This is a genomic window from Micromonospora maris AB-18-032, assembly GCF_000204155.1.
Lineage (GTDB): Bacteria > Actinomycetota > Actinomycetes > Mycobacteriales > Micromonosporaceae > Micromonospora > Micromonospora gifhornensis.
Genome location: NC_015434.1, coordinates 5413798 through 5526990, shown reverse-complemented (window position 1 = coordinate 5526990; position 113193 = coordinate 5413798). Strand labels below are relative to the sequence as shown.

105 protein-coding genes, 1 tRNA gene and 2 pseudogenes (1 of these 108 only partly in view) are annotated in these 113193 nt (G+C 70.7%); 53 read left to right on the top strand and 55 right to left on the bottom strand.

The features are described from left to right. A protein-coding gene (locus tag VAB18032_RS24390) for an NAD-glutamate dehydrogenase (RefSeq protein WP_013735596.1) crosses the window boundary here: on the top strand, window positions 1-1042 show its 3' end. It extends 4013 nt beyond the left edge of the window; only the last 1042 of its 5055 coding nucleotides appear in the window; the start codon falls outside the window, past its left edge; its stop codon occupies window positions 1040-1042. 93 nt (window positions 1043-1135) lie between these two features. Here VAB18032_RS24390 and VAB18032_RS24385 read toward each other — a convergent pair whose 3' ends face one another. From VAB18032_RS24385 to VAB18032_RS24375, 3 genes are all read right to left on the bottom strand, one after another. After that, window positions 1136-2362: an IS110 family RNA-guided transposase gene (locus tag VAB18032_RS24385; RefSeq protein WP_013735595.1), complete on the bottom strand. Its 1227-nt coding sequence runs from the start codon at window positions 2360-2362 to the stop codon at window positions 1136-1138. A 261-nt stretch (window positions 2363-2623) separates the two neighbouring features. Beyond that, window positions 2624-3307 carry a class F sortase gene (locus tag VAB18032_RS24380; protein WP_013735594.1) on the bottom strand — a complete coding sequence of 228 codons (684 nt, stop codon included), beginning with the start codon at window positions 3305-3307 and terminating at the stop codon, window positions 2624-2626. Window position 3308: 1 nt separating this feature from the next. Further along, window positions 3309-4268: a collagen-like domain-containing protein gene (locus VAB18032_RS24375; RefSeq protein ID WP_043721781.1), complete on the bottom strand. Its 960-nt coding sequence runs from the start codon at window positions 4266-4268 to the stop codon at window positions 3309-3311. Window positions 4269-4797: 529 nt separating this feature from the next. Between VAB18032_RS24375 and VAB18032_RS24370 the strand changes: the two genes are divergently transcribed. Further along, on the top strand, window positions 4798-6576 hold the full coding sequence (locus VAB18032_RS24370) for a glycoside hydrolase family 6 protein (protein WP_043725613.1): 1779 nt from the start codon (window positions 4798-4800) through the stop codon (window positions 6574-6576). Between the two features lie 135 nt (window positions 6577-6711). Here VAB18032_RS24370 and VAB18032_RS24365 read toward each other — a convergent pair whose 3' ends face one another. The 3 genes from VAB18032_RS24365 to VAB18032_RS24355 all read right to left on the bottom strand — a co-directional run bounded on the left by VAB18032_RS24365 (window position 6712) and on the right by VAB18032_RS24355 (window position 8806). After that, a complete protein-coding gene (locus VAB18032_RS24365) occupies window positions 6712-7095 on the bottom strand; it encodes a hypothetical protein (RefSeq protein ID WP_013735591.1) in 384 nt (127 codons plus the stop codon). A gap of 192 nt (window positions 7096-7287) precedes the next feature. Beyond that, window positions 7288-8205 carry a hypothetical protein gene (locus VAB18032_RS33570; protein ID WP_013735590.1) on the bottom strand — a complete coding sequence of 306 codons (918 nt, stop codon included), beginning with the start codon at window positions 8203-8205 and terminating at the stop codon, window positions 7288-7290. A 10-nt stretch (window positions 8206-8215) separates the two neighbouring features. Beyond that, window positions 8216-8806 (bottom strand): hypothetical protein, encoded by a 591-nt coding sequence (locus tag VAB18032_RS24355; protein ID WP_013735589.1) that lies wholly within the window; start codon window positions 8804-8806, stop codon window positions 8216-8218. Between the two features lie 347 nt (window positions 8807-9153). Between VAB18032_RS24355 and VAB18032_RS24350 the strand changes: the two genes are divergently transcribed. From VAB18032_RS24350 to VAB18032_RS24320, 7 genes are all read left to right on the top strand, one after another. After that, window positions 9154-11949: a sensor histidine kinase gene (locus VAB18032_RS24350; protein ID WP_013735588.1), complete on the top strand. Its 2796-nt coding sequence runs from the start codon at window positions 9154-9156 to the stop codon at window positions 11947-11949. Then, on the top strand, window positions 11949-12368 hold the full coding sequence (locus tag VAB18032_RS24345) for a roadblock/LC7 domain-containing protein (protein WP_013735587.1): 420 nt from the start codon (window positions 11949-11951) through the stop codon (window positions 12366-12368). Before VAB18032_RS24350 ends, VAB18032_RS24345 begins: the two co-directional genes overlap by 1 nt. Further along, on the top strand, window positions 12358-12747 hold the full coding sequence (locus VAB18032_RS24340) for a DUF742 domain-containing protein (RefSeq protein WP_043725610.1): 390 nt from the start codon (window positions 12358-12360) through the stop codon (window positions 12745-12747). The genes VAB18032_RS24345 and VAB18032_RS24340 overlap by 11 nt, the downstream gene beginning before the upstream one ends. Then, a complete protein-coding gene (locus VAB18032_RS24335; protein ID WP_013735585.1) occupies window positions 12728-13330 on the top strand; it encodes a GTP-binding protein in 603 nt (200 codons plus the stop codon). The genes VAB18032_RS24340 and VAB18032_RS24335 overlap by 20 nt, the downstream gene beginning before the upstream one ends. A 92-nt stretch (window positions 13331-13422) precedes the next feature. Next, a complete protein-coding gene (locus VAB18032_RS24330) occupies window positions 13423-14460 on the top strand; it encodes a lactonase family protein (protein WP_013735584.1) in 1038 nt (345 codons plus the stop codon). Window positions 14461-14604: 144 nt separating this feature from the next. After that, entirely contained in the window at window positions 14605-16368 is a 1764-nt protein-coding gene (locus VAB18032_RS24325) for a substrate-binding domain-containing protein (RefSeq protein ID WP_043725606.1), read from the top strand. Between the two features lie 208 nt (window positions 16369-16576). Further along, window positions 16577-18064, top strand: a complete 1488-nt coding sequence (locus tag VAB18032_RS24320; RefSeq protein WP_043725604.1) for a sugar transferase — start codon at window positions 16577-16579, stop codon at window positions 18062-18064. 9 nt (window positions 18065-18073) lie between these two features. Here VAB18032_RS24320 and VAB18032_RS24315 read toward each other — a convergent pair whose 3' ends face one another. Continuing rightward, entirely contained in the window at window positions 18074-19201 is a 1128-nt protein-coding gene (locus VAB18032_RS24315; RefSeq protein ID WP_013735581.1) for a PP2C family protein-serine/threonine phosphatase, read from the bottom strand. A gap of 93 nt (window positions 19202-19294) precedes the next feature. Here VAB18032_RS24315 and VAB18032_RS24310 point away from each other — a divergent pair, with 93 nt between their 5' ends. After that, window positions 19295-19846: a MarR family winged helix-turn-helix transcriptional regulator gene (locus VAB18032_RS24310; protein ID WP_232510855.1), complete on the top strand. Its 552-nt coding sequence runs from the start codon at window positions 19295-19297 to the stop codon at window positions 19844-19846. A 3-nt stretch (window positions 19847-19849) separates the two neighbouring features. Here VAB18032_RS24310 and VAB18032_RS24305 read toward each other — a convergent pair whose 3' ends face one another. Further along, window positions 19850-21493, bottom strand: a complete 1644-nt coding sequence (locus tag VAB18032_RS24305) for a PP2C family protein-serine/threonine phosphatase (protein WP_013735579.1) — start codon at window positions 21491-21493, stop codon at window positions 19850-19852. Between the two features lie 136 nt (window positions 21494-21629). Next, window positions 21630-22889: an ROK family transcriptional regulator gene (locus VAB18032_RS24300; RefSeq protein WP_043721776.1), complete on the bottom strand. Its 1260-nt coding sequence runs from the start codon at window positions 22887-22889 to the stop codon at window positions 21630-21632. Window positions 22890-22938: 49 nt separating this feature from the next. On the opposite strand from VAB18032_RS24300, the gene xylA reads away from it, so the two are divergent. From xylA to VAB18032_RS24285, 3 genes are all read left to right on the top strand, one after another. Next, on the top strand, window positions 22939-24126 hold the full coding sequence (gene xylA / locus VAB18032_RS24295; RefSeq protein WP_013735577.1) for a xylose isomerase: 1188 nt from the start codon (window positions 22939-22941) through the stop codon (window positions 24124-24126). Between the two features lie 10 nt (window positions 24127-24136). Continuing rightward, window positions 24137-25564, top strand: coding sequence for a xylulokinase (gene xylB / locus VAB18032_RS24290; protein WP_013735576.1), 1428 nt, complete (start codon window positions 24137-24139; stop codon window positions 25562-25564). A 126-nt stretch (window positions 25565-25690) separates the two neighbouring features. After that, window positions 25691-27115, top strand: a complete 1425-nt coding sequence (locus VAB18032_RS24285; protein WP_013735575.1) for an MFS transporter — start codon at window positions 25691-25693, stop codon at window positions 27113-27115. Window positions 27116-27263: 148 nt separating this feature from the next. Here VAB18032_RS24285 and VAB18032_RS24280 read toward each other — a convergent pair whose 3' ends face one another. The 5 genes from VAB18032_RS24280 to VAB18032_RS24260 all read right to left on the bottom strand — a co-directional run bounded on the left by VAB18032_RS24280 (window position 27264) and on the right by VAB18032_RS24260 (window position 33508). After that, window positions 27264-28892, bottom strand: a complete 1629-nt coding sequence (locus VAB18032_RS24280; protein ID WP_013735574.1) for a glycoside hydrolase family 13 protein — start codon at window positions 28890-28892, stop codon at window positions 27264-27266. 83 nt (window positions 28893-28975) lie between these two features. Further along, on the bottom strand, window positions 28976-30010 hold the full coding sequence (locus VAB18032_RS24275) for a LacI family DNA-binding transcriptional regulator (protein WP_013735573.1): 1035 nt from the start codon (window positions 30008-30010) through the stop codon (window positions 28976-28978). 57 nt (window positions 30011-30067) lie between these two features. Continuing rightward, on the bottom strand, window positions 30068-31030 hold the full coding sequence (locus VAB18032_RS24270) for a carbohydrate ABC transporter permease (RefSeq protein ID WP_013735572.1): 963 nt from the start codon (window positions 31028-31030) through the stop codon (window positions 30068-30070). Between the two features lies 1 nt (window position 31031). Then, window positions 31032-32084, bottom strand: coding sequence for a carbohydrate ABC transporter permease (locus tag VAB18032_RS24265; protein WP_013735571.1), 1053 nt, complete (start codon window positions 32082-32084; stop codon window positions 31032-31034). Window positions 32085-32155: 71 nt separating this feature from the next. Beyond that, entirely contained in the window at window positions 32156-33508 is a 1353-nt protein-coding gene (locus VAB18032_RS24260) for an ABC transporter substrate-binding protein (RefSeq protein ID WP_013735570.1), read from the bottom strand. A 254-nt stretch (window positions 33509-33762) separates the two neighbouring features. On the opposite strand from VAB18032_RS24260, the gene VAB18032_RS24255 reads away from it, so the two are divergent. After that, a complete protein-coding gene (locus VAB18032_RS24255; RefSeq protein ID WP_013735569.1) occupies window positions 33763-34560 on the top strand; it encodes a M23 family metallopeptidase in 798 nt (265 codons plus the stop codon). A 54-nt stretch (window positions 34561-34614) separates the two neighbouring features. Here the strand turns inward: VAB18032_RS24255 and VAB18032_RS24250 are convergent, their stop codons facing one another. The 5 genes from VAB18032_RS24250 to VAB18032_RS24235 all read right to left on the bottom strand — a co-directional run bounded on the left by VAB18032_RS24250 (window position 34615) and on the right by VAB18032_RS24235 (window position 37127). Further along, window positions 34615-35115: a TspO/MBR family protein gene (locus VAB18032_RS24250; RefSeq protein ID WP_013735568.1), complete on the bottom strand. Its 501-nt coding sequence runs from the start codon at window positions 35113-35115 to the stop codon at window positions 34615-34617. A 174-nt stretch (window positions 35116-35289) separates the two neighbouring features. Further along, the gene (locus VAB18032_RS32405; protein WP_007464364.1) at window positions 35290-35433 is read right to left on the bottom strand and encodes a GPGG-motif small membrane protein; all 144 of its coding nucleotides are present in this window, start codon (window positions 35431-35433) and stop codon (window positions 35290-35292) included. After that, window positions 35424-36200, bottom strand: coding sequence for a metallophosphoesterase family protein (locus VAB18032_RS24245; RefSeq protein ID WP_013735567.1), 777 nt, complete (start codon window positions 36198-36200; stop codon window positions 35424-35426). Before VAB18032_RS24245 ends, VAB18032_RS32405 begins: the two co-directional genes overlap by 10 nt. Window positions 36201-36210: 10 nt before the next feature. Continuing rightward, complete coding sequence (locus VAB18032_RS24240) at window positions 36211-36483, bottom strand: hypothetical protein (RefSeq protein WP_013735566.1); 273 nt, start codon at window positions 36481-36483, stop codon at window positions 36211-36213. Then, window positions 36480-37127, bottom strand: a complete 648-nt coding sequence (locus tag VAB18032_RS24235) for a nucleotidyltransferase family protein (protein WP_269764269.1) — start codon at window positions 37125-37127, stop codon at window positions 36480-36482. Before VAB18032_RS24235 ends, VAB18032_RS24240 begins: the two co-directional genes overlap by 4 nt. A gap of 101 nt (window positions 37128-37228) precedes the next feature. Between VAB18032_RS24235 and VAB18032_RS24230 the strand changes: the two genes are divergently transcribed. Beyond that, on the top strand, window positions 37229-37984 hold the full coding sequence (locus VAB18032_RS24230; protein WP_415878006.1) for a dTMP kinase: 756 nt from the start codon (window positions 37229-37231) through the stop codon (window positions 37982-37984). Here the strand turns inward: VAB18032_RS24230 and VAB18032_RS24225 are convergent. Next, complete coding sequence (locus VAB18032_RS24225; RefSeq protein WP_013735563.1) at window positions 37969-38664, bottom strand: SDR family NAD(P)-dependent oxidoreductase; 696 nt, start codon at window positions 38662-38664, stop codon at window positions 37969-37971. The two genes, VAB18032_RS24230 and VAB18032_RS24225, sit on opposite strands and share 16 nt — an antisense overlap. Window positions 38665-38861: 197 nt before the next feature. Between VAB18032_RS24225 and VAB18032_RS24220 the strand changes: the two genes are divergently transcribed. Both VAB18032_RS24220 and VAB18032_RS24215 read left to right on the top strand, forming a co-directional pair. Beyond that, on the top strand, window positions 38862-39776 hold the full coding sequence (locus VAB18032_RS24220) for a MurR/RpiR family transcriptional regulator (RefSeq protein WP_050814651.1): 915 nt from the start codon (window positions 38862-38864) through the stop codon (window positions 39774-39776). Window positions 39777-40222: 446 nt separating this feature from the next. After that, window positions 40223-41212 carry a sigma-70 family RNA polymerase sigma factor gene (locus VAB18032_RS24215; RefSeq protein ID WP_086011300.1) on the top strand — a complete coding sequence of 330 codons (990 nt, stop codon included), beginning with the start codon at window positions 40223-40225 and terminating at the stop codon, window positions 41210-41212. A gap of 102 nt (window positions 41213-41314) precedes the next feature. Here VAB18032_RS24215 and VAB18032_RS24210 read toward each other — a convergent pair whose 3' ends face one another. After that, on the bottom strand, window positions 41315-42286 hold the full coding sequence (locus VAB18032_RS24210; protein WP_013735560.1) for a C40 family peptidase: 972 nt from the start codon (window positions 42284-42286) through the stop codon (window positions 41315-41317). Window positions 42287-42739: 453 nt separating this feature from the next. Here VAB18032_RS24210 and VAB18032_RS24205 point away from each other — a divergent pair, with 453 nt between their 5' ends. Then, window positions 42740-43270 carry a DUF6232 family protein gene (locus VAB18032_RS24205; RefSeq protein WP_013735559.1) on the top strand — a complete coding sequence of 177 codons (531 nt, stop codon included), beginning with the start codon at window positions 42740-42742 and terminating at the stop codon, window positions 43268-43270. Between the two features lie 24 nt (window positions 43271-43294). Here the strand turns inward: VAB18032_RS24205 and VAB18032_RS24200 are convergent, their stop codons facing one another. Beyond that, entirely contained in the window at window positions 43295-43624 is a 330-nt protein-coding gene (locus VAB18032_RS24200) for a DUF3817 domain-containing protein (protein WP_013735558.1), read from the bottom strand. A 23-nt stretch (window positions 43625-43647) separates the two neighbouring features. After that, window positions 43648-44100 (bottom strand): hypothetical protein, encoded by a 453-nt coding sequence (locus VAB18032_RS24195; protein WP_193386269.1) that lies wholly within the window; start codon window positions 44098-44100, stop codon window positions 43648-43650. Between the two features lie 126 nt (window positions 44101-44226). Here VAB18032_RS24195 and VAB18032_RS24190 point away from each other — a divergent pair, with 126 nt between their 5' ends. Genes VAB18032_RS24190 through VAB18032_RS24180 form a run of 3 tightly spaced genes read left to right on the top strand, consistent with a single transcriptional unit; the run spans window position 44227 to window position 45429 of the window. Continuing rightward, the gene (locus tag VAB18032_RS24190; RefSeq protein ID WP_050814650.1) at window positions 44227-44541 is read left to right on the top strand and encodes a DUF6158 family protein; all 315 of its coding nucleotides are present in this window, start codon (window positions 44227-44229) and stop codon (window positions 44539-44541) included. Next, a complete protein-coding gene (locus VAB18032_RS24185) occupies window positions 44541-44855 on the top strand; it encodes an SRPBCC family protein (protein ID WP_013735555.1) in 315 nt (104 codons plus the stop codon). Before VAB18032_RS24190 ends, VAB18032_RS24185 begins: the two co-directional genes overlap by 1 nt. Window positions 44856-44892: 37 nt before the next feature. Then, window positions 44893-45429 carry a DUF1360 domain-containing protein gene (locus tag VAB18032_RS24180; protein ID WP_013735554.1) on the top strand — a complete coding sequence of 179 codons (537 nt, stop codon included), beginning with the start codon at window positions 44893-44895 and terminating at the stop codon, window positions 45427-45429. A 71-nt stretch (window positions 45430-45500) separates the two neighbouring features. On the opposite strand, the gene VAB18032_RS24175 is transcribed toward VAB18032_RS24180, so the two are convergent. The 3 genes from VAB18032_RS24175 to VAB18032_RS24165 form a co-directional block, all read right to left on the bottom strand. Next, window positions 45501-45695, bottom strand: coding sequence for a hypothetical protein (locus tag VAB18032_RS24175; RefSeq protein ID WP_013735553.1), 195 nt, complete (start codon window positions 45693-45695; stop codon window positions 45501-45503). 43 nt (window positions 45696-45738) lie between these two features. Next, on the bottom strand, window positions 45739-45990 hold the full coding sequence (locus tag VAB18032_RS24170) for a hypothetical protein (RefSeq protein ID WP_050814790.1): 252 nt from the start codon (window positions 45988-45990) through the stop codon (window positions 45739-45741). A gap of 247 nt (window positions 45991-46237) precedes the next feature. Continuing rightward, window positions 46238-47356 (bottom strand): 3-deoxy-7-phosphoheptulonate synthase, encoded by a 1119-nt coding sequence (locus VAB18032_RS24165; protein WP_050814649.1) that lies wholly within the window; start codon window positions 47354-47356, stop codon window positions 46238-46240. A 304-nt stretch (window positions 47357-47660) separates the two neighbouring features. Between VAB18032_RS24165 and VAB18032_RS24160 the strand changes: the two genes are divergently transcribed. From VAB18032_RS24160 to VAB18032_RS24120, 9 genes are all read left to right on the top strand, one after another. Beyond that, a complete protein-coding gene (locus VAB18032_RS24160; protein WP_013735550.1) occupies window positions 47661-48815 on the top strand; it encodes an alkaline phosphatase PhoX in 1155 nt (384 codons plus the stop codon). Between the two features lie 112 nt (window positions 48816-48927). After that, window positions 48928-49143 (top strand): hypothetical protein, encoded by a 216-nt coding sequence (locus VAB18032_RS24155; RefSeq protein WP_013735549.1) that lies wholly within the window; start codon window positions 48928-48930, stop codon window positions 49141-49143. Between the two features lie 98 nt (window positions 49144-49241). Next, window positions 49242-50534 carry a M16 family metallopeptidase gene (locus VAB18032_RS24150; RefSeq protein ID WP_013735548.1) on the top strand — a complete coding sequence of 431 codons (1293 nt, stop codon included), beginning with the start codon at window positions 49242-49244 and terminating at the stop codon, window positions 50532-50534. Between the two features lie 174 nt (window positions 50535-50708). Then, the gene (locus VAB18032_RS24145; protein ID WP_013735547.1) at window positions 50709-52067 is read left to right on the top strand and encodes a M16 family metallopeptidase; all 1359 of its coding nucleotides are present in this window, start codon (window positions 50709-50711) and stop codon (window positions 52065-52067) included. A 65-nt stretch (window positions 52068-52132) separates the two neighbouring features. After that, window positions 52133-53155: an aspartate-semialdehyde dehydrogenase gene (locus VAB18032_RS24140; RefSeq protein ID WP_013735546.1), complete on the top strand. Its 1023-nt coding sequence runs from the start codon at window positions 52133-52135 to the stop codon at window positions 53153-53155. Between the two features lie 79 nt (window positions 53156-53234). Then, entirely contained in the window at window positions 53235-53651 is a 417-nt protein-coding gene (locus VAB18032_RS24135; RefSeq protein ID WP_013735545.1) for a CBS domain-containing protein, read from the top strand. 222 nt (window positions 53652-53873) lie between these two features. Continuing rightward, a complete protein-coding gene (locus tag VAB18032_RS24130) occupies window positions 53874-54242 on the top strand; it encodes an SCP2 sterol-binding domain-containing protein (RefSeq protein ID WP_013735544.1) in 369 nt (122 codons plus the stop codon). Then, window positions 54242-56302, top strand: a complete 2061-nt coding sequence (locus VAB18032_RS24125) for an amylo-alpha-1,6-glucosidase (protein ID WP_013735543.1) — start codon at window positions 54242-54244, stop codon at window positions 56300-56302. Before VAB18032_RS24130 ends, VAB18032_RS24125 begins: the two co-directional genes overlap by 1 nt. Before the next feature lie 94 nt (window positions 56303-56396). Then, entirely contained in the window at window positions 56397-57146 is a 750-nt protein-coding gene (locus VAB18032_RS24120; protein WP_013735542.1) for a lysophospholipid acyltransferase family protein, read from the top strand. A 9-nt stretch (window positions 57147-57155) separates the two neighbouring features. Here the strand turns inward: VAB18032_RS24120 and VAB18032_RS24115 are convergent, their stop codons facing one another. The 4 genes from VAB18032_RS24115 to VAB18032_RS24100 form a co-directional block, all read right to left on the bottom strand. Next, the gene (locus VAB18032_RS24115) at window positions 57156-57848 is read right to left on the bottom strand and encodes a hypothetical protein (protein ID WP_013735541.1); all 693 of its coding nucleotides are present in this window, start codon (window positions 57846-57848) and stop codon (window positions 57156-57158) included. A 75-nt stretch (window positions 57849-57923) separates the two neighbouring features. Then, complete coding sequence (locus tag VAB18032_RS24110) at window positions 57924-58637, bottom strand: response regulator transcription factor (protein ID WP_013735540.1); 714 nt, start codon at window positions 58635-58637, stop codon at window positions 57924-57926. After that, window positions 58610-59818, bottom strand: coding sequence for a hypothetical protein (locus VAB18032_RS24105; protein ID WP_013735539.1), 1209 nt, complete (start codon window positions 59816-59818; stop codon window positions 58610-58612). The genes VAB18032_RS24110 and VAB18032_RS24105 overlap by 28 nt, the downstream gene beginning before the upstream one ends. Next, the gene (locus tag VAB18032_RS24100) at window positions 59808-60986 is read right to left on the bottom strand and encodes a sensor histidine kinase (protein ID WP_013735538.1); all 1179 of its coding nucleotides are present in this window, start codon (window positions 60984-60986) and stop codon (window positions 59808-59810) included. The genes VAB18032_RS24105 and VAB18032_RS24100 overlap by 11 nt, the downstream gene beginning before the upstream one ends. A 255-nt stretch (window positions 60987-61241) precedes the next feature. Here VAB18032_RS24100 and VAB18032_RS24095 point away from each other — a divergent pair. The 5 genes and pseudogenes from VAB18032_RS24095 to VAB18032_RS24080 all read left to right on the top strand — a co-directional run. Further along, window positions 61242-62345, top strand: a pseudogene (locus tag VAB18032_RS24095) (PQQ-dependent sugar dehydrogenase); the annotation flags it as partial. A gap of 123 nt (window positions 62346-62468) precedes the next feature. Beyond that, window positions 62469-62771 carry a cellulose binding domain-containing protein gene (locus VAB18032_RS33565; RefSeq protein WP_415878020.1) on the top strand — a complete coding sequence of 101 codons (303 nt, stop codon included), beginning with the start codon at window positions 62469-62471 and terminating at the stop codon, window positions 62769-62771. A 230-nt stretch (window positions 62772-63001) separates the two neighbouring features. Next, window positions 63002-63916 carry a glycosyltransferase gene (locus VAB18032_RS24090; RefSeq protein ID WP_013735536.1) on the top strand — a complete coding sequence of 305 codons (915 nt, stop codon included), beginning with the start codon at window positions 63002-63004 and terminating at the stop codon, window positions 63914-63916. Then, window positions 63913-65763, top strand: a complete 1851-nt coding sequence (locus VAB18032_RS24085; protein ID WP_013735535.1) for an ABC transporter ATP-binding protein — start codon at window positions 63913-63915, stop codon at window positions 65761-65763. Before VAB18032_RS24090 ends, VAB18032_RS24085 begins: the two co-directional genes overlap by 4 nt. Further along, window positions 65760-67544, top strand: coding sequence for an ABC transporter ATP-binding protein (locus VAB18032_RS24080; RefSeq protein ID WP_013735534.1), 1785 nt, complete (start codon window positions 65760-65762; stop codon window positions 67542-67544). The genes VAB18032_RS24085 and VAB18032_RS24080 overlap by 4 nt, the downstream gene beginning before the upstream one ends. Before the next feature lie 52 nt (window positions 67545-67596). Here VAB18032_RS24080 and VAB18032_RS24075 read toward each other — a convergent pair whose 3' ends face one another. Further along, window positions 67597-68841, bottom strand: coding sequence for a glycosyltransferase (locus tag VAB18032_RS24075; RefSeq protein WP_013735533.1), 1245 nt, complete (start codon window positions 68839-68841; stop codon window positions 67597-67599). A gap of 285 nt (window positions 68842-69126) precedes the next feature. Here VAB18032_RS24075 and VAB18032_RS24070 point away from each other — a divergent pair, with 285 nt between their 5' ends. Then, entirely contained in the window at window positions 69127-69510 is a 384-nt protein-coding gene (locus tag VAB18032_RS24070) for a YciI family protein (protein ID WP_013735532.1), read from the top strand. Window positions 69511-69710: 200 nt separating this feature from the next. Beyond that, window positions 69711-70871: an epoxide hydrolase family protein gene (locus tag VAB18032_RS24065; RefSeq protein WP_013735531.1), complete on the top strand. Its 1161-nt coding sequence runs from the start codon at window positions 69711-69713 to the stop codon at window positions 70869-70871. 100 nt (window positions 70872-70971) lie between these two features. Here the strand turns inward: VAB18032_RS24065 and VAB18032_RS24060 are convergent, their stop codons facing one another. Beyond that, window positions 70972-72153: an acyl-CoA dehydrogenase family protein gene (locus VAB18032_RS24060; RefSeq protein WP_013735530.1), complete on the bottom strand. Its 1182-nt coding sequence runs from the start codon at window positions 72151-72153 to the stop codon at window positions 70972-70974. 347 nt (window positions 72154-72500) lie between these two features. Here VAB18032_RS24060 and VAB18032_RS24055 point away from each other — a divergent pair, with 347 nt between their 5' ends. The 3 genes from VAB18032_RS24055 (at window position 72501) to VAB18032_RS24045 (ending at window position 76569) form a co-directional block, all read left to right on the top strand. Continuing rightward, window positions 72501-73733 (top strand): FAD-dependent oxidoreductase, encoded by a 1233-nt coding sequence (locus VAB18032_RS24055; protein WP_232510854.1) that lies wholly within the window; start codon window positions 72501-72503, stop codon window positions 73731-73733. A 45-nt stretch (window positions 73734-73778) separates the two neighbouring features. After that, entirely contained in the window at window positions 73779-75020 is a 1242-nt protein-coding gene (locus VAB18032_RS24050) for a cytochrome P450 family protein (protein ID WP_043721757.1), read from the top strand. A 94-nt stretch (window positions 75021-75114) separates the two neighbouring features. Beyond that, window positions 75115-76569: an MFS transporter gene (locus VAB18032_RS24045; protein ID WP_013735527.1), complete on the top strand. Its 1455-nt coding sequence runs from the start codon at window positions 75115-75117 to the stop codon at window positions 76567-76569. A gap of 74 nt (window positions 76570-76643) precedes the next feature. Here VAB18032_RS24045 and VAB18032_RS24040 read toward each other — a convergent pair whose 3' ends face one another. Continuing rightward, window positions 76644-77867: an RNA polymerase sigma factor gene (locus VAB18032_RS24040; protein ID WP_013735526.1), complete on the bottom strand. Its 1224-nt coding sequence runs from the start codon at window positions 77865-77867 to the stop codon at window positions 76644-76646. Window positions 77868-77869: 2 nt separating this feature from the next. After that, window positions 77870-78259 carry a YciI family protein gene (locus VAB18032_RS24035; protein ID WP_013735525.1) on the bottom strand — a complete coding sequence of 130 codons (390 nt, stop codon included), beginning with the start codon at window positions 78257-78259 and terminating at the stop codon, window positions 77870-77872. 255 nt (window positions 78260-78514) lie between these two features. Here VAB18032_RS24035 and VAB18032_RS24030 point away from each other — a divergent pair, with 255 nt between their 5' ends. Further along, the gene (locus VAB18032_RS24030) at window positions 78515-79228 is read left to right on the top strand and encodes a DUF899 domain-containing protein (RefSeq protein ID WP_013735524.1); all 714 of its coding nucleotides are present in this window, start codon (window positions 78515-78517) and stop codon (window positions 79226-79228) included. Between the two features lie 59 nt (window positions 79229-79287). Here VAB18032_RS24030 and VAB18032_RS24025 read toward each other — a convergent pair whose 3' ends face one another. Further along, on the bottom strand, window positions 79288-80181 hold the full coding sequence (locus VAB18032_RS24025; protein WP_013735523.1) for an NAD-dependent epimerase/dehydratase family protein: 894 nt from the start codon (window positions 80179-80181) through the stop codon (window positions 79288-79290). 299 nt (window positions 80182-80480) lie between these two features. Between VAB18032_RS24025 and VAB18032_RS24020 the strand changes: the two genes are divergently transcribed. Continuing rightward, on the top strand, window positions 80481-81641 hold the full coding sequence (locus VAB18032_RS24020; RefSeq protein WP_013735522.1) for an epoxide hydrolase family protein: 1161 nt from the start codon (window positions 80481-80483) through the stop codon (window positions 81639-81641). Window positions 81642-81826: 185 nt separating this feature from the next. On the opposite strand, the gene VAB18032_RS24015 is transcribed toward VAB18032_RS24020, so the two are convergent. Further along, entirely contained in the window at window positions 81827-82189 is a 363-nt protein-coding gene (locus tag VAB18032_RS24015) for an immunity 51 family protein (RefSeq protein ID WP_013735521.1), read from the bottom strand. A gap of 58 nt (window positions 82190-82247) precedes the next feature. Between VAB18032_RS24015 and VAB18032_RS24010 the strand changes: the two genes are divergently transcribed. Beyond that, window positions 82248-82829: a hypothetical protein gene (locus VAB18032_RS24010; RefSeq protein ID WP_013735520.1), complete on the top strand. Its 582-nt coding sequence runs from the start codon at window positions 82248-82250 to the stop codon at window positions 82827-82829. Between the two features lie 782 nt (window positions 82830-83611). Then, the gene (locus tag VAB18032_RS33560; protein WP_158309511.1) at window positions 83612-84994 is read left to right on the top strand and encodes an ApeA N-terminal domain 1-containing protein; all 1383 of its coding nucleotides are present in this window, start codon (window positions 83612-83614) and stop codon (window positions 84992-84994) included. 220 nt (window positions 84995-85214) lie between these two features. On the opposite strand, the gene VAB18032_RS24005 is transcribed toward VAB18032_RS33560, so the two are convergent. From VAB18032_RS24005 to VAB18032_RS23965, 10 genes are all read right to left on the bottom strand, one after another. Next, window positions 85215-87170 (bottom strand): DUF3987 domain-containing protein, encoded by a 1956-nt coding sequence (locus VAB18032_RS24005; RefSeq protein WP_013735519.1) that lies wholly within the window; start codon window positions 87168-87170, stop codon window positions 85215-85217. Between the two features lie 31 nt (window positions 87171-87201). Then, a complete protein-coding gene (locus VAB18032_RS24000; protein ID WP_013735518.1) occupies window positions 87202-87507 on the bottom strand; it encodes a hypothetical protein in 306 nt (101 codons plus the stop codon). After that, complete coding sequence (locus tag VAB18032_RS23995; RefSeq protein WP_232510853.1) at window positions 87504-87671, bottom strand: hypothetical protein; 168 nt, start codon at window positions 87669-87671, stop codon at window positions 87504-87506. The genes VAB18032_RS24000 and VAB18032_RS23995 overlap by 4 nt, the downstream gene beginning before the upstream one ends. A gap of 218 nt (window positions 87672-87889) precedes the next feature. After that, window positions 87890-90067, bottom strand: coding sequence for a P-loop NTPase family protein (locus VAB18032_RS23990; RefSeq protein ID WP_013735516.1), 2178 nt, complete (start codon window positions 90065-90067; stop codon window positions 87890-87892). A 96-nt stretch (window positions 90068-90163) separates the two neighbouring features. Next, entirely contained in the window at window positions 90164-90331 is a 168-nt protein-coding gene (locus tag VAB18032_RS32400; protein ID WP_013735515.1) for a hypothetical protein, read from the bottom strand. 29 nt (window positions 90332-90360) lie between these two features. Beyond that, the gene (locus tag VAB18032_RS23985; RefSeq protein ID WP_013735514.1) at window positions 90361-90825 is read right to left on the bottom strand and encodes a DUF3307 domain-containing protein; all 465 of its coding nucleotides are present in this window, start codon (window positions 90823-90825) and stop codon (window positions 90361-90363) included. A gap of 92 nt (window positions 90826-90917) precedes the next feature. Further along, window positions 90918-91709, bottom strand: a complete 792-nt coding sequence (locus VAB18032_RS23980) for a hypothetical protein (RefSeq protein ID WP_013735513.1) — start codon at window positions 91707-91709, stop codon at window positions 90918-90920. Continuing rightward, the gene (locus tag VAB18032_RS23975) at window positions 91706-91915 is read right to left on the bottom strand and encodes a hypothetical protein (protein ID WP_013735512.1); all 210 of its coding nucleotides are present in this window, start codon (window positions 91913-91915) and stop codon (window positions 91706-91708) included. Before VAB18032_RS23975 ends, VAB18032_RS23980 begins: the two co-directional genes overlap by 4 nt. Window positions 91916-91926: 11 nt before the next feature. Further along, window positions 91927-92169 carry a DUF6284 family protein gene (locus tag VAB18032_RS23970; RefSeq protein ID WP_013735511.1) on the bottom strand — a complete coding sequence of 81 codons (243 nt, stop codon included), beginning with the start codon at window positions 92167-92169 and terminating at the stop codon, window positions 91927-91929. Between the two features lie 349 nt (window positions 92170-92518). Next, window positions 92519-92761 carry a helix-turn-helix domain-containing protein gene (locus tag VAB18032_RS23965; RefSeq protein ID WP_013735510.1) on the bottom strand — a complete coding sequence of 81 codons (243 nt, stop codon included), beginning with the start codon at window positions 92759-92761 and terminating at the stop codon, window positions 92519-92521. 140 nt (window positions 92762-92901) lie between these two features. Here VAB18032_RS23965 and VAB18032_RS23955 point away from each other — a divergent pair, with 140 nt between their 5' ends. Further along, window positions 92902-94176: a hypothetical protein gene (locus tag VAB18032_RS23955; RefSeq protein WP_232510852.1), complete on the top strand. Its 1275-nt coding sequence runs from the start codon at window positions 92902-92904 to the stop codon at window positions 94174-94176. Here VAB18032_RS23955 and VAB18032_RS23950 read toward each other — a convergent pair. The 6 genes from VAB18032_RS23950 to VAB18032_RS23925 form a co-directional block, all read right to left on the bottom strand. After that, a complete protein-coding gene (locus VAB18032_RS23950) occupies window positions 94156-95190 on the bottom strand; it encodes an NAD-dependent epimerase/dehydratase family protein (protein WP_043721750.1) in 1035 nt (344 codons plus the stop codon). The genes VAB18032_RS23955 and VAB18032_RS23950 overlap by 21 nt on opposite strands. Window positions 95191-95558: 368 nt before the next feature. Next, a complete protein-coding gene (locus VAB18032_RS23945; protein ID WP_013735507.1) occupies window positions 95559-96356 on the bottom strand; it encodes a DUF6414 family protein in 798 nt (265 codons plus the stop codon). A 288-nt stretch (window positions 96357-96644) separates the two neighbouring features. After that, on the bottom strand, window positions 96645-98138 hold the full coding sequence (locus VAB18032_RS23940) for a tyrosine-type recombinase/integrase (RefSeq protein WP_013735506.1): 1494 nt from the start codon (window positions 98136-98138) through the stop codon (window positions 96645-96647). A 68-nt stretch (window positions 98139-98206) separates the two neighbouring features. Continuing rightward, a tRNA-Arg gene (locus VAB18032_RS23935) sits at window positions 98207-98279 on the bottom strand. 122 nt (window positions 98280-98401) lie between these two features. Then, on the bottom strand, window positions 98402-99445 hold the full coding sequence (locus VAB18032_RS23930) for an alpha/beta hydrolase (RefSeq protein ID WP_043725569.1): 1044 nt from the start codon (window positions 99443-99445) through the stop codon (window positions 98402-98404). A 106-nt stretch (window positions 99446-99551) separates the two neighbouring features. Beyond that, entirely contained in the window at window positions 99552-99965 is a 414-nt protein-coding gene (locus VAB18032_RS23925; protein ID WP_013735504.1) for an HPF/RaiA family ribosome-associated protein, read from the bottom strand. 324 nt (window positions 99966-100289) lie between these two features. Here VAB18032_RS23925 and VAB18032_RS33375 point away from each other — a divergent pair, with 324 nt between their 5' ends. The 3 genes from VAB18032_RS33375 to VAB18032_RS23910 all read left to right on the top strand — a co-directional run bounded on the left by VAB18032_RS33375 (window position 100290) and on the right by VAB18032_RS23910 (window position 103901). Continuing rightward, entirely contained in the window at window positions 100290-101132 is an 843-nt protein-coding gene (locus VAB18032_RS33375; protein WP_013735503.1) for a single-stranded DNA-binding protein, read from the top strand. Between the two features lie 124 nt (window positions 101133-101256). Then, window positions 101257-102366 (top strand): cobalamin biosynthesis protein, encoded by a 1110-nt coding sequence (locus VAB18032_RS23915; protein ID WP_081476310.1) that lies wholly within the window; start codon window positions 101257-101259, stop codon window positions 102364-102366. Continuing rightward, window positions 102363-103901, top strand: coding sequence for a cobyric acid synthase (locus tag VAB18032_RS23910; RefSeq protein ID WP_013735501.1), 1539 nt, complete (start codon window positions 102363-102365; stop codon window positions 103899-103901). Before VAB18032_RS23915 ends, VAB18032_RS23910 begins: the two co-directional genes overlap by 4 nt. Before the next feature lie 78 nt (window positions 103902-103979). Here the strand turns inward: VAB18032_RS23910 and VAB18032_RS23905 are convergent, their stop codons facing one another. Beyond that, on the bottom strand, window positions 103980-104381 hold the full coding sequence (locus VAB18032_RS23905) for a rhodanese-like domain-containing protein (RefSeq protein ID WP_043721742.1): 402 nt from the start codon (window positions 104379-104381) through the stop codon (window positions 103980-103982). A gap of 6 nt (window positions 104382-104387) precedes the next feature. Here VAB18032_RS23905 and VAB18032_RS23900 point away from each other — a divergent pair. From VAB18032_RS23900 to VAB18032_RS23885, 4 genes and pseudogenes are all read left to right on the top strand, one after another. Further along, window positions 104388-105194: pseudogene (locus VAB18032_RS23900) on the top strand (uridine kinase family protein); the annotation flags it as partial. Then, window positions 105193-106539: a dipeptidase gene (locus tag VAB18032_RS23895; protein ID WP_169804629.1), complete on the top strand. Its 1347-nt coding sequence runs from the start codon at window positions 105193-105195 to the stop codon at window positions 106537-106539. The pseudogene VAB18032_RS23900 and the gene VAB18032_RS23895, both read left to right, overlap by 2 nt. 70 nt (window positions 106540-106609) lie before the next feature. Further along, window positions 106610-106816 carry a hypothetical protein gene (locus VAB18032_RS23890; RefSeq protein WP_043721739.1) on the top strand — a complete coding sequence of 69 codons (207 nt, stop codon included), beginning with the start codon at window positions 106610-106612 and terminating at the stop codon, window positions 106814-106816. 50 nt (window positions 106817-106866) lie between these two features. Then, on the top strand, window positions 106867-108483 hold the full coding sequence (locus tag VAB18032_RS23885) for an ATP-dependent DNA ligase (protein ID WP_013735496.1): 1617 nt from the start codon (window positions 106867-106869) through the stop codon (window positions 108481-108483). 25 nt (window positions 108484-108508) lie between these two features. Here the strand turns inward: VAB18032_RS23885 and VAB18032_RS23880 are convergent, their stop codons facing one another. Next, entirely contained in the window at window positions 108509-109318 is an 810-nt protein-coding gene (locus VAB18032_RS23880) for an SURF1 family cytochrome oxidase biogenesis protein (RefSeq protein ID WP_013735495.1), read from the bottom strand. Window positions 109319-109532: 214 nt separating this feature from the next. Between VAB18032_RS23880 and VAB18032_RS23875 the strand changes: the two genes are divergently transcribed. Next, entirely contained in the window at window positions 109533-111047 is a 1515-nt protein-coding gene (locus VAB18032_RS23875) for a cobyrinic acid a,c-diamide synthase CobB (protein ID WP_013735494.1), read from the top strand. Here the strand turns inward: VAB18032_RS23875 and VAB18032_RS23870 are convergent. Continuing rightward, on the bottom strand, window positions 111016-113148 hold the full coding sequence (locus tag VAB18032_RS23870) for a transglycosylase domain-containing protein (protein ID WP_013735493.1): 2133 nt from the start codon (window positions 113146-113148) through the stop codon (window positions 111016-111018). The two genes, VAB18032_RS23875 and VAB18032_RS23870, sit on opposite strands and share 32 nt — an antisense overlap. Between the last annotated feature and the right edge of the window lie 45 nt (window positions 113149-113193).

The following is a 113193-nucleotide window of genomic DNA, read 5'->3' as shown; positions in this document are numbered from 1 at the left end:
CGAGTCGGGGTTGACCGCTCCGGAGTTCGCGGTGCTGCTCGCGTACGTGAAGATCGCCTTGGAGAAGGAGACCCTCACCGACGGGTTGGCCGACGAGGAGTGGACCAACGAGGTGTTGGTCAACTACTTCCCGACACCGATGCGTGAGCGGTTCGCCGAGCGGATGGGCCGGCACCGGCTGCGCCGCGACATCGTGACCACCGTACTGGTCAACGAGGCGGTCAACCGGGGTGGCATCTCGTTCATCTTCCGGGTGGTCGAGGAGACCGCGGCCCCGGCCGCGGACGTGATCCGGGCGTACGTGGTGGTCCGTGAGGTCTTCGGGCTGCGTGCGCTCTGGGACGCGGTGGAGGCGCTGGACAACAAGGTCGACCCGGAGTTGCAGACCGACGTCTACCTGGACACCCGACGGCTGCTCGACCGGGCGGTGCGGTGGCTGGTGACCAACCGCCGGTCGCCGATCGACGTACGCGCCGAGATCGATCGGCTGCGTGGCGGCGTGGCCCGGTTGCTGCCGCAGCTGGAGACGCTGTTCTACGGCACCGAGCGGGAGGCGATCGCGGCGCACATCGACGCGATGACCGAGCGAGGCCTGCCACGTGAGCTGGCCGAGCAGAGCACCCGTCTGATGTACAGCTTCGGTCTGCTCGACGTGGTGGAGACCGCCGCCGCCTCGGGGCGCGACGTGGGCGAGGTGGCCTCGGTCTACTTCGTGCTCTCCGACCGGTTCCGGGTCGATTCGCTGTTGTCGAAGATCTCGTTGCTGCCCCGCGAGGACCGGTGGCAGACGTTGGCCCGGATGGCGCTGCGCTACGACCTGTACGCCGCGTTGGCCGCGTTGACCGGCGAGGTGCTCGACTCCACTCCGGCCGACCTGCCGCCGTTGGAGCGGGTGCAGCAGTGGGAGCAGTCGAACGCGACCTCGATCCATCGGGCGGAGCGGGCGATGGGCGAGTTCGACGAGTCCCGGGCCGACCTGGCGGCCCTGTCGGTCCTGCTGCGGCAGATCCGGACGCTCGTCCGTACCTCGGCTGCCACCTGATCCGATCGCGACGGACGAACCGTGGCCCGGCGGGAGAACCGCCGGGCCACGGGCCGTTTCGAGGGTGGGTCAGACACCCCAGGGGCTGAGGTGTCAAGCTGCGGCGGTTAGCTCACGGTGTGACCAGGCAGTGTTCTTGTCGTAGACGGTGGTGGTTTTGAGGCAGCCGTGGAGGATTCCGACGAGGCGGTTGCCGACCTGGCGTAGGGCGGCGTTGTGGCCGATGTCGCGGGCGCGGAGTTCGTCGTAGTAGGCGCGGCTGCCGGGGTCGTGCAGGACCGCGGCGCTGGCCTGCATGTGTAAGGCGTCGACGAGGCGATCGTTGTGGATGAACCGGGCGTGGACGGTCTTGGATTTGCCGGACTGGCGGGTGATCGGTGCGGTGCCGGCGTAGTTCTTGCGGGACTTGGCGCTGGCGTAGCGGCCTGCCGCGTCGCCGAACTCTGCGAGCACCCGGGCGCCGAGGATGACGCCGATGCCGGGCTGGCTGAGGTAGACCTCAGCGTCCGGGTGCTGGCCAAAATGGGCCTCGACCTGCCCTTCGAGGGTGCGGATCTCGGTGTTGAGGGTTTGCAGGACCGCGACGGTGGCGCGGACGGTGGCCGCGTAGGCGCCGGCGACGATGTCGGCCTGGCCCAGGTGTTCGGTGCGCAGGGCCCGCTGTATCGCGGCGGCCTTGGCCGGAATGTCCCGGCGGCGGGCCTTGTTCAACACGGCGCTGATCTGCCCGATGGTCAGCTTCGCCGCCGCGGCGGGCGTGGGCGCCTTGGCCAGCAGTTCGAGAGCGTCGGCGCCCGTGAGCGTCAACACCTGGTAGGCGGCCAGCGCGGCCGGGAAGTAGTCACGCAGTGCCGCCCGTAGCCGCAGCATGTGCCGGGTGCGTTCCCAGATCAGCGTCTGGTGGGCCCGGGCCACGACCTTGACTGCCTCGGCGATGTCGGAGTCCGCAGCGACCTGGCGCAGCTGGTGGCGACGGGTCCGGACCATGTCGGCCAGGGTGTGCGCGTCGGCCTTGTCGCTCTTGGCCCCGGACAATGACAGCAGCTCACGGTGCCGGGCTGCCTGTTTCGGGTTCACCCCGTAGACCTGGTAGCCAGCCGCGATCAGGGCCCGTACCCACGGGCCGCGGTCGGTCTCGATGCAGACGAGGACATCCGACGGTTTCGCGTCCTCAGGCAGGAACCGGGCGACGAGCTCATGGAACCGGGCCATCCCGTCCACGCCCTCAGACAACCGGGCGGTGCGCATCGCCCGGCCATGTTCGTCCTGTACCTCCACATCGTGGTGGTCTTCGGCCCAATCGTCACCCACGAACAGCACTACATGCCTCCGCTGCGTCACGGCTCCCATGTCAGCAGCCCGCGGAAGACCTCAGCGCCCTAATGGACCAGTGCTCACGCCAACGTTCTCGGCAGGCACGACACCCCATCAGCCATCCGTCTCCCGACCACGAGCGGGGGCACGGTCTGACCCTAGGACTCGACATCGGTCCAGGGGATGAAAGTGCTCACCCGCCCGCGGCTACCAGGCACCGAGTCTGCCAACGGCTGACCCGGTAGCTCCCATTAGGGGGTGGGTCGGTCAGGGGGTCAGAGAGGCGAAGACGATCACGTTGTCGGGGTAGTCGCCGGTGACCTCGTCGAACTGGCCGCCGCAGGTGATCACCCGTAGACCGGGCCGGTCGTTGGGGCCGTACACCTGCTCGGTGGGGAAGGCGTCCTTCGGGTGGGAGACAACCGAGTCCACCTGGAAGCTGGCGGGCTTGCCGTCCGTGCGGGCGACGGTGATGGTGTCGCCGGGTTGCAGCGCGCCGAGGGAGAAGAAGACGGCGGGTCCGATGGCGGCCGAGTCGACGTGGCCGACGATCACCGCGTTGCCCACCTCGCCGGGGCTCGGACCGGGTTCGTACCACCCGGCCAGCAGCGCCTGATCCAGCGGGGGAACCTGCACCGTGCCGTCGGGATTGGTGCCCAGCGACATGATCTCCGCCTGGACCCCGATGCGGGGAATGCTGATCGTGGTGGGCGCGGAGCGGGGCAACGCGGCCGCCACATGTTCGCTGCCGAGGTCGGCGTCGTCGAACCGGGCGTCGGCCGGCGGGGTGGCTCCCGCCCGTGCCACCGGTTGGGGCGGGCGGACGGTCTCGGCACCCTTCAGTGAGGCGCCGATCAGCCCGGACCCCACCATCGCGAGCGCCACGACGACGGCGGCGCCGACGGCGCGCCACGGGTTACCGTGACGGCCGTCGGCCCGCCTCGTCGTCACGTCAGGCCGCGAACTCATCGGTCCGACGGCGACGCAACAGCACCAGGCCACCGAGGGCCGCAGCGCCGACCAGGCCCGCACCGGCGGTGGCCATGCTGCGGTCGGTGCCGGCGGTCAGGCCACCGTCACCACCGTCGACCCCACCGTGCGGCAGGACGACCAGCTCGCCCTCGCCGCAGGAACCCTCCAGCTTGTACGTGCCGGGCTTGGCGTCCTTGGCGATCCGGGCCTCGCCGTAGTAGACGAAGTCCTTCTCGTGCTCCCAGCCGTCACCCTTGCCGTGCTCGCCGCGGTCCTTCCAGTCCGACTCGGACTTCTCGCCGTGCTTGTCGTCCTCGCGGCCCTTCCAGTCGCGTTCGCCCTCCGCGTCCTGGCCGTGCTCGTCGCTCTTCCAGTCGCGATCTTCGTCGCTGGCCGCGCCCCCGCCGGCACCGGCCTGGGGAGCGTCCTCGCGGCCCTGCCACTCGCCGCCCTCCTCGCCGGGCTTCCAGTCGCCGCCGCGGTCTTCGCCGCCCTTCCAGTCCTTGCCCTCTTCGCCGCCGTGCCAGTCCTTGCCGTCCTTGTCGGACTTCCAGTCCTTGCCGTCCTTGTCGGACTTCCAGTCCTTGCCGTCCTTCTCGTGCTCGCGGCCCGGCCAGTCCTTGCCGTCCTTGCCGTGTTCGTAGGAGCCGTCCTCGCCGTTCCAGCCGCCGCGGTCCCATTTGCCGCCGTCGCGGGCCGGTTCGAGCTTGACCTTGCCGGTGACCTTGGACCAGACAAAGGCGTTCTCCTGCGGCTTTTCGCAGATCTCCACCAGCTTGATCTCTTCGCCGGGCTTTGCCGCGTGCGGCTTGGCGAAGACCTTGCCCTCGTTCTCGTGCGGCTGGCCGTCGGCGAACGCGGCCCCCGGCGCGAACACCAGCAGGGAGGCGCCGCCGAGGGCAGCCCCCGCCACGACCTTCCCGAGCATCTTCTTAGCCATGACCTGTGTCACTCCATCCCTGATTTGTCCTGCGGCCGGTTGCAACCGAGCCAGAACCGACGTTAGACCGTTTCATGACTTATGCAGGGAAAGATTCGTGTTTTGGCATTAGTTCCGGTAGTGGGTCCACGCGGATGGTTGATCCCGGCATGCCGGGCCGGCCCGAACTCGTCCCCGGTGTCCCTGTCGACGAGCGGCGTTCGCGCATGCAGGGGAGGTGGGCCGGTCGTCCGCTAGGCTCCGGAAGTATCGAGCCATTGCCATGGAAGCGCTCCCATGCAAGAATCGCTCCACGCGGTCAGCGGAGCCACACCGCGCAGGCAGGGAGTCGAGGGCAACCGGTCACACCGGACGACCACCCGCTGAGGCGACCGGGTCAGCCCCCGGTTGCCGCACCACCACCAACGCCCGTCCGGGTCGGGCGCTTTTACAAGAATCCCGTTGGCACCGGCGGCCGTCCATGCAGGGCGCCCTGGGGCCACGTGCCGGGCCGTACGCGGATCCGGTCTCGCCCAAGGAGATCAGTGGCATGAATCTGTGGAGAAAACTGTCCGGCCCACGCCGGGCCGTCGCGCTGGCCGGCGCGAGCGCGCTGGTCGCGGGCGGTTTGGTGACGCTGCCGGTCTCGGCTGCGTACGCGGCGACGCAGTGCGACGTGGCCTACACGACCAACGACTGGCCGGGCGGATTCACCGCCAACATCACGATCAGGAACATCGGCGACCCGATCAACGGGTGGACGCTGGGCTTCACCTTCCCCGACGGCAACCAGCGGGTGCAGAACGGCTGGTCGGCCCGGTGGTCCCAGTCGGGCCGGAACGTGACCGCGCAGAACGAGTCCTACAACGGGAACCTTTCCACCGGCGGCACCGCCAGCATCGGCTTCAACGGTGCGTGGAGCGGTAGCAACCCGCGTCCGACCTCGTTCACGATCAACGGCGTGGCCTGCAACGGCGGCAACCCGCCGCCGACGAGCCCGCCGCCCACGAGCCCGCCGCCGACCAGCCCGCCGCCGACGAGCCCGCCGCCCACCAGCCCGCCCCCCGGCACCAAGGTGGACAACCCGTACCTGAACGCCAAGGGCTACGTGAACCCGGAGTGGAAGGCCAGGGCCGAGTCGGTTCCCGGCGGCAACCGGGTGTCCAACATCTCGACCGCCGTCTGGATCGACCGGATCGCGGCCATCGAGGGCACCGAGGACAGCCAGTCCAACGGCCCGATGGGCGTTCGGGACCACCTGGACGAGGCCGTGCGCCAGGGTGCCGACTACATCCAGTTCGTGATCTACAACCTCCCCGGCCGTGACTGCGCGGCGCTCGCCTCCAACGGTGAGCTGGGGCCGAACGAGCTGCCCAAGTACAAGGCCGAGTACATCGACCCGATCGCGGCGATCATGCGCGACACCAAGTACCGCAACCTCCGGATCATCAACGTCATCGAGGTCGACTCGCTGCCGAACCTGGTGACGAACACCTCGAACAACCCGGGTGGCACGGTCATGTGCGACACGGTGAAGGCCAACGGCGCCTACGTGAACGGTGTCGGCTACGCCCTGGCCACCCTGGGCTCGATTCCGAACGTCTACAACTACGTCGACGCCGGACACCACGGCTGGCTGGGCTGGGACAGCAACTTCACCCCGAGCGCCCAGGTCCTGAAGCAGGCCGCCACCGCCTCCGGCAGCACCGTCAACCACGTGCACGGGTTCATCACCAACACCGCGAACTACTCCGCGCTGATCGAGCCGTACGCGAAGGTCGACGCCACGGTGAACGGGCAGACGGTCCGGCAGGCCAAGTGGATCGACTGGAACTGGTACAACGACGAGCAGAGCTTCGCTCAGGCCTTCCGGCAGGAGCTGATCCGCCAGGGCTTCCCGAGCAACATCGGCATGCTGATCGACACCTCCCGCAACGGCTGGGGCGGCCCGAACCGGCCCACCGCCGCGGGTCCGACGACCAGCGTGGACGCCTTCATCGACGGTGGCCGGGTCGACCGTCGTATCCACAAGGGCAACTGGTGCAACCAGGCCGGTGCCGGTATGGGCGAGCGCCCGAAGGCCGCCCCGGCGACCGGTATCGACGCGTACGTCTGGGCCAAGCCCCCGGGCGAGTCGGACGGCTCCAGCCGCGAGATCCCGAACAACGACGGCAAGGGCTTCGACCGGATGTGCGACCCGACCTACACCGGTAACGACCGCAACGGCAACAGCCGCAGCGGCGCCCTGCCGGACGCCCCGATCTCGGGCGCCTGGTTCTCGGCGCAGTTCGCCGAGCTGATGGCGAACGCCTACCCGCCGCTGTCCTGACAGTCAGGCACACCCGCCGCCAGCGGTAGGTGAGGCACTGCGGCGGCAGGTTACCCGGGCCCCTGGTCCGACCGCACCGGTCGGACCAGGGGCCCACCCCTGTGCACGGCGAGGAATCCCCGCCGCGGGGTGAGGTCAGGGCACGGTCTTCTCGACCGCCGCCCGACCGGTCTCGGCCAGCTCCCGCCGCGCCCGCTCGATGTTCTCCGCGGTGGGATCCTGGCCTCGGGCCACCACCAGATCCTCGGGATCCCAGGGCTGTTCCGCGCCGGTGCGGATGTTGTCCGGAGCGGCGCCGGTGCCGGTGCCGGTGGCACCCGTTCCGGCGGCGTACGGATCACCGATGATCTCGTCGGTCGATTCGCCCCGGTCGGCCCGCTCGCCCGGTTCGGTGAACACCGGGGTGTCCGAATCGGGACCGCCCCCGGTCATCAGCTGGGGCACCCCGGAGTCGTCGTCGACCGCCGCGGCCACCTCGGGGCGCTCCTCCAGCGGCCGTTCCCGCCCACGCTCGGTCATCGTTGCCGCCCTCCTGTCCGCAGCCACATCAACCTGGCCCCCATCGGGGTACCCGCCAGGTGGGACGACATGCCTCACCGCCGAGCCGGCTCGGCGCACGGGAATCCGTGGGCGGCACGAACAGCGCGCCGCTGGGACGGCACAGCAAACGGCGGACGCCTGCTTCCGCAGGACGCCCGCCGCTCGTGGTGGTCAGCGACCGAGGACTCGGTCCAGGAAGTCGCGGTACTCGCGTACGGCGACCCGCAACTGCTCGGTGTCGGTGGCACCGGCCTCCTGCCAGCTGCCGAGCTTCTCCTTGTGCTGGGTCAACGCGGTCGACAGCGCCTGCATGGCCTCGTCGACCAGGGTCTGGGCCTCACCGGCCGCGGCCCGGGGATCGTCGACGAACCGCAGCTGTACGTCGCGCCAGCGGTCCCGGAAGCCCTGGGCCGTCGTGTCGTCGAAGAGCGTCGCCGCCCCGGCCGGTACGGCGGCGGTGGACCCGTTGGCGGCGACACCGGTCGCGGACTGCGTGTCCGGGTCGACCATCGCCGGCGTGGCGCTGCCGTAGCCGGCCCCACCGGCCGCCGCGGCCGCGGTGTCGGTTCCCGGCGACCGGTCCTCGTCGACCTCGTCGGAGCGGTCGGCCCGATGCGTCCCCGCGTCGCGGGCGACATCGTCGGCCTCCGTCACCTCGGCCGGGTCGATCTCGTCGTGCCGTCCGCCGAACTCGGCCGTGGGGTCGGCGCGCAGCCCTTCACGCTCGCCGTCGACGGCACCGTCGCCGGGCCGGGCGGTGCGCTCCGCACGCGGGTCGGGCTCGTTCTCCGGACGGGGGTTCGCCAGCGCGGAAGCGGCCACCGCACCGCCGACCGAGGTGGCGCCGAAGGCCGTCGGCACCGGCCCCGGGTCGTGGAACTCGGCCCGCTCGTCGTCGTCGCCCGGTCGGCCGTCCCACGGCCGGTTGCGGTCCGCACCGGCCTCCGCGCGGGCGCCCCGCTCGTCGGTGCCGTCGAACTCGTCGGTGCCGTCGAACTCGTCCGTCGCGTGATCGTTGTCGGTGACCGGCACGGGGGTCGACCGTACGGTCTCGGCGTGGTCGTTGTTGAGCTGCTCTTGCTGCCGCATGGTGGTCTCCTCAGCGGTTGGTGGCGTCGTGGGCGGCGTCGGGCTGGCGCTGTCCCGGGGTCCGTGCCGCAGGCTCCTCCCCGAGCAGGTCGGCGAAGAGGGCGCGGTAGTGGACGACGGCCTGGCGAAGGTCCTCCGTGCTGGCCTCGCCACGGCTGTTGCGCAGATGGATCTCGTGCGCGTCCCGGTAGTGGCTGAGCGTGCGGGCATGCTCGACGGACAGGTGTGCGATCTGGTCGGAGAAGTCACCGGTGGGGTAGCCACGTTCGGCGATCAGCCGGGTGACCAGTTCGTCGGCCTGCCCGACGGTTTCGGCGGGGGAGTCGACGAAACGGACCTGAAGTTCCTCCCAGGCCTCCGCGTACCGGGCCCGGGCGGCCGGGTCGAGGGGGATCAGTTCGAGTTCGGCGTGCCGGCGCTCGCGTTCGCGCAACTCCCGCTCGGCGGCGCTACGGCTGTCCTGTTCGGCGATGACGTGGTCGTACTCCGGCCCGAAGCGCTGTCGGAGCGCCCGGCGGCGGCCGGCCACCACCAGGGCCGCGGCGACGGCGGCGACGATCAGGATGATGAGGACGGTGACGACTATCTGCGTGGGCGACATGGCTCCTCCTTCGCCTGCAGGTATTCCCTCCGTCCACTGATCGCCAATCCCGTTCCGGAGCACTTTCCTCGCCCGCGTCGCCCCCTGGCGGCCACGGAGCCGCCGCGGTGTCCGCCGATTGCGGCGGCAACGGCCGGTTCGGGGTGGATTCGGGCGGTTTGCGCGTCAACCGAACGTTCGTCAACGTACCGGTAGTCTCGACGGACGGTAGTGCGGCGAGCGCGGATTACGTATCCTGCCCAAGGCGCCCGAGCCGGCGCCCCGGCGGACAACTGGGGCGTTTCCCGGCAACGGTGCTGCCCGGCCGTGCCGGAGCCCCTCCAGCCACCCTTCCGGGCGAGGTCCGATTGAACACCCGCGACTGGCCGATCCGCTCCAAGCTGACCGCCCTGGTCGTCGTGCCGGTGACCGCGCTGCTGGCGCTCTGGATATTCGCGACCACGCTCACCTTCGGCCCGGCGCTCGATCTGCTGGCCGCCCGGACTCTCCTGTACGACCTGGGCCGGCCCGGCGAGACGGTGGTGGCCGAGTTGCAGCGCGAGCGGCGGCTCTCGGTGGTGCAGCTCGCCTCGTCCCGTACCAACCTCCCGGCGCTGCGTGAGCAGCGGGAGCGCACCGACGCGGCAGTGACGCAGCTGCGCCTGCGGGTCTCGGGTGAGAAGTTCCGGGACGCCGCCGGTGAGCTGCTCGAAGCACGGCTGGACCGGCTGCTCGGCAAGCTGGAGGCGTTGCCGACGGGACGGGCGGCGATCGACCGCCGGGATCTGGATCGGATCGGCGCCGTCAATCTCTACAGCGACCTGGTCTCGGCGGCGTTCCACACCTTCGAGGCCCTGGCGAACCTGCCCGACCACGATCTCAACCGGGAGGCGCGGGCGCTGACCGACCTCGGTCGCTCCCGGGAACTTCTCGGGCAGACCGATGCGCTGCTGGCCGGGGCGCTGGCCGCCGGCGGATTCGCCAAGGGCGAGCACACGCTGCTCGTGCAGAGCATCGGTAACCAGCGGTTCCTCCTCGCCTCGGCGGTGGCCGACCTGCCCGCCCCCGAGCAGGCCGCGTACCAGCGCCTGGCCGAGCAGGACGGGTTCGCGCGGCTGCGCGCGATGCAGGACGAGTTGATCGCCGCCGGGCCGTCGGGACGGGTCACCGTCGACGCGCGCGCCTGGCAGTCCGGGTACGACACCGTCCAGCAGTCGTTGCGCGACTTCGAGCTGACCCAGGCGGACGGACTGGCCGACCGGTCGGTGCCGATGGCGGTCAGCATCCTGGCCCGGCTGGCCGGCGCCGGGCTGCTCGGCCTGATCGCCGTGGTGGCGTCGTTGGTGGTGGCGTTGCGGATCGGCCGGTCCCTGGCACAGCGGCTCACGCTGATGCGCGGGCGGCTGAAGGAGACCGCGGAGCAGCGCCTGCCCGACGTGGTGGAGCGGCTGCGCCGGGGTGAACAGGTGGACGTCGCCCGGGAGACGCCGGTGGCCGACCAGGGCACCGACGAGATCGGCCAGGTGGCCCAGGCCTTCACCGAGGTGCAGAAGGTCGCCATCCGCGCGGCCCAGGTCGAGGTCACCCTGCGCCGTGGGCTCAACGAGGTCTTCCTGAACATCGCGCGTCGCAGCCAGGGACTGGTGCACCGCCAGCTCGCCCTGCTCGACCGGCTGGAACGCGACGCGGAGGATCCGGACCACCTGGCCGAGCTGTTCCGGGTCGACCACCTCGCGACCCGGCTGCGCCGGCACGCGGAGGACCTGGTCATCCTGGCCGGGGCCACGCCAGGGCGCGGCTGGCGCGAACCGGTTGCCATGGTGGACCTGATCCGGGGGGCGATCTCCGAGGTCGAGTCGTACGACCGGGTCGACATCACGGACCTGCAGCCCGCCGGCACGGTCGGTCGGGCGGTCGGCGACATCATCCACCTGCTCGCCGAGCTGATCGAGAACGCGACCGCCTTCTCACCGCCCGAGTCCCGGGTGCAGGTCTCCGGTGCGCACGTCGCCCACGGGTACGCGCTCTCCGTCTCCGACCACGGCCTGGGCATGACCGCGGAGGCCATCGAGGAGGCCAACCGCAAGCTGGCCCGGGCGCCGGAGTTCGATCCGGCGGAGACCGCCCGGCTCGGACTGTTCGTGGTGGCGCGACTCGCCGGCCGGCACGGCATCCGGGTGCGACTGCGCCGGTCGGACGGGGCGGGGCTGACCGCGGTGGTGCTGATTCCCACCGAGTTGATCACCGCCGAGCCGTCGGCGCTGCCCCCACTCGACGCGATGGAGGGTGGCGACGACGCCAGCATGGAGCAGCGGCGGCTGGTCCGGGCCACCCGACTCACGACCGTCCCCCGACCACGTACCCGTGGCGGGACGTCCGAGCGCCCGCAGTCGTCCCGCCCATCCACGAAGCTGGGCGGCCCGAGCCAGGCCTCGACCGTCGGTGCGGCCGAATCCGACGGTCTGCCCCGACGCATCCGACGGCGTCCGGTCGGCTCCACCGCCGAGCCGACCGCCTCCAGTTCCATTACCGAGGCGGCGGAACCAACCGCTGAGGCCGCCCCCGGACCCACCCCCGCCGAGCCCGCGGGGGCCAGCGCCGCGTCGGCCGGGTCGAGCGCCGAGTCGGCCGGGTCGGGCGTGGGGCCGGGCGGGACGGAGGCTGAGTCGGCCGCCGGGTCGCCGGGGGAGGCCGTGTCTGCGGGCGGCGACGGGGCCTCGGGGCGGACGGTGCCGACCGCGACGGACCGCGGTGCCGTGGTGGACGCCCCGACCATCCCACTGCCCGCGTTGACCCGCCGGTCGCCCGGATCGGGGGCACTCGACGGGCCGACCCTGCGTCAGCCCCTGACGATCCCCGCAGGCAGCGCCGGGCGGCTGGCCGAGCCGACGCCGCGCAGCCCGGAGGAGGCACGTCGGTTCATGTCGGCGCTGCAGTCCGGCACCGCGCAGGGCCGGCTGGCCGCCGCGCGTACGCAGTCGGCCGACGGTCGCCCCGCGGAGGTCGGCTCCACCGGCCGGGAGGGGCAGGGCGACCCGCCCGCCGGGCGTCCGTCGGACGAGACCGCCGCAGCGAACCGGGAAACGAGCACCGACGAGGCTGGACCGCCACCCGGCGGACCGGTCACCGTGGAATCCCTGACCGTTACTGAGAGGGACGCCTGATGCAATCGACGAGGCAGAGTGCCAATCTCGACTGGTTGCTCGACGATCTGGTGGAGCGCCTGCCCGCCGCGCGGCGGGCGGTGGTGCTGTCGGCGGACGGCCTGCTGCTCGGTTCCTCCGCCGAACTGGACCAGGCCGACGCCGAACACCTGTGTGCCCTGGCCTCCGGTCTCGCCAGCCTGGCCCGAGGCGCCAGCCGGCACCTGGCCGGCGGACCGGTCCGGCAGACGGTGGTGGAGATGGAGTCCGCGTACCTGTTCGTGACGGCGGCTGGGCAGGGCGCCTGCCTGGCCGTGGCGAGCGACACGGACGCCGACATCGGGCTGGTCGCGTACGAGATGGCCATGCTGGTGACCCGGGTCGGTGAGAACCTGCAGGCACCGGTCCGGGCGTCGCTGGGTGCCGCCGATGCGGACTGACTTACCGGGGCACCGACACGAGTGGCTTGACGACGACGCCGGGCCGGTGGTGCGGCCGTACACCCTGACCGGTGGCCGGGTGCGCTCCTGCGCGGACGGATTCGACCTGGTCGCGTACGTGTTGGCCAGCCCGAACCCGGATCTCGGCGCGTACCCGGAACTGCATCCCGAGCACCGGCTGCTCGTGGAACTGGCGGGCCGGGGCACGCCGGTGGTGGAACTCGCCGCCGATCTGGATCTGGCGGTGGGTGTGGTCCGGGTGCTACTTGGTGATCTGCTCACCCGGGGACTGGTCGCCGTGCAACAACCGCCGCGCGCCACGTACCTGCCCGACAACGACATCCTCAAGGCGGTGGTGGATGGACTCCGTGCGTTATGACGCCGAGCGTCAGGGTTCTCGGATCCCGATCGCGCTGAAGATCCTCATCGCCGGTGGCTTCGGCGCCGGCAAGACGACTCTGGTGAGCGCGTTGAGTGAGGTGCGGCCGCTGCAGACCGAGGAGATCCTCACCGGGGCAGGCGTCGACACCGACGACATCTCCGGCGTCGAGGGCAAGTCGACGACCACGGTGGCGATGGACTTCGGACGAATCACCATCAACGACGATCTCCAGCTGTATCTGTTCGGTACGCCGGGACAGGACCGTTTCTGGTTCCTCTGGGACGAGTTGGCCTTCGGGGCACTGGGTGCCGTGGTGCTCGCCGACACCCGCCGGCTGGCCGACTGCTTCCCGTCGATCGACTACTTCGAGCAGCGGGGCGTGCCGTTCGTGGTCGGGGTCAACTGCTTCGACGGCTCGCAACGGTTCAGTCTGGAGGCCGTACGCCGGGCCCTGGACCTCGACCCGGACGTGCCGATGGTGCTCTGTGACGCCCGGGACCGGCAGTCCGGCAAGGCGGTGCTGATCTCCCTGGTCGAGCACGTGGCCCGGCAGCGGGGCGAGCCGGTGCCGGCGGCGTGACCACCGCCGGCACCGGGCGGCAGGTCTAACCCGGCGGTGTCGGGGGAAGGTTTCTGGTGGCGAGGCAGTGTCCAGCGGAGAGGTGACACCTGGTGGCAGGTCGAGGCGAGATCGTTTACATCGGCGGATACACCGCGCACAGCGGCGGCCGGGGCGCGGGGATCGTCGCCGTCCGACGTGACCGGGACTCCGGCGAGTTGACCTCGCTGGGCACCGTCGCGGTCGCCGCCTCGCCGTCGTTCCTCGCCCGTCATCCCCGCCAGCCCGTGCTCTACGCGGTGAACGAGCTGCCCGACGGGCAGGTAAGTGCCTGGCAGGTGGGGCCCGAGGGCGAACTGACCGAGATCGGCTCGTGGGCGACCGGCGGGGCCGAGCCCTGCCACCTGGCCGTCGCGCCGGACGGCCGGTTCCTGTTCGTGGCCAACTACGGTGGCGGGAGCGTGACCGTCTTCCCGCTCGACGCCGACGGAGTGCCGGGCGAGCGCAGCGACGTGGTGGAGCATTCCGGTCACGGGCCGGATCCGGAGCGTCAGGAGCGGGCCCACGCGCACATGGTCTCGCCCGGGGTCGGTGGTAGGCCGCTGCTCGCGGTCGATCTCGGCACCGACTCGATCTACCGGTACGACCTCGACGACGCCTCCGGACGGCTGGTGCCTCGGCCACCCCGGGTGCGTACGCCCGCGGGGGCCGGCCCCCGCCACCTGGCTTGGCATCCGGACGGACGCCGCTGCTACGTCTCCGGGGAGTTGGACCGGTCGGTGCTGGTCTACGAGGCGGACGAGGACAGCGTGCTGCACCAGCGCGGGCGGGTCGACGCCAGCGACCGGGCCGGGCACATCCAGCCGTCGGAGATCGCCGTTGACGCGGACGGTCGCCATCTCTACCTGGCCAATCGGGGGGTCGGCACGATCTCCGTCTTCGCGCTCGGGGCGGGTCTACCGGAACTGGTCGATGAAGTGGAGACCGGCGGTGAATGGCCCCGCCATTTCGTGTTGATCGGAGCGCATCTCTACGTCGCGGATGAGCGGGCGGACATGGTGCGCACCTTCCGGGTCGATCGGGAGACCGGGGTGCCGGTGGCGATCGGTGAGCCGTTGCCGATTCCCAGCCCTACTTGCGTTCTGCCCTGATCGTGGTGGTGGACAGCGATCCATCCACATTGCGCCGCTGAGTCGTCACTCAGAGTTACTAAATCGCGGTAAACTGTTTCTCCTCTGTAACTTTCGTCCGAACGGCCATGGCAGTCCCATGGCCGGGTCCGCAAGATGGTCAGCGTGTCAGCAGGCCGCCATCGCATGCGTTCAGGTATTCACGGTGCCGCCGCCGCAGCAGCGGTCGGCGTGCTCGTCGTCACCGCCGGTGGGTGGGTGGGCTATCGCCAGCTCGCCGGCCCGGACTGCTCTGGCAAGATCGAGTTGTCGGTCGCGGTCGCGACCGAACTCGCGCCGGCGGTCGACGCGGCGGCCTCCGAGTGGGAGCAGAAGGGTGCCGCAGTCGACGGCACCTGCATCGATGTGACCGTAGCGGCCGCCGACGCGGTCGAGGTGGCGGCGGTGGTGGCGGCCAAGCACGGTGCCACCCTGGCCGGCGTCGGTCAGGCCAGCGGCACGGCGGTGAGCCCCGACGTCTGGATCCCGGACTCCTCGACCTGGTTGCTGCGGTTGCAGACCGGTGGCGCGGCGGCCTTCGCGCCGGGCAACGGCGCCTCCATCGCCAGCAGCCCGGTGGTGGTCGCCATGCCGGAACCGAGGGCCGAGGTGCTGGGCTGGCCGCAGCAGGAAATCGGCTGGACCGAGCTGCTGGCCCGGGTCAACAGCGACCGGCCGTTGAAGACCGGCATCGTCGAGCCGACCCGCGACGCCGCCGGACTGTCCGGACTGCTGTCGCTGATGACGGCGGCCTCCTCCGCTGGCGGTGCCACCGCCGAGCAGGACCGCATCGGCGCGCTGCGGGCGCTGGCCTCGGGCGCCTCGGCGCTGCGCCAGGACCTGCTCGCCAAGTTCCCCACCGCGTCGGACGGCACCACGTTGGCCAGCTCGCTGGGCGCGGCGGCGCTGTCCGAAGAGGACGTCATCCAGTACAACGCGAAGAAGCCGCCGGTACCGCTGGCAGCGCTCTACCTGAAGCCGTCGCCGCTGCCGCTGGACTACCCGTACGCGGTGCTGCCGGGCATCGAGCCGGCCAAGGACTCTGCCGCCCGGGTGCTGTTCGAGGTGCTCACCACACCTTCGTTCAAGGACAAGCTGGCGGCCCAGGCGCTACGCGGGCCGGACGGCAACTGGGGCAGCGGCTTCGAGCCGCCGAAGGGCGCACCGAGCCCGGCCGGTGGTGACCCCTCCGCGGCGCCACCTCCCCAGGGCGGCATCGCCGCCGGTGGCCTGGCGCCGGACGCGGTGGAGCGGGCCGTCTCCAGTTGGTCCATCGCCACCCTCTCCGGTCGGATGCTCTGCATCATCGACGTGTCCGGCTCGATGAAGAAGGCGGTGCCGACCGCCAACGGGGCGACCCGGCAGCAGGTCACCGCGGAAGCGGCCCGGCGGGGTCTGAACCTGTTCGACGATTCCTGGTCGATCGGCCTGTGGGTCTTCTCCACCCGGTTGGACGGCTCGCGTGACTACCGTCAGGTGGTGCCGACCGGCCCGCTGTCGCGGCAGCGCAGCACCCTGGAGCGGAGCCTGGACACGATCACCTCGTCGAGCGGCGACACCGGTCTGTACGACACGCTGCTGGCCGCGTACAAGGACGTGCAGCAGAACTGGGAGCCGGGCAAGGTCAACTCGATCGTGCTCTTCACCGACGGCAAGAACGAGGACGCCGACGGCATCTCGCAGCGGCAGCTGCTCGCCGAGCTGAAGCGGATCAAGGACCCGGATCAGCCGATCCAGGTGATCATCATCGGCATCGGCACCGAGGTCAGCAAGGCGGAGCTGGACACCATCGCACAGAGCGCCGGTGGGGGTGCATTCGTCGCCGCGGACCCGACTAAGATCGGTGACATCTTCCTGCGAGCGATCGCCCTGCGGAAGGCGCCAGCCTGATCAGCGCCTCAAGAGCGAGCCCTGCGGTATCGGGGAAACCCTTACCACAGGCCAGCTTCCGGCTGGTTACCCGGCACGGAAAGTGACGGCAATACGTCGGAAGCAATTGGCCGTCATTGTTTTCAGGGGAGGATGTCGACGTGCATCGGCAGCTCCGGCTCTCAGTCGAGCCGGACCCGTGCCGTCGGCGAGCGAAGTGGGAGGGCTGGTGACCTCGGCGACGCTGTTGACCCCCGCCAGATCTTCAACAAGACCCGACGGCACGGCGTCATCGAGCAACTCGATACGCGGTGCCCAGCGGGCCTACGTGCGAACCCTGGTGGTGCTGGACGCCACCGTCCTGACCCTGGCGGTGCTCGCCGGCTACGCGGCCCGCTTCGGTGAGGCCGCTCCGCGCGGCACCCACGTGCCGTACGTCCTGGTCGCTCCCGGGCTGGTGCTGGCCTGGCTGCTGTCGCTCAAGGCGATGCGCTGCTACGACGACCGGGTGATCGGTTACGGTGCGGACGAGTACCGGCGGGTCAGCATGGCCAGTCTCCGGCTGGCCGGTGCGGTGGCCATCGCCGGTTACATCGCCGACGTCGGCGTGTCTCGGGGATTCCTGGCGATCTCGTTCGCCGTCGGCCTGGTCGGCCTCGAACTCGCCCGGTTCGCCGCGCGCAAGCGCCTGCACCGGGCCCGCTCGGCGGGGACCGGCTGGTCCCGGCGGGTGCTGGTGGTCGGCGACACCGCGCACGTGCTGGAGCTGGTGCACACCCTGCGCCGCGAGCCGTACGCGGGCTACCAGGTGGTGGGCGCGTGCATCCCGGACGCCCTGCTGGCCCCGGTGGCCCAGCGGCTCGGCGACGTGCCGGTGGTCGGCTCGTTCCGAGGCATCCCGGAGGCCGCCGCCGCCATCGGCGCGGACACCGTCGCCGTCACCGCCAGCGGTGAACTCACCGCCGCCCGTCTGCGCCGGCTCGGTTGGCAACTGGAGGGCACCGGGATCGATCTGGTGCTCGCCCCGGCGCTGACGGATGTCGCCGGCCCGCGCATCCACACCCGCCCGGTGGCCGGCCTGCCGTTGATCCACGTGGAGGCGCCCGAGTTCCGGGGCATCCGCAAGCTGGTGAAGGGCCTCGTCGACCGGTCGATCTCGCTCGTGGCGTTGGCGCTGCTGCTGCCGTTGCTCGTGGTCATCGCGTTGGCCATCAAACTGAACAGCCGCGGCCCGGTGCTGTTCCGGCAGATCCGGGTCGGGCAGGGCGGTCGGGAGTTCGGCGTCTTCAAGTTCCGCACCATGGTGGTCAACGCCGATGCTCTGCTGGCCGAGTTGGCCGCGCGCAACGAGACCGACGGTCTGATGTTCAAGATGCGTGACGACCCGCGGGTGACCCGGGTCGGGCGGCTGCTGCGCAAGTGGTCGCTGGACGAGCTGCCGCAGCTGGTCAACGTGCTGCTGGGGCAGATGAGCCTGGTCGGCCCCCGCCCGCCGCTGCCGTCCGAGGTGGCCCGCTACGACGGCGACGTGGCCCGCCGGCTGCTGGTCAAGCCGGGCATGACCGGCCTCTGGCAGGTCAGCGGCCGGTCGGATCTGAGCTGGGAGGACGGCATCCGGCTGGATCTCTACTACGTGGAGAACTGGTCACTGGCGGCCGACCTGACGATCCTCTGGAAGACCTTCGGCGCGGTGGTCAACAGCCGGGGCGCGTACTGACCCGACCGGTCACGGCTGCGGTCCGTACCAGTCCAGGCAGACCACCACCGCGTCGTCGGTGAGATCGCCGGCGACGAACGCCCGCAGGTCGCCCAGCAGGGAGCGGACCGCGTCCAGCGGGCTCATCGGCGCGGTGCGGCGCAGCATCCGGTCCAACGCGCTCTCTCCGTAGCGGACCTCCTGCCCGGTCGCGTCGAGCACCCCGTCGCTGATCATGAAGAGGCGGTCGGCGGGCCGGAGTTGGATGTGCTGCTCGCGATAGTGCGACCCCTCGAACATGCCGAGGGGGAACTGCGCCTCCAGCGGTTGCACGCTGACCTCGCCGTCGCGAAGCAGGACGAGCCGGGGCGAGCCCGCATCGACGGCGGTGAGCAACCCACTGTGCAGGTCGACCTCGACCAGCAGCGTGGCGAGGTGCTGCTCGCCCCGGTGCAGGGCGTAGATCGCCTGGTCGGCCAGGGCGGCCTGGTCGGCCAGCGAGATCCCGGCCCGGCGGGCGTTGCGCAGGGCGCTGGTGGCCAGCGTGGTGAGCATCGACGCGGCGACGCCCGCACCCATGCCGTTGATCGTGGCGGTCCATACCCGGTCACCGTCGTCGGACCAGTCGAAGCTGTCCCCGCGTACCGCGTACGCCGGTTCCAGCTGCCCGGCCAGGCTGAAGGAGGGCCGGATCCGGCTGCGCCCCGGCAGCAGCTCCCACTGCATCTCGGCGGCGAGCGTGAGCCGCCGGGCCCGCCGAGCGGTGCGGTAGACGTCCGTTCCCGGGTCGACAGCGGTCAGTTCGTGGGCCAGGGCGGTGCCGATCTCGGCGAGGTCGGCCAGCAGGCCCTCGTCCGTGACCGGGTGCACCCGGAGCACCCCGCGTCGTTCGCCGCGCATGCTGACCGGCAGGTAGGCCGTGCTGTCGACGTACACCGGGCTCTGGTGGTCGAAGCACCGCCAGGCCGGGTGTCCCGGTTCGCTCACCGCCTCCCCGGGGGTGAGCGGAAGCAGCGCGGCCAGCCGGTAGTCGACCTGGAGGAGTTCGACGTCCGCGATGCCGTACTCCTGGTCGAGCAGCGCTCTGATCCGGCTCAGCAGGAGATCCGCAGGGGCCGTGGTGAGCACGGTGCGGGCTTGCTCGACCGGCTCGCTCATGGCTATCTCCTTGATCACAAGCCCATTGACCGACAGAATCGGAGTACGCTCAGGCGCACGATGGCGGAACAGCATGGTTTTCCAGGACCCGAGATGAGTATGGCTGCCGAGGTGGATGTCGCGGCGGGTGCCCTGCTGACTGTCTGGGACGGTGCCCGGGAGCGCACAGCGAACCGGATCTCCACCGCCCAGCTTCGTGCCGTCATGCTCGTGGAACGGCAGGACGGGATCAACCTGCGCAGGCTGGCCGCCGGGCTGGACATGCTGCTCTCCTCGGCCAGCCGGCTCTGCGACCGGCTCGTCGCCGCCGGCATGCTAGAGCGTGAACCCGGCCGGGCGGACCGGCGGGAGATCTCCCTGCACCTGACCGCCGAGGCCCGCAGCCTCCTCGACGAGTTGCGCGAGGATCGTCGCCAGCACCTGGCCGCGATCCTGGCCGACATGACGCCGGAGGGCCGTGAGGCGCTGCTGCGTGGTCTGCGGGAGTTCGATGAGGCGGCCCGAGCCCGCGTGGTCCGGCCGGTGTCGCCGCTGGTGCCCCAGCCCGACGAACCGGACACCGGTCATCTGTCGGAGGTCCGCGACGTCGTCGACGCCCCGCTGAGCTGGTCGAACGGGGAAACTGCGGTCTTCCGGACGGCCTGACGGTTAGCCGGCCGGGGTCACCGTCAGCATCGCGATGTCGTCGTGCCGCTGCCCGGCGGACCATTCGTCGACCAGGCGCAACACCCGGTCGACCAGAGCTGCAGGAGGCAGACCGGCACCGGAGGAAAGCGCCTGACGGAGCCGTCGCTCGCCGAACATCTCCGCACCGTGTGGGCCGCCCCGAGCCTCGGTGACCCCGTCGGTGTGGGCGAACAGCACCGAACCGGGCGGCAGCCGCAGGTCGACGTCGGTGAACCGGGCGTCGGGCAGGGCACCGACGGGCATCCCGCCCACCCGTACGGAGGTGACCGTGCCGTCGGCGTCGACCACCAGGGGTGCCGGATGCCCGCCGCCGGCGACCCGGATCCGCAGGCCGCCCTCGGGCTCGCGGCGCAGCGTACCGAGCAACAGGGTGGTGAACTGGCTGCGCCGGGCCGCGTCGGACATGTCGAGCAGCGCCTGGTTGAGCAGCCGCAGCAGCGCCAGCGGTCGCTGTTCGACCAACCGCAGCGTCTGCAACGACTGCCGTACCCGGCCGGTGAGTACGGCCGCGCCGACCCCCTTGCCGCAGACGTCGCCGAGGGCGAACAACGCGCCGCCGTCGGTGGGCAGGACATCGTAGAAATCGCCACCGATCCGCAGGCTGTCCCCGGCGGCGCGATAGCCCCCGGCGACGTCCATCCCGACGATCCCGGGCAGCTCCGGCGGCAACAGGCTGTTCTGCAGCACCCGCGCCAGGTGGGCCTGTTCGTCGTACAACTCGGCCATGGTGAGGGCGGCGCCGGCGCGGGCGGCGAACTCGCGGGCCAGGTCGATGCCTCGCGGGTCGAAGCCGCCTCGTCGGGCGTGCCGCAGCAGCACCAGCGCCCCGGCCGTCCGACCGGCCCCGGGCATCGGGCTGACCAGCAGGGTGGCGCCGGGTTCGACGTCGGCCGCGACGATCGGGTCCAGCTGACCGGCCGACCACACCCGGGGTGGCGGGAACCCGCCGTCGAGCGCTTCCTCGATCTCCGGCAGGGCGGTGGTGAGGCTCCAGTCGGCCGTCCCGGCCACCGGACCGGACTGGTGCTCGGCGTGCCGGACCCAGTGCGGCCGTTGCTCGGCGGGCACCGCCGGCAGGTGTACGACCAGGGCCAGGTCGGCCAGGTAGGGCACGGGCAGGGTGGCGGCGGCCCGCAGGGCCTGGTCGCGGTGCAGTGCCAACCCGAGTCGGCGGCCCGCGTCGGCCAGGAAGGCGGTACGGCCGCGTTCGCTCAGCAGGGCCTCGCTGCGGGCCCGCTCCTCGGTGACGTCGCGGACGTACCAGACGGACCGGCCCCCGGCCAGTGCCCGCCGTACGCCGTGCAGCTGCCGGTGGTGGTGCTCGTCCTCGAAGCGGGTGTGCCCGGCGACGGTCGCCGCCGCCAGGGCGGGCACCGCGCAGGTGGCCAGGTCGGCGCCGGGGCGCAGTTCGGGAAGCAGTCGGGCGGCGGCCGCGTTGATCAGCTCGACCGACCCGTGGTCGTCGGTGCTCAGCACCGCGTCGGTGAGTCCGTCGAGGAGCTCACCGGCCAGATCGACGCGCGCGGCCACCCCCGGTCGGGCGGACCTGCCGGGGCCCTTGCTGCGTCCGGGGCCGGCGACCCGGCCCTCGCGGGTGCTGGTCATCGATGCCCGCCGCGCGTCCTGCGCTGTCGAGAGGTGCGCATGCCGGTGGTGTCGCTCCTGCGGTCACGGTGATCGTTGCTGTGGAGCAAGGGTACCGAGTACCCCCGACACGCCGAGACGCGCGGCGCGCGGCCCGCTACAGCCGAGCCAACCAGGCGACGGGTCGGGCGATGATCCGGCGTACCACCGATCCGGCCGCGCCGACGGCGGCGGCGGTCGCCCCGAGGACCGCCGGGCGGACGGTCACCGGCGACCAGGCCGCGGTCAGCACCCGGCGGTCGATCTCCGCGAGCATCGGTGGCCGCAGCCAGGGCTCCAGTGGCGCGTAGCCGCCGCCGAGCACCACCGTGTCGAGATCCAGCAGGTTGATCACGCTGGAGACGGTCACCCCGAGCGCCACGCCGGCCTCGTGCAGGGCGTGCAGCACGGTCGCGTCGCCGGCCCCGGCAAGCTCGGCCAACCGGTTCGGCGCGGTGTCGGCGGGCAGATCCGCCCCGGCCAGGCCGGCCGCCGCGAGGATCGACTCCTGCCCGGCGTAGCGCTCCAGGCAGCCCCGGCCGCCGCATCGGCAGGGCGGGCCGTCCGGTCGTACCGGGATGTGGCCGATCTCCCCGCTCCAGCCTCGGGCGCCCCGGTACAGGGCGCCGTCGAGCACGATGCCGGCACCGATGCCGACCTCGCCGGAGATGTGCAGGAAGCTGCCCGGACCGGCGCCCGCGTGCAACTCGCTCAGCGCGGCGAGGTTGGCCTCGTTGTCCACCACCAGCGCCGGCACGCCGTCGATCACCTCGGTCAGCGGCGGATGTGCGGCCAGCAACTCGGGGACCGGCACGTCGCGCCAGCCGAGGTTCGGCGCGAGCCGGACCTGCCCGACGTCGTCGACCAGGCCGGGCACCCCCAGGGCGGCACCGGCCAGGATGAGGCCCTGCGCCTCGGCGGCGGCGCGGGCCTCGGCGGCCAGCCGCACCAGCCGGCCCAGCGCGTCGGCGGGGGAGACCGGCCGCAGATCGGCACGGTGCACGCAGTGGTGTCGGACCTCACCGGCGAGATCGACGACGCAGGCCGCCAGGTAGTCGACGTTGACCTCCAGGCCCAGCCCGGCCGGGCCGTCACCGGCGAGCACCAGACCACGGGCCGGTCGACCGGCACCGGAGCGTGGTTGCGGCTCCGCCTCGGTGACCAGCCGGCCGGCGACGAGGTCTTCCACCACGGCGGAGACCGTGGCCCGGGTCAGGCCGGTCTCGGCCGCCAGCGCGGCCCGCGACGGTGGGCGGGGCGCGGCGGCGATCCGGCCGAGCACGAGGGCGAGGTTCAGTTCGCGGAGGCTGCCCTGGCGCACCGCGCCGGCCGGGGCTGCGGTTGGGATCACCTCTTGACACTGCCACATCACCGCCATTTAATTCAACCACTGAACAAATAGCGGACGACATCACCGGAGGTCTGCCATGGCACCCCGTCCCACCCCCGCCGACAAGTTCTCCTTCGGGCTCTGGACGGTCGGCTGGCAGGGTCGAGACCCGTTCGGCCACGCCACCCGTACCGCCATCGACCCGGTGGAGTCGGTGCACCGACTCGCCGAACTGGGCGCGTACGGGGTGACCTTCCACGACGACGACCTCATCCCCTTCGGGTCGGACGCCGCCACCCGTGACGCCCAGATCGCCCGGTTCCGCAAGGCGCTCGACGAGACCGGCCTGGTGGTGCCGATGGTCACCACCGACCTGTTCCAGCAGCCCGTCTTCAAGGACGGCGGCTTCACCAGCAACGACCGCGACGTGCGGCGCTTCGCGCTGCGCAAGGTGCTGCGCAACGTCGACCTCGCCGCCGAACTGGGTGCCAAGACGTTCGTCATGTGGGGTGGCCGGGAAGGCGCCGAGTACGACGTCGCCAAGGACGTCCAGGCGGCGCTGGAGCGCTACCGGGAGGCCGTCGACCTGCTCTGCCAGTACGTCATCGACCGCGGCTACGACCTGCGGTTCGCCCTGGAGCCCAAGCCGAACGAGCCGCGCGGCGACATCCTGCTGCCCACTGTCGGGCACGCCCTGGCATTCATCTCCACCCTGGCCCACCCCGAGCGGGTCGGCCTGAACCCGGAGGTCGGCCACGAGCAGATGGCTGGGCTCAACTTCGCCCACGGCATCGCCCAGGCGCTCTGGCAGGGCAAGCTGTTCCACATCGACCTCAACGGCCAGCGCGGCGTCAAGTACGACCAGGACCTGGTCTTCGGTCACGGCGACCTGCTCAACTCCTTCGCCCTGGTCGACCTGCTGGAGCACGGCGGCCCGGCCGGCGCGCCCGCCTACGAGGGGCCGCGGCACTTCGACTACAAGCCCTCCCGCACCGAGGACCTCGACGGCGTGTGGGCCTCCGCTGAGGCGAACATGCGCACGTACCTGCTGCTCAAGGAGCGGGCCGCGGCGTTCCGGGCCGACCCGGAGGTGGCCGAGGCGCTCGCCGCCAGCAAGGTCGCCGAGCTGGGCGTGCCGACGCTGGGCGAGGGCGAGGGCTACGCCGAACTGCTCGCCGACACCAGCGCGTTCGAGGAGTTCGACGTCGACGCCGTCGCCGCCCGTGGCTTCGGCTTCGTCCGGCTCAACCAGCTCGCCGTCGAGCACCTGCTCGGCGCACGCTGAGGCGGACGGCATGCCGCTCGTCGCGGGGGTGGACTCCTCCACCCAGTCCTGCAAGGTGGTCGTCCGGGATGCGGAGACCGGCACCCTGGTACGCGAGGGCCGGGCGCCGCACCCCGACGGCACCGAGGTCGACCCGGAGGCCTGGTGGTCGGCCCTCCAGACGGCGATCGAGGCCGCCGGCGGACTGGCCGACGTCGCCGCGGTTAGCGTCGCCGGTCAGCAGCACGGCATGGTCTGCCTGGACGACGCGGGGCAGGTGATCCGGCCGGCCCTGCTGTGGAACGACACCCGCTCCGCCGACGCCGCCGCCGAACTGGTGGCGGAGGCCGGCGGTGGGCGCTTCTGGGCCGACGCCGTGGGCAGCGTGCCGGTGGCCAGCTTCACCGTCACCAAGCTGCGCTGGTTGGCCCGGCACGAGCCGGCCAACGCCGAGCGGGTGGCTGCCGTCTGCCTGCCCCACGACTGGCTGACCTGGCGGCTGGCCGGTGCGCCCGGGCTGGAGGCGTTGCGGACCGACCGCAGCGACGCCAGCGGCACCGGCTACTGGTCGCCGGCGACCGGGGAGTACCGCCCCGACCTGCTGGAACGCGCACTCGGCCGGGAGGTACGGGTGCCTACCGTGCTCGGCCCGGCCGAGTCCGCCGGCCACCTCGACCCGGCAGCCGTGTCCGGTGCCGCGCCGGCGCTGCTCGCTCCCGGTGCCGGCGACAACGCCGCTGCCGGCTTCGGGGTGGGGGCCGGTTCCGGTGACGTGCTGGTCTCGATCGGCACGTCCGGCACCGTCTTCAGCATCGCGGAGACCCCGGCCGCCGACGCCAGCGGCACCGTCGCCGGGTTCGCCGACGTGACCGGCCGGTTCCTGCCCCTGGTCGCCACGCTCAACGCGGCCCGGGTGCTGGACGCCGCCGCCGGGATGCTCCGGGTCGGGCTGGACGAGTTGGCCGACCTCGCGCTCTCCGCCCCGCCCGGGGCGGACGGGCTGGTGCTGGTGCCGTACCTGGAGGGTGAGCGCACCCCGAACCGGCCACTGGCCACCGGGGCGGTGCACGGATTGACCCTGCGGACCTCGACCCCGGCGCACCTGGCGCGGGCGGCCGTGGAGGGCATGCTCTGCGCGCTCGCCGACGGTCTCGACGCGCTGGCCGCCCAGGGCGCGCAGCCCCGCCGGGTGCTCCTGGTCGGTGGTGGGGCCCGTTCCGCCGCCGTACGCCGAATCGCCGCGCAGGTCTTCGGCTGCCCGGTGGTCGTCCCGCCGCCCGGTGAGTACGTCGCCGACGGCGCCGCCCGCCAGGCCGCCTGGTTGGCGCTCGGCACGACGGAGGCGCCCTCCTGGACGCCCGCCGGCACCCGGGAGTACGCCGCCGAACCGGTCCCGGCCATCCGGGAGCGCTACGCGCAGGCCCGCGATCACCACCTGGACCGCCTGGCCCAGGGGTGATCCATCCCTCGACCCCCGGATCGAGTGGCTCCCGACGGGGGTGAAGCCACTCGATCCGGGGATTCGTCCCGCACGACGGGGTGGGCCGGTGATCGGTCCGTCGTCGCGTCCTGGTTGGCTGCCCGCATGACGTCGACCACGGGCCGCGCCCCACGGGTGTGGGGTGGCAACGCGGCGCACCGCTTCTACAGCGTCGTCGTGTTCGTGCTGCTCGCCTCGCTGGACAACGTGGCGATCGGGCTGGTGCCACCGCTGTACGGCGCGATCGCGGAGTCCTTCGCGGTACCGCAGCGCCTGCTCGGCCTGGTCACCGCGGTCAGCTTCCTGGTCAGCGCGGTGGCGGCGGTCGGCTGGGCCTATTTCGGCGACCGCACCAACCGCAAACCGCTGCTGATGATCGGCACCCTGATCTGGGCCGTCGGGACCGGTGGCAGTGGTCTGGCCGGGAGCTATCCGACCTTTCTGGCCGCGCAGCTGCTCGCCGCGGTGGGGCTGGGTGCGGTCGGCTCGGTCGGCTTCTCGGTGGTCACCGACCTGATCTCGCCGCGTCGACGGGGTTTGGTGATGAGCTTCTGGGGGCTGTCCCAGGGGGCCGGCACGCTGGCCGGCACGTTGGTCGGTGGGCTGCTCGGTGCGGCCGACTGGCGTCGCCCGTTCCTGCTGCTCACCGTCGTCGGCCTGGTCGCCACGGTGGCCTACCTGCTCACGTACGACATCCGGCGCGGCCAGAGCGAACCGGAACTGGCCGACGCGCTGGCCGGCGGCGCGGACTACGACTATCGGATTAGCCGCCGCGACCTGCCCGTCATCCTCCACCGCCGGACCAACCGCTGGCTCATCCTGCAGGGCCTCACCGCACAGGCCGCCTTCGGTTCGCTCGTCTGGTTGCCGGTGCTGTTCGCCGAACGGGCCCAGGACCAGGGCTACTCGATGGCGACCGCGATCGTGGTGGGCAGCGTCTTCGCCACCCTGTTCCAACTCGGCGGGGTGCTCTCCATCGTCGGTGGTCTGGTCGGCGACGCGCTGCAACGGCGTACGCCCTCCGGTCGGGCCATGGTCGCCGCGGTCGGCGTGCTCGCCGCGGTGCCGTTCTACCTGGTGCTCTTCTTCGTGCCGATCCGCATCGACGTGCCCGACGGCGCCGGCACCGGCACGGTGGTACGGGCCGTGCTGGCCAGCGTCGTCACCGAGCCCACCGTCGGGCTGAGCCTGCTCACCGCGCTGCTCGCGCTGGCGCTGACCTCGGCGAACTCGCCGAACTGGTTCGCCCTGATCGCCGACGCGAACCCGCCGGAGCACCGGGGCACTGTCTACAGCCTGGGCAACCTGGTCAACGGGGTGGGACGGGCGGCCGGGAACGGGCTGGTCGGGGTGGCCTTCCACGCCCTGCGGGCGGCGTTCCCGCCGCCGTTGAACTACGCGGTCGGGCTGGCCGCCTTCCAGCTCTTCTTCATCCCCACCGGCATCATGTACTGGCTCGCCGCCCGCACCTCACCCAAGGACATCGCCGACGTGGCAGACCTGCTGCACGCCCGCGCGGAGAAGCTGTAAGGAAGGGCACCTTCTTAACGTCTGATGTAGAGGAAGGGCCCCTTTTTAACACGATCCGTCGTGCTGGCCGTACATCCCGCCAGGCTTGCCAGGACAGCGTTAATAAGGTGCCCTTCCTCTACCGGAGGCGTTAATAAGGTGCCCTTCCTTACACCTGCACCCAGACGGTGACGTCGGTGGGGACGGAGGCGTCCTCGTCCAGCGGCGCGCTGCTGTGCAGCAGTTCGCCGGCGGGCAGCGGTACGCCGGTGGCGCCGAAGTTGGTGAGCACCACCACGTCGCCGTTGCGGAAGGTCAGCACCTCGTCGCCGGAGGAGAGCCACTGCACCGTGCCCCGACCCAACCCGTGGCCACGCCGCAGGCGCAGCGCCGTGCGGTACATCTCGTAGGTCGAGCCGGGCACGTCACGCTGGCGGTCCAGCGCGTACTCGGCCCAGACGCCCGGCTGGGGCAGCCAACTCGCATCCGTCGGCCCGAAGCCGTACGACGGCGCGTCCGCTTCCCACGGGATCGGCACCCGGCAGCCGTCCCGACCGCGCTGGGTGTGCCCGCTGCGTTCCCAGGTCGGATCCTGGCGGGCCTCGTCGGGCATCAGGGTGTGTTCCGGCAGGCCCAGTTCCTCACCCTGGTAGAGGTAGGCCGAGCCGGGCAGGGCGAGCATCAGCAGGGTGGCCGCGCGGGCCCGGCGCAGACCGACCGCGGTGTCCGGCTGCGGGTCGCCGATGCCGATGCCGTTGGGGCGCGGGGTGCCGATCGGCAGGCCGAGCCGGGAGGCGTGGCGCACCACGTCGTGGTTGGACAGCACCCAGGTGGTGGGGGCGCCGACCGCGTCGGTGGCCTCCAGCGAGCGGGTGATGACCGCGTACTGGGCCGGGGCGGTCCAGGAGGCGAGCAGGTACTCGAAGTTGAACGCCTGGTGCATCTCGTCGGGGCGGACGTAGCGGGCCAGTCGCTCGGCCGGCTCCACCCACGCCTCGGCCACCAGGACCCGTTCGCCGGGGTAGCTGTCCAGCAGCCGCCGCCAGTCGCGGTAGATCTCGTGTACGCCGTCCTGGTCCCACATCGGTGGGCGCGGCTTGTCCACCTCCTGCCCGGAGAGGATCTCCTGCGGCTCGTGCCAGTCGGCCAGGTCGGCCTGCTTGATCAGGCCGTGCGCCACGTCCACCCGGAAGCCGTCCACGCCACGGTCCAGCCAGAACCGCAGCACGTCCAGGAACTCCGCGCGTACCTGCGGGTCGTCCCAGTTCAGGTCGGGCTGGGCGGTGTCGAACAGGTGCAGGTACCACTGGCCGTCGGCGACGCGGGTCCAGGCCGGTCCGCCGAAGACGCTCTGCCAGTCGTTCGGCGGTTCGGCGCCGTCCGGTCCCCGCCCGTCGCGGAAGATGTAGCGCTGCCGCTCGGGGCTGCCCGGCCCGGCGGCCAGGGCCTGCCGGAACCACTCGTGGGCCGACGAGGTGTGGTTGGGCACCAGGTCGACGATGACCCGCAGCCCGCGGGCGTGTGCCTGGGCGATCAGGTCGTCGGCGTCGGCCAGCGTGCCGAACAGCGGCTCGACGTCCCGGTAGTCGGCCACGTCGTACCCGGCGTCGGCCTGCGGCGACGGGTAGAACGGGGAGAGCCAGATCGCGTCGACCCCCAACTGACGCAGGTGATCCAGACGGGCGGTGATACCGGGCAGGTCGCCGATACCGTCGCCGTCGGAGTCACTGAACGAGCGCGGGTAGATCTGGTAGATCACCGCCTCGGTCCACCATCCGGTGGTCGTCACGGCGGGCATGGGCTGGGGGATCGGGTTGTCGTTCAGGGCGTACTCCCATGGTCCGAGCGGGTTGCGGCGGTGGGCGACGGTGACCCGTCGAATCAGTTTGCCCGTGGTGGGGCGGTCGAGTCCCGTACGACCAGCCGAGTGGGCAGGATCACCGGCAGATCGTTCGCGCCGCAGTCGGCGGCACGGGTTCGCCCGCGAAGCGGGTCGATCAACATCTCGGCGGCCAGCCGACCCTGCTCGGCCGCCGGTTGGGCGATGGTGCTCAGGCCGAGCACGCCGGAGAGCGCGTGGTCGTCGATGCCGATCAGGCTGACGTCCTGCGGTACGCGCAGGCCGGCGTCGCGCAGCGCGGTCAACGCGCCCATCGCCATCTCGTCGCAGGCGGCGAAGATGGCGGTCGGGGGGTCACCTCGGCGCAGCAGTTCCTCGGTGGCCCGGGTGCCGCCGGCGATGTCGAACCCGGACTCCACGTCGAGGGTCGGGTCGGGCCGCAGCCCGGCCGCGCGCAGTGCCTCCTGGTAGCCACGCCGCCGGTCCAGGTGCGCGGTGAAGGCCAACTCGTCGTCGGGGTCGCCGGAGATGTGCGCGATCCGCCGGTGACCGAGGTCCAGCAGATGCCGGGTGGCGAGCCGCGCGGCGGCCACGTCGTCGATGCGTACGCAGGGCCAGCCGGGCACGTCGGTGCCGGAGCTGACGGTCACCCCGGGCAGGTCCAGCCTGGTCAGGGCGGTCAGGTCGGCGGGCCGCAACGGGGTGGCGACCAGCATCACGCCGTCGACCCGCTTGTGCAGGTTGGCGGGGTGCAGCAGGCGCTGACGGTTCTGTTCCCGCCCGCCCAGGTTGTGCAGCAACAGGTCGTAGCCGCACTGGTGGAGGAAGTCCTCGACCGCCTCGACGACCACCCCGAAGAACCAGCGGGTGATCCGGGGGACCACCACGGCGATGGCACCGGTACGGCCACCGGCCAGGCGCGATGCGCTCGGCGAGACGGCGTACTGCAACTGCTCGGCGGCGGCCAGCACCCGTCGGCGGGTCGCCGCCGACACGGTGGGCAGTCCCCGCAGGGCCCGGGAGACGGTGGCGGTGGAGACTCCGGCCAACCGGGCGACATCGTCGATCCTCGTCACGGTAACCCCGCTCACGACCTGCGGTGGTGCCGCCGTGGTGGCGGCACCACCGGTGGGTCAGCCCTTGACGCTGCCGGCGAGCAGCCCTCGAACGAAGTAGCGCTGCAACGACAGGAACACGATCAGCGGTACGACGATCGAGACGAACGCCCCGGCGGTCAGCCGTTGCCATTCGTTGCCCCGGGTACCGGCCAGTTCGGCCAGCCGCACGGTCAGCGGTGCGGTGACCTCGCTGCCACCGGCGAAGATCAGCGCGACCAGCAGGTCGTTCCAGACCCAGAGGAACTGGAAGATGGCGAACGCGGCCAGGGCGGGTGCGACCAACGGCAGCACGATGGTGCGGAAGATCTTGGGGTGGGTGGCCCCGTCGACCCGGGCCGCCTCCATCAGATCCTTGGGCAGCTGTGAGATGAAGTTGTGCAGCAGGAACACGGCGAACGGCAGCGCGAAGCAGGTGTGCGCGAACCACACCTGGGCGAAGTTCTGTGCGCCGTCGAGGTTCCAGGCGGGCATCAGGGTGACCCCGCCCAGGCTGACTCCGCGCGAGAAGAAGCTGAGCAGCGGCACCAGGGCCATCTGCAACGGCACGATCTGGAGCGCGAAGATGCCGATGTAGAGCCAGTCCCGGCCGCGGAAGTTGATCCAGGCCAGCGCGTACGCGGCCAGGGCCGCGAAGGCCAGCGGGAACAACACCGACGGCAGGGTGATCACCAGCGAGTTGACGAAGTAGTTGGCGAGCTGCCCCGACGAGGCGGTCTGCCCGAACAACACGTCCTGGTAGTTCTTGAGGGTGAACTGCGGATCGGTGAAGGCCGTCCACCAGCCGGTGGTCTTCAGTTCCGCCTCGGGCCGGAACGAGGAGATGAACAGGCCGAAGGTGGGGATCGTCCAGACCACCGCGATGACGATCGCGACCACTGTCGCCGTACGGCTGTTGAGCCGCTTGCGCACCCGTGAGGCCCGGGTGGAACCGTCGCTCTGCTGGGCGCCGACCGCGGCCGGGGGAGTGGTGGTGGTCATCTCAGCCCTCCCGTCGCTGCTGACGCAGGTTCCGGATCTGGAAGATCACGATCGGCACCACCAGGATGAACAGGAACACCGCGAGCGCGGAGCCCTGCCCGTTCTGGCCGTACCGGAACGCCTGGTTGTACATCTCGTTGGCGATCACGCTGGTGTCGTAGTTGCCGTTGGTCGTGGTCCGCACGATGTCGAAGACCTTCAGCGTGGCGATCGAGATGGTGACGACCACGACGATCAGCGCGGGCCGGATGCTCGGCATGGTGATCTGCCAGAACATCTGCCACGGGTTGACGCCGTCGAGGCGGGCCGCCTCCACGATGTCCGCCGGGATGGACTTGATCGCCGCGGAGAGCACCACCATGGCGAAACCGGCCTGGATCCACACCATGATCACGATGAGCAGCAGGGTGTTCAGCGGCGAGTCGAGCAGCCACTGCCGGGGTTCGCCGCCGAGGCTGACCACGATCTGGTTGAGCAGACCGATCTGGTCCTGGTCCTCGCCCCGGTAGGCGTACACGAACCGCCAGATGATGCTGGCGCCGACGAACGAGATCGCCATCGGCATGAAGATCAGTGACTTGGCGACGGATTCCAGCCGGGCCTTGTCCACCAGCACGGCGTAGATCAGGCCGATGGCGGTGGCGGCCAGCGGCACCAACGTCACCCAGACCAGGGTGTTGAGCAGTACCCGGACGATCGCGTCCTCGGCGAACATCCAGCGGTAGTTGTCCAGGCCGACCCAGTTCTCGCTGCCGCCGTCCATGAACGACAGCAGGGTGGTCCGGATCGCGGGGACCACCAGACCGATCAGCAGTAGCAACACCGTCGGCAGCAGGAAGAACAGCGCGAAGAACCCCTCGCGGGGCTTGGTCCGCCGGGGCAGCGGAGCCCCGCTGGCGGAGGCGGCGACGAGTTGCGCCTCGCGACGCCTGGCGAAGTAGGACGGCACCGCGTCGAGCACGAAGAGCAGGCCGCCGACCACCACTGCGAAGGCGACGAGCCCCCACAGCAACATCATCATCTTCGGCGCCTGGTCGGCGAAGTCGAAGTTCATCAACCCTCCCAGGGGTTACTCCACGGAGCCGGTGGGCCGGCCCGCGAACGCGGACCGGCCCACCACCGGAATTACTTCCAGCTGCTCTCGATGCCCTGGAGGACGCTGGCGGTGTCCTTACCGTTGATCCAGTCGACCATGCCCTTCCAGAAGGTCCCGGCGCCGACGGCGGCGGGCATCAGGTCGGAACCGTCGAACCGGAAGACCGAGCTGTCGTCCTGGAGGATCTCCACGGAGAGCTTGTCGATCGGGTTGCTCACGTTGGCCAGGTCGAGCTTGTTGTTCGCCGACACCCAGTCGCCGATCTTCGCGCGGCTGTTGGCGTGCTCACCGGAGGCCAGGTAGGTCTGCACCGCCTGCACCTCGGGACGGTCGGCGAAGGCGACCACGAACTCGCCGCCACCCAGCACCGGCTTGCCCCGCGACGGGTCGATGGCCGGGAAGTAGAACGCGAACACGTCGCCGTCCTCGGCCACCTTGGTGTTCTCCGGCCACTGGTTGGCGTAGAACGACGCCTGCCGGTGCAGGGCGCACTTGCCGGCCGTGATCGGGATGCCACCCTCCTGGAACGCGGTGGTGGCGATGCTGCGCACCCCGCCGAAGCCGCCGTTGACGTACTTCTCGTTCTTCAGGATGGTGCCGGCGCGGTCGACCGCCTCGACGACCCGCGGGTCGTTGAACGGGATCTCGTGCGTCGTCCACTGGTCGTAGACCTCGGGGGTCTGCGTACGCAGCATGACGTCTTCGATCCAGTCGGTGGCCGGCCAGCCGGTGGCGTCACCGGACTCGATGCCCGCGCACCACGGCTTCGTGCCGCTGTCAGCGATGGTGTCGCTGAGCTTGATCATTTCTTCCCAGGTGGTCGGAACGGTCCAACCCTTCTCCTGGAACATCTTCGGCGAGTACCAGACGAACGACTTGACGTTCGAGCCGAGCGGCGCGCCGTAGAAGGTGCCGCCGACGGTGCTGTACTTCAGCCAGTCGGCCGGGTAGTTCTGCTCGGCCATCGCCTTGGTGTCGGCGCTGGCGGCCTTGATCTGGCCCCGCTCGGCGAACCGCTGGAGCAGACCGGGCTGCGGGATGAACGCGATGTCGGGGGCGTTGCCGCCGTCGGCGCGTACCGGCAGTTGGGCCTCGAAGTCACCGCTGCCCTCGTGGCTGATGTCGATGCCGGTGCAGTCCTCGAATTCCTTCCACGACTGGTCGAGACGGTCGGCCTCGATATCGCGGATGGAGGAGTAGATGTTCACCTTCTTGCCGCTGTGACCCTGGTACTTCTCGTACGGGGCGCACTCGGCGGAATCGGCGTTGTTGTTGCCGCCGCTGTTGTCGCTGCTTCCGGTGCCGCACGCGGTGACGCCGAGCGTCAGCCCGAGCACGCCAGCGATCGCGAGGGCCTGGCGTGGCCTGGCAAAGACCGCCATGCCGTCCTCCTTTCTAGCCGGCGCTGGCCGGGTCGCATCCGGTCATCCTGGCGCCGGTCCGATGGGGCGTTTTCACATGTAAGCGCTTGCATCCGACGGGGTCCACCCCTGGGACGACACGGACGAGTAACAATCCCGAAATCGACTCACCGCTGCTGGGTGCGCTCCCAGCGGTTGTGGCATCTATCGACACTGAAGGATTCCTGTCACGCTGGTTGGCACCCATTGAGCAGTTTCAACGTCGGAGGTGCTAGATGCGTGATCGGTGGCTGAATCCTGTCGCGGCCCGGCTGGTCGCCGCGGGAGCCCTGGTGCTGTTCGTCGTCGGTGTGCTGGTGCCGGCGGCGCCTGCGATGGCCGCGCCGACCTTCAAGGTGCCGTTCCCCTGCGGCCAGTCGTGGTCCGGGCAGACCCGCAGCGGCCACAGCCCGGCCAACGCCATCGATTTCAACCGCACCAACGACGCCGGCGACCCGGTGGTGGCCAGCGCGCCCGGCACCGTCGACCGGGTGACCGACCTGGGCGGCAGCAGCTACGGAAAGTACGTCCGGATCAACCACGGCAACGGCTACCACACCTACTACGCCCACCTGAGCGGCTTCAACGTCTCCGTCGGTCAGTCGGTGGGCTACGGCAAGGTGATCGGCTGGGTCGGCAGCACCGGCAATTCGAGCGGCGCCCACCTGCACTACGAGCAGCGGCTCAACGGGGCCGACATCAAGATCCGGTTCAGCGGCACGCTCGCGTTGTACTGGGGCACCAAGACCTACACCAGCGGCAACGGCTGCTCGTCGAACACCGGCTCCGGCACCGTGCGCACCGCCGGTGCCAACCTGACCGTACGCTCCGGCCCGGGCACCGGCTACTCGGCCGTCGGCTCGCTCGCCAACGGCGCCTCAGTCACGATCCACTGCCAGACCAGGGGCACCACGGTCACCGGCACGTACGGCACCAGCTCGATCTGGAACCGGATCGGCGCGGGCCGGTTCATCGCGGACGCGTACGTCTACACCGGTCACGACGGGTTCATTCCGAACGTCCCGCGCTGCTGACGGCACCTCGACGGCACCCGGGCGCGGCGCCACAAGCGCCGTGTCCGGGGCAGGTCACCCGTTCAGCTGCCAGATCGAGTAGTTGAGCGCAGCGGCGAAGGTGACCCAGGCCCAGTAGGGCAGCAGCAACGCCGTCGCCAGGGTGCTGACCCGCCGGAACAGCAGCACGGTGACGCCGATCGCCAGCCACATCACCACGATCTCGGCGAACGCCAGACCGTACTGGCCGGCGCCGAAGAACAACGGCGTCCAGGCGGCGTTGAGCACGAGCTGCACCACCCAGGCGATCAGGGCCGGGCCGAAGCCCACCCGACGCCAGACCAGCCAGCCGGCCACCGCGATCATCGCGTAGAGCACGGTCCAGACCGGCCCGAACAGCCACGACGGCGGTGCCCAGCCGGGTTGCTCGAGGCTCGCGTACTCGGCCGAGGTGCCGGTGACGGCCAGGCTGCCGAGGGCCGCCGCAGCGAACACGGCCACCGCGAAGCCGGCCAGCGCCCACCACTGTCGGGTGCCGCGGGTGGGCTGTCGGGTACGTGCCGTAGTCATCCGCATGATGGCAGCTTCTCCGCGTCAGGGGGTCGGCAAACCTGCCGCCCCGGTGGACATATCGGACGGTGCAGACAGCACGCCGGGGTCGCCGTACCCGGTGGCTCCGGTCGGGAGGACGGAGTTCCGGTCACGACGACCCCGGCGGGTCCTTCTGTGGGCGACGCCTTCGTCGCCACGTCAATTGAAGATGCTGACACCACCCGGGCCGACCAGCAGCCCGACCACGATGAGGACGATGCCCCAGAGGATCTGCCGGCGGAACAGCGCGAGGATGCCGGCGACGACCAGTACAACTGCGAGAATCCAGAGAATCAGCTCCATGACTGCTGAATACCCCCGGTGCCGACTGAGGAAACCTCTGCCTGATCCAGGTGATCACCCAGATAGAAGATGCTGTACGCCTGCTTGATCACCGGATGGGCGACGTTGCGCACCCGGACCCCACCGGGGGTGACACCCCGCTCCGAGCCGTGGTGCGCGTGGCCGTGCAGGGCCAGCGCGGTCGGCGCGGAGTCGATCGCCTGGCCCAACTGGTAGCAGCCGAGGAAGGGGTAGATCTCCAACGGCTCACCGGCGAGGGTGTCCGGCACCGGCGAGTAGTGGGTCAGCGCCACCAGCACGTCGCAGTCCAGCGACTTCAGTGCCGCTGCCAGCCGGTCGGCGCTCTCGGTCGTGGTGCGTACGAAGGCCTTCATCTCCGGCTCGCCGAAGTCGCTGGCGCAGCGGCCGGCGAATCCGCCACCGAAGCCCTTGACCCCGGCCACGCCCAGTCGCCCGTCCGCACAGTCGAGCACCACCCCGTCGCCCTCCAGCACGGTGATCCCCGCCTCCGTCAGCGCCCCGATCACCTGCGGTACCTGGTCGCACTGGTGGTCGTGGTTGCCGAGCACGGCGATCACCGGTACGCCCAGACCGCCGAACTCCTGGGCCACACAGCGCGCCTCCGCCTCGGTGCCGTGCCGGGTCAGGTCACCGGCGAGCAGCAGGACGTCGGCCCGGTCGGGCAGTTCCTCCAGCGCCGGCCGGAACCGGCCGACCACGTCCTCGTCCAGATGCACGTCACCCACGGCGGCGATCCGGATAACCATCGAACCTCCCTCAGGGCAGTTGCTCGATCTCCGTGGGCGCCTGCGCGCGAGTCACCCCGATGTCGCTGGTGATCGGCACGTCCGGGAAGCGTCCGGCCACCCGGCGCAGGATCTCGTTCCGCCGGTACGCGCTCTCCACCTCGCCGTACAGCACGAGGCCGCGTTCCGTACGGACCACGGTGATTCCCTGTTCGGCCACCGCCGGATCCTCGGTGAGCAGCCGATGGATCTCCGCCTCGACGTACTCGTCGGGTGGCCCGGCGCCGGGGTCGTGCACGGTCACGGTGTTCCCCTCCCGTCGGCCGTGCCGGCGTCCGGCACGACGTCCAGCCTGTCCAGCAGCACCAGGAACGCCTCCGCGTACGGCGAGTGCTGCGTGTCCTTACGTACCCGTTCCCAGTCGATCTGCTCCCGCAGCGACCGCGCCAGCGGGAGACCCCGGGCGAAGTCGCAGTAGTGCTGGGAGAAGCTGAGCAGCTTGTGCACCATCAGCTGGGTCGCCGACAGCACCGGCATGTGGATCGCGTCCACCGGCCGCACCACCGTGTCGGTGAAGGTCTCCTCGGTCACCGGGGTCTCGATCGGGCGGTGGATCAGGTCCACCATCCGGCCGCCGTCGTAGACCTTGACCAGCCAGTCCTCCGGTGGACGCTCGGCGGTGAACCCGGCGGCCACGAGCGCCTCCAGCGCGGCGTCGACGTCGCCCTGACGGATCAGGAAGTCGACGTCGTGCTCGCTGGAGTGCCCACCGTGGGCGTAGACGGCGAAGCTCCCGCCGAGGGCGAACGGAATGTCGGCCTGCTTGAGCACGGCGGCGACCTTCTTCAGGGTGTGGAGAAGAGTTTCGTCGTCGCGCTCGGCCATTTCGACTCTCCCGTCGACTCGTTGGGGGTGCACCCTGGGGGGTTCAGGGTCCGTACCCGGCATTCCGCCCGCCCACACCTGTCCTGCTTGCGGAACACCGTGAACCTGCCCTAACCGGGAGGTAACACGCAGGCCGTGGGCGCCGGTCGGATAATCTGTCGAGAGTGGTGAGTTCGACGCGAGCTTCTCGGCCGGCCTGGTCGGCACCGACGTCCAGCAGCAGACGCGCGGCGCGGCTGCGTGCCGTGGCGCTGGTCGGCATCGACGGGTCCGGCAAAACCACCCAGGCCCAGTTGCTCGCCGACACACTCACCGAAGCCGGTCATGACGCCACCTATCACCGCAATGCAGGCGGTCGGCGGTGGTTGGGTCGGGCGGCCCACCGGCTGGGCCGGCCGGATGCGCAACGGCTCCTCGGGCGCGACGGGATGCTCCTGGTGGAGTCCGTCCTGCGTTGGCTGGCCATCGCGGCGGCCCTGCTCACCTCCTGGGCGACGGGCCGGACGGCGATCATGGACCGCTACGCCGTCTGCCAGTACGCCAGCCTCCGGGCGCACGGCGGGCGACGCTGGGAGCGTCTCGTCCGAGCCGCGTACCGGATCTTCCCGCAACCGCAGGTGACGTTCCTGATGGCGGTCGACCCGGCGGAGGCGTACCGGCGGATCGAGCGACGTGGCACCGACCAGGAGAGCCTGACCTACCTGGCCGCCGCCGACCACGCCTACCGCACCCTGCCGGAGTACCCGACGTTCGTCGTCATCGACGCGGCCCGGCCCGCCCACGAGGTGGCCCGGGAGATCCGGGGACACCTGGCCGGATGGTTGGCGGCGGAGGACTCCCCGTCCGGAACCGACCCGCTGTGGTGTGGCGTACGCGCCGCGAGCACCGCTCCCGTGGTGCCGGTTCAGGCCCGGCCGTAGACCGGCACGGTCGCCCCACTTGTCGGCGCGGACTCGTCGGAGGCCAGGAAATGGATCACCGAGGCGATCTCGGTCGGTGCCACCCACCGGGAATGATCCGCGTCCGGCATGGACGCCCGGTTGCTCGGCGTGTCGATGACGCTCGGCAGCACCGTGTTGCAGCGCACCCCGGCGGTCTTGTACTCCACCGCGACGGCCGAGGCGAAGGCGAGCACCGCGGCCTTGGCGGTCACGTAACCGGCCACGCCGGGGAAGGGAGCGACCGCCGCGCGCGACGCCACGCACACCACCGCGCCGCCGCCCGCCTTGATCAAATGCGGCAGGGCCGCCCGGGTGACCAGATGAGTCGGACGCAGATTGAGGGTGAGCATCCGGTCGAACTCCTCGATCGGAGTCTCGTGCACCAGGCCGGTGCTGGCGTACCCGCCGACGAGGTTGATCACCGCCCGCAGCGGTGCCTCGGGATCCCCGGCGGCCACCTCCGCGACCCGCGCCGCGTCGGCCGCGTCGGTCAGGTCCGCGACCAGCCGTACCGGCGCGTTGGCGTCCGGCTCGGGGCGCGGCGTCGGTTGGCTCCGTTGTGGAGCCACCACCCGCCAGCCCGCGTCGACGAAGATCGCGGTCACCGCGGCGCCGAGCCCGCCGGTGCCTCCGGTGATCAACACGCTGCGTCCCGCCATGGTCCTCACGCTACTGCCGCCGACCGGTCGGCGGGTGCACCGGGCCCACCCGACCGGCCGTGCCCGGCCCTGCGGGGGAAGCGCCGTACGCGCTGCGGATGCCAGGCTGTCCGACGGTCGCCGGCCTTTGCCGGTGCGCCCGTCCCGAGCCCGGCGGTGCGATTGCACTCCCGGCCTACTGAAAGTAAGTTCCATTGGTGGCGAAGGCTCCGAAGATTTCTGCTAGCGGCGAGCCGAGCGGGTTGATCGTCCACATCGGCGGCCTGCTCCCGTCCCTGTCGCCGGCGGAGCAGCGGGTGGCCCGGCTGGTGGTCGCCGACCCCGCCGAGGCGGCCCGACGGACCATCACCGATCTCGCCACCGCCGCTGAGACGTCCGAGGCGACGGTGATCCGGTTCTGCCGGTCGGTGGGCGTCGACGGCTACCCGCAGTTGCGGATCCGGCTCGCCGCCGAGGCGGCCCGGCGCATCGAACCGTCCGACGGGCGAATCGCCGGCGGGGACATCCCACCCGGCGCCGACCTGGCCCGGATCATCGCGACAATCGGCTTCAACGACGCGCGCGCCGTCGAACAGACCGCCGAGCAACTGGACCCGGCGGTCTGCGAGCAGGTGGTGGAGGCGATCGTGGGCGCCGGCCGGATCGTCATCTTCGGCGTGGGCGCCAGCGGCTTCGTGGCGCTGGACCTCCAACAGAAGCTGCACCGCATCGGCCGTGCCGCCTTCTGCTTCCCCGACGTGCACACCGCCCTGACCTCGGCGGCCCTGCTGGCGCGCGGCGACGTCGCCGTCGGTGTGTCGCACACCGGTGCCACCTCCGACGTGATCGAGGTGCTGGCGCAGGCGGGGTCGAGGGCAGCGACGACTGTGGCACTCACCAATTTCCCGCGGTCACCGCTCGCCACGCTCGCCGACCACGTGCTCACCACCGCGGCTCGCGAAACCACCTATCGTTCGGGGGCGATGGCCAGCCGAATTGCTCAGCTCACCGTGGTCGATTGCCTTTACGTCGGCGTCGCCGCCCGTAACCGACCCCGGGCGCGAAAAGCACTGGAGGCCGGCGCCGAGGCGGTCCGCTCTCGCCGGGTCGAATCCGGCCGGCGGCGGGCATGATCATCGGCGCGATGGCATCGGACGAGGCATCAGCGCCAGCAGCGGGGCAAACCCGGGCATAGAACCGGGGTGCGGATTGTTCATCAGGGTGTGGGGTATTACCACCGGCGTGGATGAACCAATCGGTCCGCGTACGCGTGTTTGGCAGTGACCAGGATCGCAGCACGGTGGTGACCCGGGTCGCTGTGTACGACGGCCAGGCGGTGTTGCCATAGGCCGGTACGGTCAGTGACTCGTCGATCCGTCGACCTCAGCAGGTCCCTGTCGACTCAACCACCGACAGGGTGCTGACAGCAAACATGGACCGTGCTCTCAGCTGATTATCAGGCATTCGTGACACTTTCGACCCACGACATGGAATTCCCCGACACGTCTCATCTGTTGTGTAGATGTCAGCACCGATGGGCACAGCGGAGGTTACGGGGGAGGGGCTGATGGGCGTGGGGATGGCAAGCAACCGGGTAACCGGCGCGATTGAGGGGACCGTGGGCAACGTGGACAAGAACATCGGGATGCGAACCGACGAGGTTGCCGAGGAGCGCGACCTGGTTGGAGTCTACCTGCACGAGATCTCCCGGACGCCACTGCTGGACGCCGCCAAGGAGGTCGATCTCTCCAAGGCCATCGAGGCAGGCCTGTACGCCGAGCACCTGCTCGGCGAGGACCGCGTACCCGAGGGCGTCACCCGGGATGAGCTGACGCGGCTGGTCGCCGAGGGTGAGCGGGCCAAGGACCTGTTCATCCGCGCCAACCTGCGCCTGGTCGTGTCGATCGCCCGACGTTACGTCCGTTCCGGGATGCCCATGCTGGATCTGATCCAGGAGGGCAACACCGGTCTGGTCCGGGCGGTCGAGAAGTTCGACTACGAACGTGGCTACAAGTTCTCCACCTACGCGACGTGGTGGATCCGCCAGGCGATCAGCCGGGCGATCGCCCAGCAGGAGCGCACCGTGCGGCTGCCGGTGCACCTGGTGGAGGACGTCAACCGGATGCGCAACGTGGCCCGGCAGCTCACCCGTGAGCTGGGCAGCGACCCGGAGCCGGAGCAGATCGCGGCGGCGCTGGGCGTGACCGTCGAGCGGGTCAACGAGCTGGTCCGCTGGTCGCAGGACACCGTGTCGTTGGACACGCCGGTCGGTGACGACGGCGACACCAACCTCGGTGATCTGGTCGCCGACAGCGACGCGCCCTCGCCGGAGGAGATCGTGCTCACCGGCCTGGAGCGGCAGCGCATCGAGGGTCTGCTCAACCACCTGGACGACCGCTCCGCCGGCATCATGCGGGCTCGCTACGGGCTCGAGGACGGCCGGGAGCACTCGTTGACGGAGGTGGCCTCGCGGTTCTCGTTGTCGCGGGAGCGGATCCGGCAGCTGGAGATCCAGGCGCTCGGCCGGCTCCGTGAGCTGGCTCGCGCGGAGGGTCTGCAAGCGGCCTGAGCTGGTAGTAATGACGACGAAGGGCCGGCGTCCGATAGGGGGACGCCGGCCCTTCGTCGTGCCTGCGGCCGGTCGCCCGGCCGCCTCGTCGCGCGGTGGAACTCAGCGCACCCGGCCGTAACCGTACGGCGTCATCAGGTCGACGGCACGCTTCTCCACGTTCCGCCCGAAGGTGGGTGCGTGGATGACCTGCCCGCCGCCCACGTAGATCGCCACGTGCCCGAGGCTGCGGTAGAAGACCAGGTCACCTGGGCGCAGTTCGCTGCGGCTGATGTGGGCTACCACCCCCCACTGCATCCGGGTGTTGTGCGGCAGTGACCGGCCCGCCGCCCGCCAGGCGGCAGAGGTCAGGCCCGAGCAGTCGTAGCCGTTCGGCCCGTCCTGGCCCCAGGCGTACGGCTTGCCGAGCGCGCCGTAGGCGTACCGGACGGCCACGCCGGCCTGACCGGAGACGGCCGGCGCGTCGTTGGCGCTGTCCGGCCGGTTGTTCGGACGCTCGGCGGCTCGGCCGTACGCCTGCCGGCGCAGTTCGTACAGCTTGGCCAGATCCCGTTCGATCCGTCGCTTCGCGGTGCTCAGCTCCCGCGAGCGGGCCGCCTGCTGGGTCAGCGTCACGTCCAGCCGGGTCTTCTCGTCGAGCAGTCGCCGCTGGTCGGCGGTGTAGCCGGCGATGGTCGCCTGGCGCTGCCGGGTCAGGTGGTCCAGCGTGCCGAGCCGGTCCAGCACCGACGCCGAGTCACCGCCGTGCAGCAACGCGTCGACCGCGCCGAGGTTGCCGGTCTTGTACGCGGTGGCGGCCAACTCGCTGACATCCGCGCGGCTCTGCGCGGCCTGCCGCTCCAGTGGACCGATCCGTTCCTGGAGCCGGGCCACGGCGGCCTGATTCTTCTTGATCTTCTCGCGTAACTCGTTGTGCGCCTCCACCACGTTCTCCAACTCGGTGGACGCCTTGTCGATCCGCCGGGTCAGTTCGGCGGGGGACGGTTCGGCCCGGGCCACCGTCGCGGGTGCGATAAGCACCAGTGCGAACGCGGTGACGGTCAGGGCGCGCAGCGTGTGTAACAGGGGCGACAAGAGCTCGATGCTCCTCTCCCATGGCCGGCGCGGGCCTGCTGACGCTCCGCGGCGGCATCAGCCCGGTGCCGTCCGGCTGGACGGCGGCCGACCGGACCGACTCGCCCAACGTAGTACGCGACAGGAGTCGGTGGCAGTGAAAGCCGAGACCAATGGGGATGCTGAGCTTGAATCACGTTCTTGTTCCGTAGCAATAGTCCGGTATACCGGAGATGCGCAAGGGGTCGGTCTCGGCACATGACGTCGGATGACTCCGCGGTATGTCCGACAAGCCGGACTCGGGGTGGTGTTTCCGGCGTCGCCGGTCCGTCCGAACCCCGCTGAGCACCGCAAACCGGCAGGCCAGGGTGGCGAGGCGGGCACACAATGAAGCCACAGCCGGGATTCCCGCACATCTGCATCGATGGGGCCGGCAAGCGGGCCGCCCCCCACACCAGCAGTGGAGGAGGGGCCGTGGAGCGTGAAGGTGCGACGACACGACCGCCCTGGTCGCCGGGCGGTACCGCAGGTGGCAGACCGACCCTGCTCTACGCCCGACCCGGGATCATCGTCACGGCCGACCGGTTCACCGTCGGCAGCACCAGTTGGCGGGTCGCCGAACTGACCCACCTGCACACCACCCGGGGGCCACACGACCGGGTGGCCATGCGGGCCGCCCTGGTCTCCGCCGCCGTGATCGGTGGGATCGGGCTGGCGCTCGGCTTCACCGGAGGGCTGCACCGGCTCACCGCCGGGGCGTACCTCCTGCTCGGGGTGGTGTTCCTGGTGCCGATCCTGGTCGCGGCGGCCGGCGACCGGTGGCGGCCGCCGGCGTACGAGCTGTGGGGGCAGCGCGGCGGAGTGCCGGAGTTGCTGTTCAGCAGCGACGACGAGCACCAGTTCGGGCAGGTGAGCCGCGCGCTGCGGCGGGCCTTCGAGATCCACCGCCACGGCGGCTGGGAGGACCCGCTCGCGAACGCCGACCTGTGGCGTCCCCGGCGCTGAGACCGCTGGCGACGAAGGGTCGGATCAGCCGGCGACCGGCTGCGGCGCCGGCTCAGCGTGCTGGGCGAGGACGAGGGTGCTCACCCGGCGCTCGGCCCAGAAGGAGAGGAACGGCACCGTCCCGGCCAGCATCACCAGGATCATCCGCTTGAGCGGCCAGTCGACCCGGCGGGACAGGTCGAAGGTGGCGACCAGGTAGAGCATGTAGAGGAAGCCGTGCGCCTGGCCGACGGTCTCCACCACGATCGGCTCGTCGAAGCCGTACTTCAACGGCATGCCGATGACGACCAGCAGGATCAGCACCACACCGACGATCCAGGCGATCACGCGGTAACGGGTGAGAGCAGCGCGCACTTCTCGTGTCCTTCCGGGCCGGCTCAGCCGGGATAGTCGCCGGGCTTCGCGCCCGGATTGGCGTTCAACCATGACAGGTAGCGGTTGTACGCGGCCAGTTCCGCGTCCTCCTCGCCGTGACCGCCGACGGTACGGGTGACCCGTACCGGCCGGCCGATGCCGGGCCGCGGCCGTACGCCCGCCGCCTCGACGGCCTCGGCCCTCTCGACGACCGTGGGATCGCCGGCGTCGGGTGCCTCGCCGACGGCTGCGCTCGGGCCTGCCTCGGCGCCCCGCAGCGCGTGGCGGACCTCACGCCACCAGACGAAGACCACGAACCCGGCGAAGATCGGCCACTCCACCGCGTAGCCCCAGCTGATGGCGTTGCCGGCGGCGGCGCGGCTGACCTGCCACCAGCCCAGCGCCAGGAAGGCCGTCACCAGTACGACCATGGCCACGTGGCGGGCGATCCACGCCGGGGTCCAGAGCCGCTTCATGGCACCGAGGGTACCGGGACCGGCGCTGCTCTCCGACACCGTGTCGTAGTGGCGGCGGTGGTTTGGCCGTCCGGGCGGTGGGCAACCGTACAGACGCCAGGCCCACGACCGACTAGGGGGCGCGAGATGAGGGCACAGGACGGATTTCCTCCCGGCGGCACCGAGGTGAGCCCCGAGCAGCGGATCCCGGAATGGGGTGACGACCGGGTGGCCGCGCCGATCCTCGACGCCGACCTGCCCGGCATCGACCCGGCGGAGTTGGCCGAGGAGGACCTCATCCGCGAGATGGAGAGTCTGCACCGGACCCGGCTGGACACGTTGCGGCACGCGACCGACTCGGCGCTCGCCACCCACCTGCGGCGTACCGCCGAACTGGAGACCGAGTACCTGGCCCGCCACCCCGGTCGGGAGGTCGACCCGAGCCGGCTGCGGGACGCGTGATGGCGTACGCGGAACGGGGCATCTCCGCGCCGCCCGAGGTCGTCTTCAACACCGCGACCGACCCCGACCGGAGCTCCGCCTGGCTGCCCGAGCCGCTGCTGTCCGCCGTCCCCGACGGGGACCCGGACGGCCTGTGGGCCCGCTGGCGCGCGCGGGACACGGACTGGACGGCCGAGCTGCGGGTGGCAGCGGAGGACTCGGGTGGCACCCGGGCTCGGCTCGACCTGGTCGGCGACGGTCGACCCGACCGGCTGGCCGACCAGGCGCTGACCAACCTGGCCCGCGAAGTGGCCGACAACCTCCAGGCCGGCTGACCGCCCGCCTGGGAAGCGTGATCAGAAGGAGTCCCGGGTGAGCTTGCTGAAGCAGAAGGTGACCAGGCTGCGCCAGGCGTACGCCCCGCACGAGCACCGCCCCCTCGGCGGTTACCTGGTGGCCATGGGCACCTACGCCGGGGTGGCGGGTGCCATCGCCGCCCTGGTCAAGGCGACCGGGCGTACCGTGCCGCAGCGGCCGGCCACCGCCGACGTGGTGCTCCTGTCGATCGCGACCCACAAGCTCAGCCGGCTGCTGTCGAAGGACGCTGTGACCAGCCCGCTGCGCGCGCCGTTCACCCGCTACGACCGGCCGATCGGCAGTGGCGAGGTGATGGAACAGGTACGCGACTCCGGCAGCCCCACCCGGCACGCGATAGGTGAACTGCTCAGCTGCCCGTTCTGCCTGGCGGTCTGGGTGGCCACCGGCATGACCGGGGGTCTGGTGCTGGCGCCACGGCTGACCCGGCTGGTCGCCACCGCCCTGACCGCGGTGGCCGCCTCCGACTTCCTCCAGATGGCGTACGCGATGGCCCAGCAGGGTGCGGAAGGCCACCACCGCTCCGCGGACTGAGCGATCCTACGAGCAGGCAGAACCGCCGGCCCGGTGTTCCGGGCCGGCGGTTTCGGCGTACGGATGCGGGTTCAGCGCTGCATGCCCGACCAGCCGCGTGGTGACTCCGGCTCCCGCTCGTCCTGGTCGGCGCCGGTCAGGATGTCGTCGTCGACGGCGGTGGTCTCGTGTTCGTTTGCGAAATCCGGCTCGGGCAGGGTGTCCCTGCCCTCCGGGGGTTGCGCGAGCGCGGGCGTCTGGTCGTGGTCCTCGGTGGGCTGCGACATCACGGTCCTCTCCTGGTCGCCGCCGGATCGGCTGGTGAGGGGGTCAGCCCACTGAGCCGCCCAGCAGGTCGGTCACCTCGTCGACCGCGTACTCGCCCTGGGGCAGCGCGTTCAGCCGGGCGAGCAGCTGCGCGGGCAGCTCCGCCGCGACCGCGCGGCGGTAGATGTCGACCTGGCTGATCCGCTCCTGGCCGCGGTAGAGGTCGTCGAGCAGCTCGTCCAACGGCCGGGTGTCCACCGCCTCGACCTCGATCTCGTCCGGTACGGCGGCGAGCGTGCCGGGCAGGTCGGTCACGGGTGGGTCGATCGCGGCGGTGTCGACCACCGGCACGTCGGCCAGCACGGCTTCCGGCAGGCGGGCCTGCGTCGTCGGCGCGGGTGCCCCGGTCACGGGTACGTCGTCGGTCACGCCCGTCAGCTACCCGCGCCCTCTGCACCCAAACACCCACCCCGTCCGGCCCCGCCCCAGCTCCGTCGGTCAGGAAGTTGTCGTGAGCGGACAACTTCCTGACCGACCCGAGCGGGGACGGGCCGGTCGTCGCTCAGGCGGGGGCGGGCAGCGAGTGCGGGTCGGCGCTGGAGCGGGTGGCCCGGCGGGCGCGTACGGCGGCGGCCAGTTCGGTGAGCACCTCGTCGGTGGTGTCCCAGCCGATGCAGGCGTCGGTGATCGACTGGCCGTAGGTCAGCTCCCGGGTCGGGTCGAGGTCCTGCCGACCGGGGACGAGGAAGCTCTCCAGCATGATCCCGACGATGCCCCGCTGACCGGCGGCGATCTGCCCGGCCACGTCGGCGACCACGGCGGGCTGGTTGCGGTGGTCCTTGCCGCTGTTGGCGTGGCTGGCGTCCACCACCAGCCGCTCGGGCAGCCCGGCGGCGCGCAGCAGTTCCAGCGCACCGGCCACCGAGGCGGCGTCGTAGTTCGGCCGGCCCCCGCCACCACGCAGCACCAGGTGGCCGTCGGCGTTACCCCGGGTGTGCATGATCGCCGGGGTGCCGGAGACGTCGATGCCGGGGAAGACGTGCGGTACGCCGGCTGCCCGGATCGCGTCCACGGCGGTGGCGATGCTGCCGTCCGGGCGGTTCTTCATGCCGATCGGCATGGACAGGCCGGAGGCGAGCTGCCGGTGCACCTGGCTCTCCACCGTACGGGCGCCGATGGCCCCCCAGGCCACCGTGTCCGCGATGTACTGCGGGGTGATCGGGTCGAGGAACTCGCAGCCGACCGGCAGGCCGAGGCGTAACACGTCGAGCAGGAGCGCCCGGGCCAGCCGGAGACCGGCGTTGACGTCACCGGAACCGTCCAGCCCGGGATCGTTGATCAGTCCCTTCCACCCGACGGTGGAGCGCGGCTTCTCGAAGTAGACCCGCATCACCACCAGCAGGTCGTCGGCGACCCGGTCGGCCGCCTCGCGCAGCCGGTGGGCGTACTCCAGGGCGGCGGCGGGATCGTGCACCGAGCACGGGCCGACCACCACCAGCAGGCGGTCGTCGATGCGGTCGAGGACCTGGGCGGCGGTGCGCCGCCCGGCGACCACGGCCGAGGCCAGGTCGTCTTCCAGAGGTAGCTCGTGGTGCAGCAGCGCCGGGGTGGTCAGCGGTACGACACGGTCGATCCGCTGATCGATGACGCGACGGTTGTCCGGGGTCGTCACGGTGGGCATCCTTTCGCCGACCGCACCCCGGGGCCGGTGCCCGGGACGAGCCGGCTGCTCGTAGGCAAAAGGGCAGGAAATTGATTCCTGCCCGGCCGGCTCGAAAACGGTGACGTCAGATCATGGTGAGGTCACCGGCTTACGAGCCGGCTGCCTAAACCATCGATACGACCGCGTCACGGCGCCAAGAGTACCCGACGGTGGGCAACTGCTCACCCCATGGTCGGCAAAGCCTCCCCTCGCGTTCACCCTCATCGATGAATCGGTCGGTAATTTCAGCGACACCGAACGCTGCGAGTACCGGAGGTATTCGATGGATCGTCGTACCGTCCTGCGCGCCACCGTCGCCGGCGGCGCTGCCGCCTTCTCCGGCAGCCTGTGGGCGCAAGCCGCGGTGGCCGCACCGGCGCAACCCGGTCCCAGCCCGTACGGGGCGCTGCGCAGCGCCGACGCCAACGGGATCCAGCTGCCCGCCGGCTTCACCAGCCGGGTGATCGCCCGGTCCCGCCGGACGGTCGCCGGCACCTCGTACGTCTGGCACGACGCGCCCGACGGCGGTGCCTGCTTCACCGCCGGAACCGGATGGATCTATGTCTCGAACTCCGAGATCACCCCGGGCGGTGGTGCCTCGGCGATCCGGTTCGACGCCGACGGCAGCATCGCCTCGGCGTACCGGATCCTCTCCGGCACCAACCAGAACTGCGCCGGCGGCGCCACCCCGTGGGGCACCTGGCTCTCCTGCGAGGAGGTCAGCCGCGGGTACGTCTACGAGACGTACCCGCAGGGCGGCACCGCCGCAGTGCGCCGGGACGCGATGGGGCGGTTCAAGCACGAGGCCGCCGCCTGCGATCCGGACCGCCGGGTCATCTACCTCACCGAGGACGAGAGCAACGGCTGCCTGTACCGGTTCCGCCCGACGAGCTGGGGCAGCCTGGCCGGCGGCACGCTGGAGGTCCTGGTCGCCGGCAGCGCCACCAGCGGCCCGGTGACCTGGGCGCGGGTGCCCGACCCGTCGGGGGCGAGCACGCTGACCCGCAACCAGGTCTCCGGGGCCAAGCGCTTCAACGGTGGCGAGGGCTGCTGGTACGCCGACGGCACCTGCTGGTTCACCACCAAGGGCGACAACCGGGTCTGGGCGTACGACGCGGTCAACCAGCGCATCGACCTGGCGTACGACGCCGCCCGAGTCTCCGGCAGCGCGCCGCTGACCGGCGTGGACAACATCACCGGCGCCCGCTCCGGCGACCTGTTCGTGGCCGAGGACGGCGGCAACATGGAGATCTGCGTGATCACACCGGACGAGATCGTGGCGCCGTTCCTGCGGATCACCGGTCAGTCGTCCTCGGAGATCTGCGGGCCGGCCTTCTCGCCGGACGGCACCCGCTTCTACTTCTCCTCGCAGCGCGGCACCTCGGGATCGCCCTCGGGCGGCATCACCTACGAGGTACGCGGCCCGTTCCGCTTCTGACCGGGTCGCCGCATGAAACTGTTAATAGGGGGCCCGGCTACTACCTGAGGCGTTAAGAAGGGGCCCTTCCTTTCACGCGTGCGGGGTGGGGCTGGGGGGTATGGGGGCAGTCATGAGTGACGCGAAGAGCGACCAGGAGCGGGTCGAGTCCCGAGCCCACCTGCTGCCCGAGGAGGCCGCGGCCGGCAGCGAGGATCCCGAGGCCCAGGCCGACGCGATCCTGACCGAGTCCGATATCCGGGAGGACAACCCCAATGCCGCGCCGGACACGATCCTGGAGCGGCGTACCTCGGAACAGACGGTGACCCCGATCGAGCCGCCTGACTGAGCGACGGGTGCGGCGGGCCGCGTCCCCCGGCGGGGTGGGGCGCGGCACGCCCGCGTCCCGACCGCATCGGGCAGCGGAGATCGGATAGCGTCGGAGTCATGCCCGACAGCGGTTACCCCTGGCCCATCTCCACGACTCGACTCGACAACGGACTGCGCGTGGTGGTCAGCGAGGACCGCACCGCCCCGGCGGTCGCGGTCAACCTCTGGTACGACGTCGGCTCCCGCCACGAGCCGGCCGGACAGACCGGCTTCGCGCACCTGTTCGAGCACCTGATGTTCGAAGGCTCGGTGAACGTCGCGAAGACCGAGCACATGAAACTGGTGCAGGGGGCGGGCGGGTCGCTCAACGCCACCACCAATCCGGATCGGACGAACTACTTCGAGACGGTCCCGGCCGAGCATCTGGAGTTGGCGCTCTGGCTGGAGGCCGACCGGATGGGCGGCCTGGTGCCGGCGCTGACCCAGGAGACGCTTGACAACCAGCGCGACGTGGTGAAGAACGAGCGGCGGCAACGCTACGAGAACGTGCCGTACGGCGACGCGTGGCTGCGGCTGCTGCCGCTGCTCTACCCGCCGGGGCATCCGTACCACCACGCCACCATCGGCTCGATGGCTGACCTGAACGCCGCCGACCTGGCCACCTTCCAGGCGTTCCACCAGACCTACTACGCACCGAACAACGCGGTGCTCACCGTGGTCGGTGACACCACAGTCGACGAGGTCGTCACGCTTGCCGAGAAGTACTTCGGGGCCATCGAGCCCCGCGCGGAGATCCCACCGGCACCCGACGGGCGCACCGTGCCGGCCACCGGCGTACCGGCCGTGGAGACGGTGGTCACCGACGTGCCGGCACCCCGGGTGTACGTGGCACACCGGACCTACCCGTTCGGCACCCCGGGCTACGACGTGGTGACCGTGCTGGCCACCGTGCTCGGCAGCGGCCGCGGCAGCCGGCTCTACCAGCGCCTCGCCGACGGCGAACGGATCGCCCAGCCCGACCTCGTCGGGGCGTACGGGGTGGATCTGGCGCACGCCCCCGCGCCGCTTATCGCCACCGCCACCGCCCGGCCCGGGGTCAGTGGCGAGCGGCTGGCCGAAGGGCTGGCCGAGGTGGTCGACGAGGTGGCCACGGTGCCGGTGACCCCGAGCGAGCTGGACCGCGCCAAGGCCCTGCTGACCACCGCCTGGTGGCGGCAGATGTCCACGGTGGACGGACGGGCGGACGCGCTGGGTCGCTACGCCACCCAGTTCGGCGACCCGGCCACCGTGGCCGAGCGGCTGCCGGCCTGGCAGGCGGTGACCGCCGAGCAGATCGCCGAGGTGGCCGCCGAGGTGCTCGCCGCCGACGACCGGGTGACCCTGACCTATCGCCCCGAGGAGAAGCTGTGAGCGCGAGGAGTGAGCGGCGCGGCCCGGTGGGGCGCCGCGACCTGGCAGCAGCGAGCCCCGCAGTCGCGAACGAAAGGTTGGCACTGTGAGCGCGAGGAGTGAGCGGCGCGGCCCGGTGGGGTGCCGCGACCTGGCAGCAGCGAGCCCCGCAGTCGCGAACGAAAGGTTGGCCCAGTGACTTTGATCGCCGAGCGTCCGGGGCCGGGTGCGGCTCGTCCGTACCGGTTCCCGCAGGTGGTGCGCCGGGCGGTGGCGGGCGGCCAGGTGGTCGCCGCGCATCTGCCCGGGCAGAACCTCGCCGTGGCGCTGCTGCTGCTCGACGCCGGTGCCGGCCGGGAGCCGGTGGGCAAGGAGGGGCTCGGCGGGGTACTGGCCAAGGCCCTGGAGGAGGGCACCAGCCAGCGGGACGGCACCGCGTACGCGCTGGCCATCGAGGCGCTCGGCACCGAGCTGGTGACCGGGCTGGACTGGGACACCTTCCAGGCCAGCGTGCAGGTGCCGGTGGAGCGGTTGGGTGCGGCCGTGGAACTGCTCGCCGAGGCGGTGCGTACCCCGAAGTTGGACCCGGACGACGTGCGCCGGGTACGCGACGACGAGGCGACGGCGTTGCGGATGGACTGGGCCAACCCCGGTCCGCGCGCCGACGCGGTGCTGCGTGCCGACCTGTTCGGCGCCGACAACCGGTGGGGCCGTCCGTTGTACGGCGACCCGGACTCGGTGGCCGCCCTGGACGCCGAGGACGTCACCGTCTTCCACTCCGAGTGGTTCATCCGGCCGGGCACCCTGGTGGTCGCCGGTGACCTGGACCGGATCGACCTGGACGCGCTCGCCGCAACGGCCTTCGCCGGTACGGGCGGTGGGCCGGTGGACCGCGGTGGGCCGATCGACGTCCCGCTGCGTACCGGTCGCCGGATCATCCTGGTGGACCGGCCCGGCTCGGTGCAGTCGACGCTGCGTCTCGGTCACGTCGCGCCGCACCGGGCCCACCCGGACCATGTGCCGCTGGCGCTGGCCGGCACGGTGCTCGGCGGCGCCTTCACCTCTCGGTTGAACCACCTGATCCGCGAGGTGCGCGGCTACACGTACGGCATCCGGGGCGACTTCGCCTCGTCCCGCCGCTTCGGCCGGTTCGCGGTCAGCTCCGGGGTGCAGACGGCGGTGACCGCACCGGCCCTGGTCGAGTCGGTCGGGGAGATCGCCCGTACCCAGGCCGGTGGGGTGACCGAGGACGAGCTGGCGGTGGCCCGGTCCTGGCGGGCCGGGCAGCTCTCGGTGGAGCTGCAGAGCCCTCGGGCGATCGCTGCGGCCCTGACCACGCTCGTGGTGCACGACCTGCCCGACGACTACCACGCCCAGCTGCGGGAGGCGCTGCTCGCCGCCGACGTGGCCCAGGTGTCGGCCGCCGCCGCCACCCACCTCCACCCGGATTCGCTGACCCTGGTGGTGGAGGGGGATGCCGCGCTCATCCGCGACGAACTGGTCGCCGCCGGTCTGGGGGAGGTGATCGACCACGCACCGGCCGAGACGGTGTGATGTCGGTCGCCGAGGGGTGGGAAAGCGTTCCCGGTCGACCGGCCGGCCTGGGTAGCCTCGCGGGCATGAGGATCGGCATTGTGGGGGCCACCGGCCAGGTCGGTGGCGTCATGCGGCAGGTGTTGGCGGACCGGGAGTTCCCGGCGGAGCAGGTACGGCTTTTCGCCTCGGCGCGTTCGGCGGGGCGTACCCTGCCGTGGCGCGGCGAGGAGGTCGCCATCGAGGACGCGGCCACCGCCGACTACTCGGGGCTGGACATCGTGCTCTTCTCCGCCGGTAAGGGCACCGCCAAGGAGTTGGCTCCCCGGGGCGCCGCCGCCGGTGCCGTGGTCATCGACAACTCGTCGGCCTTCCGGACGGACCCGCAGGTGCCGCTGGTCGTCGCCGAGGTCAACCCGCACGCTGCCGCCGTACGCCCCAAGGGCATCATCGCCAACCCGAACTGCACCACGATGGCCGCGATGCCGGTGCTGCGGCCGCTGCACGAGGAGGCGGAGCTGGTCAGCCTGGTCGTCTCGACGTACCAGGCGGTTTCCGGCGCCGGTCTGGCCGGCGTCGCCGAGCTCGACGAGCAGGTCCGCAAGGTGGCCGAGGGCGCTACCGGCCTGACCTACGACGGTGCGGCGGTGGAGTTCTCGGCGCCCCGCTCGTTCGCCCGGCCGATCGCGTTCAACGTGCTGCCGCTCGCCGGTTCGATCGTCGACGACGGGTCGGCGGAGACCGACGAGGAACAGAAGCTGCGCAACGAGAGCCGCCGGATCCTGGAGATCCCCGGCCTGAAGGTCTCCGGCACCTGCGTCCGGGTGCCGGTCTTCACCGGGCACTCGCTGCAGATCAACGCCCGCTTCGCCCGGCCGATCAGCCCGCAGCGCGCCACCGAGCTGCTCGACGGCGCGCCCGGTGTGACGCTCAGCGAGGTGCCCACCCCGTTGCAGGCGGCCGGCCAGGACCCGACCTTCGTGGGCCGGATCCGGGCCGACGAGACTGTCGAGCACGGGTTGGCGCTGTTCTGCTCCAACGACAACCTGCGCAAGGGTGCCGCACTCAACGCCGTACAGATCGCCGAACTGGTGGCCACCGAACGCTGACCTCTCGGCCCCGACCAGGCGTTACTGGTCGGGGCCCTCGGGTAGACCCATGGTTGGCCGACACCGAGAGGGAGGCGCCATGACTACCGTCGGAGAGTTCATGACGACCCGGTTGGTGACCATGGACGGCAACGACACGCTCGTCGCGGCAGCCCAGGAGATGCGGGACTCCGCGATCGGCGACGTGGTGGTGACCGATGGCGACAACGTGGTCGGCATCATCACGGACCGGGACATCACGGTCCGCGGGGTGGCCGAGAGCCTGGACCCGAACACCACCCGGCTCAACCAGCTCACCACCAAGGACGTGATCACGGTCAGCCAGTACGACGACGCGGTCTCCGCCGCCGACCTGATGCGCACGTACGCCGTACGGCGGCTGCCGGTGGTCGAGGACGGCCGGCTGATCGGTCTCGTGTCGATGGGTGACCTGGCTGTCGAGCGGGAGCCGCAGTCGGTGCTCGCCGACATCAGCGCCGACGACCCCAACAACTGACCCGTACGCCCTGCCTGCCGGCTTCCCGACCACCGGGAAGTCGGCTTTCGGCTGTCCTGTGTGCCGGTCTTCCGGTCTGCGCCGGTCTTCCGGTGGCCTCACCCGATTCGGGCGAGGTTGACCGCGTACCGGCCGGGGACCCTGCTCTGCACGCCGAGGCGGGATCGGACCGTGGAGGGACACCGATCCGGCCGGGACCGACCGACGGGGGGAGAGGCGGCGATGGCGGAAGCGACCGTGCGGTTCTTCGAGGATCTCGACCAGCAGGGGTACGAACCGCTGCTGGCGAAGCTCTCCGGAACTTTGCGCTTCGACCTGCACGAGGGGCCGCAGACCATGCACTGGCTGGTCCGGATCGACCGGGGGCAGATCCGAATCAGCCGGGAGGACATGGAGGCGGACGCGGTCGTGGGCACCAGCCCGGGGCTGTTCGAGGACCTGGTCACCGGCCGGGAGAACGGGCTGGCCGCGCTGCTGCGGGGCGACATGACCATCACGGGTGACGCGCGCCTGATCGTGCAACTGGACCGGATCTTCCCTGGACCGCCGCACAGCGTCGGACCGCATCGCTACCGCAAGGGGGTGCGCTGATGGCACCGAGCCACACCGTACGGATCCTGGATGGCAACACCTTCGTCGTCTCGGAGGCGACCGGGGACATCGAGGCGACGCCGACCGAGCCGACCGGGCTGTTCTCCATCGACACCCGCTTCCTGTCGAAGTGGGTGCTCACCATCAACGGCGAGCGGCTCAACGCCCTCTCCTACGACGACCTCCAGTACTTCGAGTCGCGTTTCTTCCTGGTGCCGGGGCTGGCCACGCACTACGTCGACGCGAAGTTGTCGATCATCAGGGAGCGGGCCGTCGGGGGCAGCTTCCGGGAGAGCATCACCATCCTCAACCACGACGAGAAGGCGGTGGATCTGGAGATCCGGATGGACGCCGCCGCCGACTTCGCCGACCTGTTCGAGGTCAAGGACGAGATCCTGAACAAGAAGGGCGAGTCGTACGCCGAGGCGGAGCCGGACCAGCTGCGGCTGGGCTACCGGCGGGGCAACTTCCGGCGGGAGACGCTCATCTCGTCCTCCGAGCCGGCGAGCTATGACCGCAACGGCTTCTCGTACCGCGTCCACCTGGAACCGAACGAGCAGTGGGACACCGACATCCACGTACGCACCCACGCGCTCGGCCCCGGCGGCCGGGACCTGCGCATCGGGCTGCGGGTGCACGGCACCGAACGGCTCGCCCTCCAGCACGACCTGGAAGAGTGGATCGCGAAGGCACCCAAGGTGAACAGCGAGCACGGCGAGCTCTGCTCGACGTACCGGCGTTGCCTGGTGGACCTGGCTGCATTGCGGTTCGCGCCGCTGTCGCTCGGCGGTCAGACGCTGCCCGCCGCGGGCCTGCCCTGGTTCATGACCATGTTCGGCCGGGACAGCATCCTGACCTGCCTGCAGACGCTGCCGTTCACGCCGCAGCTGAGCGCGACCACCCTGCGCATCCTGGGCGCGCTGCAGGGCACCCGGTTCGACGACTTCCGCGAGGAGGACCCGGGTCGGATCCTGCACGAGATGCGCTACGGCGAGAGCGCGGCGTTCGAGGAGCAGCCGCACTCGCCCTACTACGGCTCGGTGGACGCCACCCCGCTGTTCGTGATCCTGCTCGACGAGTACGAGCGGTGGAGCGGCGACGCCGCGCTGGTCAAGGAGTTGGAGCAGGAGTGCCGTCGGGCGTTGCACTGGATCGACGACTGTGCCGACCTGGTCGGTAACGGCTACATCTGGTACGAACGGCGCAACACCGACACCGGTCTGGAGAACCAGTGCTGGAAGGACTCCTGGGACTCCATCTCGTACGCCGACGGCAGCCTGCCACCGTTTCCCCGGGCCACCTGCGAGGTGCAGGGGTACGCGTACGACGCGAAGATCCGCGCGGCCCGGTTGGCCCGCGAGTTCTGGGACGACCCGGCGTACGCGGAGCAGTTGGAGCGGGAGGCGGCGCAGCTGAAGGAGCGGTTCAACCGGGACTGGTGGGTGGCCGACGGCGGTTACTACGCTCTCGCCCTCGACCCGGACGGGCGGCAGTGCGACGTGCTCAGCTCCAACATCGGCCACCTGCTGTGGAGCGGCATCGTCGCCGAGGACCGGGCCGAGCAGGTCGCCGCGCACCTGGTCGGCGACCGACTCTTCTCCGGCTGGGGAGTGCGGACCCTGGCCGAGGGGGAGGTGCGCTACAACCCCATCGGCTACCACAACGGCACGGTCTGGCCCTTCGACACCTCGTTCTGCGCCTGGGGTCTGCGTCGCTACGGGTTCGCCGAGGAGGCCGCCACCATCGCCAGCGGGATCCTGGACGCCGCGCGCTACTTCGACGGTCGGTTGCCGGAGGCGTTCGGTGGTTACCGGCGCGAGCAGACGAAGTTCCCGGTGGAGTACCCGACGGCGTGCAGCCCGCAGGCCTGGTCGACCGGGGCGCCGCTGCTGCTGCTGCGGACGATGCTCGGCCTGGAGCCGCACGAGGGGCATCTGGCGGTGGAGCCGCGTCTGCCGGTGGGCATGGGCCGGATCGAGGTGCTGGACATCCCGGGGCGCTGGGGACGGGTGGACGCCTTCGCTCGTGGCCGTCTCGACCTGCACAAACTGGCCAGCTGACCCGTTGTCGACCGGCAGTGCCGGTGGCCGGGCGCGGCGTGCGCCCGGCCACGGTCCCTACCAGCGCGTAACCTACTCACGGTAAAGTTGGCGAATGCCGGAACTCGTGTACCCGCCCGTGATCGCCGCCGCCAAGACCATGTTCCGGGTGCTCGACCTGCGGCTCACCGTGCAGGGCTCACACCACGTGCCGCGCACCGGTGGGGCGGTCATGGCCAGCAACCACGTCAGCTACCTGGACTTCATCTTCTGCGGCCTCGGTGCGCTGGAGTCCAGGCGGCTGGTCCGGTTCATGGCGAAGGAGTCGGTGTTCCGGCACCGGGTGTCGGGCCCGCTGATGCGTGGCATGCGGCACATCCCGGTGGACCGGGGGGCGGGCGCCGAGTCGTACGCCGCCGCGCTCGCCGCCCTGCGCGCGGGCGAGGTCGTCGGCGTCTTCCCGGAAGCGACGATCAGCCGGTCCTTCACCGTCAAGGAACTCAAGAGCGGTGCCACCCGGATGGCCTGCGAAGCGGCCGTCCCGGTGCTGCCGGTGGCGCTCTGGGGCACCCAGCGGCTCTGGACCAAGGGGCGCCCCCGCACGCTGACCCGCCGACACACCCCGATCACCATCCTGGTCGGCGAGCCCCTGCACCCGGCCGCCTATCCGGACGCGAACGCGATGAGCGCCGAGCTGAAGACGCGGTTGCAGGACCTGGTCGACCGGGCCCAGCGGGAGTACTCGGACCAGCCCGCCGACGACGCCGACCGGTGGTGGCTGCCGGCGCACCTCGGCGGCACCGCGCCGACCCCGGAAGAGGCCGCTGCGCTGGACACCGCCGACCGGCGGCCCAGCCGGGGCTGACCCGGCGCCCTACCGTTGGCCCGAGGCCTCGCCGTACGGCAGTTGCACGGCGGTGCGTGGGCGGTAGTAGTCGTCCCGGGAGCGGAACTCGACCGGCAGCGACCCGGGCAGGATCACCCGCGTCGGACCGGGGACGGGCGAGACGAGGGCGAGCCGGGACAGGGCGTCGCGTTCCGGTGGGGACAGGTCCATCAACTCGGGCCGGGTCAGCCGGAAGGTGGCCACCGCGCGACGGATCTCCTGGCTCACCTGCGCGATCTGCGCGTCCGGCCCGATCAGGGCGAGCGCCGGCTGCTGGATCGTACGCAGTGCGTCGCAGACCACCAGCAGGCGCGCAGGGGAGTCCAGGCCGCACGGCGAAAGCTCCAGTCGGGACGGCCACTGCCAGCGGATCTGCCCGCTGACCGGGCCCGAGCTGGCCCGCCGGTGCCGGCCGCCGACCACGGCGAGTTGCGGGCCGGTGCCGACGTACACCAGCCGGTGGTCGGTGACGGTCACCGTGACCGTGTGCGGCAGCGCCCAGGTACGCCGGGACTCGGTGGGACCGAGCAGGTGGCCGGCCACGTCCACCTGCCACCGGCCGAGAATCCATTCGTCGCTGGCCGGCACCAGTTCGTGGCGCCGATCGAGGGTCGGGCCGGTGTCGTCCATCGCGTCGAACCGATGCGGCGCGATGAAGAATGGGGACGCGTCATCGTGCATCCTGACGAACCTCCGGTGCAGACGGCATCTGTGCACGAGCCTCGCCCAATTCGGCCCGCGGTGTCATGACGCCTGTTAGGGGGTCGGCCACTCGGCCGACGCCTGCGACCGGTAGATGCCGATCTCCTCCGGTCGGACGAGGCCGTCCTCGATCGCCCGGGCCAGCAGGGCCGCCTTCGTGGCAGCCGGCCTGCCCACCCGGCTGTACTTGATCCGCGCTCGGTCGACGTACTGCTTGACGGTGTGCTCGCTGATCCGCATCCGGCGCGCGACCGACGCCTTGGACATCGACTGGAACCACAGCAGCAGCGCCTCGCGTTCCTTGTCCGACAGCATCGGGCGGTCCGGCCGCGAGTCGCCGACCATCGCACCGGCCAACGCGGGTGCCACGTACGGGCGGTCACTCGCCGCGTCCAGTACGGTCGCCACGCAGTGTTCCCGCCCCTCGTGCTTGGCGAGGAAGGCCACCGCCCCGGCGTCCAGCGCGGCGAGGATCGTCGGCGGATCCGAGTGCTCCGAGTAGACCACCACGCGTCTGCCGGCCGCGCTCAACTCGGCCAGCTTGTCCAGCACGAGCCGGCCGTGCAGCCGCAGGTCGAGCAGGACGACGTCGGCCTCGGGCGCGGCCCGCAGCACCTCGTCGGGATCGTCACCGGTGGCCAGCACTGTCAACCGTGGCTCGGTCGCCAGCCAGGCGCGCACCCCGTCGACGACCACCGGGTGATCGTCCACGATCGCCACCCCGACAGGCCGCCCCGGCGTCATCGACGCCAGCGCGTCTGCGTCCATCTGATCTCACCGTCCCGCTCGTAGAGGTACTCCACCTGTCCGTCGCCCTGCTCGGGCTGCCCACCGGTGGCGTCCGGGCCGGCCCGGTCCGGGACGACCAGGCTGACCACCACCTCGTCCGGATTGGCGACGATGGTCAGCCGCGCCCAGTCCCGCTCGTCGGCGAGCGTGGCGGTGAGCGGTTCGACCAGCCGGCGACGGACCTGCACCGACAGTGGTGGTGGTGTACCTATTGTGACAAGGTCGATGGACAGGCCGTCCCGCTCGGCGAGATCGGCGGCCGCCCGCAACTCGTGCAGCAGTGGATGGGGCACGTCGTCGGATTCGGCGATCAGCCGCCGCAGCCGGGCCGCAGCGCGTACGCACCGGCGCTGCACGTCCGGATCGGACGGATCGGCCCGACCCTGCGCCAACTCGGTCAACACCTCGGTCGCGGCGTCGCTGACCACGGCCAGCCGGTCGCGCCGCTCGCCACGGGCCCGTTCGGCGGCCTCGCGTTCGGCGAGCATCACGTTGCTGGCAGCGGCGCTGGCCGCCCGGTCGCGCAGGAGCAACCCGAGCATCAGCGCCCCGGCGAAGACCGCCACCGGCAGCGACGACGTGCCGTAGAGGGCCATCGCGGCGCGGGCCAGGTCGGCCGCCCCGGTGGCCGCGTAGAGCACGACGGCGGTCAGCGCGGTGGCCGCGTGTGCGGCCAGCAGGGCGAGCAGCCACCGGACCGGCCGCCCCCAGAGCACCACCAGGAAGAACCAGGCGAGGGTGCCCCAGACCCAGTTGGCCGGGCTGAACAACTGCGCGCGTCCCACCGTGGCGAACACCGCCACGTCGACCGCGAGCAGCAGCCCGACCAACGGAGGTGTGGGCAGCGGAGTGTCCCGCAGCAGCCGGACCCCGGCGAGCAGCCCGACGGCCGCCACCAGCAGCCAGGCACCGAGCACCACCTGCGGCACGGCCAGTTGGGTACGGGCGCCGAGCACGGCGGGTAGCGCGATCGCGAGGTGCCAGACCAGCGCGATGGTGACCGCCACGATCCGGGCACCCCGGTCGGAGACCCGGGCCACCGCAGCCGCCGCCTGCCCGACGCCGACCTTCACCGCTGTCGTCGCTGCCCGGCCGTCGTACCCGCCGGTCACGGGGATGACCGCCGGGGTCAGGCGGATCGCCTCCGGGTCAGCTGACATCCGACCACTCCAGCCGGATCCGGGTGCCCTGACCGGGCGCGGAGTCCACCTCGGCCCGGCCGCCGATGGTCGTCATCCGTCCCACGACGGACTCGCGTAGCCCGTACCGGTGGGCGGGGACAGTGGCCGGGTCGAAGCCGGGGCCCTCGTCGCGTACCTCGACCGTGACGCGGCCGGCACGGGTGCGCAGGCGCAGCATGGTGGCGGCGCCGGGCGCGTGCCGGGCCACGTTGGACAGCGCCGCGTGTGCGCTCTCCGCGATCACCTCGGCCACCGCGGCCGGGAGCGTGCACGGCGGCAGGTCCGCGTTGACCGGCAGGCCGGGCAGGCGGGCGAGCATCTCCCGCAGACGTTCGTCCAGCCGCCGGGTCGCGTCCGCCGGCACCGACCGGGCCTCGGCCAGGGTGGCGAGGGTACGCAGATCAGCGGCGCACCGTTCCCGCAGCGCCGCCGACGAGCCGGTGACCACGCCCTGCCCGACCATGGTCAATGTGGCCAGGACGGTGTCGTGCAGGTCGCGGTTCTGCTGGCGCTCCGCCTCCCGGGCGGTGCGGGCGACAAGCGCCGCCCGGGAGGCGCGCTGGTTGGCCACGAAGTCGGCGTCGGCCCGCGCCACCCGGCGGCGCATCACCGCGGTCAGGATCGACGTGCAGGCGACCTGGGCCAGCAGGGTGACCGCGTGGGCGCGCGCCTCGGCGGTGTTGCCGGCCGCGTGCGCGCCGGTCGCGTAGGCGGCGGCGACCAGCAGCCCCGTCGGGATGGACCAGCGGGCCGGGGCGGTGGCCTGCGTGTTGATCACTGTGGTGCTGGCCAGGACGGCGATCCAGCTCGCCTCGCCGGGCAGCACCTCCGGTGCGACAAGCACCGGGATCGCCAGACAGGCGGCGATGGTGAGCGTCAGGTCGCCGACGACCAGGGGTGCGTCGATGCCGTGGTGCCAGGCCCGCGTCGCGTACCAGATCGACCAGACGGTCAGCACGGCCACGGCGGGCACGAGCAGGTCGGTGCGGACCGGCGGGGTGCGCACGGCGAGCGCCACCGCCGCGCAGACCAGGCCGCAGGAGAGCCGCAGCAGCGCCGGCAGGCGGGTGAAGGTGAACGCGAAGGCCCCGGTCGCCGGTGAGTCGACTGTGGTGGGTGGCGCGGTCAGGGTGGCCAGGGCCGGCATCGGGTAAGAGCGTCCTTCGCGACAAACGACCCGATCCGGGTACGCGCTGAGAAATCGAAGCCGGAGAATAACATAATGCGAGGTCGATGGGTGACGTTCAGTGTCGGGCGAGTTGTCGGACCTGGGCTCTTGTCCGATGAACGGCAGCGGGGTCGCCGCGCCGACCCGCAAATCGATGATCATGCCGCCCCGGTCGCCGGGCACCTGCGCGTCACGTAATATGCATTGATCAATGCCGATATCAGAGGGGGTGGCATGAGAATCCGACTCGCAGTCGGAACCGCACTCACCGCCGGCCTGGTCGCCGGCAGCGTCGGCCTCGGCGGGCTGGCCGGCGCGGTCCCGAGCGCTGAACGTCCGTCCGGTGCCGGGGCGGACCCGGCACCCGCAGCGCTCGCCGTCGGTGACTTCGACTTCACCCGGCCGGAGACGGTCGCCACCGGGCTCCAGGTGCCCTGGGGGATGGACTTCCTTCCCGACGGCAGTGCGCTGGTCGCCCAGCGCCCCACCGGGCAGGTCGTCCGGGTCCGGCCCGGCCAGCCATCCGAGTCGATCGTGCAGATCTCCGGCGTGAGCGCCACCAGTGAGGGCGGCCTGCTCGGCCTCGCGGTTTCCCCGACCTACGCGCAGGACGGCTGGATCTACGTCTACTTCACGACCGCCACCGACAACCGCATCTCCCGCTTCCGGCTCACCGCCCCGCAGACCCAGCAGACGATCCTCACCGGACTGGCCCGAGCGTCGATCCACAACGGCGGCCGGATCGCCTTCGGCCCCGACGGCATGCTCTACGTCGGAGTCGGTGACGCGGGACAGACGGCCACCGCACAGAACCCACAGAGCCGCAACGGCAAGATCCTGCGGATCCGACCGGACGGCTCGGTGCCGCCGGACAACCCGATCGCGGGCTCGCCCGTCTACAGCCTCGGCCACCGACACGTGCAGGGGTTGGCCTGGGACGCCCAGGGTCGACTGTATGCCACCGAGTTCGGCCAGAACACCTGGGACGAGGTCAACCTGATCGTGGCGGGCGGCAACTACGGCTGGCCCACCGTCGAGGGCCGGGCCGGCGACCCCCGCTTCCGGGACCCGCTGATCACCTGGACGCCCGCCGAGGCGTCACCGAGCGGCGCCACCATCGCCGGGGACCGGCTCTTCGTGGCCGCCCTGCGCGGCAACCGCCTGTGGAACGTGCCGCTGACCGGCACCGGCTCGGTGGGCACCCCGACCGCGGAACTGGTCGGCACGTACGGCCGGCTGCGCACCGTCGAGTACGGCCCGGACGGCTGGCTCTGGGTCACCACCAGCAACCGCGACGGCCGGGGCACCCCGGCGGGCAGCGACGACCGGATCCTGCGCTTCCCACCCCGGGACACCACTCCGCCACCGACCACGCCCCCGCCCACCACGCCGCCGCCGACCACCCCACCGCCCACCACGCCGCCCCCGACCACGCCGCCGCCCGGGCCGGCGGAGTGCACGGTGAGTTGGACGGTCAACCAGTGGAACACCGGCTTCACCGCCGAGGTGCGGGTCACCAACCGGGGCGCGGCGCTCAACGGTTGGACCCTGACGTGGTCGTTCAGCGGCAACCAGCAGGTGACCGGCGGTTGGAATGCCCAGGTCACCCAGTCGGGGCAGACCGTGACCGCACGCAACGCCGCGTGGAACGCCGCACTGCCCACCAACGGCACGGCGAGCTTCGGCTTCCAGGCCACCTACTCCGGCACCAACAACCGTCCGAGCGAGTTCCGCCTCAACGGCACGACCTGTCAGATCAGCTGACCGCGTACCGGCCCGGTCCGTACCGCACGGTCTGCGGTGCGGGCCGGGCGGCCTGCGGGCGGGGCGCGGGCCGCATCGACAGCGCGCCACTTCGGGAGTGCGCACTCGGGTCTGTCGAAATCCGCCACCGCGGCAACGACTCACCTGTGACGGGGCGCCAGGCGTCGCCGTGACAACCAATGAGCCCGCAGACCGGCCGTAGGCCGATCCGTTGCCCGCAGGAGTCAGCCGTGCCGAAATGCAGCGTCGTGATCTCGACCTACAACCGCAGAGAACTGCTGCGCCGAACCCTCGACTCGCTCACCCGGCAGACGTTGCCGCGTACCGATTTCGAGGTGCTCGTGTGCGACGACGGATCCTCCGACGGCACCGGCGACATGGTCGTCGGCTACGCCGACCGGATCGACGTCCACCACCTCTACCAGGAGGATCTCGGGGCGCGGGTCTCCGCCGCCCGCAACATGGGGATCACCGCCGCCCGCGGCGAGGTGTGCGTGTTCCTCGACGACGGCGTCGTGGCCGCCCCCGACTGCCTGCGTGCGCACGTCGAGGCCCACGAGGCGGCCGACGGCCCGCTCGCGCTGATCGGGTACGTCTGGGCCTACACCCCGCACCACGACGTCTCGGCCGAGGACGCCGCCCGGATGGAGCAGATCCTCGACCGCTCCGACGCCGACGAACTCATCGCCTGGTTGCGTGCCGACGGGCGACTGCCGGACTTCCGCGAGGAGTACTACGCCAAGTACGGCGACGACTTCGGCACCGAGCCCGCCCCGTGGTCGATCTTCTGGACCTGCAACGTGTCCGCCCCCACCGAGATGATCCGCGAGGTCGGCATGTTCGACCAGGGGTTCCGCGGTTGGGGCGGGGAGGACTGCGACCTCGGCTACCGGCTGCACCGCGCTGGCGCGTACGTCGCCCTCAGCCGTGCCGCGGCGGCGGTGCACATGCCGCACCCGGGCGCCAGCAAGAGCGAGGAGGCGTACAACTACGCCTACATGGCCGACAAGTACGACACCCCGATCACCCGGCTGCTGCACCGGTACACCAGCCTGGAGGTCAACCCGTTCAACATCAACGACGTGATCAAGGCCGAAGGGCTGCCCAGCTGCGCCGAGTACGAAGCGCAGGCGGCCGCCCGATGAGCTGGCTCGCCCGACGAGCCGCCGAGCGGTGGGAGATCGTCAAGCTGTTCCGGCACGCCGGGGCCGGCCTGATCGCCGCGCTGGCCGCGGTCAACCTGGTCCTCGGCGTACTGCCGGTGGTGTTCGTCATCGCCACCAGCATCATGCTCGGCAAGGTTCCCGGTGCCGTCGAGGCGGGCCTCGACTCGCCCGAGTGGGCGTCGCTGGTGCAGACGTTCCTGATCGGCGCGGCGGCTTTCGTGGGCCAGCAACTGCTGGCCCCGGTGGTCGCGCTGCTGCGCGAACTGGCCGCCCGCCGCGTCGACGGCGCACTCTTCCGCACCCTGATGGAGGCGTCGCTGCGCAGCCCCGGCATCGGCCCGCTGGAGGACCGGGACACGCTCGACGATCTGCGCAACGCCGCACGCGAGCTGGAGTTCGGCTTCCAGAGCCCGGGACAGGCCGTGCCGGGCCTGCTGGCGCTGCTGGCCCGGTACACCTCACTGGCCGGCTACGCGGTGGTGGTGGGGGTCGTCTTCTCCTGGCTCGCCGCGGCCGGGCTGGTCACAGTCGTGCTGCTGTTCCGCCATGGGCAGCGCGGCGGCCTGCGCAGATACGCCAAGGTGCGGTTCGCCGCGGCGGGCGCGTCCCGTCGGCTCGACTACGTGCGCGGCTTGGCCGTCGACAGCACGGCCGGCAAGGAGATCCGGGTGTTCGGGCTGATCGGCTGGCTGCGCGAGCAGCTCGCCGACGCGTACGCCCAACTGCTGGGGCCGGTGCGGGCCGCGCGCCGCCGGGTGTACCTGTGGCCGTTCGTGTGGTTCGCGGTGTGGGGTGTGCTCGTGACCGGCGCGTTGTTCGCCGGCCTGGGCGCGTCCGCCGCCGACGGGATCACCCTCACCGCGTTCGTGCTGGTGGTGCAGTCCTCCCTCGGGGCGCTGCGGCTGTCGGAGTACTACGGCGAGGCCGACTCCCAGACCTGCATCGGCATCTACGGCTACCGGGCGCTGCAGAAGTTCACCGCCCGCATCGACGCCACCGCCCCGGTCGACGCCCAGCCCACTGCGGCGCCACCCGCCCCGGAACCGGTCTCGGAGATCCGTTTCCAGGACGTCACCTTCCGCTACCCGGGTCAGGACCGACCGACCCTGTCCGGTCTGAACCTGACCATCCCGGTCGGCCGGTGCACCGCGCTGGTGGGGGTCAACGGCGCCGGCAAGACCACAATCGTCAAGCTGCTGGCCCGGCTCTACGAACCGGACAGCGGCGCGATCCTGGTCGACGGCGTCGACATCCGGACCTACACCGTGGACCAGTGGCGGGCCCGGCTCGGCATCATCTTCCAGGACTTCGCCCGGTTCGAGGCGTCGGCCGCCGACAACATCGCCTTCGGTGCCGTCGCGGCCCAGTCCGACCGTGACGGCGTGCGACGTGCCGCCGCAGCGGTCGGCCTGGGTGAGCTGCTCGCCGAGCTGCCGCAGGGCGAGGACACGCCGCTGGCCCGGCACCTCACCGGCGGCGTCGACCTGTCCGGCGGGCAGTGGCAGCGCGTGGCGCTGGCCCGGGCGCTGTTCGCGCTGCACCACGGCGCACCCGTGGTGATCCTCGACGAACCGACCGCCAGCCTTGACGTACGGGCCGAGGCGCAGTTCTTCGACGAGTTCGCGGACCTCACCCAGGGAGCGACCACCTTGTTGATCTCACACCGGTTCTCCAGCGTGCGCCGCGCCGACAACATCGTCGTGCTGGCCGACGGCGACGTGGTGGAACAGGGCACCCACGAGGAGCTGATGGCCGCGGGTGGCCGCTACCACCAGCTGTTCAGCCTCCAGGCCGACCGGTTCGCGACCGCGGAGGTGGACGCATGATCGAGGCGATCCGCGGTTCCGGGCGGCTGCTGGCCACGGCGTGGCGGTTGGACCGTCGCCGTGCCGCGCTCTCCGTCGTCCTGGTGCTGGCCGGTGCGGCCGCGGCCCCGCTGATGGCGTACGTGCTGGGTCAGATGACCGGCCAGGTCGTCACCGGTCAGGCCGCCGCCGCGACCCGCAGCGGCCTGCTCGTGGCGGCGCTGGCAATCGCGATGCTCACCTTCTCCCACTTCGCCCACATCGCGTACTTCGAGCTGGCGGAGATGGCCGAGGAGGACTTCGACGAGCAGCTGATGACCGTGTCGAACGGCTCGCCGGGCATCGAGCATCACGACCGGCCGGAGCTGGCCGACGAGATCACCGTGCTGCGCCGGGAGGGTCGGCAGTTGGAGGGCGCGATGGACGCCCTGATGAACGGGCTCGGCCTGGTGCTGGCCATGGCCGTCACCGGCGTGCTGCTGGCCGGGGTCAACCCGCTGCTGCTGCTGTTGCCGCTGGCGGCGCTGCCGCCGCTGGTGGCGGGCCGGGTGGCCGAGCGGATCCGGGACCGGGCCCGTACGGCGACCGCCGAGCCGACCCGTGTCGCGCTGAACCTGTTCCACCAGTCCACGTCGGCCAAGGTCGCCGGCGAGCTGCGCGTGTTCCAACTCGGCGACGAACTGACCGCCCGGCACGAGCAGCAGTGGGAACGGGCCACCCGCGGCCTGACCCGGGGACACTTCCTGGCCACCGGGGTCCACGCGGTGGGGCAGGTCGTGTTCGCGCTGGCCTACGTCGCGGCGGTGCTGCTTGTCGTACGCGACGCGATGACCGGCCGGGGTGGTGTCGGCGACGTGGTGCTGGTGATCGTCCTCGCGGTGCAGGTGAACCAGCAGGTCACCACGGCGGTGACCCTGCTGCAGACGCTGCAGCGCATCTCCGCCGCGTTCATCCGGCTGCGGCGGTTGAGCGCCGACGTCGCCGCGGCGGACCTGGGCGCGGCCGAGCAGGATCTGCCCGAGCGGCTGCGTACCGGCATCTCACTGCGTGACGTGTCCTTCGCCTATCACGGCACCGGCCGGGAGGTGCTGCGTGACGTCAACCTGGACATCCCGGCCGGGACCCGGGTGGCTGTGGTGGGGGAGAACGGCGCGGGCAAGTCCACACTTGTCAAGCTGCTGTGCGGCTTCTACCAGCCCACCAGCGGGCAGGTGCTGGTCGACGGCGTCGATCTGACGGCGGTGTCGCCGCAACGGTGGCGGGAACGCATCTCGGCCGGCTTCCAGGACTTCGCCCGGTACGAGTTCACCCTGCGCCAGAGCGTCGGCCTCGGCGACCTGCCGCACGCCGACTCGGTGCCGCACGTACGCGACGCCCTGGACCGGGCCCAGGCCACGCCGGTGGTCGACACGTTGCCCGACGGACTCGACACCCAACTGGGCCGCAGCTGGACCGACGGCCAGGAGCTGTCCGGCGGTCAGTGGCAGCGCCTCGCGCTAGGTCGGGCGATGATGCGCGGTGAACCGCTGCTGCTGGTGCTGGACGAACCGGCCTCGGCCCTGGACCCGGCCGCCGAGCACGCACTGTTCGAACGGTTCACCGAGCAGGCGGGACGGGTGTCGCGCGCCTCCGGCGCCATCACCCTGTTCGTCTCGCACCGGTTCTCGACGGTGCGGATGGCCGATCTGATCATCGTGCTGCGCGACGGCACGGTGGCCGAGGTGGGCGACCACGCGTCGCTCGTCGCCGCCAACGGCCTGTACGCGGAGCTGTTCGAGCTGCAGGCACGCGCGTACCGCTGAGGCGACAAAGACGAGGGGCCGTCCGGTGGGCGGCCCCTCGTTCTGGTCTGTGTCAGCCGGCCGTCATGCCGGGGTCGAGCAGTTCCACCTTGCGCCCGATGCGCTGCGCCTCGGCCAGGACGTGTCCGCGCCAGGTGTCCCAGAGCCCGGCCAGCCGCGACGTGATCAGCACCGTGTCGACCGACTGGTCCTCCAGCAGGGTCCGCACCCCCAGCGCGTGCAGCGGGGTGTGCGGAGTGTCTGCGGTGGCCTGCCGCACCAGCGCGGCGTCGAAGTCGGCCACGAACGACGGCGGCAGCTGCGGGGGCAGCACGCCACCGGCACCGAACACGGCGATCCGCTCACCGGGACCGATCCGGGTCGCGGCCTGCGCGAGCTCGGCGGCGACGTCGACCTCGGCCACCTGCTGCGACCAGCGCTCCAGATCCAGCCAGCACTGTTCCCAACGCCAGTACTCGTTGGCGACACACAGCACGTAGCCGATCTCGATGACCGGCTCGGGGTACTTGCGCAGGAACTTGAAGGTGTTGGCCACCATCTCCGGCCACCGCTTGGTCATGTCCCGCTCGTGCGGCCACTCGATGATCCAGTTGTCCTTGTCGAAGTGCGGGGCGACCCCGGCGCGGAGCAGCTTGAACCCCATTTCCAGGTCCTCGCCGCCCCAACCGGTCATCGACTCGTCGAAGCCACCCACGGCGTGGAAGTCCTCGGCCCGCATGGACACGTTGAGGGCGAAGAACAGCTGCCAGGGCAGGGGCATCGCTTCGAGTTCGAAGTCGTACGCGGCCAACGCGTCGTGCCGTACGTCGCGGAAGGCAGGCAGGTCGCGGTACTTGGCGAGCACCTCTTCCGGGCGCATCGTTGCCAGGTCCCGGTCCAGCCCCTCCAGCGCGGGATAGCGCGGGTCGTAGCCCCAGCCGTAGCCCAGGACGCTGCGCCGTGGGGCGCCGACGTGCGCCGAGATGTGCCGCTCGACCAGGTCCGGCGCGAGCATCCCGCCGCCGTCCAGGAAGATCAGGATTTCCGCCTCGGCGATGGCGGCGCCGCGGTTGCGGGCGAGGCTGACCCGGTCGCCCAGGTCCTCCTGGAAGCAGTACTTCAGGCGCAGGCGTTCGCTGAACGAGGCCACCACGTCGGCCGTGTCGTCGGCGGAGCCGTCGTCGGAGACGATCACCTCGAAGTCCGACAGCGGCTGAGTCTGTCGGGTGAGCTGCTCCAGCATGAGACGCAGCAGGTCGGCGCGGTTGTAGGTGGGAATGATGACCGAGGCGTGCGGCGTCGTCGTGCTGTCGATCATATCGTCGCCTCTCATTGTCTGGCCGTCTCGACCGCCACATCATCACTGGCCGGCCCGGGGGTGTGCATTTCGCAGAATGCGCAGTTCGGAGCGGCTGGTGAGGCGCTGCGTGAGCGGCCGTCGGGAGGCTCACGACGGCGGTGTGCGGCAGTCCCGATGATCGGCGGTGAATCGCCGCGACAGCGGCACCACGGGGCCGGTGAGCCCGCCGTGATGTCGAACCAGGGGCCGCTGATCCGACCCTCTTGAGAGGGGGCCGCGGCGGTGCCCGGGCGGAGGAGTGGCGTGAGATATGTCCTGCTGATCCACAGTGATCCCGACAGCTGGGTGCATCCGATGTTCCTGCCCAGCGGCACCGACGTCGACCTGTGCGACGCCCGGGCCGCGGCTTTCGCCAAGCTGCTGCGGGAGATCACGGAGTCGGGCGAACTGATCGCCGCGTCCGCGCTGGCCGACCCGATCACCAGCACGACAGTACGCCGCAGCGGCGGAGCCCTGTTGGCGACCGACGGGCCCGTGGTGCCGGCCCGCAGCCACCTGGCGGGCTTCCTGGTCGTGGACGTCGACAGTCCGCAGCGCGCCGTCGAGGTGGCCGCTCGACTGCCCGCGGCCGGTGACGGCCGGGTCGAGATACGCCCGGTGATGGGATTGTCCGGTATGGAAATGTGATGCCTTGCGATGCATTTCCTCCGTAGTGCGCTATTCCAGGTGGTTGGGAGGGTTATCGACGGTCTGGTCCGGAACTAGAGTGGGGATACGAGTGCCGTTGACCGTGAGGTCCGGCGTCGCCGTCTATCGCCTTCGCGCTGATCCTTCGAGTGTTCCGGTTGATGACGTGCGGCGCTGCTCCGTCCTGTGAGGAGTGTTGAATGGTTCCGTACCGCATCGAAGTTCCGCAGGAAGCCCTCGACGACCTGGACCGGCGATTAGCCGCGACGCGCTGGCCGGGGGAGATGCCCGGCGCAGGGTGGGATCGTGGTGCGCCGGTCGGCTATCTGCGCACGTTGGCCGAGTACTGGCGGGCCGGCTATGACTGGCGGGCCGCCGAGGCCGAGTTGAACCGGTTGCCGCAGTTCACCACCGAGATCGACGGCGCGAACATCCATTACGTGCATGTGCGTTCGCCGGAGCCGGATGCGACGCCGATGATCATCACGCATGGTTGGCCGGGGTCGTTCGTGGAGTATCTGGATGTGATTGGTCCGTTGACTGATCCGCGGGCGCATGGTGGTAGTCCGGAGGATGCGTTTCATCTGGTGATTCCGACGTTGCCGGGGTTCGGGTTGTCGGGTCCGTTGCGTGAGCCGGGGTGGAGCATGCCGCGGGTGGCCGGGGCGTGGGCGCAGTTGATGGCCCGGTTGGGTTATGACCGGTACGTGGCTCAGGGTGGGGACTTCGGGTCCTGGGTCACCGTGATGCTGGCGGGCATGGACCACGAGCATGTGCTCGGCGGGCATCTCAACTTCCTGCCCACCCCGGCGGTGACCGAGTCCGAGCTGGCCCAGCTGACCGAGGCGGAGCAGGAGCGGCTCTACCAGTTCTGGCGTACCAGCGGGCAGCTGGCCGGACACCTCTACATCCAGTCGACCCGGCCGCAGACGTTGGGGTACGGCCTGACGGATTCGCCGGTGGGGCAGTTGGCCTGGATCGTGGAGAAGTTCAAGGACTGGACCGACTCGGCGAAGGTGCCCGAGGACGCTGTCGACCGGGACCGGATGCTGACAAACGTGATGCTGTACTGGTTGACCTCGACCGGGGCGTCCTCGGCGCACTTCTACTACGAGAACGCGGCACTGCTGCCCATCGCCACCACGCCGCCGCCCGAGCTGCCACCGCCGCCGTTACCGTTCGGCGTCGCGGTGTTTCCGTACGACGTGGGCCAGCCGATCCGGCGTTTCGCCGAGCGTGGGCTGCCGAACATCGTGCAGTGGAGCGAGTACGACCGGGGCGGCCACTTCCCGGCGATGGAGGTGCCGGATCTGTTCGTCGGCGACCTGCGCGCCTTCGCCGCCAAGATCCGCCAGGGCTGAGCCCGCCGGCCGGGGCGCGGGGGCGCGGCCCGTCCAGGAGCACCGAGCCTGAACCGCTGGCCACCGTCCGTGCAGGGTGGCCAGCGGTTTCGGGTGACGCTCAGACGAAGAAGGTGTTGGGTTCCTGGCCGCACAGGATCCGGCCGTACAACTCCAGGTTGGTGCTGGGCAGGTTCAGCGCGTGCAGGTTGATCGTCTGCATGTCGCGCTGGATGCGCTGGATCGGGATGGTCGAGTAGATCGAGGACGCGCCGCTGGCCATGGCGTAGATGTTCACCGCGTCCATGCCCAACTGGCAGACACGGCCCACCGCCATCCGGGCGTACGCGCGCTCCTTCAGGCTCCATGGCTCGGCCCGCAGGCCCTTCCCGTCGACCATCTCGGCGAGCCGCCGGGCGTGGTACTCCGCCTCGTCGATCTTCAGGTCGGCGTCGGCGACCTGAAGGTGCGTGACCGGTGCCTCGATCTGGCTGGCGTACCCGGTGTTGGTGATCGGGCGGCCGGGTACCCGCTCGAAGAACGCCTCCCGCGCCGCCTGGGCCAGGCCGACGATCTTGCCGGTGGTGGCGGCGGAGACGGCACCGACCATCGGACCGCGATAGATCGGCAGGTCGCGGTTGAGGACGGACGCGTACTGCTGCTGCATCAACGCGCTGATCTTGATGTACTTCGCGGTGGGGATGAACAGATCCTGCGTCCGCAGGGTGACGCTGCCGGTGCCCCGCAGACCGGAGACCTCCCAGTCGTCCTCGACCTCGAAGGCGCTCATCGGCGCGATCGCCAGGACCGGCTCCGCACCGCCCTCACCGTCGGGCAGGATCGCCGACAGCAGCTTCCACTGGCTGTGCGCGGCGCCGCTGTTGAAGTTCCACTGCCCGGACACCACGATGCCGCCGTCCTTGGGCACCGCCATCGCGGTCGGGGCCAGCGTGCCGCAGACGCGTACGTCCGGAGAGGTGAAGACCTCCTCCTGCACCTCGTCGGGGAACATGCCGACGTTCCACGACATGATCCACCAGGCGGCCGTGTTGAAGGCAGCCGATCCGTCACCACGACCGAGTTCGATGCCGACGTCGACGAGGGTCCGGGTGTCGCAGGCGTAGCCGCCGAACCGTTCCGGAATGCGTAGCCGGAAGATCCCGGCTTCGGTCATCGCCTGCACGGTCTCGTCGGTCAGCCCGCGATTGCGCTCCGACGCCAGGGCGTTGGCCCGCAGCACGGGCACCAGGTCGGCCGCGCGCCGGCGGAGTTCGTCACGGGTGGGTTTCTGGCTGACGTCCACGGGTTCTCCTTTGTCGGGCCGCACGGACCGGCACATTAATGCGCAATCCCGAAGCTGCCGAAAATGGTTGCGGCGTGCTTCATCTGTGAGTCGCATGAGCGTTTCGCACGCCGATGCTAGCGATCCGAGTCGGACGCCGAGAAGGCCCACTGGCTGCGAATGTCGCAGCAATATGCGAGATGTACGTCGATGAGAAGTTGACAAGAATGGCTTCCGACAATCGAGAACATCAATTCCGGATGGGGGCCACGCGGATGGCTGACTATCTCGGTGACCACGCCGTCGTCCTGGGGGGCAGTGTTGCGGGATCGCTCGCGGCCCGCCTGCTCTCGGACCACTACCGGCAGGTGACACTGATTGATCGCGACACCCTCATCGGGCCGGAGGACGACTCGCGTCGCGCCGTGCCCCAGGGCCACCACATCCACGCTCTGCTGGCCCGGGGACAGCAGATCCTGGACGAGCTGTTCACCGGCTTCACCGACGAACTCGCCTCGATCGGCGTACCGATCGGCGACTTCGGCACGAGCCTGAGCTGGTACTTCAACGGCAGGATGATCCAGAAGGCGGAGACCGGCCTGATCTGTGTCGCCGCCGGGAGGCCGCTGCTGGAGTCCCGCCTGCGCGGCCGGGTCAGGGCGCTGCCCAACGTGACCTACCGCGAGCGCACCGACATCGTCGACCTGGTCGCCGCACCCGGCCGCGACCGGATCACCGGCGTCCGCGTCCAGGCGCACGACGCCGCCGAACCGGAGGTGCTCGACGCCGACCTGGTCGTCGACGCCACCGGCCGCGGCACCCGGACGCCCAGGTGGCTGGAGCAACTCGGCTACCCGAGCGTGCCCGAGGAACGGGTCAAGATGGAGTTGACCTACACCACCTGCCACTTCCACGGCCCGCTGAACTTCGACCCGATCGGCGACGACATCGCCCTGCTGCCGGTGGCCACACCGGGAATGCCCCGAGGCGCGATCTTCGCCCGGCTGCCCGACCGGTACGCCCTGTCGCTGACCGGCATCCTCGGCGAGAAGCCGCCGACAGACATGCACGGCTACCTGGAGTACGCCAAGTCCCTGCCGGTGCCCGAGATCTACAAGGCGCTCCGCGACGCGGAGCCGATGGGCGCCCCGGCGATGTTCCACTTCCCGGCCAGCATCCGGCGCCGCTACGAGCGGATGAGCCGGCTGCCCGACGGCCTGCTCGCCATCGGCGACGCGGCAGCGGTCTTCAACCCGGTGTACGGCCAGGGCATGACCGTCGCCGCGATCGGCGCGACAGTGCTGGGCAAACACCTCGCCAAGGGGGTGCCGCAGCCCCGGGCGTACTTCCGGGATCTGTCCGCGATCGTCGACGCGCCGTGGGACATGGCCGCCGGCGCCGACCTGGGCTTCCCCGGTGTGGTGGGCAAACGGACGCTGAAGACCCGCCTGGGCAACAGCTACATACCCCGGGTTCAGGCGGCCGCCGCCTCCGACGGCGTGCTCTCGGCGGCCTTCCTGCGTACGGCCGGTCTCGTCGATCCACCCACGGCGCTGATGAAGCCGAGCGTGATGTCCCGGGTCTTCTTCGGAAAACGGTGACCCGTCCCTCCCCACCCCATCGAACGTGTCTGTAGGAGGCATCCCATGCAGAGGCGCTGCCCGCACCTCATGGACCGCAACGGCGAGGACATCCACGCCGAGACCGAGGAGATCCGCAAGCAGGGGCCGGTGGCCCAGGTCGAGCTGCCCGGTGGGGTGCTCGCCTGGTCGGTCACCAGCCATGACCTGGTCAAGCGGGTGCTCAGCGACGACCGGTTCGCCAAGGACCCGCGCCAGCACTGGCCCGCGTTCATCAACGGCGAGATCCCGCCCGACTGGCCCATGATCACCTGGGTGGTGATGGACAACATGACCACCCGCGACGACCCCGACCACGAGCGGCTGCGGCGGGTCATCTCGCAGGGCTTCTCGGCGCGCCGGGTCGAGGCGGCCCGCCCCCTGATCGAAGGCATCGCCAAGCGGCTGCTGGACAACCTGGAGCAGGTCCCCGCGGGCACGGTGGTCGACCTGAAGAAGGCGTACTGCTACCCGCTGCCCGCCTCGGTCGTCTGCGACCTGTTCGGCGTGCCCGAGGAGGCGCGGGCCGACGCCCTCAAGGGCGGCGAGGTCAACGTCAGCACCAACATCAGCGGCGAGGAGGCGGAAGCCAACGTCGAGCAGTGGCACAAGGCGATGGAGGACCTGGTCGCCGAGAAGCACGCCCGACCCGGCGACGACCTCACCAGCCTGCTGATCGCCCGCAGGAGCGTCGACGACGAGATCCTCACCGACGAGGAGATGGTCGGCACCCTGCACCTGATGCTGGGCGCCGGCTCCGAGACGTTGATGAACCTGCTGAGCCACGCGATCCTCAACCTGCTCACCCACCCCGACCAGCTCGAACTGGTCCGCAGCGGGCAGGTCGGCTGGGACGCGGTCATCGAGGAGACGCTGCGGGTGCAGTCGCCGGTGGCGCAGCTGCCGTTCCGGTTCGCCACCGAGGACATCCAGCTCGGCGACGTGCTCATCGAGACCGGCGACCCGGTGATGATCGGCTTCGCCGGGGTCGGCCGCGACCCGGCCGTGCACGGCGAGACCCGCGCCGAGTTCGACATCACCCGTGCCGACAAGACCCACCTGTCCTTCGGCCACGGCGTGCACTTCTGCCTCGGTGCGCCGCTGGCCCGGCTGGAGGCGGCGATCGCCCTGCCGGCGGTCTTCGAGCGCTTCCCCGACATGCGGCTCGCCGTAGCGCCCGAGGAGCTCAAGCCGCAGGGCACCTTCATCATGAACGGCCACGCGGCGCTCCCGGTGTACCTCAAGGCACCCGTCCCGGCGGCGGCCTGATTCCTGATGACGCAGGGCTCTTCCACATCGCGCGGGAAGGGCCCTGCCCCCTGCGGCGCCAGCGCCGCCCGCCCACCCCCCAGAAGGACCTGCCATGGCCAACCCCTTGACCTCGGCCGCCCCGGCACACGCCGAGCAACCCGACACGCGCCGCTGGCTGGCGCTCATCCTGCTGTGCACCGCGAACTTCATGGTCATCCTCGATTCGCAGATCGTGATCATGGCGCTGCCGCCGATATCGGAGGCGCTGCACCTGACGCCCGAGGCGGCGCAGTGGGTGATCAACGCCAACCTGCTGACCTTCGGTGGTCTGCTGCTGCTCGGCGGTCGGTTGGCTGACCTGCTCGGCCGGCGGCGCATCTTCATTCTGGGTACGGTGCTGTTCCTGCTGGTCTCGGTCGCGTCCGGACTCGCCCCGAACGCGGAGGTCCTCATCGCCGCGCGGGCGCTGCACGGTGTGTCGGCCGCGTTGATGGCACCGACCGCGCTGTCCATCCTCAGCACGACGTTCGCCGAGGGTGCCCCGCGCAACAAGGCGCTGTCCCTGTGGGCCGGCATCGCCGGCATCGGCGCGGTCACCGCGCTGCTGATCGGTGGTGCGCTGGCGAGCATCGGCTGGCAGTGGATCTTCTTCGTCAACGTGCCGGTCGCGCTGATCATGCTCGTGATCAGCCCGCTGCTGCTGCGGGAGAGCCGGGATGCGGGTATCCCGCGCACCTACGACGTGGCAGGGGCGCTCACCAGCACCACCGGCCTGGTGCTGCTGGTCTACGCGGTGGTGGTCGCGCCCGTGCAGGGTTGGCTGAGCCCGGTCACGCTGGGCCTGATCGCCGCCTCCGGCGTGCTGTTCGCGCTCTTCGTCGTCATCGAACGCCGCTCCAGCGCTCCGCTGGTGCCACTGAACATCTTCCGCAAGCCGAACCTCACCGGCGGCAACCTCGCGATGGTGACGATGGGCATGCTGGCGTTCGGCTTCTCGGTGACGATCTCGCAGTACTCGCAGATCGTCCTCGGGCTGTCGCCGCTGGAGTTCGGCCTGCGCCAGGCGATCATGCCGGCCATGGCGTTCATCGGCGCGTACGTCGGGCAGCGCTTCGTCACCCGGCTCGGTTTCCGGCCGGTCGCCGCGGTCTGCCTGGTCCTGCTGGGCGCGGGCAGCCTGATCATGGCGTTGACCGCGACCGGGTCGATGTCCTACGGCGCGACCTTCCTGGCGCTGGTGCCGTTCGGAGTGGGGCTCGGGCTGGGCACCACGGCCGCCTCCGCGGCGGCGCTGTCCGGGGTCGCGTACTCCGAGTCCGGCCTGGCGTCCGGCTTCAACACCGCGGCCCAGCAGGTCGGCGGCGGCCTCGGCGTCGCGGTCGTGCTGACCGTCATCGCCTCGTACGCCCCGGCCGTGGCATCGCCGACGGCGGGCTTCCAGGCCGCGTTCGCCGCCTGCGTGGTGTTCGCCATCGTGGGCCTGGTCATCACACTGACGATGATGCGCAGCAAGCGGGCCACCGACGCCGCCCTTGCCGCGCCCACACCCGCCCTCAACCACCTCTGACAGTCGGAACGGTTTCCGGGCCCCGGCCGGCACCTGCCGTCCGGGGCTCAGCCGTGCGGTGAGGGCTCAGGCGCTCATTCGTGCAGCCGGGTGGCGCGTGCCTCCAGGTAGCGGCGTTCCGGCAGGTTCGTCGCGCGCCGCGCCGCCGCTTCGTACGCCTCAAGGGCCGCCCGACGGTCGCCCGCCAGCTCCAGCAGATGCGCGCGTACCGCCAGCAGGCGATGGCTGCCCGCGAGACGCTCGTCGGAGTCCAGCGTGGCCAGCAACTCCAAGCCGCGGCGCGGGCCGTGCGCCATGGCCAGCGCCACCGCCTTGTTGAGCCGCACCACCGGATTGGGCCAGACCTGCTCCAGCAGGTCGTAGAGGACGAGGATCTGCGGCCAGTCGGTGTCCTCGGCGCGCTCTGCCTCGTCGTGCAGCGCCGCAATCGCCGCCTGCAACTGGTACGGCCCGATGGGTGCGTTGCTCAGCGTCCCGGTCACCAGGTGGACGCCCTCGGCGATCTGGTCCTGATTCCACCTGGACCGGTCCTGGTCGGCCAACGCGATCAGAGCCCCGTCCGGGCCGGTACGCGCCGGACTACGCGCGTCGGTCAGCAGCATGAGCGCGAGCAGCCCGGCCACCTCGCCGTCGTCGGGCAGCAGCCGGTGGATCTCCCGGGTGAGCCGGATCGCCTCGCGGGTCAGGTCGGGTCGCCGCAGATCGGGACCGGAGGTGGCCGTGTAACCCTCGTTGAAGATCAGGTAGAGCACGTGACGGACCACCCGCAGCCGCTCGTGCAGGTCCGCGCCGGTCGGCATCTGGAAGGTCGCGCCGGCCGCCTTGATCTGCCGCTTGGCCCGGCTGATCCGCTGGCTCATGGTCGCGTCCGGCACCATGAACGCGCTGGCGATCTGGGCCGTCGTGAGACCGCCGACAGCCCGCAGCGTCAGCGCCATCTGCGCGGGCCGCGACAGCGCCGGATGGCAGCACAGCAGCAGCAGGATGAGCGTGTCGTCGCCGTGCGGCAGGTCGTCACCCGGACCGGCGGCGACGAACTCGTCCCGGGGCGTCAACGCGGCCGAGTTGACCTCCCGCTTCTGGCGGGCGGCCTCACTGCGGCGCAGATCGGTCAGCCGGCGACTGGCCACCGTGATCAACCACGCCAACGGGAAGTCGGGCATGCCCTGCTCCGGCCATTGCACCACGGCCGCGAGCAACGCCTCCTGCACCGCGTCCTCGCAGGCGTCGAAGTCGCCGTACCGCCGGACGAGAACGCTGAGGACCTGCGGCACGAGACCGCGCAGCAGATCCTGCACAGTTAACTCTCCATACCCGACAGATCCGCCAGCGGCCGCAGCTCCACCGTGCCGTAGCGCGAGTCGGGCAGCCGGGAGGCGATCTCGATCGCCCGCTCCTCGCTCGCGACGTCGATCAGGAAGAACCCGGCCAGGTGCTCCTTGGCGTCGGCGAACGGGCCATCGGTCACCGTCAGCTGCTCGTCGCGTACGCGCAGCGCCTTGCTCGTGGACGGCGCGTCGAGCGCGGCCGACTCGATCAGCTCACCCGACTGCTCGATCTCCGTCAGCAGCGCGCCGAACTCCTTGAGCCGGGTCGCCTGCGCCTCGGGCTCCAACTGCTCACGTTGGTGGAGGAACATCGGGTGCGCCCACTTGGTCGGGTTGCTGTGGATCAGGACGACATACTTCATGGTTCACCCTCGGGGTCCGGCGCCCGCACGGCGCCTCTCGTAAGGTAAGTCGAAGTGAAGAGGCCGATGTCGACATCCCGGCAGCTCGCACTCCAGGCGGGCCGGCAACTGAGCCAGGCTAGAACATCGCCCCGGAGCGGACAACGACGCCACGCGGGTCGATGGATGCCGGCGTACGGCACCGGTCACGTCGAAATCCCGCGTCCGGCACCGACTCACTTGTGAGACGGGAATTCGGATGGAAGGGAAGGGCATATGGGTCTGCCTACAGTTGTCGACCGGGAGGAATGGCTGGTCGCCCGCAAGGCGCTGCTGGCCACCGAGGCCGCGGCGAACGAGGCGCGGCGCGCCGCCACCGCCGAGCGGCAGCGACTGCCCATGGTCCGCGTGGACAAGAAGTACGTCTTCGAGGGGCCGCAGGGCACCGTGAGCCTGGCCGACATGTTCGAAGGTCGACGCCAGCTGATCGTCTACCACATGATGTTCGACCCGGCCTGGGAAGAAGGCTGCCGGTTCTGCTCGCTGCTGATGGACAACGTCGGTCACCCCGCCCACCTGCACGCACGCAACACGACCTTCGCCATCGTGTCCCGGGCGCCGTTGGCCAAGCTGCTGCGGCACCGCGAGCGCATGGGCTGGCCGCTGCCGTGGTACTCGTCGTTCGACTCGGACTTCAACTACGACTTCCACGTCACCCTCGACGAGGCGGTCGCCCCGGTCGAATACAACTACAAGGACAAGGCCACCCTGCTCGCCGAGGGAATGGACTTCTTCACCGAGGGCGAGCAGGGTGCGGTCAGCGTCTTCCTGCGCGACGGCGAGGACGTCTTCCACACCTACTCGTCCTACGGGTGGGAGAACGACATCCTGCACAACACGTTCAACTACCTTGACCTCACGCCGCTGGGCCGGCAGATGGAGGGGCCCGGCAGCGTGACGATCCGCCTGCACGACCGGTACCCGAGCTGATCCGCCGACAGCGTCCGGTGGCCGACCGTACGGCCGGCCGCCGGACGCGGCGGACATGCTCACCTCCGGTCGCGCCAGTCGGTCATCGGCTCGCGGCGCAGCTCGTGGCGCAGCGCCGTGACGATCGACGGGTACGCCGGACTCCAGCCCAGCAGGTGCCGGGTCTTCACCGCGGAGACCTCCTGATCCAGACGGAACAGGCCGGCGAGGACGGCGATCTCCGCCGGCGGCTCCTCGTCGAGCGGCCAGGAGATGGTCTTGCCGCCGCCGATCACGTCGGCGATGGCGTCGACCTCGATGCTCTCGGCGACCCCGTGCCAGTAGGTGCCGGGTGCGGCCTTCGCGGCCATCGCCACGTACAACCAGGCAAGATCCTCGACGTGTACGGCGGCCCAGCGCACACCCGGCTCGCCGATGTACACCCCCGCACCGACCCGGTCACGCAACGGGATCCACATGTCGCCCACCACACCGCCGCCGTTGCCGTAGATGAGACCGGGCCGTACGACGATGCCACCGCCCTCGACGGCGCGCCGTTCCACCGTGTCCCGCCATCCGACGAACGGGTGCGGCGTCGGGAGGGTGTCCTCGGCGCGGTAGCCCTCGCCGGAGACGTCCGATCCCGAGGTGTGGATCAGCGGTACGCCCGAGGCGAGCAACGCGTCGATCGCGGCCAGATCCCGCTCCTCGTCCAGCGGAGGTCCGAGGTTGACGACCAGGTCGAAGCCCTGGGCCGCCCGGGTCAGTGACGCCGGATCGGTCAGGTCGCCCGGCACGGTGGGGTAGCGGGCCGAGACCTTCGTGCCGCCGGGCCGCTGCAGGCCGGTGACCTGGTATCCGGACTGCACGAAAGCGCGGGCGGTGTGGGTGCCGACATACCCGGCGGCACCGATGATCAGCACTTTCGCCGGCGGATGGATGCCCGCCCCGACCTGGACCTCGAATTCCGACATGTCGTCCCCCTCTTCTCGGGAATGATTTCCATGGCTCGATGTCGGCCGATACCGCCCAGGCGAGTGTGGACAGTTGTCTCCAGAGATCAATGCTCTAGCGGAAAGCGCCGCCGAAGCTTCCTTCATCGTGCTCGATATTCCCTGGTCACAAGGCTTTTCTGAGCGGCGGCGTGGCTACAGTGAGGTGGCGAGCGTCGTTGACCGCGTGGTCCGGCGCCGCCCGTCGATTGCCTCGCGTGGACCTCCTAACGTTCCGGGGCGCGGCGTGCGGCACTGATCCGTCCGTTAAGGAGTGTTGAATGGTTCCGTACCGCATCGAAATCCCGCAGGAAGCCCTCGACGACCTGGACCGGCGGCTGGCCGCGACGCGCTGGCCGGCGGAGATGCCAGGCGTGGGGTGGGAGCGCGGCGTGCCCGCCGACTACCTGCGTGAGCTGGTCGAATACTGGCGCACCAGCTACGACTGGCGGGCCACCGAGGCCGAGTTGAACCGGTTGCCGCAGTTCACTACCGAGATCGACGGCGCCAACATTCACTACGTGCACGTGCGTTCGCCGGAGCCGGACGCGACGCCGATGATCATCACGCACGGTTGGCCCGGGTCGTTCGTGGAGTATCTCGACGTGATCGGTCCGTTGACCGATCCGCGGGCGCACGGCGGCAACCCCGAGGACGCGTTTCACCTGGTGATCCCGACGTTGCCGGGGTTCGGGTTGTCGGGTCCGTTGCGTGAGCCGGGGTGGAGCATGCCGCGAGTGGCCGGAGCGTGGGCGCAGTTGATGGCCCGGCTGGGCTATGACCGGTACGTGGCTCAGGGCGGTGATTTCGGGTCGTGGGTCACCGTGATGCTGGCGGGCATGGACCACGAGCATGTGCTCGGCGGCCACCTGAACTTCCTCCCCACCCCGCCCAGCGACGACCCCGCAGACATGGCGGCGCTCACCGAGGTGGAATTGGGCCGGCTGAGCAAGCTCGGGCGCTTCGCCACCGAGCAGGCCGGCTACATGCACATCCAGTCGACCCGGCCGCAGACGTTGGGGTACGGCCTGACGGACTCGCCGGTCGGGCAGTTGGCCTGGATCGTGGAGAAGTTCAAGGACTGGACCGACTCGGCCAAGGTCCCCGAGGACGCTGTCGACCGGGACCGGATGCTGACAAACGTCATGCTGTACTGGCTGACCTCGACCGGGGCGTCCTCGGCGCACTTCTACTACGAGAACGCGGCACTACTGCCCATCGCCACCACCCCGCCGCCCCCGCCCCCGCCGCTGCCCACGCCGTTCGGCATCGCGGTCTTCCAGCACGACCCGGGCCAGCCGATCCGGCGCTTCGCCGAGCGCGGCCTGCCGAACATCGTGCAGTGGAGCGAGTACGACCGCGGCGGCCACTTCCCGGCGATGGAGGTCCCGGATCTGTTCGTCGGCGACCTACGCGCCTTCGCCGCCACAATCCGCCGCTGAGGTCGCAGACGCGGGCGGAACCGGCCTGGCACGACGACGGTCAGGCACTGGTCGTCGTGCGTCCAGCACCTCACCCGTCGGCAGCCAGTGGGCGGCTCGGCCCTACGCCGAGCCGCCCACCACGGCAGCCACCGGGGGAGCGCGGTGCCGGCTGACCGCCTCACCTGGTCGTGCATCCATTGTGGTCAGCGCACGCTGGTGTCTGGCCCCGCATCACGAAGCAGAGCGCTGAGCAGTGCCTCGTCGTGGTAGGCGGAGTGCAGGATCGACGCGAGGCGACGCAGCGCATCCAGGTTGGTGCTGTTCACGGCAAACGTCCCCGACTCAGACGTGAAGCTGAGATCGTCAGCGAGGCCCGGCTCCCTCGTCTGCACGACTGCCTCGGCCAGAGCTTCCCAGTCGTGACCGTTGCCTTCGGCTCCTGCCTCCTCGAACCTCTCCGCAACCTCTTCCATCTGCTCGTTAGTCAGGATGAGGCAGTAGGTGCCAGGAGCGTGGGGGTACTCCAGCAGCACGAAGGGAGCGAAGGTGGCCGGGTCGTCAAGCATCCACCTGATGCTAGGCGTGGGCAGACCCTAGGCTGACGCCCATGTCGCGGAGCATGCTGTGATCGACTTGGACGGGCAGAATCACCAGCCGGCCGAGACGGGAACCGGCACCTCTGACCGGCCGATGGCCAGGCGGAAGATGACCCTGCGCCTAGTCGCTGCGTTGGTGGTCGGCGTCGTGCTTGGCGGGTTCGGTGTCAGCGAGCTGCGCGACTCGCGTGATCTGCGGGAGCGGAACGCAGTGGTCGCGCTCGTGGCCCTACCTCAGTCGGCCAACTACGGAGGCTCGGCCGCCCAGGGATCGGTCCAACTGTCTGGGCAGTTGTTGTTGATCAATGCTGGCCCCGCGCCGATCACGGTTCGGGGGGTTCAGGCAGAGGGGCCGGGCGTCGCGGTACGCAGCATAGGACAACCCCGGCTGTTGCCCCCTGGCGGCACAGGTCAACTCCTGGTCGAGCTGCGGTTCGAGTGCGCGGTCGCATTCCAGCCGGAGCCGTTGTCGCTACGGTTTTCGGTGGAGACCGATGACAGGCAAGTCAGAGAGGTCACCCACCCCGTCGCTCTCGTAGGAAGCGCCTGGGAGCGTGATGCTCAGCGCATGTGTGAGCTGCACACAGCCAGGGCGGGCCTGGTCTCGTAGCGGCGAACAATGAAGCGGATCTCGGGGTACGGGCCGCCTCCGTACTCAGGGGCGCCGCCACCAAGATGCCGCCGTCTTCCAGCAACCCCGTACAGCGTCGACCTCCTCGCCGGTCGGAATCGTCTCGGCCTCGGCGATGGACGGGTGGGCCGTGACCTCATGTTGAGGTCCGCGACCTGCTGGGCCTACCAAGCTGTTGACCTGCGGTGGTGAGGGTGCGCCCGGCAGGATTCGAACCTGCGGCCTTGGGATTAGAAGTGGCATTCACGTCATGATATCTGGCTTCGGTGGTTGCTCTAGCTGCGCAAACACCTTCCCTGGCGTGCCCGACTTTCCCTGGCGGCCGGAATTTCGCACCACGAATAGCTCCACGTTGTTCGGCTTGACGGGGTGAACGCATTCGAGGCGGGGTGTCGCTCCGTGAGTCGCAGTCGCTGCTCGGTAGAGCTGGATGTCCGCCAGAGTCGGTATGCCCCCCGAGCCATCGTCATCTATCACTGTGAGTTAGATGCCAGCGGCCACCAAACCGAGAAGTGCCTCCGAGTCCGACAGGAACGCCGTGGCGGTTGGGGTGAGGTTGTCGTTGCTGAAGAGGCAATCGTCATGCTCGCGATACCTGCCGAACCTGTCCAGCGGCGACGGGCCGCTACGTGGGCGGTCGCGCCTAGACCTGCAGCCGTTACGCTTACCTACGTTAATCTGATCGAGATGTATCGGGACCGACGCATGTACGAGTGGAGGCGTATCGCGGTGGTTGCGCTTTACCAGTCTAAGGAACCAGAGTGACGGATGAAAAGGTCGCTGCCCTCCTTGGCGGCAGCATCGGATGGTTTTGGCCAGCCGACACCAAGCCTCGTGACATCAGCGAGGATCCAGAGAGGGGTTACCTTAGGCTTCTTCCGACAAATTTCGTTGAGCTTACCTCGCTCGATGAAGACCCTTTCGAAAACCGGAAGTCTTCGGCATTGCGAAGGCCGCGACTGATAACTGGGGCGACGGAAAACGGCGGGGTGCTAATCTTAAACATTACTGGGCGGAGCACGAAGACCACGATCGGCGGCTCCTTCGCGTCGGTGCGCTCATACCGGGCGCAGTCTGTTCTAGTCGGACTGGCGATAGATCAGGTTCGCAGTGAAAAGCTAACGTCTGTATCGGCCCATTTCTTCGGACTCTCGTCCTGGCTGGGAGTCTCGGCGGTATCGGAAAAGAGACACACTTCGGAACGGTCTAGAATTAAAGCGTTCGAAGTGCGGGTTGAATCACCGCCAGAACAGGTGGTCAAGATTAGTGGGGGTCGGGAAGTTGCGATCTCCGCATACTGGAGCGCCGTTGGAAGCCAAGACAGGCGGACGATCTTCGCACCCGGACAGATCGAGTGCCGATCCGCCAAACCGAAGACGCTGAGGGAGCTTCGGGACCCGATCCTTCGCATCCAAGATTTCATGTCATGGTGCTTTGATGGCTTTATCAGATCCGAGAGCGGCTTGGCTGAGCCAGACCTATCGGGGGAGCCCGACGTGTCGCCGAAGCTCTGGGATAAGCATTTGATGACTGTCCCTGGGGCCGTAGCGGAAGCCAAAAATAAAGATTTCCCCATTTTGCGGCTTTCGGATATTGGGGGCGTTCGTGCGCTCAGGCGTTGGCTGAGCCTGTGCGATAAGCACCTCCGAGCAGTGCGTCCGCTGATAGAGCCATTTCGGCAAGGCAAAGCCTCCCCGCCTTTGCGAATGCTTGAGGTTGCCTCGGCAATGGAGTACTGGGTTGCGGCGCACAGGCGGACTACTCAGTGGGCAAAGGCGAAGTGTCGTCTACCAAAACACAACGGGTGCGGGTACGCCTGGACGTTGGCGAACCACGTGGGTAGTGCCTTTAGTCAGTGGGTCGGAGATCGAGACGCTTGGGCTCACTCTTTCTGGGAGACCTACAACAAGTTGAAGCATGAGCCCGGCTACGTGATAGATGAATACAAGCTCAATGTTCTCGCCGATACGGGTGCCCTGCTCCTAGCCGCAGACCTTTTAAGTCGTGTTGCGGGAAGTAAGGCACCCGTACGGGCGCTTTTCGAAGACACATCTCACACGTGGCAGTTGCAGCGACAGGTCCAACAGCTTCTCAACGAACCCGAACCGACAGCTCGAAATCCCGGAGCAGGAGCAGGGGCGTAACTGCCGAAGTCCGCCCTGTGGATAGGGCGGCCCGCAAGCGTGCCGCGCCGGCTGCGGTCGGCCCGCTGGCGGCGCAAGCGCCGGCATGGGCCAGCGTGCCGGCAGCGAGGCCATACCTCCGGAGGGAGATGGGCGCGAAGGGCCGTGGTTGGAATGGCCGCAATGGCAGAAACCCCGATTGGCCGGGATTTCTGCCATTGCGGCCATTTAATCCAGCGGGTTACGCGGGTCTACGGCCTGTCGTTGCGGGTAGGGCGTGGACGGTGCCGGTGGCCTGGTTCACGTCAGGGTGTACGAGGAACGCCGGCGACGGTGGCCGTCCGGCACCAGTCCGGGCTGGTGGGTCGAGTTGGCGCAGGTAGCCGTGGACTTCGAGTAGGGATAGGACGGGGTCGAGGTCAGCGGCGGTGGGGATCTGGCTGCGGACGGCCCGGTACAGCTCCTTCTTGGTGAAGGTGGTCGAGCCTGTGCGTTCGATCCAGGCGAGCACGAGCCGGGCGTAGCGGGTGCTCTTGTCGGTACCCATGTCGTCGAACGCGGCCAGGGCGTGAGCGGCGAAGTACTCGCCGAGCAGTGCGGCCCGCTCCACCGTCTCGGCAGTGACCGGCTTGCCCCAGCCGTCGCGCAGATGTTCGGCGAGGTGGATCAGCCCGGCGATGCGGACCACTGCGCCCGTGTACTTGCTGCCCCAGTCCACGACGTGTCCCCATGCGCCGCCGGGGGCGAGGCGTGGCTCTACGGCGCGTTCGATGTCCAACACGCGTTCGTTGGCTTCGGAGGTGAGTGGGAGTACGGCGGGGTCGGTCCATTCGGCGAGGGTGGCGACCAGTGCGCCGAGGTTGGCGGTGTAGGCGGTGGCGATGGGTTCGGGTACGGGGTCGGCACCGATCTTCCGACGGCCGACGGTATTTTCCGGCAGGCTGAACAGGATGCGGGCCAGTAGCCCTTTGCCTCGGAAGCCAGGCATGTCGGCGATGTCGCGCAGCACGTCGGGCTGCACGGCCAGGCCGAGAGTGAGCGCGGGGTGCTCGACGTGCTCCGGGGCGCGGGAGCGGCGGTTGACCCGCAGCATGTCTCCGGCGTGGCCTTTCAAGAACACTTCGAGGTTGGGGGTGCCGGAGTAGCGGCCGGCGATGGTGGCGAAGATGCCGCCTTCCGGAGAGAGGACGGCGAGGCGTCCGCCCTGCTCGGCGAGCAGGGATGCGGCTTCCTCGCTGGTGACGTCGTCGGCGATCAGTTGCGGTAGGACAGGGACGGTGACGGCGTCGGCGTTCATGGCGGCGGCGGTCGCTTCGGCGAGCAGGGTGTCTCGGCCGGAGGTGTCGGCGTTCGCGGCGGCGATGGCGGCTTTCTCGGCTGTCTTGCCGGCGACGCGGGCGGCGAGTTCGGCCTCCACGATCGCCGGTTTGACGCGCTCGACAAGGGTCTTCTCGGCGGCGAGCAGTGGGCCGGTCATGGCGGCGAACACGGCTGACTTTCGGCTTCCGGGCGGGAGGACGACGACGGTGAACAGGTTGGTCGGTTCGCGCCAGGAACCGCGTACTTCCACTTCGGCGCGGCCCCCGGCGGCGGTGGAGAGGGCGGCGAGGGCGATGCAGCCGGCGAGGTCGACGGGGGTTTGGGTGAACTCGGCGACGGCGTAGATCTGCTCGGCGACCCAGCCGGGCAGGACGTAGGCGGGGAATTCGGGGAGGTGGCGGCGGTCGCCGAGCGGGATCAGCGGTGCCCACTGGGTACCGGTGGCGGCGTGGTCGAGCATCGCGCGGCCGGTGGCAATGACGTCGGTGACGTCGGCACCCTGGTCGGCTTTCTCAGCGAAGTAGGTGCCGAGGTCGGCGACCTGGCGGCGGCGGGCGTGGTCGGTGACGATCCGCGCGTAGTGTCCGGCGTTCGCGGTGATGGGCACGGCGGCAATGAGGGTGTGCAGGTACGAGGCACCGCCGACCTTGGCCAGGTCGCCGGTCGCGGCGAGGTGGGCGGCGAGGGCGATCGGGTCGAGGGGCTCGCCAGTGGCGTGCATCGCGCAAAGCGTTTCCCACAGCCGGCCGTGTGCCGGCCGGTGGAAGTCGGCCGGGGCGAGTGTGGGGGCGAGGTCGGCGACGACGGACGGGTTGAGCAGTGCAGCGCCGATCACGGCCTGCTCGGCGGCGTGGTCGTGTGCGGGAGGTCGGGTCACGATGACGTGCTCCTGTCGTGAGGCGGGCAGGTCAGGCGGCGGTGCGGCCGGGTCGCGGCCGGCGGGTCACGGCGGCGTGGGCCACCAGGTCGCGCAGGTCGGCGAGCAGGGTGCCGAGCTGGCGGCGGGCGGCCGGGTCGACGTCGGCCAGGGCGACGCGTACGCGGATCTCGGCATGCTCGCGGCCGTCGCTGGCGCGAACACGAACGAGGACGGCGCGAGCGTGGCCGGGCAGGTCGACCAGGATCTCTGCCGATCGGTGTTCGGTGAGGTTGCAGCGGTGGTCCCGGGCGCACCACTCGGTGTGGTGATCAGGGCCGGTACGGCGGCGGTTCATTGGTTGCCGGCCCGGTACTCGGCACGGATGTAGTCGGCGATGCGGCGGCCGATGCGGACGCGGATGCCGGTGCCGTCGCAGCGGGGGCAGTCGCGTCGGGTGCCGATGGCGGTGCGGTGGGAGCGCCGTCCGTGGCAGCGCCGGCAGCGTCCCCAAGGGGACACCGCACACAGGATCAGGTACCACGCTGCGTAACCGATTGGGAGAAGGCTAGCGAGCAGGGCGATGGTGGTCACGGAATGCCTCCACAGGCGGATCAGGGGCGCAGAGGGCCACCGCCGCTAGTTGTTAGGGCGCTGGCCACGAAAGGGATGTGCCGCTAGCGGGGGTGCTAGGTCTAGCGGGGTGGGCCGCTAGACCTAGCACCCGATCGCTGTCCGCCTTAAGCGGCTTTGTCGCCTCGCCGCCTGTGACGCTCCGCAACCGCATCGGCGATGTCGGCCCGGTCGATACCGCGCCGGTTCGCGCCCTTGCCCGTGGCAGGGTCGGTGCCCCACACCTGCCCGGTGGTGATCCCGTAGGGCTTGAGCGCGGCGGTCAACTGGTCGCGGGTGAGGTCGCCGTAGGCGTCAGGGTTGAGGTCGGCGAGGCGTTCGGTCAGCGTCTCCGCCCACACCTTCGGCTCCGTCGCGGGAACGACGGTGAGGATGTCGTCCAACAGCGTGTCCCGCCGCGCCGCCGGGGTGGCCGGGGTCTGCCCGATCGCGTGGCCGGTCAACGTCCCGGCGGCTTCCCGCAGGGCGCGTGCCCGGTCGGTGATCTTCTCGGCAGTCGGGCCGTCGACGTAGAAGGTGCGGACGATCTGCGCGTCGTCGGCCGCGCCGACGAGGTAGCCGACGCCCTTGTCCTTCTTGGCGAACATGGTCGCCCGGATGCCGTTCTTGTACGCCGAGGTGCCCAGGATCATGTCGTTCTCGATCTGACCCATGACCCGCAGGCAGAACCGGGTACCCGCGTTCGCGGACACCCCCGTCGGCAGGCTCTTCGCGTCCGGCCGTTGCGTGGCCACGACGAGGATGACGCCCAGGGCGCGACCGAGCTTGATGATTTTCTCCGCCAGTTCCCCGGCTTCCTTGCCGAACTCCGGGTGCGAGAACAGCTCCTGCACTTCGTCGAGGGCGACCACGAGCCAGTGCAGGCCGAGCTTGCGCCGACGGGCCAGTTCGGGGGTGACCTTGTTGTCCGGGCAGACCGCCTTGGGGAGGCCCTTGATGACGGCGGCGCGGCGCTGGCATTCCTTGCGCAGCTCCCGCAACGCCAACAGCCCTTCTTCGGCGGTGTCGTCGTCCTGCCCGGACGCGTACCGGACCGACACCTTCTCCAAGGGGTCGAGGCCGCCGGTGCCCTTGAAGTCGAAGCACCACAGTTCCGCGTACGGGTCCAGGGCGGCGGCGAGCATGGGGACCTGGGTGGCGGCGGTCTTGCCGTAGCCGGGAATCGACCCGATGAGCAGGTTCGTGTACGGCAGCTCGAAGGAGATGACCCGACCGCGCGGGTCGGTCCCGAACGGCACCGGCCTGCCCAGGTCGAAACCGCCGGACGCCTTGAGTAGCGGCCACGGCTTCGGCGGGGTCGCGGCCATGTCCTGATCCCCCACCCAGAGCAGCAGTCGGCCCGGGTGCACCTCCGGTTGCCCTTCCGGCCACACGCAGCCCAGGGGCCGGGTGAGGCCGGCGGCGAGCCGGTCACGCCGCTCGATCACATCCCCCGCCGTCACCCCCGGGGGTAGGTCGATGTCGGCTCGCCAGCCGGGGCCGTCGCGGGTGATCGGCGCGGTGAACGCGATGGCCCGCTGTCCCTGCTTGGCGATGGCCTGGGTGATGCCGGCGATACCGAGCACGGCCAGGGCGCGCACGACCACGTCGGAGGTGAGGCGGGCGACGCGGGGAATGACCACGGCGGTGTCGAGCAACGGCTTGTCGGCCGGCTGACCGAGCAACCCGCACAGGGTGACCAGCATGGCGAGTACCGCCCACCGCGCCCACAACGGGGCCAGGGCGACGGCGACGCCACCGGCCAGGGTGACCGCGAGGGTGAACGTGACGACGATGCCGCGCCACCGGACCCGCCGGTCACGCTGCCGGGACAGCTTCAGGTACAGCTCGCCGTCGCGGGACTGGGAGGTGGCCTGCCGGTGCGGCTCGCCTTCCCAGTCGAACAACCACCGGGTGCCCCCGGACACCAACCGGGCCGCGCCGGCCGGGGCGCGCAGGGCGAGTTTCCCGGCGTACTTCGGCAGCCGGGTGACGTGGTAGCCGGTCGTGTGCAGCAGGTGCCCCACCGCCCACCGCATCACGTCGACCAGCTCGGCGCGAGAGCGCAGCCAGGCGGGCAGGATCGGCCGACGCTGCCCGGCGCGGGCACCGTCGAGGGTGAACCGCGGTGACTTCTGCGCGTCGGGCGAGTCGACCAACACCGGCCCGCCGTCGCCGTCGTCGGGGTTGGTGGTGCGGGCGGTGCGGGCGGCGTCGAGGTCGACCACGTTGGTGTCGGGGGCGTCGTCGGTCAGGTCGCGTTCAGCGGCTCGCCAGTCGAATCGGTCGTCATCTTGGGACGTCATGGTGGGTGTTCCTCCGTGTGAGGTTTTGGCAGTGGGTGAGGGCCGGCGGCGCGGCGCGGGTTGGTAGCCAGGTGGCCGCGCCGCCGGGCGGGCGGGTCAGTTTTTGACGGAGATGCGGTTGCCGCAGTCGCCGCAGGTGGCCTGGGTGCGCTGGTTGGTGGCGGTGATGTCGCGCCAGTTGGTCTCGTTGCCGCAGGCCGGGCACCACAGCTGCTTGCCGCCGCTGGTGACGCGTCCGGCGCTGCCGATCGAGATGCTTGCCATTCAGTGGTCTCCTTCCGGGCGAGAGGTGATCAGGCGGCGAACAGGGCGGCGATGAACAGCCAGGCGATATGCCAGGACTGGTCGAGGGCGTAGGCCCCGGTGCCGAGCGATGGGTTGTCGTCCCGGCCGGGCCGGGGAGCCCCCAGGGCGTAGAAGCGGGCTGAGCCGAGAGCGGCGGCGATGCGCTGGAGCGGGGTACGTCGGTCGGCGATGTAGTGGGTGACCGCCGAGATGGTCAGTCCGACCGCCACGCCGGCCGGGTCGAGGCGTAGGCCGGTGCCGGCGATCAGGAACACCAGGGCCAGGCCGGCGGTGAGGGTGTAGGTGGTGACGTGGGTGGCGCAGGCGATGCGGCCTGCCCAGCCGGGGCGGCCCTTGCAGTCGGCCTGGTGCTGGGTCTGCACCCAGTGGTCGGCGACCTGATGGGCGACGTAGAGGGCGACGAACACGGCGGCGAACGTGGCAGCGCGGGTGCCGGTGGGATCTGCGAACATGGGTGGTCTCTCCCGAGGTCGATTGGCTGAGGGGTCGAGGGCCGGCGGCGCGGCGCAGGTTGGTAGCCAGGTGGCCGCGCCGCCGGGCGAAATCAGTCGTGCGTACGGACGAGGTGCGCGAGGGCTGCGCCCATGCCGAGGACGGCGACGGGGAGGCAGGCCACGGCGGTGGTGATCCACCACGGGGCCGAGGTGACCCCGGCTGCCACTAGGAGGTGGTAGGCGACTTGGCCGAGTGCGCCGACGGCGAGGGAGCCGAGGGCGGACCACTTGGCGAACCGGCGGGCCGGCTCGGGCACCCGCCCGGACAGCCAGATGTAGAGGGCGTAAGCGCCGTAGGTCTCGACCCCGATCGGGAGGGTGATCGCGGAGTTGATGGAGAAGCCGTCGGCGATGCCGGGCAGCGGGTGCACCACCCCGAACCCGGTAAGCCCGCCGAGCCCGACCCACCCGGACCAGATCGCCACGAACGCCGGGAGGGCCAACAGGATCACCGGCCATGCCACCGCCCGCCGGTTGCCCTTGGGGTCGGTCGGGACGGCGTCGGTGGTGACCTTGGTGCCCAGGTCTGCGACGGGTGCTGCCTGCTCCGACAGCACCGTCGGCATGTCGTCGGCGGCCGGCGGCAGGTCCGCCACCTGGGCCGGGTCGGCGACCGGGTCCGGAGTGGTGTCGGCCGGGTTCGTCGTGGGGTCGGTGGCCGGCGGGGTGTCGGTGCGGGTGAGGGCGGCGAGGATCGCGTCTGCCTTCGGACCGCCCACCCGGAGTTCCTTCTTGATGCGGTTGCGCGACGGGATCTCGCCGAGCTGGTCGGCGAGGTCGCGGGCGGCGGGGATCAGGTCTTCGACCGGCCGGGGGAAGGCCGACAGCGTGGGGGCGGTCATGGCAGGTGCACCTCCGATGCGTCAGTGCCGTAGATGAGCGAGAACAGGGCTTGTTGCAGGGCCAGCAGGTCCGCGCCGCATCCGTCGTACGGTTCGGCCATCAACGGGTAGCCGTGCGCGGCGAGGACCTGGGCCACGTCCAGCGCCAGGCCGAACGTGAAGCGGGAGTCGTCGGCGGGACGGGGGATCGGGAATCGGCGGCTCATGGTGGCGGCGGCTACGCGGCCCGGTCGGCGGCCGAGCGAACGGCAAGCAGGGCACGCGCCTCGCGCAGCACCCGCCGCTGCGCCCGACGCAACCGCTGCCAGTCCAACTCGGTCGGACCGCTGTCGCCGGTCAGCACGACGATCTGCGCGTCGAGCAACAGAACCTCGGCCTCGATCAGCGGCAACTCCTGCTCGATCTCGGCCAGCTCGGCGGCGCTCGGCCCGAACTCGGGGGAGTGGTTCGACTCAGTCACTTCGTGTCCCTTCTGACTGATCCGGCGCTCTTAGATGTGCGCCTCTGTTGCGCAACAAGGTAGCGATATGCGGGTCTGTTGCGCAAGGGGGTAGCGGTATGTTGGTCCGATGAGTGATGCACGAGACGAGCTGTCAGCAGCTACGAGGCGGTACCGACGTACCGAAGCTGCTCATGAAGCGGCACGCGAAGCGGTTGTCGCGGCGGTGGTTGCGGCGCTACGTGATGGCATCGGCCCGGCCGAGGTGGAGCGGCTGTCGCCGTTCAGCGGTGCCTATGTTCGGAAGCTTGCTCGGGAGCACAGCGTCCCGCCTGCTCCTCCGGGGCCGAAGCGGGCGGTCCGGTAGCGGTCACCCGGCGGGCCGCAGCGTGTGGTTGCTGGCGTCCACCAGGCCGTACGTCAGCGCGGACGCCTCCATGTCGTCGATGGCGCGCGCCGGGATCACAAAGCGTCCACGGACCTTGATCGCGGGGAACTGGCCGGCGTGAATCGCCCGGTAGAGGGTCACCTCCGACATGCCGAGGATTGCTGCGGTGTCCGCGACGGACCGGAACCGGGGGCGATCGTTTTTGGCGGCGAGGGGTTCAGCCACAGGAGTCTCCTCAGTAGTCTGTTTTCGGTGTTCCGTTCGGCTTGCTGAGACCAAGTGAAGTCGAAAAAGAGCGGAGCGCCCATGCAAACCCAGTGCAATGCGCGGCAATCCGATGCAATCCGCAACCTCGGGAGACCACGGTGGCGACGGTAGACCGGTGGACAGGAAGTCTCGCCTGCTCGCTGCAAGCTGCCGCCGGAATGACGAACGAGGGGTTCGCGGGGTGGCTCGGCATCGCGACAAGGACCGTCGCGTACTGGCATAGTCGACCCGACACCGTTCCTGGGAATGCCAATCAAGACGTGCTGAATGCCGCCTTGGATCGCGTATCGGATTCGGTTCGTTCCCGGTTCCTCGAAACGCTCAGCGGAGTGCGTCGGGAGGGAAATGCAGGTGGCCGTGGCAGCGTTGTTACTGTTGTGAGTGATGCTGCCGAATCGGTCGCCAATGATTCCCTGCTGATGAGCCTTGCTCTGCCGAACGACTCTATCGAGTCCTTGCAGGAAGACGTAACATTGCTCGCCCGATCGGGAGGCATGGCAGCCTTCGACGTATTCAGCAGCGCTCGCCGGTTGCGGGACGAGGCAAGGGCTTTGGTCGAGCGCACTCGTCGACCCGTTGAGCTGGCCGACCTCTACGTGGTCATCGGCCAGAGTGCTGCTCTGATGGCCTCCACCGCCTTTGACCTCGGGCACTGGAACGAGTCGGCGGCCCTGGCCAGAGCGTCAACGCAGTACGCCGACCTGGCTGGACACGCGTCGTTGAAGGCATGGACGTACGGCCTGCAAATGACTCTCGCCAACTGGCGCAACGAACCGGATTCCGCCCTGAGTTACTTCGCTCGCGCCATGCGGACGGCACCGGAGGGCGAGCCGAGACTGAGGCTCCGCTATGTCGCTGCCCGCTCTCACGCGCTGCTCGCGGACTCCGATTCAGTCGCGGCAGTCCTGGAAGCGGCCCAGCGAGACAGGGAAGCGGCAGCGGACCGACCCGACGAACTTGCCACCGTGACCGGCGGGGAGTTCGCCTTCGGCGACGCGCGGGCGGCGGCGTGTGCGGCGGCGGCATGGCTCGACCTCCGCAACGGCGAGCAGGCCGCGAGGTACGCCCGAGAGGCGTTGCAGGTGTACGAGGCATTGCCGTCGCCCAGGCGGCCGTACTCGCAGATCAACGGGACGCAGATCGACGTTGCCGCTGCTCACCTCCACATGCGAGACAAGGACGGTGCCGCCGACGCGCTGCGTACTGTCCTGGATCTGCCGCCGCAGAAGCGCAACGTTTCGCTGACCGGTCGGCTATCGCGGATCGAGCACATGCTGAGCCAGTCGCCGTGGGACCGCGACGCCGACGCGCGCCAGCTGGCCGAGCGCATCGCGGCGTGGCTGTCGCAAACCTCAGCCCGTCCGCTCGCCTGACCGGTGCCAGGCGGCCAATACCTGTGCTTCCTTCTCCGGGTTGATGCCGATCTCGGCGGCCCGATCGTGGCTGCTGACCTCGCCGCTCTCCACCATCCACCGCCAGGTATCGCGGACGGTCAGGGAGAGTGGCCGGCAGCGTAGGCCGGTTGCTTGGGCCTTGGTGGTGTCGACGCGCCACACTCCATCGAACGTGCGCCAGAGCGGCAGCTCGGACCACTGCCGGACGCCTTGATTGAGCAAGACCTCGTCGGGCACCCAGTCGAAGGTGGCGTCGGCCTGGGTCGCGTGGGCGCAGTCCGCCAGTAGCCCGCCGAAGGTCGCGCCGTCCACCGGGGCGCAGACGTTGAATGCGCCCGAGGAACCTTCGGCGATGGTGTGGAGTGCGAACGCGGCCAGGTCGCGTACGTCGACGGGCTGAATGGTGCGAGCGGGGGAGCCGGGGGCTAGGACTTGCCCACCGGCGGCCACGCGGCGCAACCACCAGGGCAGGCGGCCGACGTACTCACGCGGGCCGAGTACGACACCGGGACGCAGGATCGTGGTCCGGTCCGCTCCGAAGGCGGTGACTGCTGCTGCCTCGCAACCGGCCTTTTGATAGCCGTACCGGGTCGGGCCGTCTTCGGTGTCGGTGCCGTAGTCGGGGTCGGCGTCCGGCGGGCAGTAGAGCAGCTCGGAATGCTCGCTGAGGGGTTTCAGTGGCCAGTCTCGGTACACGCTGAGCGTAGACATGAAGACGTAGCGAGCGGCGACGGGAGTGAGCGCGCGAGCCACGTCGAGAACGTTGCTAGGCACGTAGCCCGAGGTGTCGACTACGGCATCCCAGGGGCCGGCGGCTGCGAGGGCGGCGACGTCCTCCGGACGGGTTCGATCACCCCGAATGGGCCGCACGGCCTCTAGGAAGGGGTCGGAGGTGCCCCGGTTGAACGTGGTGACCTCCCAGCCAGCATCGATAGCGGCCGTGACGATCGCATGGCCTACAAACCAGGTTCCGCCGAGCACTAGCAAACGCATAGGTCCATCATGCCGAGCAGGGGTGATCGCCCGATCGGCGGAGGACATGCCGGCAGCCAGTTGCCGAGTTGGTCACGAGATCGAGTCAAGGCGGCCCGCAAGCGGGCCGCGCCGGTCCGGCCCGGCCTGCTGGCGACCTTCGGCCGGCATCGGCCGGACCGGCCGGCGATGCTGAGAAGCGGCAAGACCTTTGAAGACCTCGGGGCTTCGCCCCGAACCTCGACCCTCCTCAGAGATGCCGCCACGGATCTCCTCGCCGGGCACCACAAGGGCTACCAGCCTCCCCGGACGGGGAGGCTGGACTGTCTACGTCTGCCCGACGAGGAAATCCGCTGATCCCGAGCCGCCAGGGTTCCAGCAGGCACAGATCAGCGGAAGATCGCGAGGATATCGAGCGTCAAAGCTGGGCCGTGCAACACATTCTCGTCATCGGGATCGACGGGCTGGGCCTTCCGTCGCTGTGCCCGACTCATTAACGCCGCACCTGGAAGAGCCATGAGTGAATAGTGTTCGCCCTGCTTCCATCGGCGGGCCACTTTGCCGACCACTGTGGCTTCCCCGTCGGGGATGTCGCGCACGTGCTGGCGTTCAAGCTTCCCGGCCAGTCGGGGGGCCCCTTCGTCAATGTCGCCGACAACGATCATGTCGGCCTTCATCTTGGTGAATCCTCGTGCTGCCTTGATCTTTTCCGGATCGGGCATGCCCGATGTGTTTGCTCCGAAAGCACTCGCCATGGGGCCAAAGATCTCAATCATGTCGAGCATCTCGCCAAGTTGTTCTGGCTGCGCAAGGAGAAGGCTCATCTGTGGAACCTCGACCTCGCAGTCCACGCTGATAAGGGTTCCGATCGCAGAACGCTCGAATAGCCCGTCAGACTCAAGAACGCGCTCGTAGTTCCACCGCTCTGGCTCTGCCTCCAAGGCGGTCATTAGGCGGTCGAAGCGCAACTCGGGCGTGTCGCGCACGACACGTTCGTCCTCCTCGCTGCGCTCGCGCTGTCCAGAGATTTTTCCCGATACGGGGCTAAAGCTGAGCCCAGCGTCACCACCCCGGATCCCGCGTTCTCCCGTGCGGCGAGTCCTCTCGTCGCTCAAGCCACCCTCAAGCACGCCGAGGTAGCTGTCTACAGATGTGTTGTTGAGGTACAGGAACCGCCGTAGCACCATTCCCCCTAGTCATCCGACCCCTCGGAAGGTTCGGGACGACGTTACCCCCGTCGCGCAAGAGGCTACAGAGGCCGCAGACCGGTGCAGGCGTGCCCAGACGTAAGCCGTGTGCCGGGCCCTGGCACACGACGAGCCGCCAGCAGGCAAGCGGTCCGGATCTGGTCCGCAAGAGGCCGACGGATGGCGGGAAGTGTGATGAGAGGTTTCGAGAGGCGTTTCCGCTGGTAGGAGCCAAGTTGCGCAGGTCATTGGGGCGACCATCTTGATCTCGTAATGCGGGTGTCGTCGTCATGGATGAGGGTCTGCGACGGTTGCTCGGCGACCTCGGATGACGCTTACCAAGCCCTCTGCCGTAAGCAGCGCCACGGCGCGATGAGCGGTTCCGGCCGAGACTCCATGCGCCGAAGCCAGCTCGGCAACAGCCGGGAGCTGGTCACCGGGCCGTAGCCGACCGGCGGTGATCTGCCTGCGCAGGTCGGCGGCGATCTTCTGATATGGGCTACTTGCCACACTGCGTTGCGTTGGCGCGGCGGGACGCGGCGGCATCCGGGCGGCCAGAGTTCCGGCGGCCCGCTGGTCCGACTCCGACAGCCAGGCCGCGTAGACCCTGAGCGTCGTTGTCCCGCCTCCACCGTGACCAAGCCGGCCGGCGACGGTCCGCACGTCGACACCAGCGTTGATCAGCTCGGTCGCCGAGTAGTGGCGCAGGGCGTGAATGTGGCTGGTGATGCCGAGCCGGGTAGCGAGCCGGCCGTACCGCTGGGTGATGGTGTCGGGTCGGTAACCACGGCTGTTGTCCGGCTCGGGGGAGAAGATGTAATCGGCGGGATCGGTGTCCGCGTAGAGCTGGGCCAGGCGGTCGAGGTACCGACCGTGCACCTCGCGCAGCACTTCGATCGTGTCCGGGTCGAGCGCCACCCGCCGCTGCTGGTGCGTCTTGGTGTCTTTCGCTCGCAGTTCGCCGTGTTCGTCCAGATAGGCGCTCTGCCGCAGGGTCAGCACACCGGCAGCCAGGTCGAGGTGGTGCCATCGCAGCGCGCACAGCTCGCCGCGCCGGGCACCCGTCGTCATAGCGAGCCACACCAGCGCGCCCCAGTCCGGGTCGCGCCACGCCTCGTTGATGATGCGCGCGGCATCGGCCGGGTTCGGTGGTTGCGGGTCGGGGTGCGGCGGTGCGGGTGGCTCGGCCTGCCCGGCAGGGTTGACGGCGATCCAACGCCACCGAACCGCACGGCTGAGGGCTCCACTGAGAATCCAGTGAATCTGCCGCACAGACGACGCGCTGAGCGGCTTGCAGACGTGCGGCCGGCACTTCGCGGTGCAGGTGTGCTCACCCTCAACGCGGTGCTTCACGTACGCCTTGCCGCCGCACCAGTCGCGGCAGCGGCGCAGGCTCGCGTAGAACGACTCCAACGTCTCGGCGTCGAGTCGACCGACCGGCAGCTTGCCGAGCACCGGCCGGACGTGCTTGTTGAGCTTGTTCACGTAGCCCATGCGGGTGGTGGCCTCGATGTCGGCCACCTCAAGCCACCGGTCTAGGAGCTGGTCGAGCGTGGCGCGGGTGCGCGGGTTGCGCCGCTCGTCGACCTGGGCCAGCAACCGGGTACGCGCCTTTTCGGCTTCCTTGGCTGCGGTGCGGCCGGCGGGGATGACCTCGGTCAGGTAGTGCCGTTTGCCGCTGATCGGATCGACGCCCGCATAGACCTTTACTCGCAGTGACCCACTCGGCAAGGTTTCGATCTCGCCGCGCTGGCGCTTGCTGCGTCCGCTCGAACTCGCCACGCGGCAACCGTAGCTCGCTCGCACCACGAATAGCCCCACGCGCGGCGTTCAGATGAGGAAAGTGGCTGTGCGCCCGGCAGGATTCGAACCTGCGGCCTTGGGATTAGAAGTCCCCTGCTCTATCCGCTGAGCTACGGGCGCGCCGTGGTAGTGCGCGAGAAGGGTACCGCCGCCGGGGCCTCGCGCGGCGGAATGGGTGGCCGGGTCAGCGTTGCACGCGTCGTGGCGGCGTGCACCCGGTTACTCGTGGCTGCCGGCGGGGTTCAGGCGGTCGCGTCGGCCTGCTCGGGGTCGTCCGCCTTGCGGTTGCCCGACGGTGCGGGGCGTGGGTCGGGCACGGGCGGGTCGGTCGGCGTCGGTCCGGCGCCGAGGAAGGCGTCGGCCCAGCGTCCGACCTCGGCGAATACCTTTTCGCGTACGGCGGGGCCGGAGAGCGTCAGGTCGTGCAGGCCGCCGTCGAAGCGGGCCAGGGTGATGTGCGGGCCGAGGCGGGGTGCCCAGCGGACCATGTGTTCGACGTCGAGTACGGCGTCGGCGAGGGTGGCCGACTCGTGCCATTTGGTGCTGCGGAACGAACGGGTCGAGCAGGCGAGCAGCACCGGCACCTGGATGTCGAGTCCGGCCCGCAGGCGGCGTTGGCCGGTGCGGATGGCGTCGACCCAGCCGGCCCGCACGGGGAACCCGGCGAGCGGCTTCCAGGCCAGGTCGTACGTCCATTCGCCGCGATGGTCGGCGTGGAGGCTCTCGCCGTACACAGTGCCCAGGCTGAACGGAAGGATCCGCTGCGGCGCCCGGCGGCCCAGGCGCGCGACGGCGGCCGCGAGGGGCCGACGCACCAGCCAGGGGGCGTTGAGGTCGAAGAAGGGGCTGTTGAGGACGATGCCGTCGACCAGGCCGGCGTCGCGGCGGTCGTGTGCCCAGAGCGAGACGATCAGGCCGCCGGTGGAGTGGCCCATGGCCAGCACGGTGTCGTGCCCGTCCTCGGTGCGGATGATCTCGGCGGCGGCGTCCAGTTCGGGGAAGTAGTCGCCGAGGTCGCAGCAGAAGTTGGGGGTCTGGTGCGGTAGCAGGCTGCGGCCGTACTTGCGCAGGTCGAGGGCGTAGAAGTCCCAGCCTTGGGCGGCGAAGAAGTCCGCCACGTGGGTCTGGAAGAAGTAGTCGACGAAGCCGTGCACGTACAGCACGGCCCGCCGGCTCGGGCGCTCGGCCCGGCGGCGGACCAGGGTCGCGACCACCGGGCCTTCGTCGTCGCTGCCCAGGTCGATGGTGTGCCGTTCGTACGGCGGTCCCAGCAGGTCCGGTTCCACGGTGCCGACGGTACGCCGACCACCTACCGGGTGGTAGCCCCGCCCCGCCCGCACCTGGCGGGCGGGGCTCACCTCGGGCTGTCCGGACGCGCCGGCGAGACTTCGCTCACCTGTCGTCGCTGGTGGCCCCCGCGCCGGTCAACTCCTCGGCCGGCACGCCCGGTGCGGGCGGCGGGGCGACCCGCAGGTGCTTGTTGTTGCGCGGCTCCTGCCGGGTCTTCGCGTCGTTGAGTTTGCGGCGCAGGTCGTCGCGGACGTCGTTGAGCGCGGCGCGCAGATCCTGCTCGGACGAGGTGGTGACGATCTTCTCCCAGCCCGCGATCCGGCACTCCAGGGTGACCCGCTGACCCTTGGCTTCCCGGTCCTTGATCGAAAGTTCGAGGTCGGTCGCGTCGGCGTCGAAGGTGGCCAGGCGGGCGTCGAGGGTGGCGAACTGCTCGACGATCCAGTTCCGGTCGGCCTGCGAGAAGCCGGCGTTGAGCCGGAGGCACTTCGCCACGGTAGCCGGGTTGGTGCTCATCGCCGCACCTCACCGGGGACGTGGGCGGAACGGCTGACGGTCATCCTCATGATCGCTGACCTTTCGTCGACGTCGCGGTCGGGGAGATCACTACCCCGCCGGGAGTCATCCGGAACGTTGTCGTTGTCTCGATCATTGCCCGGTCGGGCGGGTGGGTGACAGGGCCGACCGGCCTACCACACCGGGACCTTGATCAGGCACTTTTCCACAGGAGCTCGCCTTGTCCACAGATCCGTCGCGCGGGGCTGCCGGAGAACGGGCACCGGGCGCAGGCTCGGTGGCGAGTCGGCTCACAGTGAGCCCCCGACCCCCGCTGGAGGGGCGATGTTCGATACCTATGTCACGATCGTCGGCAACGTGCTGACCGCGCCGGAGTGGCGACGTACGACCCAGAGCAACACCCTGGTGGCCAACTTCAAGGTCGCCTCCACCGCTCGCCGCCTCGACCGGGACAGCGGCCGGTGGGTCGACGGCAACAGCCTGCGCGTACGGGTGAACTGCTGGCGCAAGCTCGCCGAGGGGGTGGCCGCCTCGGTGATGGTCGGCGATCCGGTGGTCGTCTGCGGGCGGCTCTACACCCGCGACTGGACCGACGAGGCGGGCAACCACCGCACCCTGTACGAGTTGGAGGCGGTCGCCGTCGGTCACGACCTGTCCCGGGGGCGCGGCCGCTTCCTGCGTAACCGGCCGAGCCTGAGCACAAGTGCCGTCTCCGACGCCGAGGCCGAGCAGCGGGTGCACGGCGAGCCGACCGAGCCGGTGCCGGACTCCGAGGCGCCGGCCCGACCCGACCTCGGCGGGCTCGACGACGAGTTCGAGCTGTCCGACCTGGGGTCCGACGAGTACGCCGCCAGCCCGGGCACGAGGCCCGGCAGCGGGGCGTACCGGCCGGTGGGCGGGGACGAGCCCTTCCCGTCCGACCCGTTCGACGGCGCGGAGCCGGCGGAGACCTCCGACGAGCTGGCCCCGCTCGCCGCCGAGGCCGTCGGGTCGAACGCTGGCGGGTCGGACGTGGGCGGGTCGGACGCCGGCGGGTCGGCGGCGGGCCGGTTCGAGGGTGGCGAGGCCGCGGTCGAGTCGCTGGGGCGTCCGGAGGAATCGGGGGCGGGCGCCGAGGTGACCGGACGCGGACGACGCGGCCGTGGGCGGCAGCCGCAGCCGGTGTGACCGACTGCCCGGGGACGGCGGCCGGCTGGTCCTCGCGAGCCCTGCCGGGAGGCCGGCAGGGCCGAGCTGGATCGAGCCGGTCGACGTGCCGGGCTCGGCTAGGCTGCCGGCCGGAGGTGGTGTGGTGCAGCACGCGGGTGCGGTGGCGAACGCGGCAGGACTGGTCGCCGGATATGCGCTCGACGCGCTGTTCGGCGACCCCCGACGCGGGCATCCGGTCGCCGGCTTCGGCCGGGCCGCCGCCGCCCTGGAACGCCGCCTCTACCGGCCCGACCGGCTGGCCGGGGCTGCCTTCACCGCGCTCGCCGTGAGCGCGCCGGTGCTCGTCGGGGCGGCGGCCGCGTTCGCCACCCGACGCCGGCCGGTGGCCCGCGCGACGCTTGTCGCCGCCGGCACGTGGGCGGTGCTCGGCGGCCGCAGCCTGCGCCACGAGGCGAAGGCGATGGGTCGCGAACTGCGCTCCGGTGACGTGCCGGCCGCCCGGCACCGGCTCGGCAACCTCTGCGGGCGCGATCCGTCGACGCTTGACGAGCCGGAGTTGGCGCGGGCCACCGTCGAGTCCGTCGCGGAGAACACCTCGGATGCCGTGGTGGCCCCACTGGTCTGGGGCGCGGTGGCCGGGCTGCCGGGGCTGCTCGGCTACCGGGCGGCGAACACCCTGGACGCGATGGTCGGGCACCGTAACGCCCGCTATGACCGGTTCGGCACGCCGGCCGCGCGCCTGGACGACCTGCTCAACCTGGTGCCGGCGCGACTGACCGGCCTGCTGACCGTCGCCCTCGCCCCGGTCGGGCACGGTGACCGGGAGCAGGCCTGGCGGGTGTGGCGGCGGGACCGCGCCGACCACCCGAGCCCCAACGCCGGGCAGTGCGAGGCGGCGATGGCCGGGGCGCTGGGCGTACGGCTGGGCGGACGCAACGTCTACTTCGGCCGCTCGGAGGCGCGTCCTTTCCTCGGTGACGGGCCACGCCCTGAGGCACGCCACCTGTCCCGGGCCGCCCGGATCTCCGGCGCGGTCGGGCTGGCGGCACTCGGGCTCGCCGCCGTCTACCCGCTGACCGTCGGCCGCTTGACCACAGCCGTCACCCGCCGGACCATCGGGACCGGTGCCCTCATTGCCATCCGGTCGACATCCGCCCGATCGATTGCCGCGCGATTGACGCGTGACCGCTCCGGGGCGGCGGGAGCGGGTGTCGTCGGGTCGGGTGCTGTCGCGTCCGGGCGCGGGCGATGAGCGGGGGTCTGCTGGTCGCCGGGACGACCTCGGATGCCGGCAAGAGCGTGCTGACCGCCGGCATCTGCCGGTGGCTGCACCGCGAGGGCGTCAAGGTCGCGCCGTTCAAGGCACAGAACATGTCAAACAACTCGGCCGTCGTCGTCGGTCCGGACGGCCGGGGCGGCGAGATCGGGCGGGCGCAGGCGATGCAGGCGGCGGCCTGCGGAATCGCCCCGGATCTGCGGTTCAACCCGGTGCTGCTCAAGCCGGGCAGCGATCTGTCCAGCCAGGTGGTGCTCTTGGGCGAGGCGGTCGACACGCTGACCGCCGACACGTTCACGTCGCTGCGTCCCCGGCTGGCCGAGACCGCCTACGCCGCGCTGAGCGAGCTGCGGTCGGCGTACGACGTGGTGGTCTGCGAGGGTGCCGGCAGTCCCGCGGAGATCAACCTGCGCGACGGCGACTACGTCAACATGGGCCTGGCCCGGCAGGCCGGCCTGCCGACGATCGTGGTCGGCGACATCGACCGGGGTGGGGTGTTCGCCGCCATGTTCGGCACCCTCGCCCTGCTCGACCCCGCGGACCAGGCACTGATCGCCGGTTTCGTGGTCAACAAGTTCCGCGGTGACCGTGGGCTGCTCGAACCAGGGCTGGCGATGCTGAGCCAGGTCACCGGGCGCCCGACGTACGGGGTCCTGCCCTGGGCGGTGGACCTGTGGTTGGACGCGGAGGATTCGCTCGCCTACGGCCGGGTGCTCGGCCGACCCGCCGCCCCGCACGGCACCGAATGGCTCGACGTCGCAGTGGTGCGGTTGCCCCGGGTCTCCAACGCCACCGACGTCGAAGCGCTCGCTACCGAGCCCGGGGTACGGGTGCGGTTGACCGTCGAGCCGGCCGAACTTGCCGCCGCCGACCTGGTCGTGTTGCCCGGCTCCAAGTCGACAGTGGCGGACCTGGCCTGGCTGCGGGAGACCGGCCTCGCCGACGTGATCACCGCGCACGTCGCTGCGGGCCGCCCGCTGCTGGGCATCTGCGGCGGCTTCCAGATGCTCGCCCGAGCCATCCACGACCCGGTGGAGAGCCGGCGCGGCAGCGTGTCCGGCCTCGGTCTGCTGCCCATCGAGATCACCTTCGATCCGCGCAAGACGGTCCGGGCGGCCACCGGCACGTTCTCCGATGACCTGCCGGTAGGCGGGTACGAGATCCACCACGGGTATGTCTCGGCCGCCGATCCGACGCTGACCCCGCTGCTGCGCTACCTCGACGGCGGCGGCGAAGGAGCCGTCCACGGGGTCGTGCACGGCACCCACTGGCACGGCGCCTTCGAGTCCGACGAGTTCCGCCGCTGGTTCCTCACAAGGGTGTCCCGCCTCGCCGGGCGTACCGGATTCCGGGTCGCCCAGGACACGTCCTTCGCCGCCGCCCGGAACCGCACCCTCGATCTGCTCGGCGACCTGGTCGAGGAGCATCTGGACACGGCCGCCCTGCGGCGGCTGATCGAGTCCGGCCCACCCATCGACCTGCCGTTCGTGCCGCCCGGCGCCCCGCGCTGACGGGTTGCCGGCGACGCAGGACGCGGGCGACGGCCGGAGCCGGCCACCGACCGCGTCGGCGTCCGGATGCCGGACCGATCAGAGGCGTACGTCGGCCGGGCGATCGGAGAAGGGGAGGCCCGCGGCACGCCAGGCGTCCACTCCGCCGATCATGTCGGTCGCCCGGTGCAGGCCGAGGGCGCGCAGGCTGGCTGCGGCGAGGCTGGAGCTGTAGCCCTGGCGGCACACCACGACGACCTCGATGTCGTACCCGGTGGCTTCGGGGATGCGCCAGTCGCTGGCCGGATCGAGCCGCCACTCCAGCACCGTCCGGTCGATCACCAGGACGCCGGGCAGGTCACCCTGCTCCCGTCGCTGCATGTCGGTACGGGTGTCGATCACGAGCGCGCCGCGGGCGGCGGCCTGCACCGTTTCCTGCGGGGTCAACCGGTTCATGCCCGCGCGGGCCTGCTCCAGCAACGCCTCGACGCCGGGACTCATCACGGAATGGGACACGACCCGATCGTGCCTTCTGGCCTGCCGATTCACGGCCGGAAGCGGTGTGGGACAACACGAACGGTAACGTCCGTGCCCGTGGTTGCGGTCTTTGCGGCGTACGCCGAACTGGCGCGCCGGGTGCTGCGGCGGCCGGCGCGGTTGGGGCGTACCCGGTTGGTGGCGGTCGACGGTCCCAGCGGTGCGGGCAAGACGGCCTTCGCGGCGCGGCTGGCCGACGCCTTCGCCGCCACCGACGTGGGCCGCCCGCCGGTGGTGCACACCGACGACCTGCTCGACGGATGGGACGACCAGCTCACCTTCTGGCGCCGCCTGGAGGCCTCGGTGCTGGCGCCGGTGCGTGCCGGCCAGGCCGGTGCCTACCAGCGGTACAGCTGGGTGCGGCGGGCGTTCCTGCCCAACCCGGTGCCGGTGCCGGCGGCGCCGGTGCTGATCGTGGAGGGGGTCAGCGCGGCCCGCGCCGAGGCGGCGGCCGACCTGAGCCTGGCGGTCTTCGTCACCGCGCCGCAGTCGCTGCGGCTGACCAGGGCGGTGACCCGCGACGGCCCGGGAATCCTGCCCGAGCTGCGCCGGTGGCACCTCGGCGAGCAGGAGCACTTCCGCGCCGACGGCACGCAGGCCCGAGCCGACCTCATCGTCGACGGTGCACCCACGCTGCCACACGACGTCGACCGCTACTACCTGCGAATGGCGGCGGGCTGAGCTGCGATTCAGGTCGCACGGCACCGGATGCGGCGATGTGGCCGTCGGCGTCGGGTAAGGCCGGAATACGATGCCGGTCATGACCACACCGATCATGACGGAGGCCGAGCTGCGGGCCGCTGTGCAGCGGGAACTGCCTGGTGTACGGGCGGACCTGGAGCGCCTGGTCCGGATCCCCGGCATCGCCTTCGAAGGCTTCGACCACACGCACGTGGAACGCTCCGCCGAAGCGGTGGCCGAACTGTTGCGCGGCTGCGGACTCGACGTGGAGATCGTGCGGGCCGGTGGGCAGCCGGCGGTGATCGGGCGCAGGGCAGCGCCACCCGGCGCGCCCACGGTCATGCTCTACGCCCACCACGACGTGCAGCCCGTCGGCGATCGGGCGCTGTGGCAGTCCGACCCGTTCGAGCCGGTCGAGCGCGACGGCCGGCTGTACGGGCGGGGTGCCGCCGACGACAAGGCCGGCATCATGGCGCACATCGCCGCGCTGCGCGCCTTCGGCGATCGGCTTCCGGTCGGGGTGGTGCTGTTCATCGAGGGCGAGGAGGAGTACGGCTCCGAGTCGCTGGAGCGGTTGCTCGCCGCGCACCGCGACACGATCGCCTCGGACGTGATCGTGGTCGCCGACTCCACGAACTGGGACATCGGCGTGCCGGGGCTGACCACCTCGCTGCGCGGCCTGGTCAACTGCTTCGTCGAGGTACGCACCCTGGAGCAGGCCGTGCACAGCGGTATGTTCGGCGGGCCGGTGCCGGACGCCTTGACCACCCTGGTCCGACTGCTGGCCACCCTGCACGACGACGCGGGCAACGTCGCGGTCGACGGGTTGACCCAGGGCGTAGGCGCCACCGTCGACTACCCCGAGGAGCGGTTCCGTGCCGAGGCGGGCGTGCTGGAGGGGGTGCAGTTGATCGGTACCGGTCGGATCACCGACCGGATCTGGACCAAGCCGGCGCTCGCCGTGCTCGGCATCGACTCCCCGGCCACCGGCGAGGCGCCCAACGCGTTGGTGCCGACCGCCAAGGCCAAGTTGAGCGTACGGCTGGCGCCGGGCGACGACCCGACCAAGGCGTACGCGGCGCTGCGCGAACACCTGCACCGGCATGCCCCCTGGGGTGCGCAGGTCGAGGTCAGCTTCGAGCACGACGGGGCGCCGTGTGTCATCGACTCGACCGGCCCGATGTTCGACGCCGCCCGGTCGGCCTTCCGGGCTGCCTGGGACGGCACCGACGCGGTGGACATCGGCCTCGGTGGCTCGATCCCGTTCATCGCCACCCTGCGGGAGATGTTCCCGCAGGCGGCGATCCTGGTGACCGGTGTGGAGGATCCGCACGCCCGGGCGCACGGGCCGAACGAGAGCCTGCACCTGGGCGAGTTCGCCCGGGTCTGCCTTGCCGAGGCGTTGCTGCTGGCCAAGGTGGCCGAGGTGGGTCGCGGCTGAACCCGTAACTTCGCACGAATGGTGGCCGTTTCCGGTGTGTCGGACGCGGGGCTGTTGTAGCCTCTCGAACATGCGTACGAACGAGGAGATGGCCCGCCTGGGGGCCGCCGTCAGCGCTCTGGGAGACATCGACGTCTCCGCGTGGCCCGAGGACACGCTCAAGGAACAGCTCGCGGAGCTTTCCGCCGCCCTGGTCGCCCTGGACGCGTCGCTGTCCCGCATCGCCGAGGGGGTCCGTGCCCGCGGCCTGCGCGTGGAGGAACCGGTCCCGGCCTGACACCAGCGCTCCTGGCGTGCGTTGTCGGAGGTGGCTGGCAGGATTGGGGCGTGCGATTCCTCGACCTGGCTGCCACCTCCGCAGCCGTCGCCGCGACCAGCGGCCGGCGGGCGAAGGTCGAGTTGCTCGCCGAGGCGTTGCGCCGGCTCGATCCGGTCGAGATCGCGGCGGGAGCCGGCTGGCTCGCCGGTGAGCTGCGCCAGCGGCAGACCGGTGTCGGCTGGGCCGGCTTGCGTGACCTGCCGCCACCGGCGGCGGAGCCGACCCTGACCGTCGGTGCGGTCGACGCGGCCATCGACGCGATCGCCGCGGTGCACGGCAGCGGATCACAGGCCCGTCGCCGTGCCCTGGTGCACAGTCTTTACGCGGCGGCCACCGCCGACGAGCAGCGGCTGCTCACCGGGCTGTTCCTCGGCGAGCTGCGTCACGGCGCTCAGGCGGGGCTGCTCGCCGACGCGATCGCCCGCGCCGCCGGGGTGCCGGTCGCCGCCGTACGCCGCGCGTTGCTGCTCGCCGGTGACCTGCGTGAGGTGGCGGTGGCCGCGCTCGCCGGTGGCGCTGCCGCCCTGGCCGGGTTCGGGCTGCGGGTCGGGCGGCCACTCGCGCCGATGCTGGCCCAGAGCGCGTCCTCGGTCGACGAGGCGTTGGCCGCCACGGGCACCCCCGCCGTGGTCGACGTCAAGCTCGACGGCATCCGCATCCAGGTGCACCGCAGCGGGTCGGACATCGCCGTGTTCACCCGCAGCCTGGACGACATCACCGCCCGGGTGCCCGAGGTGGTCGCCGCGGTGCGGGCCCTGCCGGCCCGGGAGCTGGTCCTCGACGGCGAGGCCATCGGCCTGGACGAGACGGGCCGACCCCTGCCCTTCCAGCAGACCTCCAGCGCCGCCGCCCGACGCGGCGGGTCAGCCGGTGCCCGGTCCACAGGCGGGCCGACCGCTGCCGCGCCGGTCGCCCCGGCGGTGCGCGCCGCCGCCGCGAGCACCGGCACGACGGTGCTCACGCCCTACTTCTTCGACCTGCTGCATCTGGACGGCACGGATCTGATCGACGCGCCGGGCCGCGAGCGGTGGGCGGTGCTGCGCGGCACGGTCGACGCCGGGTTGCTGGTGGGGCGGATGGAGGTGGACGAGCCGCAGCGGGCCGGCGAGGCCTTCGCCGCCGCGCTCGACGCCGGCCAGGAAGGTGTCGTGGTCAAGGCACCCGACGCGCCGTACGAAGCGGGCCGGCGCGGCGCGGCGTGGATTAAGGTCAAGCCTCGGCACACCCTGGATCTGGTCGTGCTCGCCGTCGAGTGGGGCAGTGGCCGTCGCACCGGCTGGCTGTCCAACCTGCACCTGGGGGCGCGTGATCCGCGCACCGGCGAGTTCGTGATGCTGGGCAAGACCTTCAAGGGGCTCACCGACGACCTGCTGCGCTGGCAGACCGAACGCTTCCTAGGCCTGGCGGTGGAGCGGGGCGACTGGGTGGTGCGGGTCCGCCCCGAGCAGGTGGTGGAGATCGCCTTCGACGGCGTGCAGACCAGTTCGCGCTATCCCGGTGGGGTGGCGCTGCGCTTCGCGCGGGTGGTGCGGTACCGCGAGGACAAGTCCGCCGCCGAGGCCGACACGATCGACACCGTTCGCGCCATCCACGCCGGCCGCCCACCGGCCGCGCCATCGCCGTAGCGGCGGGCCGTCGGGTCCGCGGCGGTCAGGCGGGGGAGGGGTCGGCGGCGCGGTCGCGGGGTCGGTCGTCGGTCACCCCGGCCAGGCGGCGGGCCTCCCGGCGGGCGATCCAGCCGAAGCCGACCACGGTCATCGCCCCGAAGATCCACCACTGTACGACGTAGCCCAGGTTCTGCCAGTTGTTGGCGTGCCCCACCGGCACCGCCTTGAACACCGGATCGGCGGCCGGGGTCTGCTCGTCGAGCAGCACGTACCCCCCGTGCAGCGGGTACGGCAGTTGAGGGGCGAGCTGGGGCAGCGAGATCCGACGGCTTTCCAGCTGGCCGTCGCGGCGGGACACCTTGGCGTCGCCGCTCTCGCTCGCGCGTATCCGGCCCTCGACTGTCACGTCGCCGGCCGGGGTGGCCGGCATCTCCGGCTGGGCCAGCGCGCCACCCGGGGCCGGCGGGATCCAACCCCGGTCCACAAGTACGGCCGTGCCGTCGGTCAGCACCAGCGGGGTGAGCACCTCGAAGCCGACCTTGCTGTCGACCGTACGACCCCGGACCAGCACGATGTTGTCGGTGTCGTACCGCCCGGTCAGGGTGACCCGGGTGTAGGTCCGTTCCTCGGCCGGTGGTGGTCCGATCGTGCCGGGACCGCCGGTCGGCGCGGCCAGCGCCTCACGCAGCGGCACCGCCGCCATCTGCAGGCCGGCGTCGATCTGTTCGTTGATCGCGGTGCGGCCCCGGTAGCGGTCCAGCTGCCAGTTGCCCAGCAGCACCATCACCGTGGCGGCGACCAGAGTCAGCGCGAGGATGCCCAGCCAGCGCGGCGTCAGCAGGAACCGGTACACGCCACGAGGCTACCCGGTGGGTCATCGCCACCGTGCCGCGCCGCCGGCTGTGGTGGCGCAGCGTACCCGGGCGGTGGGCGGGGCGTGGGCCGGCCGGGACGCCGGAATGGGAGGGGTACCGGTCGGTGCGTGCCAGTAGTCCGGTTCGGCTATCGTCACGCGGGCGGAGCGCGCCGACCCCTCGGCACGCCCGTCCGTTCGCGAGGAGTCGATGATGACCGTCGTGCCGCGTCTGGTGTTCAGCGCCCCCTCGTCCGGGCACGGCAAGAACGCAGTGGCGATCGGCCTGCTCGCTGCGTTCGCCGAACAGGGGCTCGACGTGGCCGGCTTCAAGATCGGCCCGGATCAGGTCGACGCGGCGTACCTCGGTCTGGCCTGCGGCCGTCCCGGGCGCAGTCTGGACGCGCGGCTGGTCGGCTCCGAACGGCTCGCCCCGTTGCTGCTGCACGGTGCCGCCGACGCCGACCTCGCGGTCGTGCAGGGCAGCATGGGCCTCTACGACAGTCTCAGTGGCCGGGGCGACACCGAGTCCACGGCCGCGGTGGCCACCGCGTTGCGCAGCCCGGTCGTCCTGGTGGTCGACGTCGCCGCGATGGGGCAGTCGGTGGCGGCGCTGGTGCACGGGTTCCGGGCGTACGACGAGCAGCTGTGGATCGGTGGGGTGATCCTCAACCGGGTCGCCTCCTCGCGGCACGAGGCGCTGCTGCGCGAGGCGCTCGACGACATCGGCGTACCTGTCTACGGCGCGCTGCGCCGGCAGGACCTGCCACCGGTGCTGCCGTCCCGACGGCACGCAGTGGTGCCGGTGGTCACCGGTGCCGGCGAGGCCACCCGGGCGGTCCGGCGACTCGGCGAGGCGGTGGCCGCCACCGTCGACCTGGAACGACTGCTCGGCCTGGCCCGCTCCGCCCCGGCGCTGGGCATGCCGGCCTGGTCACCGCAGCCGGCGGCGGCCGACGACACGGCGGCCGTGGATCGGGCACGCCCGGTCATCGCGGTGGCCGGCGGACCTGGTGGCACCTTCAGCCACGTCGAGACCGTCGAGTTGCTGCGAGCGGCGGGGGCGGACGTGGTGACGGTCAACCCGTTCACCGACGAGGCACTGCCGGCCGGTACCCGGGCGCTTGTGGTCGGTGGTGCCCTGCCCGAGTCGTACGTCGAGCAACTCTCCGCCAACCGGCGACTCTGCATCGCGGTCGCCGAGCTGGCCCGTACCGGCCGACCGGTGGTGGCCGAGGGGGCCGGTCTGCTCTGGCTGGCCCGGGAGGTGGACGGGCTGCCCATGTGTGGCGTGCTCGACGCCATCGGCAGCCTCCGCGACGGACTGGTGGTCGGTTACCGGGAGGCGACCGCCCAGAGCGACAGCGTGATCGCGGTTCGCGGTGAGGTGGTCGTCGGGCACAAGGAGCACCAGGGGGTGCTCTCCCCGCGAGGTGGCCAACGTCCGGCCTGGAGTTGGGCCGGTGGTGCCCCGGAGGGGTTCGTCTGGCGTGGCGTGCACGCCTCGCAACTGGTCCCGCACTGGGCGGCGTACCCGCACCTGGCGACCCGGTTGGTGGCCGCCGCGACCGCCGACCCCGACGCTGCCCCGAACGCTGCGCCGGCTGTTGTGCTCGGCCCGCCCGCCGCGAGCGGGTCATCCGGCGTCCCGAGCGGCTCGGACGGCCCGGCGCCCGCCTCGGACGCCGGGCCGGTGGTCAGCCGACTATCCGGTCCGACGGTGGAATGAAGTCCCGCACCGGTTTGCCCTTGAGCGCGTCGCGGAGCGTGTTCGCGACCGCCGCGATCGGGATCTCCGACTGTCCGTCGCCCACCGCGTTGAACGGGTTGTCCGGGTCGGAGATGAAGCTCGCCGCGGCCAGTTCCGGGGTGTAACCGACGAACCAGGCTGACCGGGTGCTGTCCGTGGTACCGGTCTTGCCGGCCACCGGGCGACCCACCGTGCCCCGTACGCTGTCCGCGGTCGACCAGCCGCCGCAGCCACCCTTGGCCGGGGTGTCACCGGTCGGGCAGCGGGCGGCGTCGGTGGCGGCCCGGGCGGCATCCGCGCTGACCACCTGGCGGCAGCGGGGCTTGGCGACCTCCCGTTCGATGCCGCCGGGAGTCTTGAAGGTCGCCGGGGTGCCGTCCCGGTTGTAGATCGCGGACACCGGCATCGCCTCGCAGTACCGCCCGTCGGCGGCGACGGCGGCGTACGCGTTGGCCATCTCCAGCGGGGTGGCGTCGGAGACGCCCAGCGTGAACGCACCCCACTTGTTGGCCCTCGACGGCGAGGCGTGTTCCCGGTCCACGTCGGTACGCCAGCGCAGCCCCAACTGCTCGGCGAGCCGGACCGCCCGCTCCGCGCCGACCTGTTCCTCCAGCCAGACGAAGTAGGTGTTCACCGACTTGCCGAAACCGGACCACATGGTCTGCATGCCGCTCATCGCGCCGCTGGCGTTCGACGGCTGCCACCCGTCGTAGATCTCCGACCGGTACGAGTGTGGTGCGTTGAAGGTGGTGTTCAGGGTCATGCCGGCGTCCAACGCGGCCAGCATGGGGAACATCTTGAACGTCGATCCGGCCTGGTAGCCGGGCAGGTCGCCGCCGCCCATCAGGGGTGCCACCGTGTTCGGGTAGTTGGCCCGCACGTTCGGACCCGCCTCCGGGTTGGAGCTGAGCGGATTCTCGTTGACCTGCAGCGAGTAGGTGCGGTTCACCGCCATCGCCTTGACCCGCCCGGTGCCCGGCTCGGCGACCACGATGCCGTTGGCGAACGGGCTGCCGGTGTTGCCCTTGGTGCCCACGTTCTCCTCGGCCGCCGCCTGGATCTTCGGGTCCATGCTGAGCACGATCCGGTAGCCGCCGCGCCGCAGCTTGTCCAACCGGTCCAGCCGGTTGTCGCCGAAGGCCGGCTGCGCGCTCCACCAGTTCTTCAGGTAGTCGCAGAGGAAGCCCCAGCTGTTCCACTCCTCCGGCACCGAGGCGCAGTCGTTCGGCGGGTAGGTCAGCCGCAGCCGGATCGGCTCGGTCTTTGCCGCCGCGACCGAGTCCGGGGACAGGTAACCGAGCCGGGCCATGTTGTCCAGCACGTAGTTGCGCCGTGCGGTGGCCTCCTTCTGGTCCGAGCTGGCCGGGTCGTACTGCGAGGGCGACTTCACCAGGCCGGCGAGGGTGGCCGCCTCGACGGGCGTGAGTTCCTTCGGCGTCTTGGAGAAGAAGATCTCGCTGGCGGCGTAGATGCCGTACGCCCGGTGCCCGAAGTACGCCGAGTTGAGGTAGCGCTCAAGGATGTCCTCCTTGCTCAACTCCTTCTCCAGGTCGACCGCCATCCGCATCTCCTTGACCTTGCGGATCGGGGTCTGCGCGGTGGCCTCCTGCACCTCCTTCGGGGTGCTCGCGCTGTCCCGCAGCGCCATCCGCACGTACTGCATGGTCAGGGTCGAGGCGCCCTGGGAGACGCCACTGGATTTGGCGTTGGCCACGAAGGCCCGGGCGACGCCCTTCGGGTCGACGCCGTGGTGCCGGTAGAAGCGGTTGTCCTCGGCAGCCACGATCGCCTGCTGCATGTGCGGCGAGATGTCCGACAGCTTGGTGTACTGCCGGTACTCCTCGAAGAACATGGTCAGCACGGTCTTGCCGTCGGGCGCGTAGAGGTAGGAGGTCTCGGCGGGCAGGGCGGTGGCCAGCAGTCGGGTCTTGCTCTCCACGGCGTGCGCGGTGGCCTTGGCGCCGACGCCGGTCAGGGCGACCACGGGGTACGCCACGGCGGCGACGACGATGCCGGCGATCAGCCCGGCACGGAGGAGAGGAACGAAACGACCAGCGGCAGCAAGGGGTCGGTTGCTCACACCGATAAGTTATGACATTTCCGAATCATCCATGAGAAATACTCA

What these genes read in the sequence shown, in the direction of transcription:
- VAB18032_RS24375 (WP_043721781.1), bottom strand. Translation starts at nt 4,268, where the DNA reads ATGGCTAAGAAGATGCTCGGGAAGGTCGTGGCGGGGGCTGCCCTCGGC.
- VAB18032_RS24370 (WP_043725613.1), top strand. Translation starts at nt 4,798, where the DNA reads ATGAATCTGTGGAGAAAACTGTCCGGCCCACGCCGGGCCGTCGCGCTG.
- VAB18032_RS24365 (WP_013735591.1), bottom strand. Translation starts at nt 7,095, where the DNA reads ATGACCGAGCGTGGGCGGGAACGGCCGCTGGAGGAGCGCCCCGAGGTG.
- VAB18032_RS33570 (WP_013735590.1), bottom strand. Translation starts at nt 8,205, where the DNA reads ATGCGGCAGCAAGAGCAGCTCAACAACGACCACGCCGAGACCGTACGG.
- VAB18032_RS24355 (WP_013735589.1), bottom strand. Translation starts at nt 8,806, where the DNA reads ATGTCGCCCACGCAGATAGTCGTCACCGTCCTCATCATCCTGATCGTC.
- VAB18032_RS24345 (WP_013735587.1), top strand. Translation starts at nt 11,949, where the DNA reads ATGCAATCGACGAGGCAGAGTGCCAATCTCGACTGGTTGCTCGACGAT.
- VAB18032_RS24340 (WP_043725610.1), top strand. Translation starts at nt 12,358, where the DNA reads ATGCGGACTGACTTACCGGGGCACCGACACGAGTGGCTTGACGACGAC.
- VAB18032_RS24335 (WP_013735585.1), top strand. Translation starts at nt 12,728, where the DNA reads ATGGACTCCGTGCGTTATGACGCCGAGCGTCAGGGTTCTCGGATCCCG.
- VAB18032_RS24315 (WP_013735581.1), bottom strand. Translation starts at nt 19,201, where the DNA reads ATGAGCGAGCCGGTCGAGCAAGCCCGCACCGTGCTCACCACGGCCCCT.
- VAB18032_RS24310 (WP_232510855.1), top strand. Translation starts at nt 19,295, where the DNA reads ATGAGTATGGCTGCCGAGGTGGATGTCGCGGCGGGTGCCCTGCTGACT.
- VAB18032_RS24305 (WP_013735579.1), bottom strand. Translation starts at nt 21,493, where the DNA reads ATGACCAGCACCCGCGAGGGCCGGGTCGCCGGCCCCGGACGCAGCAAG.
- VAB18032_RS24300 (WP_043721776.1), bottom strand. Translation starts at nt 22,889, where the DNA reads ATGGCGGTGATGTGGCAGTGTCAAGAGGTGATCCCAACCGCAGCCCCG.
- xylA (WP_013735577.1), top strand. Translation starts at nt 22,939, where the DNA reads ATGGCACCCCGTCCCACCCCCGCCGACAAGTTCTCCTTCGGGCTCTGG.
- xylB (WP_013735576.1), top strand. Translation starts at nt 24,137, where the DNA reads ATGCCGCTCGTCGCGGGGGTGGACTCCTCCACCCAGTCCTGCAAGGTG.
- VAB18032_RS24285 (WP_013735575.1), top strand. Translation starts at nt 25,691, where the DNA reads ATGACGTCGACCACGGGCCGCGCCCCACGGGTGTGGGGTGGCAACGCG.
- VAB18032_RS24280 (WP_013735574.1), bottom strand. Translation starts at nt 28,892, where the DNA reads ATGCCCGCCGTGACGACCACCGGATGGTGGACCGAGGCGGTGATCTAC.
- VAB18032_RS24270 (WP_013735572.1), bottom strand. Translation starts at nt 31,030, where the DNA reads ATGACCACCACCACTCCCCCGGCCGCGGTCGGCGCCCAGCAGAGCGAC.
- VAB18032_RS24265 (WP_013735571.1), bottom strand. Translation starts at nt 32,084, where the DNA reads ATGAACTTCGACTTCGCCGACCAGGCGCCGAAGATGATGATGTTGCTG.
- VAB18032_RS24260 (WP_013735570.1), bottom strand. Translation starts at nt 33,508, where the DNA reads ATGGCGGTCTTTGCCAGGCCACGCCAGGCCCTCGCGATCGCTGGCGTG.
- VAB18032_RS24255 (WP_013735569.1), top strand. Translation starts at nt 33,763, where the DNA reads ATGCGTGATCGGTGGCTGAATCCTGTCGCGGCCCGGCTGGTCGCCGCG.
- VAB18032_RS24250 (WP_013735568.1), bottom strand. Translation starts at nt 35,115, where the DNA reads ATGCGGATGACTACGGCACGTACCCGACAGCCCACCCGCGGCACCCGA.
- VAB18032_RS32405 (WP_007464364.1), bottom strand. Translation starts at nt 35,433, where the DNA reads ATGGAGCTGATTCTCTGGATTCTCGCAGTTGTACTGGTCGTCGCCGGC.
- VAB18032_RS24245 (WP_013735567.1), bottom strand. Translation starts at nt 36,200, where the DNA reads ATGGTTATCCGGATCGCCGCCGTGGGTGACGTGCATCTGGACGAGGAC.
- VAB18032_RS24235 (WP_269764269.1), bottom strand. Translation starts at nt 37,127, where the DNA reads ATGCCGGGTACGGACCCTGAACCCCCCAGGGTGCACCCCCAACGAGTC.
- VAB18032_RS24225 (WP_013735563.1), bottom strand. Translation starts at nt 38,664, where the DNA reads ATGGCGGGACGCAGCGTGTTGATCACCGGAGGCACCGGCGGGCTCGGC.
- VAB18032_RS24215 (WP_086011300.1), top strand. Translation starts at nt 40,223, where the DNA reads ATGGCAAGCAACCGGGTAACCGGCGCGATTGAGGGGACCGTGGGCAAC.
- VAB18032_RS24195 (WP_193386269.1), bottom strand. Translation starts at nt 44,100, where the DNA reads ATGAAGCGGCTCTGGACCCCGGCGTGGATCGCCCGCCACGTGGCCATG.
- VAB18032_RS24190 (WP_050814650.1), top strand. Translation starts at nt 44,227, where the DNA reads ATGAGGGCACAGGACGGATTTCCTCCCGGCGGCACCGAGGTGAGCCCC.
- VAB18032_RS24185 (WP_013735555.1), top strand. Translation starts at nt 44,541, where the DNA reads ATGGCGTACGCGGAACGGGGCATCTCCGCGCCGCCCGAGGTCGTCTTC.
- VAB18032_RS24175 (WP_013735553.1), bottom strand. Translation starts at nt 45,695, where the DNA reads ATGTCGCAGCCCACCGAGGACCACGACCAGACGCCCGCGCTCGCGCAA.
- VAB18032_RS24165 (WP_050814649.1), bottom strand. Translation starts at nt 47,356, where the DNA reads ATGCCCACCGTGACGACCCCGGACAACCGTCGCGTCATCGATCAGCGG.
- VAB18032_RS24160 (WP_013735550.1), top strand. Translation starts at nt 47,661, where the DNA reads ATGGATCGTCGTACCGTCCTGCGCGCCACCGTCGCCGGCGGCGCTGCC.
- VAB18032_RS24155 (WP_013735549.1), top strand. Translation starts at nt 48,928, where the DNA reads ATGAGTGACGCGAAGAGCGACCAGGAGCGGGTCGAGTCCCGAGCCCAC.
- VAB18032_RS24150 (WP_013735548.1), top strand. Translation starts at nt 49,242, where the DNA reads ATGCCCGACAGCGGTTACCCCTGGCCCATCTCCACGACTCGACTCGAC.
- VAB18032_RS24140 (WP_013735546.1), top strand. Translation starts at nt 52,133, where the DNA reads ATGAGGATCGGCATTGTGGGGGCCACCGGCCAGGTCGGTGGCGTCATG.
- VAB18032_RS24135 (WP_013735545.1), top strand. Translation starts at nt 53,235, where the DNA reads ATGACTACCGTCGGAGAGTTCATGACGACCCGGTTGGTGACCATGGAC.
- VAB18032_RS24130 (WP_013735544.1), top strand. Translation starts at nt 53,874, where the DNA reads ATGGCGGAAGCGACCGTGCGGTTCTTCGAGGATCTCGACCAGCAGGGG.
- VAB18032_RS24125 (WP_013735543.1), top strand. Translation starts at nt 54,242, where the DNA reads ATGGCACCGAGCCACACCGTACGGATCCTGGATGGCAACACCTTCGTC.
- VAB18032_RS24120 (WP_013735542.1), top strand. Translation starts at nt 56,397, where the DNA reads ATGCCGGAACTCGTGTACCCGCCCGTGATCGCCGCCGCCAAGACCATG.
- VAB18032_RS24115 (WP_013735541.1), bottom strand. Translation starts at nt 57,848, where the DNA reads ATGCACGATGACGCGTCCCCATTCTTCATCGCGCCGCATCGGTTCGAC.
- VAB18032_RS24110 (WP_013735540.1), bottom strand. Translation starts at nt 58,637, where the DNA reads ATGGACGCAGACGCGCTGGCGTCGATGACGCCGGGGCGGCCTGTCGGG.
- VAB18032_RS24105 (WP_013735539.1), bottom strand. Translation starts at nt 59,818, where the DNA reads ATGTCAGCTGACCCGGAGGCGATCCGCCTGACCCCGGCGGTCATCCCC.
- VAB18032_RS24100 (WP_013735538.1), bottom strand. Translation starts at nt 60,986, where the DNA reads ATGCCGGCCCTGGCCACCCTGACCGCGCCACCCACCACAGTCGACTCA.
- VAB18032_RS24085 (WP_013735535.1), top strand. Translation starts at nt 63,913, where the DNA reads ATGAGCTGGCTCGCCCGACGAGCCGCCGAGCGGTGGGAGATCGTCAAG.
- VAB18032_RS24080 (WP_013735534.1), top strand. Translation starts at nt 65,760, where the DNA reads ATGATCGAGGCGATCCGCGGTTCCGGGCGGCTGCTGGCCACGGCGTGG.
- VAB18032_RS24075 (WP_013735533.1), bottom strand. Translation starts at nt 68,841, where the DNA reads ATGATCGACAGCACGACGACGCCGCACGCCTCGGTCATCATTCCCACC.
- VAB18032_RS24065 (WP_013735531.1), top strand. Translation starts at nt 69,711, where the DNA reads ATGGTTCCGTACCGCATCGAAGTTCCGCAGGAAGCCCTCGACGACCTG.
- VAB18032_RS24050 (WP_043721757.1), top strand. Translation starts at nt 73,779, where the DNA reads ATGCAGAGGCGCTGCCCGCACCTCATGGACCGCAACGGCGAGGACATC.
- VAB18032_RS24045 (WP_013735527.1), top strand. Translation starts at nt 75,115, where the DNA reads ATGGCCAACCCCTTGACCTCGGCCGCCCCGGCACACGCCGAGCAACCC.
- VAB18032_RS24035 (WP_013735525.1), bottom strand. Translation starts at nt 78,259, where the DNA reads ATGAAGTATGTCGTCCTGATCCACAGCAACCCGACCAAGTGGGCGCAC.
- VAB18032_RS24030 (WP_013735524.1), top strand. Translation starts at nt 78,515, where the DNA reads ATGGGTCTGCCTACAGTTGTCGACCGGGAGGAATGGCTGGTCGCCCGC.
- VAB18032_RS24025 (WP_013735523.1), bottom strand. Translation starts at nt 80,181, where the DNA reads ATGTCGGAATTCGAGGTCCAGGTCGGGGCGGGCATCCATCCGCCGGCG.
- VAB18032_RS24020 (WP_013735522.1), top strand. Translation starts at nt 80,481, where the DNA reads ATGGTTCCGTACCGCATCGAAATCCCGCAGGAAGCCCTCGACGACCTG.
- VAB18032_RS24015 (WP_013735521.1), bottom strand. Translation starts at nt 82,189, where the DNA reads ATGCTTGACGACCCGGCCACCTTCGCTCCCTTCGTGCTGCTGGAGTAC.
- VAB18032_RS24000 (WP_013735518.1), bottom strand. Translation starts at nt 87,507, where the DNA reads ATGAACCGCCGCCGTACCGGCCCTGATCACCACACCGAGTGGTGCGCC.
- VAB18032_RS23990 (WP_013735516.1), bottom strand. Translation starts at nt 90,067, where the DNA reads ATGACGTCCCAAGATGACGACCGATTCGACTGGCGAGCCGCTGAACGC.
- VAB18032_RS32400 (WP_013735515.1), bottom strand. Translation starts at nt 90,331, where the DNA reads ATGGCAAGCATCTCGATCGGCAGCGCCGGACGCGTCACCAGCGGCGGC.
- VAB18032_RS23985 (WP_013735514.1), bottom strand. Translation starts at nt 90,825, where the DNA reads ATGTTCGCAGATCCCACCGGCACCCGCGCTGCCACGTTCGCCGCCGTG.
- VAB18032_RS23980 (WP_013735513.1), bottom strand. Translation starts at nt 91,709, where the DNA reads ATGACCGCCCCCACGCTGTCGGCCTTCCCCCGGCCGGTCGAAGACCTG.
- VAB18032_RS23975 (WP_013735512.1), bottom strand. Translation starts at nt 91,915, where the DNA reads ATGAGCCGCCGATTCCCGATCCCCCGTCCCGCCGACGACTCCCGCTTC.
- VAB18032_RS23950 (WP_043721750.1), bottom strand. Translation starts at nt 95,190, where the DNA reads ATGCGTTTGCTAGTGCTCGGCGGAACCTGGTTTGTAGGCCATGCGATC.
- VAB18032_RS23945 (WP_013735507.1), bottom strand. Translation starts at nt 96,356, where the DNA reads ATGGTGCTACGGCGGTTCCTGTACCTCAACAACACATCTGTAGACAGC.
- VAB18032_RS23925 (WP_013735504.1), bottom strand. Translation starts at nt 99,965, where the DNA reads ATGAGCACCAACCCGGCTACCGTGGCGAAGTGCCTCCGGCTCAACGCC.
- VAB18032_RS33375 (WP_013735503.1), top strand. Translation starts at nt 100,290, where the DNA reads ATGTTCGATACCTATGTCACGATCGTCGGCAACGTGCTGACCGCGCCG.
- VAB18032_RS23910 (WP_013735501.1), top strand. Translation starts at nt 102,363, where the DNA reads ATGAGCGGGGGTCTGCTGGTCGCCGGGACGACCTCGGATGCCGGCAAG.
- VAB18032_RS23905 (WP_043721742.1), bottom strand. Translation starts at nt 104,381, where the DNA reads ATGAGTCCCGGCGTCGAGGCGTTGCTGGAGCAGGCCCGCGCGGGCATG.
- VAB18032_RS23895 (WP_169804629.1), top strand. Translation starts at nt 105,193, where the DNA reads ATGACGGAGGCCGAGCTGCGGGCCGCTGTGCAGCGGGAACTGCCTGGT.
- VAB18032_RS23890 (WP_043721739.1), top strand. Translation starts at nt 106,610, where the DNA reads ATGCGTACGAACGAGGAGATGGCCCGCCTGGGGGCCGCCGTCAGCGCT.
- VAB18032_RS23875 (WP_013735494.1), top strand. Translation starts at nt 109,533, where the DNA reads ATGACCGTCGTGCCGCGTCTGGTGTTCAGCGCCCCCTCGTCCGGGCAC.